General features: G+C 37.7%; 122 protein-coding genes and 1 tRNA gene (2 of these 123 running past the window's edge). 82 read left to right on the top strand and 41 right to left on the bottom strand.

Annotated elements, in window-relative coordinates; all coding sequences use genetic code 11:
- Positions 1 to 129 carry the final stretch of an ATP/GTP-binding protein gene (locus tag CCAL_RS01205; protein WP_170015192.1) on the top strand. It extends 393 nt beyond the left edge of the window, so 129 of the gene's 522 nt are visible here — the last part of the coding sequence; the start codon falls outside the window, past its left edge; it ends in the stop codon at positions 127 to 129.
- A 5-nt stretch (positions 130 to 134) separates the two neighbouring features.
- Here CCAL_RS01205 and CCAL_RS01210 read toward each other — a convergent pair whose 3' ends face one another.
- A complete protein-coding gene (locus tag CCAL_RS01210; protein WP_169999965.1) occupies positions 135 to 866 on the bottom strand; it encodes an EI24 domain-containing protein in 732 nt (243 codons plus the stop codon).
- Complete coding sequence (dut, locus tag CCAL_RS01215) at positions 866 to 1,564, bottom strand: dUTPase (protein WP_169937565.1); 699 nt, start codon at positions 1,562 to 1,564, stop codon at positions 866 to 868. Before dut ends, CCAL_RS01210 begins: the two co-directional genes overlap by 1 nt.
- 122 nt (positions 1,565 to 1,686) lie before the next feature.
- Here dut and CCAL_RS01220 point away from each other — a divergent pair, with 122 nt between their 5' ends.
- Positions 1,687 to 1,875, top strand: coding sequence for a hypothetical protein (locus CCAL_RS01220; protein ID WP_169937563.1), 189 nt, complete (start codon positions 1,687 to 1,689; stop codon positions 1,873 to 1,875).
- On the opposite strand, the gene CCAL_RS01225 is transcribed toward CCAL_RS01220, so the two are convergent.
- Positions 1,872 to 4,214, bottom strand: coding sequence for a putative bifunctional diguanylate cyclase/phosphodiesterase (locus CCAL_RS01225; RefSeq protein ID WP_216656480.1), 2,343 nt, complete (start codon positions 4,212 to 4,214; stop codon positions 1,872 to 1,874). The two genes, CCAL_RS01220 and CCAL_RS01225, sit on opposite strands and share 4 nt — an antisense overlap.
- A gap of 87 nt (positions 4,215 to 4,301) precedes the next feature.
- On the opposite strand from CCAL_RS01225, the gene CCAL_RS01230 reads away from it, so the two are divergent.
- Positions 4,302 to 4,844, top strand: a complete 543-nt coding sequence (locus CCAL_RS01230) for a hypothetical protein (protein ID WP_169937559.1) — start codon at positions 4,302 to 4,304, stop codon at positions 4,842 to 4,844.
- Here the strand turns inward: CCAL_RS01230 and CCAL_RS01235 are convergent.
- The gene (locus tag CCAL_RS01235) at positions 4,820 to 7,183 is read right to left on the bottom strand and encodes a putative bifunctional diguanylate cyclase/phosphodiesterase (protein WP_172285023.1); all 2,364 of its coding nucleotides are present in this window, start codon (positions 7,181 to 7,183) and stop codon (positions 4,820 to 4,822) included. The two genes, CCAL_RS01230 and CCAL_RS01235, sit on opposite strands and share 25 nt — an antisense overlap.
- A 2-nt stretch (positions 7,184 to 7,185) precedes the next feature.
- A complete protein-coding gene (ciaB, locus tag CCAL_RS01240) occupies positions 7,186 to 9,024 on the bottom strand; it encodes an invasion protein CiaB (RefSeq protein WP_170015186.1) in 1,839 nt (612 codons plus the stop codon).
- 190 nt (positions 9,025 to 9,214) lie between these two features.
- Here ciaB and CCAL_RS01245 point away from each other — a divergent pair, with 190 nt between their 5' ends.
- The 3 genes from CCAL_RS01245 to CCAL_RS01255 are packed head-to-tail and all read left to right on the top strand — an operon-like array spanning position 9,215 to position 10,886.
- Positions 9,215 to 9,826, top strand: a complete 612-nt coding sequence (locus CCAL_RS01245) for a transporter (RefSeq protein WP_169999969.1) — start codon at positions 9,215 to 9,217, stop codon at positions 9,824 to 9,826.
- Positions 9,810 to 10,223, top strand: coding sequence for an acyl-CoA thioesterase (locus tag CCAL_RS01250; RefSeq protein WP_169937551.1), 414 nt, complete (start codon positions 9,810 to 9,812; stop codon positions 10,221 to 10,223). Before CCAL_RS01245 ends, CCAL_RS01250 begins: the two co-directional genes overlap by 17 nt.
- A 21-nt stretch (positions 10,224 to 10,244) precedes the next feature.
- Positions 10,245 to 10,886 carry a Crp/Fnr family transcriptional regulator gene (locus CCAL_RS01255; RefSeq protein ID WP_170015182.1) on the top strand — a complete coding sequence of 214 codons (642 nt, stop codon included), beginning with the start codon at positions 10,245 to 10,247 and terminating at the stop codon, positions 10,884 to 10,886.
- 43 nt (positions 10,887 to 10,929) lie between these two features.
- On the opposite strand, the gene CCAL_RS01260 is transcribed toward CCAL_RS01255, so the two are convergent.
- The 15 genes from CCAL_RS01260 to CCAL_RS01330 form a co-directional block, all read right to left on the bottom strand.
- Positions 10,930 to 11,793 (bottom strand): formate/nitrite transporter family protein, encoded by an 864-nt coding sequence (locus CCAL_RS01260; protein ID WP_170015180.1) that lies wholly within the window; start codon positions 11,791 to 11,793, stop codon positions 10,930 to 10,932.
- Between the two features lie 125 nt (positions 11,794 to 11,918).
- Entirely contained in the window at positions 11,919 to 12,377 is a 459-nt protein-coding gene (locus tag CCAL_RS01265; RefSeq protein ID WP_169937545.1) for a hydrogenase 3 maturation endopeptidase HyCI, read from the bottom strand.
- A gap of 67 nt (positions 12,378 to 12,444) precedes the next feature.
- On the bottom strand, positions 12,445 to 12,789 hold the full coding sequence (locus CCAL_RS01270) for a formate hydrogenlyase maturation HycH family protein (protein ID WP_169937544.1): 345 nt from the start codon (positions 12,787 to 12,789) through the stop codon (positions 12,445 to 12,447).
- A complete protein-coding gene (locus tag CCAL_RS01275; RefSeq protein WP_170015178.1) occupies positions 12,786 to 13,610 on the bottom strand; it encodes an NADH-quinone oxidoreductase subunit B family protein in 825 nt (274 codons plus the stop codon). The genes CCAL_RS01270 and CCAL_RS01275 overlap by 4 nt, the downstream gene beginning before the upstream one ends.
- A 10-nt stretch (positions 13,611 to 13,620) precedes the next feature.
- Positions 13,621 to 14,160, bottom strand: coding sequence for a formate hydrogenlyase complex iron-sulfur subunit (locus CCAL_RS01280; RefSeq protein ID WP_170015176.1), 540 nt, complete (start codon positions 14,158 to 14,160; stop codon positions 13,621 to 13,623).
- The gene (locus CCAL_RS01285) at positions 14,157 to 15,893 is read right to left on the bottom strand and encodes a hydrogenase large subunit (protein WP_170015174.1); all 1,737 of its coding nucleotides are present in this window, start codon (positions 15,891 to 15,893) and stop codon (positions 14,157 to 14,159) included. The genes CCAL_RS01280 and CCAL_RS01285 overlap by 4 nt, the downstream gene beginning before the upstream one ends.
- 2 nt (positions 15,894 to 15,895) lie before the next feature.
- Positions 15,896 to 17,371 (bottom strand): hydrogenase 4 subunit F, encoded by a 1,476-nt coding sequence (locus CCAL_RS01290; protein ID WP_172285024.1) that lies wholly within the window; start codon positions 17,369 to 17,371, stop codon positions 15,896 to 15,898.
- Positions 17,372 to 17,373: 2 nt separating this feature from the next.
- Positions 17,374 to 18,018: a hydrogenase 4 membrane subunit gene (gene hyfE, locus CCAL_RS01295; protein ID WP_172285025.1), complete on the bottom strand. Its 645-nt coding sequence runs from the start codon at positions 18,016 to 18,018 to the stop codon at positions 17,374 to 17,376.
- Position 18,019: 1 nt separating this feature from the next.
- Positions 18,020 to 18,940 carry a respiratory chain complex I subunit 1 family protein gene (locus CCAL_RS01300; RefSeq protein WP_172285026.1) on the bottom strand — a complete coding sequence of 307 codons (921 nt, stop codon included), beginning with the start codon at positions 18,938 to 18,940 and terminating at the stop codon, positions 18,020 to 18,022.
- Between the two features lie 9 nt (positions 18,941 to 18,949).
- Complete coding sequence (locus CCAL_RS01305; protein WP_172285027.1) at positions 18,950 to 20,917, bottom strand: proton-conducting transporter transmembrane domain-containing protein; 1,968 nt, start codon at positions 20,915 to 20,917, stop codon at positions 18,950 to 18,952.
- 1 nt (position 20,918) lies between these two features.
- Positions 20,919 to 21,482: a 4Fe-4S dicluster domain-containing protein gene (locus CCAL_RS01310; protein ID WP_170015166.1), complete on the bottom strand. Its 564-nt coding sequence runs from the start codon at positions 21,480 to 21,482 to the stop codon at positions 20,919 to 20,921.
- Complete coding sequence (locus CCAL_RS01315; protein ID WP_170015164.1) at positions 21,469 to 21,639, bottom strand: hypothetical protein; 171 nt, start codon at positions 21,637 to 21,639, stop codon at positions 21,469 to 21,471. The genes CCAL_RS01310 and CCAL_RS01315 overlap by 14 nt, the downstream gene beginning before the upstream one ends.
- Positions 21,640 to 21,990: 351 nt before the next feature.
- On the bottom strand, positions 21,991 to 22,404 hold the full coding sequence (locus CCAL_RS01320) for a tetratricopeptide repeat protein (protein WP_170015162.1): 414 nt from the start codon (positions 22,402 to 22,404) through the stop codon (positions 21,991 to 21,993).
- A gap of 151 nt (positions 22,405 to 22,555) precedes the next feature.
- A complete protein-coding gene (locus CCAL_RS01325) occupies positions 22,556 to 23,059 on the bottom strand; it encodes a chemotaxis protein (RefSeq protein ID WP_170015160.1) in 504 nt (167 codons plus the stop codon).
- An 87-nt stretch (positions 23,060 to 23,146) separates the two neighbouring features.
- The gene (locus tag CCAL_RS01330; RefSeq protein ID WP_169937522.1) at positions 23,147 to 23,911 is read right to left on the bottom strand and encodes a DUF4198 domain-containing protein; all 765 of its coding nucleotides are present in this window, start codon (positions 23,909 to 23,911) and stop codon (positions 23,147 to 23,149) included.
- 206 nt (positions 23,912 to 24,117) lie between these two features.
- Between CCAL_RS01330 and purB the strand changes: the two genes are divergently transcribed.
- The 8 genes from purB to CCAL_RS01370 all read left to right on the top strand — a co-directional run bounded on the left by purB (position 24,118) and on the right by CCAL_RS01370 (position 34,598).
- Complete coding sequence (purB, locus tag CCAL_RS01335; RefSeq protein ID WP_170015158.1) at positions 24,118 to 25,464, top strand: adenylosuccinate lyase; 1,347 nt, start codon at positions 24,118 to 24,120, stop codon at positions 25,462 to 25,464.
- A gap of 175 nt (positions 25,465 to 25,639) precedes the next feature.
- Complete coding sequence (locus CCAL_RS01340) at positions 25,640 to 27,040, top strand: anion permease (RefSeq protein ID WP_172285028.1); 1,401 nt, start codon at positions 25,640 to 25,642, stop codon at positions 27,038 to 27,040.
- A 119-nt stretch (positions 27,041 to 27,159) separates the two neighbouring features.
- Entirely contained in the window at positions 27,160 to 27,555 is a 396-nt protein-coding gene (locus CCAL_RS09310; RefSeq protein ID WP_236860490.1) for a helix-turn-helix domain-containing protein, read from the top strand.
- 173 nt (positions 27,556 to 27,728) lie between these two features.
- Positions 27,729 to 28,109, top strand: coding sequence for a hypothetical protein (locus tag CCAL_RS09315; protein WP_449240111.1), 381 nt, complete (start codon positions 27,729 to 27,731; stop codon positions 28,107 to 28,109).
- A gap of 44 nt (positions 28,110 to 28,153) precedes the next feature.
- Complete coding sequence (locus CCAL_RS01350) at positions 28,154 to 28,462, top strand: hypothetical protein (protein ID WP_172285029.1); 309 nt, start codon at positions 28,154 to 28,156, stop codon at positions 28,460 to 28,462.
- Positions 28,463 to 28,541: 79 nt separating this feature from the next.
- Entirely contained in the window at positions 28,542 to 30,410 is a 1,869-nt protein-coding gene (gene mnmG / locus CCAL_RS01355; protein ID WP_169937515.1) for a tRNA uridine-5-carboxymethylaminomethyl(34) synthesis enzyme MnmG, read from the top strand.
- A gap of 307 nt (positions 30,411 to 30,717) precedes the next feature.
- A complete protein-coding gene (gene fdhF, locus CCAL_RS09515) occupies positions 30,718 to 32,958 on the top strand; it encodes a formate dehydrogenase subunit alpha (RefSeq protein WP_228026719.1) in 2,241 nt (746 codons plus the stop codon).
- A 212-nt stretch (positions 32,959 to 33,170) separates the two neighbouring features.
- Positions 33,171 to 34,598, top strand: a complete 1,428-nt coding sequence (locus CCAL_RS01370) for a filamentous hemagglutinin N-terminal domain-containing protein (RefSeq protein ID WP_170015151.1) — start codon at positions 33,171 to 33,173, stop codon at positions 34,596 to 34,598.
- Positions 34,599 to 34,602: 4 nt separating this feature from the next.
- On the opposite strand, the gene CCAL_RS09430 is transcribed toward CCAL_RS01370, so the two are convergent.
- A complete protein-coding gene (locus CCAL_RS09430) occupies positions 34,603 to 34,725 on the bottom strand; it encodes a hypothetical protein (RefSeq protein ID WP_257792137.1) in 123 nt (40 codons plus the stop codon).
- 584 nt (positions 34,726 to 35,309) lie between these two features.
- Between CCAL_RS09430 and CCAL_RS01375 the strand changes: the two genes are divergently transcribed.
- Genes CCAL_RS01375 through CCAL_RS01395 form a run of 5 tightly spaced genes read left to right on the top strand, consistent with a single transcriptional unit; the run spans position 35,310 to position 36,974 of the window.
- Positions 35,310 to 35,672, top strand: a complete 363-nt coding sequence (locus CCAL_RS01375) for a hypothetical protein (RefSeq protein ID WP_172285030.1) — start codon at positions 35,310 to 35,312, stop codon at positions 35,670 to 35,672.
- Positions 35,672 to 36,079, top strand: coding sequence for a hypothetical protein (locus CCAL_RS01380; RefSeq protein WP_170015145.1), 408 nt, complete (start codon positions 35,672 to 35,674; stop codon positions 36,077 to 36,079). The genes CCAL_RS01375 and CCAL_RS01380 overlap by 1 nt, the downstream gene beginning before the upstream one ends.
- Before the next feature lie 39 nt (positions 36,080 to 36,118).
- Complete coding sequence (locus tag CCAL_RS01385) at positions 36,119 to 36,292, top strand: hypothetical protein (protein WP_169937494.1); 174 nt, start codon at positions 36,119 to 36,121, stop codon at positions 36,290 to 36,292.
- On the top strand, positions 36,277 to 36,675 hold the full coding sequence (locus tag CCAL_RS01390; RefSeq protein WP_170015143.1) for a hypothetical protein: 399 nt from the start codon (positions 36,277 to 36,279) through the stop codon (positions 36,673 to 36,675). The genes CCAL_RS01385 and CCAL_RS01390 overlap by 16 nt, the downstream gene beginning before the upstream one ends.
- 5 nt (positions 36,676 to 36,680) lie before the next feature.
- Positions 36,681 to 36,974, top strand: a complete 294-nt coding sequence (locus CCAL_RS01395) for a hypothetical protein (RefSeq protein WP_170015141.1) — start codon at positions 36,681 to 36,683, stop codon at positions 36,972 to 36,974.
- Between the two features lie 117 nt (positions 36,975 to 37,091).
- Here CCAL_RS01395 and CCAL_RS01400 read toward each other — a convergent pair.
- From CCAL_RS01400 to mraY, 3 genes are all read right to left on the bottom strand, one after another.
- A tRNA-Phe gene (locus CCAL_RS01400) sits at positions 37,092 to 37,167 on the bottom strand.
- Positions 37,168 to 37,246: 79 nt separating this feature from the next.
- Positions 37,247 to 38,449 carry a UDP-N-acetylmuramoyl-L-alanine--D-glutamate ligase gene (gene murD, locus CCAL_RS01405; RefSeq protein WP_170015139.1) on the bottom strand — a complete coding sequence of 401 codons (1,203 nt, stop codon included), beginning with the start codon at positions 38,447 to 38,449 and terminating at the stop codon, positions 37,247 to 37,249.
- A 22-nt stretch (positions 38,450 to 38,471) separates the two neighbouring features.
- On the bottom strand, positions 38,472 to 39,536 hold the full coding sequence (mraY, locus tag CCAL_RS01410; protein ID WP_170015137.1) for a phospho-N-acetylmuramoyl-pentapeptide-transferase: 1,065 nt from the start codon (positions 39,534 to 39,536) through the stop codon (positions 38,472 to 38,474).
- A gap of 76 nt (positions 39,537 to 39,612) precedes the next feature.
- On the opposite strand from mraY, the gene gpmI reads away from it, so the two are divergent.
- The 19 genes from gpmI (at position 39,613) to ypfJ (ending at position 56,361) form a co-directional block, all read left to right on the top strand.
- A complete protein-coding gene (gene gpmI, locus CCAL_RS01415; RefSeq protein ID WP_170015135.1) occupies positions 39,613 to 41,082 on the top strand; it encodes a 2,3-bisphosphoglycerate-independent phosphoglycerate mutase in 1,470 nt (489 codons plus the stop codon).
- Positions 41,083 to 41,182: 100 nt separating this feature from the next.
- Positions 41,183 to 41,926, top strand: coding sequence for a 3-oxoacyl-ACP reductase FabG (fabG, locus tag CCAL_RS01420; protein WP_169937070.1), 744 nt, complete (start codon positions 41,183 to 41,185; stop codon positions 41,924 to 41,926).
- Between the two features lie 57 nt (positions 41,927 to 41,983).
- Positions 41,984 to 42,217, top strand: coding sequence for an acyl carrier protein (acpP, locus tag CCAL_RS01425; RefSeq protein WP_169937071.1), 234 nt, complete (start codon positions 41,984 to 41,986; stop codon positions 42,215 to 42,217).
- A gap of 38 nt (positions 42,218 to 42,255) precedes the next feature.
- Positions 42,256 to 43,467: a beta-ketoacyl-ACP synthase II gene (locus CCAL_RS01430; protein WP_169937073.1), complete on the top strand. Its 1,212-nt coding sequence runs from the start codon at positions 42,256 to 42,258 to the stop codon at positions 43,465 to 43,467.
- Between the two features lie 2 nt (positions 43,468 to 43,469).
- Positions 43,470 to 44,405: an acetyl-CoA carboxylase carboxyl transferase subunit alpha gene (gene accA, locus CCAL_RS01435; RefSeq protein WP_169971847.1), complete on the top strand. Its 936-nt coding sequence runs from the start codon at positions 43,470 to 43,472 to the stop codon at positions 44,403 to 44,405.
- 115 nt (positions 44,406 to 44,520) lie between these two features.
- The gene (locus CCAL_RS01440) at positions 44,521 to 45,129 is read left to right on the top strand and encodes a riboflavin synthase (protein ID WP_169937077.1); all 609 of its coding nucleotides are present in this window, start codon (positions 44,521 to 44,523) and stop codon (positions 45,127 to 45,129) included.
- Between the two features lie 34 nt (positions 45,130 to 45,163).
- Positions 45,164 to 45,862 (top strand): peptidoglycan editing factor PgeF, encoded by a 699-nt coding sequence (gene pgeF, locus CCAL_RS01445; protein WP_170015133.1) that lies wholly within the window; start codon positions 45,164 to 45,166, stop codon positions 45,860 to 45,862.
- 1 nt (position 45,863) lies between these two features.
- A complete protein-coding gene (locus CCAL_RS01450; protein WP_170015131.1) occupies positions 45,864 to 46,079 on the top strand; it encodes an acetyltransferase in 216 nt (71 codons plus the stop codon).
- A 721-nt stretch (positions 46,080 to 46,800) separates the two neighbouring features.
- A complete protein-coding gene (gene rpsB / locus CCAL_RS01455; protein ID WP_170015129.1) occupies positions 46,801 to 47,586 on the top strand; it encodes a 30S ribosomal protein S2 in 786 nt (261 codons plus the stop codon).
- On the top strand, positions 47,586 to 48,650 hold the full coding sequence (tsf, locus tag CCAL_RS01460) for a translation elongation factor Ts (protein WP_170015127.1): 1,065 nt from the start codon (positions 47,586 to 47,588) through the stop codon (positions 48,648 to 48,650). The genes rpsB and tsf overlap by 1 nt, the downstream gene beginning before the upstream one ends.
- A gap of 1 nt (position 48,651) precedes the next feature.
- Positions 48,652 to 49,299 (top strand): ABC transporter ATP-binding protein, encoded by a 648-nt coding sequence (locus CCAL_RS01465; RefSeq protein ID WP_170015125.1) that lies wholly within the window; start codon positions 48,652 to 48,654, stop codon positions 49,297 to 49,299.
- Positions 49,300 to 49,415: 116 nt separating this feature from the next.
- Complete coding sequence (gene fliR / locus CCAL_RS01470; protein WP_170015123.1) at positions 49,416 to 50,177, top strand: flagellar biosynthetic protein FliR; 762 nt, start codon at positions 49,416 to 49,418, stop codon at positions 50,175 to 50,177.
- 62 nt (positions 50,178 to 50,239) lie between these two features.
- Positions 50,240 to 51,523: a coiled-coil domain-containing protein gene (locus tag CCAL_RS01475; protein ID WP_170015121.1), complete on the top strand. Its 1,284-nt coding sequence runs from the start codon at positions 50,240 to 50,242 to the stop codon at positions 51,521 to 51,523.
- Positions 51,523 to 52,134, top strand: coding sequence for a guanylate kinase (gmk, locus tag CCAL_RS01480; protein ID WP_170015119.1), 612 nt, complete (start codon positions 51,523 to 51,525; stop codon positions 52,132 to 52,134). The genes CCAL_RS01475 and gmk overlap by 1 nt, the downstream gene beginning before the upstream one ends.
- 47 nt (positions 52,135 to 52,181) lie before the next feature.
- The gene (locus CCAL_RS01485; RefSeq protein ID WP_169937094.1) at positions 52,182 to 52,403 is read left to right on the top strand and encodes a Sec-independent protein translocase subunit TatA/TatB; all 222 of its coding nucleotides are present in this window, start codon (positions 52,182 to 52,184) and stop codon (positions 52,401 to 52,403) included.
- 10 nt (positions 52,404 to 52,413) lie between these two features.
- On the top strand, positions 52,414 to 54,000 hold the full coding sequence (gene argS / locus CCAL_RS01490; RefSeq protein WP_170015117.1) for an arginine--tRNA ligase: 1,587 nt from the start codon (positions 52,414 to 52,416) through the stop codon (positions 53,998 to 54,000).
- A 6-nt stretch (positions 54,001 to 54,006) separates the two neighbouring features.
- A complete protein-coding gene (locus tag CCAL_RS01495; RefSeq protein WP_169971839.1) occupies positions 54,007 to 55,014 on the top strand; it encodes a YeiH family protein in 1,008 nt (335 codons plus the stop codon).
- Between the two features lie 8 nt (positions 55,015 to 55,022).
- On the top strand, positions 55,023 to 55,433 hold the full coding sequence (locus tag CCAL_RS01500; protein WP_169937099.1) for an SseB family protein: 411 nt from the start codon (positions 55,023 to 55,025) through the stop codon (positions 55,431 to 55,433).
- Positions 55,434 to 55,497: 64 nt separating this feature from the next.
- Complete coding sequence (gene ypfJ / locus CCAL_RS01505; RefSeq protein ID WP_170015115.1) at positions 55,498 to 56,361, top strand: KPN_02809 family neutral zinc metallopeptidase; 864 nt, start codon at positions 55,498 to 55,500, stop codon at positions 56,359 to 56,361.
- 53 nt (positions 56,362 to 56,414) lie between these two features.
- Here the strand turns inward: ypfJ and nadD are convergent, their stop codons facing one another.
- Entirely contained in the window at positions 56,415 to 57,290 is an 876-nt protein-coding gene (gene nadD / locus CCAL_RS01510) for a nicotinate (nicotinamide) nucleotide adenylyltransferase (RefSeq protein WP_170015113.1), read from the bottom strand.
- Positions 57,291 to 57,493: 203 nt separating this feature from the next.
- Here nadD and gap point away from each other — a divergent pair, with 203 nt between their 5' ends.
- From gap to polA, 6 genes are all read left to right on the top strand, one after another.
- Entirely contained in the window at positions 57,494 to 58,495 is a 1,002-nt protein-coding gene (gap, locus tag CCAL_RS01515) for a type I glyceraldehyde-3-phosphate dehydrogenase (protein WP_170015111.1), read from the top strand.
- Position 58,496: 1 nt separating this feature from the next.
- Positions 58,497 to 59,705: a phosphoglycerate kinase gene (locus tag CCAL_RS01520; RefSeq protein ID WP_169937107.1), complete on the top strand. Its 1,209-nt coding sequence runs from the start codon at positions 58,497 to 58,499 to the stop codon at positions 59,703 to 59,705.
- On the top strand, positions 59,702 to 60,376 hold the full coding sequence (locus tag CCAL_RS01525) for a triose-phosphate isomerase (protein WP_170015109.1): 675 nt from the start codon (positions 59,702 to 59,704) through the stop codon (positions 60,374 to 60,376). Before CCAL_RS01520 ends, CCAL_RS01525 begins: the two co-directional genes overlap by 4 nt.
- A gap of 240 nt (positions 60,377 to 60,616) precedes the next feature.
- Positions 60,617 to 61,435 (top strand): enoyl-ACP reductase FabI, encoded by an 819-nt coding sequence (gene fabI / locus CCAL_RS01530; RefSeq protein ID WP_169937111.1) that lies wholly within the window; start codon positions 60,617 to 60,619, stop codon positions 61,433 to 61,435.
- A gap of 221 nt (positions 61,436 to 61,656) precedes the next feature.
- Positions 61,657 to 62,679, top strand: a complete 1,023-nt coding sequence (locus tag CCAL_RS01535) for an NADH:flavin oxidoreductase/NADH oxidase (RefSeq protein ID WP_170015107.1) — start codon at positions 61,657 to 61,659, stop codon at positions 62,677 to 62,679.
- 34 nt (positions 62,680 to 62,713) lie between these two features.
- Complete coding sequence (polA, locus tag CCAL_RS01540; protein ID WP_170015105.1) at positions 62,714 to 65,365, top strand: DNA polymerase I; 2,652 nt, start codon at positions 62,714 to 62,716, stop codon at positions 65,363 to 65,365.
- A 33-nt stretch (positions 65,366 to 65,398) separates the two neighbouring features.
- Here the strand turns inward: polA and ttdB are convergent, their stop codons facing one another.
- Genes ttdB through larA form a run of 6 tightly spaced genes read right to left on the bottom strand, consistent with a single transcriptional unit; the run spans position 65,399 to position 70,839 of the window.
- Positions 65,399 to 66,013, bottom strand: coding sequence for a L(+)-tartrate dehydratase subunit beta (gene ttdB / locus CCAL_RS01545; RefSeq protein WP_169971833.1), 615 nt, complete (start codon positions 66,011 to 66,013; stop codon positions 65,399 to 65,401).
- A complete protein-coding gene (gene ttdA / locus CCAL_RS01550) occupies positions 66,006 to 66,908 on the bottom strand; it encodes a L(+)-tartrate dehydratase subunit alpha (protein ID WP_170015103.1) in 903 nt (300 codons plus the stop codon). Before ttdA ends, ttdB begins: the two co-directional genes overlap by 8 nt.
- Before the next feature lie 17 nt (positions 66,909 to 66,925).
- Positions 66,926 to 67,672, bottom strand: coding sequence for a nickel pincer cofactor biosynthesis protein LarB (gene larB, locus CCAL_RS01555; RefSeq protein ID WP_169971831.1), 747 nt, complete (start codon positions 67,670 to 67,672; stop codon positions 66,926 to 66,928).
- A complete protein-coding gene (larE, locus tag CCAL_RS01560) occupies positions 67,669 to 68,445 on the bottom strand; it encodes an ATP-dependent sacrificial sulfur transferase LarE (protein WP_170015101.1) in 777 nt (258 codons plus the stop codon). The genes larB and larE overlap by 4 nt, the downstream gene beginning before the upstream one ends.
- Positions 68,420 to 69,586 carry a nickel pincer cofactor biosynthesis protein LarC gene (gene larC, locus CCAL_RS01565; protein ID WP_169937125.1) on the bottom strand — a complete coding sequence of 389 codons (1,167 nt, stop codon included), beginning with the start codon at positions 69,584 to 69,586 and terminating at the stop codon, positions 68,420 to 68,422. The genes larE and larC overlap by 26 nt, the downstream gene beginning before the upstream one ends.
- A complete protein-coding gene (larA, locus tag CCAL_RS01570; protein WP_170015099.1) occupies positions 69,586 to 70,839 on the bottom strand; it encodes a nickel-dependent lactate racemase in 1,254 nt (417 codons plus the stop codon). The genes larC and larA overlap by 1 nt, the downstream gene beginning before the upstream one ends.
- 262 nt (positions 70,840 to 71,101) lie before the next feature.
- Here larA and CCAL_RS01575 point away from each other — a divergent pair, with 262 nt between their 5' ends.
- Complete coding sequence (locus CCAL_RS01575; RefSeq protein WP_169971827.1) at positions 71,102 to 72,772, top strand: anaerobic C4-dicarboxylate transporter; 1,671 nt, start codon at positions 71,102 to 71,104, stop codon at positions 72,770 to 72,772.
- A 36-nt stretch (positions 72,773 to 72,808) separates the two neighbouring features.
- On the opposite strand, the gene flhB is transcribed toward CCAL_RS01575, so the two are convergent.
- Positions 72,809 to 73,882 (bottom strand): flagellar biosynthesis protein FlhB, encoded by a 1,074-nt coding sequence (flhB, locus tag CCAL_RS01580; protein WP_170015097.1) that lies wholly within the window; start codon positions 73,880 to 73,882, stop codon positions 72,809 to 72,811.
- Between the two features lie 196 nt (positions 73,883 to 74,078).
- On the opposite strand from flhB, the gene CCAL_RS01585 reads away from it, so the two are divergent.
- From CCAL_RS01585 to CCAL_RS01710, 26 genes are all read left to right on the top strand, one after another.
- Positions 74,079 to 75,113, top strand: coding sequence for a cytochrome-c peroxidase (locus tag CCAL_RS01585; RefSeq protein ID WP_169937133.1), 1,035 nt, complete (start codon positions 74,079 to 74,081; stop codon positions 75,111 to 75,113).
- 149 nt (positions 75,114 to 75,262) lie between these two features.
- Positions 75,263 to 75,577 (top strand): 50S ribosomal protein L21, encoded by a 315-nt coding sequence (gene rplU / locus CCAL_RS01590; protein ID WP_169937135.1) that lies wholly within the window; start codon positions 75,263 to 75,265, stop codon positions 75,575 to 75,577.
- 11 nt (positions 75,578 to 75,588) lie between these two features.
- The gene (gene rpmA / locus CCAL_RS01595; RefSeq protein WP_169937136.1) at positions 75,589 to 75,846 is read left to right on the top strand and encodes a 50S ribosomal protein L27; all 258 of its coding nucleotides are present in this window, start codon (positions 75,589 to 75,591) and stop codon (positions 75,844 to 75,846) included.
- A 139-nt stretch (positions 75,847 to 75,985) separates the two neighbouring features.
- On the top strand, positions 75,986 to 77,785 hold the full coding sequence (locus tag CCAL_RS01600) for a Na/Pi cotransporter family protein (protein WP_172285031.1): 1,800 nt from the start codon (positions 75,986 to 75,988) through the stop codon (positions 77,783 to 77,785).
- Positions 77,786 to 77,831: 46 nt separating this feature from the next.
- Entirely contained in the window at positions 77,832 to 78,878 is a 1,047-nt protein-coding gene (obgE, locus tag CCAL_RS01605) for a GTPase ObgE (RefSeq protein WP_170015075.1), read from the top strand.
- Positions 78,879 to 78,895: 17 nt separating this feature from the next.
- Positions 78,896 to 79,801 (top strand): methionyl-tRNA formyltransferase, encoded by a 906-nt coding sequence (fmt, locus tag CCAL_RS01610; RefSeq protein ID WP_170015073.1) that lies wholly within the window; start codon positions 78,896 to 78,898, stop codon positions 79,799 to 79,801.
- Positions 79,782 to 80,417 carry a biotin--[acetyl-CoA-carboxylase] ligase gene (locus CCAL_RS01615; protein WP_169937144.1) on the top strand — a complete coding sequence of 212 codons (636 nt, stop codon included), beginning with the start codon at positions 79,782 to 79,784 and terminating at the stop codon, positions 80,415 to 80,417. The genes fmt and CCAL_RS01615 overlap by 20 nt, the downstream gene beginning before the upstream one ends.
- Positions 80,414 to 81,196 (top strand): ParA family protein, encoded by a 783-nt coding sequence (locus CCAL_RS01620; RefSeq protein WP_169937146.1) that lies wholly within the window; start codon positions 80,414 to 80,416, stop codon positions 81,194 to 81,196. The genes CCAL_RS01615 and CCAL_RS01620 overlap by 4 nt, the downstream gene beginning before the upstream one ends.
- Before the next feature lie 8 nt (positions 81,197 to 81,204).
- On the top strand, positions 81,205 to 82,071 hold the full coding sequence (locus CCAL_RS01625) for a ParB/RepB/Spo0J family partition protein (protein WP_394346903.1): 867 nt from the start codon (positions 81,205 to 81,207) through the stop codon (positions 82,069 to 82,071).
- Positions 82,072 to 82,168: 97 nt separating this feature from the next.
- Positions 82,169 to 82,591: a FoF1 ATP synthase subunit B' gene (locus CCAL_RS01630; protein ID WP_170015071.1), complete on the top strand. Its 423-nt coding sequence runs from the start codon at positions 82,169 to 82,171 to the stop codon at positions 82,589 to 82,591.
- 9 nt (positions 82,592 to 82,600) lie between these two features.
- A complete protein-coding gene (locus CCAL_RS01635; RefSeq protein ID WP_169937150.1) occupies positions 82,601 to 83,113 on the top strand; it encodes a F0F1 ATP synthase subunit B in 513 nt (170 codons plus the stop codon).
- Positions 83,113 to 83,643, top strand: coding sequence for a F0F1 ATP synthase subunit delta (locus CCAL_RS01640; protein ID WP_170015070.1), 531 nt, complete (start codon positions 83,113 to 83,115; stop codon positions 83,641 to 83,643). The genes CCAL_RS01635 and CCAL_RS01640 overlap by 1 nt, the downstream gene beginning before the upstream one ends.
- A gap of 13 nt (positions 83,644 to 83,656) precedes the next feature.
- Positions 83,657 to 85,174, top strand: coding sequence for a F0F1 ATP synthase subunit alpha (atpA, locus tag CCAL_RS01645; protein ID WP_169937154.1), 1,518 nt, complete (start codon positions 83,657 to 83,659; stop codon positions 85,172 to 85,174).
- A 9-nt stretch (positions 85,175 to 85,183) separates the two neighbouring features.
- Positions 85,184 to 86,071: an ATP synthase F1 subunit gamma gene (atpG, locus tag CCAL_RS01650; protein WP_169937156.1), complete on the top strand. Its 888-nt coding sequence runs from the start codon at positions 85,184 to 85,186 to the stop codon at positions 86,069 to 86,071.
- A gap of 18 nt (positions 86,072 to 86,089) precedes the next feature.
- Positions 86,090 to 87,487: a F0F1 ATP synthase subunit beta gene (atpD, locus tag CCAL_RS01655; protein WP_169937158.1), complete on the top strand. Its 1,398-nt coding sequence runs from the start codon at positions 86,090 to 86,092 to the stop codon at positions 87,485 to 87,487.
- An 18-nt stretch (positions 87,488 to 87,505) separates the two neighbouring features.
- Positions 87,506 to 87,895, top strand: a complete 390-nt coding sequence (atpC, locus tag CCAL_RS01660; RefSeq protein WP_169937160.1) for an ATP synthase F1 subunit epsilon — start codon at positions 87,506 to 87,508, stop codon at positions 87,893 to 87,895.
- The gene (locus CCAL_RS01665) at positions 87,896 to 88,480 is read left to right on the top strand and encodes a MotA/TolQ/ExbB proton channel family protein (protein WP_169937162.1); all 585 of its coding nucleotides are present in this window, start codon (positions 87,896 to 87,898) and stop codon (positions 88,478 to 88,480) included.
- A 5-nt stretch (positions 88,481 to 88,485) separates the two neighbouring features.
- Positions 88,486 to 88,884, top strand: a complete 399-nt coding sequence (locus CCAL_RS01670; RefSeq protein WP_170015068.1) for a biopolymer transporter ExbD — start codon at positions 88,486 to 88,488, stop codon at positions 88,882 to 88,884.
- A gap of 1 nt (position 88,885) precedes the next feature.
- Positions 88,886 to 89,755 carry a TonB C-terminal domain-containing protein gene (locus CCAL_RS01675; RefSeq protein WP_170015066.1) on the top strand — a complete coding sequence of 290 codons (870 nt, stop codon included), beginning with the start codon at positions 88,886 to 88,888 and terminating at the stop codon, positions 89,753 to 89,755.
- 51 nt (positions 89,756 to 89,806) lie between these two features.
- On the top strand, positions 89,807 to 91,072 hold the full coding sequence (gene tolB, locus CCAL_RS01680) for a Tol-Pal system protein TolB (RefSeq protein WP_170015064.1): 1,266 nt from the start codon (positions 89,807 to 89,809) through the stop codon (positions 91,070 to 91,072).
- Positions 91,073 to 91,131: 59 nt separating this feature from the next.
- Positions 91,132 to 91,635, top strand: a complete 504-nt coding sequence (locus CCAL_RS01685; RefSeq protein WP_169971818.1) for an OmpA family protein — start codon at positions 91,132 to 91,134, stop codon at positions 91,633 to 91,635.
- Positions 91,636 to 91,641: 6 nt separating this feature from the next.
- On the top strand, positions 91,642 to 92,490 hold the full coding sequence (locus CCAL_RS01690) for a tetratricopeptide repeat protein (RefSeq protein WP_170015062.1): 849 nt from the start codon (positions 91,642 to 91,644) through the stop codon (positions 92,488 to 92,490).
- 52 nt (positions 92,491 to 92,542) lie between these two features.
- A complete protein-coding gene (locus tag CCAL_RS01695; RefSeq protein WP_170015060.1) occupies positions 92,543 to 93,190 on the top strand; it encodes an FKBP-type peptidyl-prolyl cis-trans isomerase in 648 nt (215 codons plus the stop codon).
- An 8-nt stretch (positions 93,191 to 93,198) separates the two neighbouring features.
- On the top strand, positions 93,199 to 94,119 hold the full coding sequence (fabD, locus tag CCAL_RS01700) for an ACP S-malonyltransferase (RefSeq protein ID WP_170015058.1): 921 nt from the start codon (positions 93,199 to 93,201) through the stop codon (positions 94,117 to 94,119).
- Positions 94,116 to 94,799, top strand: a complete 684-nt coding sequence (locus CCAL_RS01705; protein ID WP_169971816.1) for a 5'-methylthioadenosine/adenosylhomocysteine nucleosidase — start codon at positions 94,116 to 94,118, stop codon at positions 94,797 to 94,799. Before fabD ends, CCAL_RS01705 begins: the two co-directional genes overlap by 4 nt.
- Entirely contained in the window at positions 94,796 to 95,542 is a 747-nt protein-coding gene (locus CCAL_RS01710; protein ID WP_170015056.1) for a tRNA 2-thiocytidine biosynthesis TtcA family protein, read from the top strand. Before CCAL_RS01705 ends, CCAL_RS01710 begins: the two co-directional genes overlap by 4 nt.
- An 8-nt stretch (positions 95,543 to 95,550) precedes the next feature.
- On the opposite strand, the gene recO is transcribed toward CCAL_RS01710, so the two are convergent.
- From recO to bamA, 7 genes are all read right to left on the bottom strand, one after another.
- Positions 95,551 to 96,165, bottom strand: a complete 615-nt coding sequence (gene recO / locus CCAL_RS01715) for a recombination protein RecO (protein WP_170015054.1) — start codon at positions 96,163 to 96,165, stop codon at positions 95,551 to 95,553.
- On the bottom strand, positions 96,166 to 97,089 hold the full coding sequence (locus tag CCAL_RS01720) for a tRNA dihydrouridine synthase (RefSeq protein ID WP_170015052.1): 924 nt from the start codon (positions 97,087 to 97,089) through the stop codon (positions 96,166 to 96,168).
- Complete coding sequence (locus CCAL_RS01725; RefSeq protein ID WP_169971815.1) at positions 97,086 to 98,087, bottom strand: LapA family protein; 1,002 nt, start codon at positions 98,085 to 98,087, stop codon at positions 97,086 to 97,088. The genes CCAL_RS01720 and CCAL_RS01725 overlap by 4 nt, the downstream gene beginning before the upstream one ends.
- A 10-nt stretch (positions 98,088 to 98,097) precedes the next feature.
- The gene (gene dksA, locus CCAL_RS01730) at positions 98,098 to 98,454 is read right to left on the bottom strand and encodes an RNA polymerase-binding protein DksA (RefSeq protein WP_169937188.1); all 357 of its coding nucleotides are present in this window, start codon (positions 98,452 to 98,454) and stop codon (positions 98,098 to 98,100) included.
- Positions 98,455 to 98,463: 9 nt separating this feature from the next.
- Positions 98,464 to 98,919 (bottom strand): 23S rRNA (pseudouridine(1915)-N(3))-methyltransferase RlmH, encoded by a 456-nt coding sequence (locus CCAL_RS01735; RefSeq protein ID WP_169937190.1) that lies wholly within the window; start codon positions 98,917 to 98,919, stop codon positions 98,464 to 98,466.
- Between the two features lie 3 nt (positions 98,920 to 98,922).
- The gene (gene accD, locus CCAL_RS01740; protein WP_170015050.1) at positions 98,923 to 99,867 is read right to left on the bottom strand and encodes an acetyl-CoA carboxylase, carboxyltransferase subunit beta; all 945 of its coding nucleotides are present in this window, start codon (positions 99,865 to 99,867) and stop codon (positions 98,923 to 98,925) included.
- A gap of 148 nt (positions 99,868 to 100,015) precedes the next feature.
- Positions 100,016 to 102,253 (bottom strand): outer membrane protein assembly factor BamA, encoded by a 2,238-nt coding sequence (bamA, locus tag CCAL_RS01745; protein WP_170015048.1) that lies wholly within the window; start codon positions 102,251 to 102,253, stop codon positions 100,016 to 100,018.
- Between the two features lie 94 nt (positions 102,254 to 102,347).
- Here bamA and CCAL_RS01750 point away from each other — a divergent pair, with 94 nt between their 5' ends.
- The 11 genes from CCAL_RS01750 (at position 102,348) to ribD (ending at position 113,463) form a co-directional block, all read left to right on the top strand.
- Entirely contained in the window at positions 102,348 to 103,178 is an 831-nt protein-coding gene (locus CCAL_RS01750) for a prephenate dehydrogenase (protein WP_169937195.1), read from the top strand.
- Between the two features lie 59 nt (positions 103,179 to 103,237).
- On the top strand, positions 103,238 to 104,608 hold the full coding sequence (locus CCAL_RS01755; protein ID WP_170015046.1) for a M23 family metallopeptidase: 1,371 nt from the start codon (positions 103,238 to 103,240) through the stop codon (positions 104,606 to 104,608).
- A 60-nt stretch (positions 104,609 to 104,668) separates the two neighbouring features.
- The gene (lpxC, locus tag CCAL_RS01760) at positions 104,669 to 105,553 is read left to right on the top strand and encodes a UDP-3-O-acyl-N-acetylglucosamine deacetylase (RefSeq protein WP_170015044.1); all 885 of its coding nucleotides are present in this window, start codon (positions 104,669 to 104,671) and stop codon (positions 105,551 to 105,553) included.
- A 41-nt stretch (positions 105,554 to 105,594) separates the two neighbouring features.
- On the top strand, positions 105,595 to 105,996 hold the full coding sequence (locus CCAL_RS01765) for a glycoprotease (protein ID WP_170015042.1): 402 nt from the start codon (positions 105,595 to 105,597) through the stop codon (positions 105,994 to 105,996).
- Between the two features lie 8 nt (positions 105,997 to 106,004).
- Entirely contained in the window at positions 106,005 to 106,889 is an 885-nt protein-coding gene (thrB, locus tag CCAL_RS01770; protein WP_170015040.1) for a homoserine kinase, read from the top strand.
- Between the two features lie 22 nt (positions 106,890 to 106,911).
- Complete coding sequence (locus CCAL_RS01775) at positions 106,912 to 107,166, top strand: YlxR family protein (RefSeq protein ID WP_169971810.1); 255 nt, start codon at positions 106,912 to 106,914, stop codon at positions 107,164 to 107,166.
- Positions 107,153 to 109,819, top strand: coding sequence for a translation initiation factor IF-2 (gene infB / locus CCAL_RS01780; RefSeq protein ID WP_172285032.1), 2,667 nt, complete (start codon positions 107,153 to 107,155; stop codon positions 109,817 to 109,819). Before CCAL_RS01775 ends, infB begins: the two co-directional genes overlap by 14 nt.
- Positions 109,816 to 110,181, top strand: coding sequence for a 30S ribosome-binding factor RbfA (gene rbfA, locus CCAL_RS01785; protein WP_169937208.1), 366 nt, complete (start codon positions 109,816 to 109,818; stop codon positions 110,179 to 110,181). The genes infB and rbfA overlap by 4 nt, the downstream gene beginning before the upstream one ends.
- On the top strand, positions 110,174 to 110,590 hold the full coding sequence (gene rimP / locus CCAL_RS01790) for a ribosome maturation factor RimP (protein WP_169937210.1): 417 nt from the start codon (positions 110,174 to 110,176) through the stop codon (positions 110,588 to 110,590). The genes rbfA and rimP overlap by 8 nt, the downstream gene beginning before the upstream one ends.
- Positions 110,591 to 112,240: a formate--tetrahydrofolate ligase gene (locus CCAL_RS01795; RefSeq protein ID WP_170015036.1), complete on the top strand. Its 1,650-nt coding sequence runs from the start codon at positions 110,591 to 110,593 to the stop codon at positions 112,238 to 112,240.
- A 125-nt stretch (positions 112,241 to 112,365) separates the two neighbouring features.
- On the top strand, positions 112,366 to 113,463 hold the full coding sequence (ribD, locus tag CCAL_RS01800; RefSeq protein WP_170015034.1) for a bifunctional diaminohydroxyphosphoribosylaminopyrimidine deaminase/5-amino-6-(5-phosphoribosylamino)uracil reductase RibD: 1,098 nt from the start codon (positions 112,366 to 112,368) through the stop codon (positions 113,461 to 113,463).
- Here the strand turns inward: ribD and sppA are convergent, their stop codons facing one another.
- On the bottom strand, positions 113,464 to 114,327 hold the full coding sequence (gene sppA / locus CCAL_RS01805; RefSeq protein ID WP_170015032.1) for a signal peptide peptidase SppA: 864 nt from the start codon (positions 114,325 to 114,327) through the stop codon (positions 113,464 to 113,466).
- Positions 114,315 to 115,343 carry the 3' portion of an aminofutalosine deaminase family hydrolase gene (gene mqnF / locus CCAL_RS01810; protein WP_169937218.1) on the bottom strand. Its footprint extends 189 nt past the window's final position, so 1,029 of the gene's 1,218 nt are visible here — the last part of the coding sequence; its start codon lies beyond the right edge, outside the window; it ends in the stop codon at positions 114,315 to 114,317. Before mqnF ends, sppA begins: the two co-directional genes overlap by 13 nt.

Below are 115,343 nucleotides of genomic sequence, written 5' to 3' on the forward strand. Positions count from 1 at the left end.
GATAACGTTCTTAAATTATTTGACAAACTTTTAGAAACCAACAAAGCAAACAACGATCTTTTAGATGCGTCAAAAAGGCTATTTGATAGGTTAATAGACCAGACAAATAAGCTGTATTTTTACGCTTAAATAAACTAAAATTTACTAACGGCTTGTTTTTGAAACAGCAAATGCGAAAGAAAAATTATAAAAAATAGCTGCAAAAATAGTCCTAAAAGAGGCACAAGTGAAAGTAGGTAAAAAAGACCGCAAGCAAGCTTAAACCAAATTCCTCCACCGTCAAGCCAGGCGATGTGAAATTTTGTTTCATTAAGAGTGTTTGAGCCGACATCTATGAGCAAAAGCTTATGGTAAAGATATAAAAACGGTATATTTATAATAAAAAAATGCAAAAATGGCACAAATATAAAAGGCAAACAAACTATCAAAAGGGCTAGAAATTTAACTATAACTTTTGCGGTAAGCCTTAAAGTAAAAACCGTTGAAACTGGCTTAAACTCGAGATTATAATGTCTTTTGTTTATCTCGTTTGTAACAACAGTCGTTAAAAATCCGGCTATAACAAGTGCAACGATAACACTAAGAACAAGCATGACGTAGGTCCCTAGAGCATAAAAAGCGGCACTTAGTATAAAAGTCGTGATCTCATTTGTTAAAATTTGCATTACAAGCGGGTATTTGGATAGATTAAAATAACCAAAATCCCCGCTTTGGCTCATCTGCATAAAATTCTCGCCCAAACTAGAGCCGGCTATAAATAGTCCTACTCCAAGTAGACAAACACTACAAACAAGCGGTAAGATAGAAAGTGTTATAAATTTTTTTGTTAAAAAATCTTTATAGCTAAGCCTAAAATTTTCTAACATTATTTTTTAACTTTGTCGTATTCGCTCTGTAAAGCGGCATAAATTTCATCTATGCTTATAAGCCCGTTAGATAAAATTTCGCTCATAACGACATTATCTTCCTTGCTATTCCAAATTTTACTATACGTTCCCTCTTTGTAGCCGTTGTTTTGGCGGAAGCGATTTAGAATGTTTTTAGCGATATAGCACTCATAAAGAGAGTATAAATTTACTCCGCATTTTAAGGCTACCGAGAAGTAAATTTCAAGCATATTGTGGATGTCATATTTAAATCCACTACTTTCGTGTATCAACCTCTCGATCTCGTTTATGATCTCGTAAATATTTTCTTCTTCTACTTTTAGTGGCTCTTTGCAAAAGCGTGCAAATCCGCTTGCGCTGCAGATATTTTGAGCAAGAGTATTTATGTCGCCGATACGATTTGTATGGTAAATTTGCAACATCAAGCTCATAACAAAGTGCCATATATCAACGACTTCTATACGTAAATTTTGCTCGTTTGTTGGGGCGTTTATACTTTTCCAATGTTTCCAAGCAAAGCTATCTATAAGCTCGGCACATTCCATGTATATACAACGTTTCCAGCTGATTAGCTTGTTTTTATTGGTATATCCGTCTTCCCAGCCTATGCCGTTTGTTTCGTCGTTTAGGCTTTGTTGGAGTTTAAGCATTTCTAAAATTATATCTATCTCTTTCATTGTTCACCTTTTTAATTTTTAGGATTATACAAAAAAAAGCCTTATAACGTCTAAACTTGACGTAAGTCATCTAAAATTTAAAATTTAACAGGTAGAATACACAAAATTTCAAAGGAGAAAAGATGAGAGAAAACAACATTGTTGTTTGCAACGTTTGCGGTTTAAAGAGTGTTGATGACACAAATGCGGTTTTTATCCGTGCACATAAAAATGGTGAAGAGGTTGATATCTGCACTAGCTGTGTTCCAAGTGTGATACATGGTTCTGGTATGGTTGTTAAATCAAACGAAGAAATTAAAGCTGAAATTTAAGTCGGAGTGATCGTTTGAGGATTGTTTCTTAAAAACTCCTCAAATTCCTCCGCGTTCATCGGACGATATATATAATACCCCTGCATCTCGTAGCACTCTAGTTTTAAAAGCTCATCATAAATTTCTTTACTTTCCACACCTTTTGCCGTTACTTTTATGTTCATGTTTTTGGCAAGTTGCATGACTGTTTTTACGATTTGCCTATCGGCTTTGCTGGTTGCAAGGTCTAAGATAAAATCTTTTGCTATTTTTATGCCCTTTATATCGTATCTTTTTATATAAGTCAGAGATGAGTAACCTGTTCCAAAGTCATCTATAAGCACGTCTATACCGGTGTCTTTTAGTATAGTAAAAATTTGATCCACAGTTTTTGTGGAGTTTGTCCAAACGGTTTCGGTTAGTTCAAGTTGTATTGAATTTGGGTCTACGTTGTATTTTTCAAGAACATTCTTAGCTCTAAATGCAAAATCCATCTTGTCTATCTTTGATGGAGCGATGTTTATGCTGATTTTTGGTAGGGTGATGTTTGCTTTTTGCCATCTTGAAATTTGTCTTATCGTTTTTTCAAAAGTTAGATCACAAAGTTTGCTTAAAATTTCTGTGTTTTTAAAGATATCTAAAAAAGCCGACGCTTCTAAAAATCCATGCTCCTTGCTATCCCACCTTAAAAGAGCTTCGGCGTCTATGATCTTTTTGTTTTTTACATCAAATATCGGTTGGTAAAATACCTTAAATTCTTTTTCAAATTCATTAGTTTGTATCAAGGCTTCCATTTGGAGGTTGATATGAACTGTTTTATCGATCTTTTCATCGTATTCTAGTGGGTTAAGACTTGGTTTTTGTTTAGCAAAACACATTGCTCTGTAGGCATTTTTGATGGCTGTTGAGACATCGATCTTCCTGCTAGTGTAGTCTGTGATATAAAAGCCTATCGTGCAGTTTAGTCTAAAATGGTATTTGTCTATAAATATATGCTCTTGCACGCCGTCTTTTATGGTATTTGCTAGCTTTAGGCATTCGCTTTTGCTGTTTTTACCCATTTTGGCAAAGATTATAAACTCATCAGCTCCGATACGAGAGATAAATTCGTTACTATCGCAAATATCAACAAGTCTTCTACCAAAGGCTTTTAGCACCCTGTCACCTATCCCGTGGCCATATGATGTGTTTATGGATCTAAAGTTGTTTATATTTATACAATAAACAACTAATTCATCTTGCTTGCCTATGGACTCGATAGCGGTTTTTAAATTTTTTATTAAAAAATTTCTACTTCCAAGACCCGTGAGATAGTCTCTTTCAGATATGTCTTGAAGTTTTAAATTTGCAAGAATGAATTCATTTGTGCGATCGTGCATGATCTTTTCAAGCTCGGCATGTAGTTTAAGTTCGCGCTGTAAAATTTCATTTGTAGCTATGCTGTTTTTTATGTAGTAGCTAACTATCGAGTGTGATACGACTACAAAAAGTATAAATACACTTACTAGAGAAGTAAAGTCGCCATATACCATAAGTGGGATAATCGTAATGATCGGCAATATCTTTGAAATGACAGTGGAGCTGTTTTTCCTTGGGACGATGATCTCATTTGATGTTTTTAATTTGAACGAACCTATCATAAACACCAAGGCACAAATGAGATATAAAACATTTGTGCTCTTATATATGCAGCACGGAATGGCGTATATGTATAAATTTATTACGGCAAATAGTAGCGCAGATACTAGTAGATAAAAGCCGCTTACTCTTATCTTGATAAGTCCTGCGTTTATTAGGATGCTAAGCGTGATGATCGCGATAAGGGAGTTTATGATGATGTTTGCAAAAGATGTAAAGTGATCAGCGCTTGTAAATATCAAATTTATGTCGAAATTTCTAATCGCATTAAAGAGTATGGTTGCGATAAATAAAAATATACTTATCGAGTCTAGTGCAAATATAGCCGCCTTTGCCCTCATCTCTTTAAATTTAGTGTATAAAAACATGGATATGGCAAATAGCACAAACAAAGATGGAAATATATACGCGATATTTAAGAAATTATATCTATCATAAGAGGCTAGCAGTATAAAACTATAAAAGAGCCACAAAATATCGGCAGCTACTAAAAATATAGCCGCGAGACAGACGCAAAGCCAGTGATATCTTATCGTTTGAGGAGCTGTTATGTATCTATAGGATGTATGGACTATGATAAAAAAGGCTAAAGTGTAGAATAAAATTTGAAAGTAAACATAGCCTAAAATCGACATCAAGCAAGTAAGCGCAAATAAAACCCCTACGCTGATAATGGCGATTTTTTGAGCCCCATCCAAGGTGGCAAACAAACGCTTGAACAAAGCACTTTTCTCCTGCAAAATAATAGGGATTATACTAATTTAATCCTTGTTTTTAGATATAATCAACAAAAAATTTAGGAGCTTTTAATGATAAAAGATGTTGTTTTGACAAGCAAGGACGTGCTTGATTATCATGCCTTTGTGCTTTTTGGCTCAAGGCGCGCACGTAACCAGCATTTTTTTAACACTCTTGGTGTTTTTGCCGAGGCTATGATAGCAGGCTTTATTGTGGATAAGCTTGCAAATACGCAGTATTACACGATCGCGGGTATTATTTTTGGTGTGATTTGGCTTTTTGCTTATCCTGTGTTTTTAAAACGAAAAAGACTAAATGCGCTTAGAAAGATAAAGGGCGAAGATAGTCAAAAAAGTATGAAATTTGCAGTAAATGATGAATATTTTGCATTTTATGAGAGTGAAATTTCAGATAAAGAGAAATTTGAATTTGATAGAGTTAGTGAAATTTATGAGCTTAAAAATATCTTTGTGATATTTTTGCACGACAAAATTCACATCATAATACCAAAAGACGACGAGAGCGCCGAGCTTATCAAAAAGATAGCCAAAAATACAAAAAAACCTATCGCAAGATATGAAAAACTCGATTATGAAAGTGTATTTTTAGCGTAAATCTTTTTAAGAAGCTTTTCAAAAGAGCTTGCTTTCATCGGTCTTGATAGCAGATATCCTTGACCTTCGTCACAGCCAAGCTCTTTTAGAATTTCAAGTTGTTCTTTGTTTTCTATACCCTCTGCTATACTCTTTAGTCCCATGCTTTTAGCTAACTCTATAATTGTCTTTACTATCTCTTTGTCCTGGCTGTTTGTGGCTATATTTTGGATCAGTTCTTTTGCTATTTTTAGCTTATGAAATTTAAATTTTTTAACATAACCGATCGATGAGAATCCTGCGCCAAAGTTGTCTATAGACAGTGTTATACCGTGGTTTTTTAACACAAAAAGGCTATTTTGCACGAGGTTTTCGTTATCTATAAGGCTCATCTCTGTTATCTCCATACCAAGAGAACTGCCCTCAAGCTTGTTGGTGGTTAAGAGCATCATGATATTTTGTATGAAATTTGTATTATCTATCTGTTTTGGAGAGACGTTTATGTGTAGTTTTAGCTCTTTAAGATCGTATTTGTGACTCCATGTTGCCATTTGTTTGATAGCTTTATTACATACCCATTGACCTATGTCTACTATGAGAGAACTTTGCTCTGCTATGGGGATAAACTGCGAGGATGGTATAAAGCCCTTTACTGGTGACTTCCAGTATAAAAGTGCTTCCATTCCGGTTAGCTTCTCGCTTTTTAGGTTGTATTGAGGTTGGAAATTTAGGTCTAGCTCTTTATCAAAATCCATAGTAGACATTAGCATATTGATGTAGTTTTGCTCTTGCATCTGAGTCATAAGCTCGTCGCTAAATACCACAAAGTCTTTACCTGAGTCCTTTTTGGCTTCTGCAAGTGCGATGTTAGCGTAAGATAGTAGGTCGCTAGGCTTTATCTCGCTGGTTTCGCTTTGAGCTATGCCGATATTTGCCTTAAGGTGGATCGTATGATCGTTTATCGTGATAGGATCTTGTATAGTGGCTAAAAGTTTATTTATCGTTTCGCGTCTTGCGTTTGCACTGCCAGATCTTGAAACTATAACAAAATCACTTCCACTAAACCTTGATATGAGAGAATTTTTAGAAAATATCTTTTTAAATTTCTCCACCAAAGCTATTAAAACTTCATCGGCTATATAGCGCCCGTAAACATTGTTTATGACTTTAAAGCGTTTTAAGTCAAGACTATAAATATCAGTTGTTTGGTCAATCGGCTTTGTCTTTATAAATTCGCCAAATTTTTCTAAAAAGTATTCGCGGTTTAGCGCGCCGGTTAGCGGGTCGATGTGGTTAAGCTTTTTTAGCTGTTCGCTTTTGCTGTTTAGCTCCTTTATCCTGTCTTTTATGATACCCTCTAAATTTCGTCTTAAGATATACTCTTTTTTTATTAGGGCTTGGTTATGTTTCACGTTTGAGATGTTATGTGTTAAAACGCCGTAAAAAAGCAGTAAAACCATAACAACGGATATCCATGTGAGGTCTATTCGTCCACTCACTAAGATAGCAACAATGATGAGCGAGACGAGTAGCCCGAGTTTGCTTATTAAGATAACATTTGGGGCTTCCTTGTTTTTACCGAATTTTCTTTTTACGTCGCCGTCTTTTGCATAAAATGAGGCGATAAGCACTATAAAAAATATAATTTCTAGCACGAGTTCGTAGTATGTATTGGCTAAAATTTTACCTTTGACGACAGATATGGAGTAATACATATCATAAATTCCAAACATGATGATGGCAATAAGTGCCATATAAAAGGACTTGTGTCGTTTGATGTGTCTGGCATCTATCGCAAGATAAACGATAAAAGCAACTGTAAAAGTAATGACGTTAAGTACTAGATAAAGAAAGTGAAACGTCTCTTTGACAGAGAAGAAAATTTCGATATTACTTTCAAAAACGACAAGCCAAAAAAAGCTCATATACATGATGATCAAAACGCTAATATCGACAAAAGACTGCATCTTTGCGTATTGTTTCATGCTGTATTCAAACATTAACAAAGCTGCGGTAAATACAGATAATATCGGCACAAGATACATTACTTGCACGATATAGGTGGTTTCTGTCTCACTGTTTTTAAAACCGATAAAGTCATGATATAGCCAAAAAACATCGCTTATACCCCAAAAGCAAATGGCGATACAAAGCCACTTCCAAAATGTATCAAAGTTGTGCTTTACCCATATTTGATATGTTATCATCGCGCCCATGCTTAAATTTGATATAGACGAAACTATGTTACACAGTATCGTGTTTTTTGTATGTATAGCAAAACTATATAACACAAAAAGTGCGACACAGTAAAGTATAAAAGCCAATTTAGCACTTGTTATCGGTGAAAACCTATCTGTCATTTTTATCCTAAATTTTTAACTTTTTCTTGCCATTTTTCCCATTCGCCACTTGTATCAAGCTCGTTTCCTATGGCTTCATAACGTGCATAAAAATGCTCTACAAATTTGCGAACTTCACTATCTTTTGGCAAATAAGTAGCGTCGTGTTTAACACAAAATTTAGCTAAAAACTCACCGGCTTCATGTTTATTTGCATAACAAGTCGCAAGCTCTTCGTAGTTTTTAAGACATAAAATTTTAAATCTCTCATAGCCTTGTTCGCTAAAATCAACACTAAGCTTTGTATCTTTAAATTCTAAAACTTTGGCTTTAAACAAAAGATTTAAATGCACTAGCCCTTCGCAGTAATAAGCTCTAACTTCGCCAACGTTTTTCCATGCGATAAGTCCTACTGCGCGTGCGATAAGCTCGTGAAAAACGGACATTTTATATCTCTCATCTTCGTGATAGAAGAAATTTACAAGTCCGCCCGTAGTCGCCTTATACTCTTCGATAAATTTAAAAACACCACCTTTGTTCATGATATTTTCCGTATCAGTATCGATAAATAAAATATGACCAAATTCATGTCCGATGGTTGAAATTTCATATACTTTTTTCCAAATTTCAGGCTTTAAAAATAAAATTTCACGCCCGAAATCCAAAAATTCCTTACTAAAAATTTCACTGCTTAGCTTCATAAACGGCTTTGCTTTTGCGCTTTCGTATACGTGATTAACAAAGGCAAAAATTTTCTTACCGCATTTGGCGCTTACACTTTCGTCATTTGGCACGACTTGTGCACTAAAAAGTCCGTTTAGCTCAGCACCGTAGTAGATCATCGGCACACTAACATAAAGCTGTGTGCGATTAACGTTTGCCTTTACTTGTTCGTGCATGCGTTCGTTTTTAGCACCTATACTTTTGCTTACTTTTGAGTATGTTTGTAGAATTTTTTGTTTAAATTCCTCTTCGTTTACGGCTGTGCTATCAACCAAGCGTATATCCCACTCAAGTGCAACCGCGCGTGTGTAAGCATCTTCGTAGTATTCTAGAGGATGACCCGGTTGAAGAGGTGATTTAACATCCATCCAGGCGATCTCTGCTTCTTGCCAGGCCTTTATCGTTTTATCGTTTTGTTGTTCGCAAAAGGCATCTCTTAGCTTTGAAAAATACCTTATATAAGCTTCATGTTCGTCGCTGTCATCGCTTAAATTTTTTAAGTTTTGTATCAAAATTTCAAACTCATTTTTAACGTTTTTAACCTCGTTTTCAAACACAACCGCATACGGCGCAAAGCTGAAATTTTCGCCATTTTGCACCACTGCGCCGTATGTTCTGTCTGCCTTTTGACCATTTTCATCAAGTTGAAAAAGTCTATTTTTGTCGATAAATTCAGCCGCTTGAGATAAGGAGTTAAAGCGCTTGTCAAATTCCTTGTTTGTTGTGTTTAAAATTTTATCTTCCCAGGTTATCTGCCATGCGTTTAGGGCTAGACCTATGTCGTGCATGCCTTTTGTTAAAGCGATATAAAATTTATCTAAAATTTTTTCGCTTAGAGCCTGAGAGATAAGCTCTTTGTGTCTTTTTTCATAAATTTTACGCACAAAGTTAAACATTGCGATTTTTATTTTAGCTATCTCATCTTCACTTTTTCCTAGCTTTTTTAACTCATTTTCAAGCGGATCTACTTTTAGATCAATTATCCTTCTTGCAACTGCCATACGCTCGGAACCACTACCTTTAAGCGCACAAATTTCAAGCGCTTCATCTATGAGTTTGTTGTTTAAATTTTTATAAATTTCATTTAGTTCAAGTTTTTTTTGAGCTACTATCTCGTTTAGTCTCTTAAAATTATTCATTTATTCTCCGTTTTTATACCTAGGTTATCATGAGTTTTGTATAAGCAAGATCACGCCGTGAGCCTTAAACACCTCATTTTGCCGATAAATTTGTATTTTATCATAAAGGGGTTAAATTTTATAGTTTTAAAGATTAAATATTGTAAAATTAACGTTTTTTAGGAGGATATGTTTGGGTTCGGTCTTTAGATTGATTAAGATTTTTGCAATATTTTGCATCTTTTGCTTGACGCCTGTTTTGTGCTTATATGTTGATTTTTTCGTATTTAAGCTAGAAAGTATAGGCGAAATTTCTCTTAGCGAGATAACTCAAGAGATGATTTTGCTTATAATATGTGTCATTTATGCGATGTGCATTAAAAATAAAGCGAAATTTCATAGATTAAGTGTTTTAATTTTTGGGTTTTTCACTACCATGCTTATAAGGGAGTTAGACGCATTTTTTGACGAGATAAGGCATGGAAGCTGGATTTATCCCACACTTTTGGTCGCTATTTCTAGTATAGCTTATGCGTTTAAAGATCCAAAGCATTTAAACGATGAGCTTGAGCGTTATTTAAAGACTAGATCTTTTATCGTAGCGCTTTGTGGTTTAACGGTAGTGCTTGTGTTCTCGCGTGTTTTTGGCACAATGTCGTTTTGGATGCATGTCCTAAACGATAAAAATATGGCATCTCTCGTAAAAAATACGGTGCAAGAAGGACTTGAACTTTTTGGCTATATTTTATGCTTGATGTCTGCTGTTTTATATGGAAGGTATGTATTAAAATTTAATAAGGAGCAATATGCAAGATTTAAGTAAATTCGGAGAGCCCCGTATCAAGCTTGTGGCTTTACCAAAAGATACAAACTCGGCAGGAAATATATTTGGCGGTTGGATAATGAGCCAGATAGACTTAGCCGGGGCAACCGCGGCCAGAGAGATATCGCCTGAACGTGTCGTAACGATATCGATGCAAGAGGTGATATTTAAACAGCCTGTTTTTATAGGTGATGTGGTTAGTTGTTATGCTAGGATCATAGAGGTTGGTAATACTTCTATAAAAACAGAGATAGAAGTAACCGCACTTAGGTTAAACGAAAACGGTTTTCGCGAGTGTGTGCGCGTAACAAGCGCTATAGCAACCTATGTAAGCGTAACTAAAGACGGACATAAAAAGCCGATAGATCCCGAGCTTAAAAAGCTTCATGGATTTTAAAAGCACAGTATCGGAAGACAGATGAAGCAAACTCGCCTTGGACTTTTAGACAGCAAGAGTTTGTCTTTTTTGTCTTCGGGCGAGCTTTTGAATTTCGAGCATAAAATCCTATCAAAAGGAAGTATGCTTTATTCTGACGATCTAAAGATAGTGATACTAAGAGAAGGCTTGGCAAAAATTTCATTCTTGGAAGAGGGTGAGGAGTTTATACTCTACCAGGTTCAAAAAAATAATATTACTGTCTTAGATCCAAGTTGTACTATGGAAATTTTAGAAGATAACAGCGAAGTTTATCTAATAAGTGTTGATAAATTTGAGCCATTGCTTGATAATTCTGAATTTGCAAAAGCCTACTACCAAAATATCTTAAACATAATGCTCTTGCAGCGAAAAGTGATAAAGTCTATACTCTTTGAAAATGCAAAGGGAAGAATAGCGCATTTTTTAATAGAGCTTGCAAAAGAGCAAGACTTAAAACAAAACGGGTATTATTATCTGTTTTTGCCATTTTCTTTAAAGGTTTTATCATCGTTTGTGGGACTAAAAAGACAAAGTGCATCAACAGCGTTTAACGAGCTTGTAAAAGATGATATCATCCGCAAGATAACACCTCATGAGTTTTTGATCATAGACTTTGAAAAGCTTCAAAGTTACGTGATATAGCCAAGACCCGCTTTTACACGAGCCTTGTCTTAAAGGAGGGTTATTATTTATCTTTTTTCATTTCAAATTGATTAGCCATAAAGCCTACAAGCCCGACGAAAAATAGCCCACCCACTATATTTCCAAGCGTAACGGGAATTAAATTTTTAATCAAGAAATTTTCTACATTTAACTCCTTAAGACCCTCTATACTAACTCCGTGTAGGAAGTGAGAAAGCTCATTTAAGCCCCCGCCAAACTGCGCTAGATAGTGGCTTTTTGCTATCAAGGCTTCCGTGATGATAAACATATTTGCCACGCAGTGTTCCATAGAACAAGCCACAAATGCACCGATCATCCACATAATCGCAAAAAATTTGCCCGATAAGTCGTTTTCACTTGTTGCAGTCCAGATAGACATGCAAACAAAGACGTTGCAAAAGATACCTCTGATAAAGAGCTCGTGAAATGGTGCGGTTATTTTGCCGATACCTGACGGTATGAAGTGTTGGAGTATGTAACCGTCGTATTTTAACGGCAGTCCGGAGTAGTAATACATATAAGCTATAAGAGCGCCGCCTGCAAAGTTAAAGAGCCAAACTATCGTCCAGTAATATATCGTATGTCCAACATTTAGCTTGCCCTCGTATGCACTTACACCCGATAAAACGGAGCTTGTAAAAAGGTGACCTCCGTAAAACACTACCATCATAAGACCGCAGCTAAACGTTATGCCACCGATAAAATTTGATAAGCCTATCGACTGGTTTTCAGCCATTCCGACGGTTGAGTGTGCCCAAAATATATCACCCATAGCAATAGCCGCTCCAGCCATTATCGACATGAAGATAATGGTATAAAGAGGCATATGCGCCTTATGTTCCATTGAGCCTGACACGGCTTTTGCGGTATCTGCAGGACTTAACATCTATTCTCCTTTTTATTTTATGTTCTTTGATATCACGATAAAGTTGTGAACAAGAACCTTTTGTTTTTAACTACAAATTTATAAAACAAAAGTATAAAGACCAAGATTGCTACTTGCAATCAAATTTAACCCAAATCCGCCTCATTTAAATTCACATCAATTTCTAAAATTCGCTCAAAAGCCCTTTGTGCCGAGGCTTTAGCGCTATCACTTAACCCCTCCTTAAAATCAATTACATTTTCAAGAAGCACATTTATGCCTAAAAATATCGTTTTTTCACAGATGTTTCTAAGATAGCTTAGTAACACCGGAGTTGGGAGATTGTGCGTTGAGTAGATGTAGTCTCTCTCATCGCTTAAATCAAAAAATTCAACCCCGCTATCCTTAAAACCACTCATCGCATCGACTACGATGATGATATCCGGAGCAAATTCTCTGATATCTTTAAAGCAATCCTCGGGCACATCCTCTCCGTAAAATACTCTCCAGCTTGGAGAATTTGCCTCTATGATGCGTCCGACTTCGTTGCCCACGTCATCATCTCCGCGTAGTGGATTTCCTATGCATAAAAGTGCTTTTTTCATTAAATTTCCTTTTGCTTACTTCTTAATGCGCTAATTAAAACTTGCTTGCAAAGCATAAATTTAAAAGCTAGAAGTCCTTTCTTATGACCAAATAGCCTTCACGTAAATTTGATAAAATTTCTTTTAAGCTACATTCGCAAAGCTGAGGTATTAACTTTGCGGCGTGTTCTCTAAAAATTTCAACTTCAAAATACTTACTTAAATTTCCTATCTTAAATTTAACGTATTCGCCGGAATTTTTTATAATTTCATCAAATTCCTCTTGGCTAAGCTCACCGACTTTCTCGCTAAAGTCTATCGTCCCAACACCGTGTCCAACGCAAGTTGAAAAGAGCTTAATGTCCTTAAGCTCTTTTGGCATCTTTTCGTTTTCGTCCATGTGTCTTTTTGTGAGTTTGTAAATTTGTATCATCTTTTATCCCAAACTTCTTTGTTAAAGTCTATTGTATGGCTTGGATCGGCGCTTGCGTATTTTATATATACGCTATTGTGAAGTCTTGCCATGCACTCTGCATATCTTGGGTCTTCTTCACGGTGGATAGCCTCTATCATAACTTTAGTCGTGACATCTGGGTTTTTTACATCGCTTGAACCTTTGATAGCTTGCATGTATTTAGCAAAGAGTTCGCGACCAAATACATAACTCATAAGCCGTTTTGCTTCAGCTTGCAAATCTCGTTCAAAAAGTATGTCGCCCATTATGGACTTTTCTACTTGCGGTGCTTTTGTCGTGTCGTTTTCATAGCTTTTTTTCTGTAATTTTTGATCAATTATCCCAAGTGCCATGCCAAGCCCATATATCACACCTGCCGGGTGAGGAGGACAGCCCGGGATATATACATCAACCGGTAAAACTTTATCTATACCGCCCCAAACACTATATGCATCGTGAAAAATTCCTCCGCTACTTCCGCATGCGCCAAGAGCTACTACTATCTTAGGATCAGGAGCAGCTTCATAAGCGCGAAGAAGAGGATAATACATCTGTCTTGTTACTGGGCCAGTGCAAATGAGAATGTCGGCGTGGCGAGGATTTGCGACTAGTTTAAAACCAAATCTCTCTGGATCCCACATAGGTGTGATCGCTGCAAAAATTTCTATCTCGCAACCGTTGCAACTTCCGCAGTCTATACGATAAACACTAAAGCTTCTTTGGATATTTTTTAAGTGCTCTAGCTTTGCGGTTAGGTCATTTGCGTTTTTTATATCTTCAGGAACTTGATATAAACTCATCTTATCCCCCTTACTTCACTATCATATCAACGCCAGTGGTTAAATTTTTAACCGCCGTCGCTTTTTTGCATTCGGGACAAATTTGTAAATACTCTTTTGCCTCCTCAAATCTACCGGGCAATAAATTTGCCGTTTCTAGCTTTTGTGCTGCAAAGCCTATAAGTCTTTTTGGTGTAAAAGGCTTGCCGCAACATTTGCAAGTTTGCATCTCAAGTTCGCCTCTTTGTATAAGTGCGCTTTTATCAAATTTAACGGCTAGTTCAAAACTATCGCTAAGTCTAACCGCACCCGTAGGGCAAACCTCGTCGCAACGACCGCAAAATATACATCTAGCGCAGTCAAACTGCCAAATTAGCCTATCTTGTGTATCGTTCATCTTTACCTCGATCGCATTACTCGGACAAGCTATGCCACAAGCCGCACAGCCTATGCAAAGCTCATATGTATAGTGTGGCTGACCGCGGAAATTTGCATGAACTTTATATGGTTCAAATGGATAAGCGTAAGTCGCTTTTCCGTATTTTTCAGTGATGTCAAAAAGCTTCATCATCTTAAATCCTTTTTGCTAACCCCGCCTATTTGGCAGAATTTTTTAAGGTCTTTTTCCGTTAGAATTTTACTTTTTTTACTCCTAACATCAACTAGCGTCACACGTTCGGTGCATGAGTAGCAAGGGTCAAGCGAGCAAACGATAAGTGCCGCATCGGCGATGTTGTTGCCTCTAAATTGGTATCTTAGGCTTGGCCAGTTGTTATAAGTGGCGGCACGACATCTCCAGCGGTATACTTTTTGTGCGCTTCCTTGCATGATCCAGTGGACATTTTCACCGCGCGGTGCTTCGTCATGACCTAGGGCAAAATTTTCCGGTCGTATCATGGTTTTAGGATCTATCATGATAGGAGTTTGAGGCATTAGCTCAAAGCATTGACGAATGATACTAATAGACTCTTTTAGCTCTTTATATCGCACCATCTCACGACTAAATACATCGCAACCATGCTCTACGGCTACTTTAAATTCTAACTGTTTGAAGAAGTCGTAAGGATGATCGTATCTGTTATCGCGTTTAAAGCCGCTTGCTCTCATGTTTGGACCAACGGGACTAAAATCCCTTGCTATTTGACGATCTAAAATCCCAACGCCTTTCCAACGTTCTATCTGACGTTTATCTTCCATGACGGCATCCCAAATTTCATCTATTTGAACTTCGAGATTGTTGATTATTTCGATAGATTTTTTGATCTCGTTGTTTGTCATATCGCGCCTTAAACCGCCCATGATAACGTTGCCGTAAGTCTTTCTACCTCCTGTTACAAGTTGGGCTAGCTCCATGGAGTATTCGCGCACTCTAAATATATGCATGAAAGCGTTATAGTTGCCGGTAACCTCGCATGCTAAGCCGATATTTAAAAGATGGCTGTGAAGACGCTCGATCTCAAGGCAAACTACGCGTATAGCTTGTGCACGAAGAGGAATTTCAAGGTTGATCGCCTTTTCTGCAGCCTCTATACAAGCTATCGCGTGAGCGTAACCGCAAATTCCACAGACTCTCTCTGCTAAGTATCCCATTTGGTCGTAGTTCATGCGGTTTTCTGCTAGTTTTTCCATACCTCTGTGTTGATAAAACAGGCGGTAGTCGGCGTCGATTATCTCATCTCCGTCGCAAAATAACCTAAAGTGTCCGGGCTCGTCACTTGCTACATGAAGTGGTCCAAGCGGAACATCAACTACGCTATCTCCGCTAGGAAACAAAAATGCAGCATCAGGCTCGTCTTGATGAGCAACCGGATCTGGTCTGTAACGATAATCCATCGCATCTTTGCGAAGAGGATGAAGTCCGTCCGGCCAGTCGTCGGCTAAAACCAAACGTCTTTTATCAGGAAGCCCCTCTGCTCTAAGGCCAAACATGTCAAAGGCTTCTCTTTCATACCAAACACATGCAGGAACATGTGGAGTAACGGACGGAAAAGTCGGATCACTTGCAGGGATAAGCGTCTTAACAGTGATAAAACACTTATCTTGGGCTGCAAAATCATCATCTTCGCTCATCTTGCCGCCTTCCATTGAAATAGCGTAATAAAGTGCGAAGTTGCCGTTTATCTCGCGCTCGTCGTTTGGTATCATTGTGCTTAAAAAACCGCCTATGTCATAATAAAGCGTTTTTACGGCAAGAGGCAGGTCATTTCTATCTACCAAGACCGTTACTTGGTCATCTGCTTGATGTGTAACCTCTAGCACTTTTACTTTCGTTCTTAAAATTTCTATAAATTTATCGCCACGCATCCTCAACCCCTCATTAAAATTTTGACACCGTTTTCAACCAAGGTGTAAAAGCTATCTACATGCCATACGCCAAAAACGATGATGAGCACACAAAGTGCAATAAGCGGTAAATTTTCCATTAAGCTCATCTCTTTTGCATGAACAACCACATCTTTTGGCTCGCCAAAACTCGCCATGTTAAAGTGTGAAAAGTCAGCTATAAAAATGATAGCAAGAGCGATAGCAAAAAGTCCTACCGCTATGAATTGACCGCTTGCGATAGCGCCCTTAAAGACTAGAAATTCGCCAACAAATATCGCAAACGCAGGCACGCCTACTAGCGAACAAACCGACGCACCAAAAAGTATCGTCGTGATCGGAGCTATCTTTATCATACCGCCCATTTTGCTCATGTCTTTATGACCATAAATTCTTGCGATATTGCCTGTTGAACAAAATGCTAGCGCCTTAGTGAAGCTGTGAGCTAAGCAGTGAAATATCGCTGCAAATAGACCAAATTCTCCGCCTATACCAAGGGCAAATGCTATAACGCCCATGTGAACTACTGAGTGATAAGCAAACATTCTTTTTACGTCATGCTGTCTAATTAGAAAAATTCCCGCCACAAAAAGCGTGATAGTGCCAGAAACTAGCATAACACTTTGAACAAACTCAAAGCCGACCGCCTCAGCCGTAACTGCGTAGTATCTAAATAGCGCAAGCATGGCGCATTTTAAAAGAACACCTGAAAGTAGAGCCGAGATAGGCGCAGGGCCTTGTGCGTGAACATCGGGCAACCAAGTGTGAGTTGGAGCAAGTCCGGCTTTTGTTCCAAAGCCTATTAGCGCAAAGATAAAAATAAGCTTTGCAGCATCGCCATTTAGGTCTTTGGCGTGATCCATTATGCTTGTCCAAAGCATAGCGTGCTCACCGTTGCCGATATTTGAAAAGGTTGCTGAATAAAGTAATACCGTAGCATAAAGCGCAAAGGCAAGACCGATAGAGCAAAGCACTATGTATTTGTATCCGCTTTCGGTTGATTTTTGGTCTTTGTGTATAGCAACCAAAAACACAGAAGCTAACGTTGTAGCCTCTATAGCCGCCCACATAAACGCAACGTTGTTGCAAATAACGCTTAGACTCATTGTAAATACAAATACATGGCTAAGCGCATAGTATTTTTTAAGATCGCATAAATTTATATGACCCTCTTCAAATTCCCATTTCATATAGGTTGTAGAGTATAAATTTACTAAAAATCCAGTAACTGCTATAAGCACCAAAAACACGCAACTTAAACTGTCAAGAAACAAAAAGCTATCATAGCTATATAGTGTTTCTCCACCAAGCACCTTGCATACATTAGCAAGCAAGACTGCTGAGGTTATGGCTGAAATTATCACATGAAGTGTGCTTAAGATCCCGAAATTCTTAGGACTTAAAAATATTATCAATGCACCAAGGAGCGGTAGGATTAGTATTAAAGTTAAACTGTCCATCTTTAACCCCTTAAATTTGAAGCTTTAGAAGTATCAAGGCTGTTGTAGGCTTTGTAAAACCTAACCGCTAAAATACTCATTATAATAACCGCGAAGATCGCGTCCGTTAAGATACCAAGCTCAACTAACTCGTGTGAATTATAAGCCATAAGCGCAAGGCTTAAATGGATACCGTTTTCAAACAAGCAGTAGGCTAAAATTTGTTTAATAAATGAATTTCTAAGCATAAAGCCAAAAATTCCCATCATAAACACTGTTCCAGCCGCTATAAGCAAAATTTCTTCTTTTATAAGAGAGAATTCTAAAAAGATATTATGTATGCTCATGGCAATGGCAAGGCTAAAGCCCATCGCTATAATCGGACTTACGAAAAATCCCCCTACAGGCTCGTCTTCACTTATTACATTTAGCTTTCTTATAAGCCAAAACAAAATAGCCGGAACAAAAATAACCTTTGTAAAAAAGGCTACGACTGCCCAAGTGCTAAGTTGTTGTGCGCTAAATTCTGACGCAAGTAGGAAAAATATAGTAACCAAAAGCAGAGTTTGCACGGCATAAATCGCCACCGAAGCTTTTAAATTTCTAAGTCCAAATACCGCTAAAGAGGTTACGATCATGCAAATCGCTAAAAAGTCTATCGTTGCCATCTTAAGCTCCTACTACATAAAGTGTTAATGCTATAAAAGAAATAGCAAGTGCCGCTAGAGCGTTTTTACGCATGCTTGAGGTCATTCTAAAACGAGGACCGAAGTTGTCTATAAAGACGGCTGCTACGTAAAACACTCCTGCTTTTAAAACAAAGATGATCAGCGCCAGTATAGGGTTGTTAAAATTCCATGGTTCAAATATCGTTAGAAACAAACCTATCATTGCGAATTGTTTTAATATAAGCGCGGCTTGAACAAGTCCTAAGTCGCTACCGGCGTATTCGCCAAGTAAGCCCTCTTGAAGCTCTTGTTCGGCTTCCGCTAGGTCAAACGGCTTTCTGCCCGTTTCAACATACATACACCATAAAAATGCTATCGAAGCAACGGCAAAGCTTGGAATTTGATATCCGATAGCTCCTGTTTTTACAAGTTCTTGTATGGTTACTAAATTTGAAGTGCCTGCAGCTAGCATGACAACTATAAGACACATTATCATAACAGGCTCGACATAAACGCCAAGCATCTGCTCTCTGCCGCCACCTGTTGCCGCAAACGGGTTACCGCTATCCATAGAGGCTGCACCAAATACAAAACGAAGTAGTGCTCCAAGATATATGATGACAAAAATATCTGAATACGCACCATATCCCATGTTTTGATTATAAGTTATAGGTATGGCGGCAAGTATTGCAGCCGAAGTTGCAAATAAAAAGAACGGAGCCCATCTAAATACCCAGTGAGAGCATTCAGGCACTGTTCTGCCGCGTTTGAAAAGTTTTATAATATCGCGATATGTTTGAAATATATCGCTACCTTGTTTTGACTGGAGTTTGGCTCTTAGTTTTCTTGCCATGCCGTCAAATAAAGGAGCGACCAAAACGATAACCACGACTTGAAGTATCATTAAAAGTATAGTTTGCATCTTAGCCCCCTAAACCAAAAAATAACCGATGGCAAGGATAGCGCATAGATAAATTAGTATATAAAGCGCATAAACATTTGTGTATCCACTTTGAACTATACCGATCTTATCGGCTATCTTTTTGCACCACTCGATGATAGGGTTATATATCAGTCCCCACCAGATATCTTGCGGGTGATTGTGATACTCTACCGGTGAAAAATATCCGTGTGAAACGACTTTTTTATGTCCTTTAAATAACCAATCCATAATCTTTCTAAGATCGCCCGTAAAAGGACCGCCTGTCATTTGCATACGTGAGCTATACTTAAAGCCACAAGCCCAAGGGTCTGTCTCTCTAGGGGTTGTTCTGTTTGCTTTCATTACGGCAAGTATTACAAAAGGAAGTATCATGGTTGAGCCAAGCACTATAGCTATAAGCGGAGTTGAAACATAACTTCCCATAGGAGAAACTATAGCTGTTGAGCCCAAACTCGCGTCGTATCCGCTAACGGTTATTGAATTTACAGCTTGCATTATATAATCAACTATAACATTAGCTCCTATGCCAAAACCAACACAACCTATCATCAAGATAACCATGCCAAGCACCATTCCTATCGGACTCTCTTTTGCATTATCCCAAATTTTCTTATCTCTTGGGGTTCCTGCAAATATTACCGCGTAAAGTTTTAGGTGCATACCGACTAATACTCCGGTAAGTGCTAGTGCGACTACGGCTAGAGTAAATGAATACCTTACGATAACTCCATCACCCATTGCGCCTTGAAGCATGCCTTGATAAGTAAGCCACTCTGAAACAAAGCCGTTTACAGGAGGAAGAGCGGCAATACCCATAATACCTATGAACATACCAATGCTAGTCCAAGGCATCTTTTTGGCAAGTCCGCCAAGCACATCCATATCTCTTGTATGTGTAGCATGAAGCACCGATCCCGCGCAAAGAAACAGCAAACCTTTAAATATAGCGTGGTTTACTACGTGATAACAACCGGCTAAAAATCCTATCGCTGCCAAAGTCGGGTTAGAAGCCGCTATACCGTAAATTCCTGTGCCAAGTCCTAGCAAGATGATACCTATGTTTTCTACTGAGTGGTAAGCAAGAAGGGCTTTATAGTCGTGTTGGCAAAGAGCATATAAAACGCCAAATAACGAACTTGCGGCACCAAGGAGCAAGATGGTAAGACCAAAATATGTGCTAAGCGGTAAAAATAGAGTAAATTTAACAAGCGTAAATAAAGCCACTTTTATCATAACTCCGCTCATTAGAGCAGATACATTTGACGGAGCCGCCGGGTGAGCAAGAGGGAGCCATACGTGAAACGGCCACATACCGGCTTTTGAGCCAAATCCAACCAAAAAAAGTGCGAACGTAACAACAGAGGCGGTAAATGGCATACTAAAGTTTACCCACTCGCTAAATTCCGCACTTTTGGCGTAATAAGCGATGATAAGCAAACCGCATGTGATACAAAACGCACCAACTTGCGCTATACCAAGGTATATCATAACCGCTCTTAGCGTGCCTTTGCCGTCATTTACTAGGATCAAAAATGATGATATAAGCGTCATAAGCTCCCATAAAACGATAAAGCAAAAGACGTTATTTGCGCTGATAACCAAAAGCATAGATAAGATAAATGTGCTAAACAAGCTAGCAAAGACTCCGACATTTGCTTTTTTGATGTATTCTTCCGCGTAGCTCATACCGTAAATACTGCTTGCAAAACCGATGAAAACAACAACAAAGCTAAAGAAATTTCCAAGCGGAGTTAGCGCAAAATTTGGAGCGTATAAGAAATTTCCGCCTAAGACGAAGCTATCGCTAACGCCCATATTGTTTACAAAATGATACATTGCATAAAAACAACTTAGTGCACTTAGTCCAAAGCCGACCTTGACGGCTAGTTTAGACGCATAATAAAGACACATGCTAGCAATCGCACTAACAACAAATAACATATAAACAGTTATCATCTCACGCCTCCTGTAAAATTTTTTGCATGAAAGCGTCGGTGATCTGAGAAGTCGCTCTTTTGCCTAGTTTGTGATTGTCGTCTTTTGGGCTTATCATCAAAAGCGCGCTTGTCGGACAGACTTCAACGCAAGCCGGTCCTTCCTCTCTTCCGTAGCACATGTCACATTTTATGGCGATATTTTTCGCACCTGCTTGAGACTCTACCTCAAGATAATACTTAGGCTCAACTGCGTAATTTACCGAAGGCATTAGCTCGGCATTTGAAGTGATAGCACCGTAAGGACACGCGATAGTGCATAGCTTACAGCCTATACATATCTCTTCGTGAAGCTCGATACAGTCATCGTTAAACCTAAGTGCTCCCGTAGGGCAGACATTTGCACAAGGTCCATCGTCGCATTGGCGGCATTGTGTCGGCATGACACCTGCTGCTTGACGAAGAACTGCTAGTCTTGCTTTAGAGAGTTTGCCTCGCTCATAAGCGCTTTTAAAACAGGCTGCCATGCATGTGGCGCAACCTATGCAGCGCTTATAATCGGCGATTACAAATTTATGCTGTTTCATAAATCCTCCTAGCACCGACATCGCTCGTTCCATCGAGTTTTTGTCTGTTTGATTTTAGATTTTTGTTAAAAATCACACCAAAAATAGATGAAATTTCATGCTCTATACTGAAAAATTTTTTTAATTTAAATTTATCAGGATAAAACCTAGTTTTCATCTTATTTAACCCCTTTCTATTAAATTTTCATGTCATTTTATATGAATTTATAGAAAATTACTGTCAGCTATCTGACATATTTTGTATTTTTTATACTAATATTGTTAATTTATATTATTTTAAGATAGTAAAAAATTAATACTTCTTTTGGCTTTTTATCGAAGAAAATATTGATAAATTTAAATTTAAGATATATTGGTCGTGTGTATTTTTTGTATATATAAGCATAAATTTCAAGTAAATTCTTAAAATAAAAATTTACTTTTTATTAATAAAAATATTTTTAAGTTTAGATATAAAATTTTTTAAATTTAAAAGGATTAAAAAGAGCCGACATAGGTCGGCTAAGAGTTATTCGTTAGGAACTAAAGCAAGGACATCGCAAGCTCTTTTGCTTCCTAGCTTGCAGGCTTTTTCAAGTGCGGCAGCCGAGAGGTCAAAGCTATGTTCGGTGCCGTTTCCTTGCAGATATTTTACCGATAGCTCGTAGCATGCTTCGCTACTTCCTTGTTCGCACTGTTTTTTAAACATCTTGTATGATCTAACTACGTCTTTTGAGATACCAAGTCCGCGTCCTAGTATGTCGGCTAAGAAAAAGCAAGATACTCTATCGCCAACGTAGCATTTTGCTTCAAGTGTGTCGGTAACGACTTTGCAGGCGTTTTCGTTGCTTTTTGTGATACAGCTTGTTAGACTTTGTTCGAAATTTTGGTTTGCGAATGCACTAAGTGATAAGAAAACGAGAGTTAGGAGGATTTTTCTCATATATGTCCTTTTTGTTTTATTTTTTGCGATGATAGCACTTTTTTGTTAATAAAACGAAAAGTAACCGTGGTTAATCATAGCGTAAATTTTGATTTAATATTTAAATTTATCCTAGCTAATCGCAAGCAACAATCAGCCTTAATACGTTCTTTTAGCTAAAAGAACAAGCCTTTTCTTCTGAAATTTTACCACCAAATTTAAGCTCCATAATCAAAACAAGAGTGTAGAAAATTTTCTCATCGTTTATCTTTGCTATCTCTCTTAGAGTTTGAGACTTGCTTTTGATATTTACTCCGCCGTTTTTTATGGCGTTAAACAGTTTATCCTCATCAAGCTCCATTTTTTTAGCAAGTTCTACGATCGTGTAGTTTTCAAGTGCTTTTATTAGCCTGTCCATGTTGCAAAAAGATGGGTTTTTGCTAGCGTTTGCAAGGTCGTAAAATTCGTTTAGAATTTTTATGAGCTTTTTTCTGTTGATGATAATATGAGGCAAGATAATAAAACCCAGTGTAAAGCCCAAAAATTTATGAGCCGTAGTCAAAGTATCGCTATACTCGCCAAGGCTAAATTTTACTCCGGAATATAGCAAAAAACAAACGGTAAAAAATATCATGAAAACAAGTGTAAATTTGTAAATTATCTTAAATTTTATCATTGTATTTCTCGCATATAAATTTAAGATATTTTACCAAAATGTGATAAATAAGCCCGCCATTGTAAAAATTTGACGGGCTAGAAGTTGTTATTTGTCTTTTACCTCAAGCGTAAGAGTTGCAAGAAGTATCTCTTCATCGCATTTGTTTTGATCTTTATAGTCTCTCTCGTGAGTTGCTTCAAGTAGCCATTTTCCGGGTCTTAAAGCTACGATCTCGATGATACCTTTTAGATCTGTTGTGCCGGAAAATGCGTGCTTATCTTGTAAAAATCCATCAAAAGTTCCGGTAACTTTGCCGGTTTTTAGCGGCTTGCCCTCTAAAAATACCTGCACTTTAAAAGGCTTATCTACTTTAATATCTCTTGGATCATCAAGCGGGACTATCTCGATAGTTTGACCGATAGGCTTGTGGATAAATTCGTCTTTTTTATCGCCAACGATCACGATTTGTTTAGCATTCATCACGGCAAGCTCGCAAAATGCGCTATTTTTGACGTTGTCTTTAGTGCCGTCCATGTGCCACTTGCCTTCACTGTCTTTTGTCCAAAACGTAGGTTTATAATCCCCCGCTAAAACATAGCTTCCGTTTGCTAGTTTTGAGCCTTGAAATTCGTAATTTGCTCCGTTTTGTTTTAGCTCGCTTTTTTCACCGCCGCTTTTAACTATATAAAGAGGATTAAAGAGTTTTACTCTATTTTCGGGGATGGCTTCAGGTTTTGGAAAGTCGTGTCCATAGCCGATATGAGCATTAAATTTATCCTCATTTGTTCCGCTTACCCAAAAGTCATGCGCCAAAACAGAGCAAAAGAGCCCACCTGATAATAAAATAGATACAGCCTTACTTAACTGCATAAGTTCCTCCTATTTTGAGAATTAAAATCATAATAATATCATATATTGTTTGAATAAAGCTTAAATTTTTGTATTTTTATAACTAATCCATCTTTGTAAATTTTATTTAATATTACTTTCTTATCGGTCAGTTTTTGTCCGCACACTCGGTTATACTTTCACTAAAGATTTGCAAATCACAACAAAATCAACCTAAGGAGTATAAGATGGCTTCAAGTAGTATAGACAGTAGAGTTTTTGGGGTGCTTTTTGCAAGCGAAGAGATGAAAAAAATTTTTAGCGATGAAAATCGTGTGCAAAAATGGCTTGATACAGAGGCTGCACTTGCTCGTGCACAAGCAAAGCTTGGTATCATTACCGAGCATCAAGCAAAGCAGATAACAAAATTTGCAAAAGCCCAGTTGCTCGACATCGACGCGATAGGTGAGAATTATAAAAGTTCTATCACGATCGTGCCACTTTTGAAAGAATTTAAAAAGGTCTTTGACGATGATAGCGGTGAATTTGTGCATTGGGGTGCGACTAGTCAAGACATAATGGATAACGGTATGGTGCTTCAAATTCGCGAAGCTCATACGCTTTTAGCAAAACTTTTAACAAAAACTTATAATGAGTGTTTAAAGATCGCTCAAAAATACAAAAATACCGTTATGGCTGGCCGCACTCACGTTATACACGCACTTCCTATAACATTTGGCTTTAAAGTCGCCATGTGGGCACAAGAGATAAAAAGAAGCTTAGAGCGTCTTGAAGAGATAAAGTCGCGCCTTTTTGTCGGTCAGCTAAGCGGTGCGGTAGGAACTATGGCTTCTCAAGAGGGAAAAGGTTTTGCGATGCAAGAACTAATGTTTGCTGATCTTGGATTAAATGTTCCTGTGATCTCATGGCATCCAAGTCGTGATCATATAGCTGAATTTGTTAGCCTTGAGGCGATCATCGCAGGCACTATCGGACGTATCGCTAGAGAAATTTTAAGCCTGCAGCGCACTGAAATTTGCGAGGTTGAAGAGCCGTTTTTTATGGGTAAAGTAGGAAGCTCTACGATGCCGCATAAGCGCAATCCTCAAGTTTGTGAAAGTGTTATCGCTCTAACTCGCATAGTGCGTGCTCAAGCTCCTTTGGCTGTAGAGGTTATGGGGTGTGAAAATGAGCGTGATTGGGGTTGCGAGGCTGTTGAGTGGGATATCGTGCCGCACGCTTCTGTTTGCCTAGCTGCTGCACTTGAAAAACAAAACGATATTTTAGAAAATCTCATCGTCTATCCTGAAAATATGAAACGAAATTTGGACGCTTTAAAAGGTGCGATGTTAAGTGAAGCCGTCATGCTTCATCTTGGGGAAAAGCTAGGGCGCCTAAGTGCTCACGAGATCGTATATGAAGTTTGTATGAAAGCTTTTACTGACGGAAAACCTGTGATAGATGATCTTTTAGAGCGTGATGAGGTGGCAAAATACTTTACAAGAGCCGATCTTGAAAAGATAATGAATCCGGAGCTTTATGTGGGTGAGAGTGCGGCTTTTGTAGATCGTGTGCTAGCTGATAGTAAAAAGTAATAATCGCTCCCTTTTAGAGGCTCTTTGCGAAGTTGTAAAATTTTGGCTTGATGAATAAATATTTTATTTACACTAAAATTTTACTACACACTAGCAAAGGGCATCTAAAAATAGTTTGCGGTTTATTTTCACGGTATCTAACTATAAAATACCTTGAAATTTAAAAGGATATAAGATGAACAAATTAACAAAATCTCTCATTGTTATTGCAGTGGGTGTTATAATATGGTTTTGCCCTCATCCTGTCGAAGTAGCGCCAAATGCATGGCATCTTTTTGCTATCGTTGTTGCTACTATCTTAGGACTTATTTTGCAGCCTTTGCCTATCGGAGCTATAGCATTTATCGGAGTTACGATAGCTATCTTAACAAAAACTCTAAGTGTAAAAGACGCGCTTGCTGGTTTTGGAAATGCAACCATTTGGCTTATATTTTGTGCCTTTATTTTGGCAAGAGGATTTATAAAGACAGGACTTGGCAGACGCATAGCTTATAAGATCATCTCCCTTGTTGGTGATAGCACTCTTAAAATCGGCTACGGCATAGTATTAAGCGACCTTGTCATATCTCCTGCGATGCCAAGCAGTGGAGCAAGAGCGGGTGGTATATTATTTCCTATTGTAAAAGGTTTAAGCAGTGCTTTAGGTTCAGAGCCTGACGGAAGTAGAAAGCGTGCGGGAGCATTTTTTATGCAGACGCTTTGGCAAGGCAATACTATAACAAATGCGATGTTTTTAACTTCAATGGCGGCAAACCCGTTAATAGCAAAATTTGCGGCAGATACATTTCATGTGGAGATTTCTTGGACGCTTTGGGCTTTAGCGTCTTTGCTCCCAGGTCTTGTCTCTATAGCTTTGATACCTTACTTGCTTTATAAAATTTATCCGCCGGAGGTTAAACAATACCCAGAAGGTAAAGCCATAGCAAAGGCAGAGCTTGAAAAAATGGGTGATATGAGCTATGGTGAAAAGGTTGTAGTAGGAGTGTTTGTAGGTGCGTTAGTACTTTGGGCTACCGGTAGCTTAACAGGACTAAACGCTACTACGGTTGCACTACTTGCTGTTTGTGTGCTTGTCGTTTTTGAGGTGCTTAGTTGGGATGATGTGTTGGCTGAAAAGGGCGGTTGGGATACGCTTGTATGGATGGGCTCTCTTATCACGCTAGCGGGTGAGCTTAGCAAGCTTGGTTTTGTAAAATGGTTTGCAGCTTACGCAGCGGGCGCTGTAGGCGGTATATCTTGGGTTTTTGCACTTGGAATTTTGCTACTTATTTATGTGTATACGCATTACTTTTTTGCAAGCCTTACAGCACATATCACTGCGATGTATGCGACATTTGGTGCGGTTGCGATAGCTGCAAATGCACCTGCTATGCTAGTGGCGCTTTTGCTGGCATTTGCTTCAAATTTGATGATGCCTATCACGCATTACGGCGGTGCACCTGCTCCTATCATCTTTGGTGCGGGATATGTCACGCAAAATGAGTGGTGGAGACTCGGCTTTATCACTACGGCTGCAAATTTATTTATCTGGGCATGCGTTGGCTCTCTTTGGTGGAAAGTGCTTGGACTTTGGTAATTTTGCAAATGTTTTAAATTTAAAATTTGACACTATGGTGAAACTACTTATCTTGTGTCAAATTTTATAAATTTTTAATAACTAAATTTGCTAGAATTTGTAAGTTTGAAGGGTGAAAAATGCAAAACAAAAAGAGCTTTGAACTTTTAAATTTATTAAAAGAACTGGTTAAAACCAGCGAGATAAATGTTAAAAATTACGCCTTAAAAACAGCTCTTAGCGAAAGAACGATAAGGCGATATTTAAGTGATATAAGGGAGTATTTTGGCAAAGACTCAATCATGATAACTTCCCGCGGAAACTACATCGCCGTAGATAAAGACCTGCTTAGCACGGTCTTGCTTCCAAGCCAAAAAGAGAGCGATGAGTTTGAAAAATTAATCGACCTTCTTCATATAATAAACCCCGGCTTTACAAAGGTTTTGCCAAGTGCGTATAAGCGTATCGATGATAAGCTTGGTAAAGAGCTTGCCGACGCATTTTTGATAAAAGGAAGTCCACATGAAAACCAATAAACATAGAGATATTAAGCCAATTAAAAAAGGCTATAAAATTTAGAAAGTATTGTGATATTTACAGTGAGGGCAGGTGGTTAAAAGAGGTTAAGGCGTTAAAGATAATTTACTGCAAAGGCAACTGGCAGCTAGCTGTTATAAACCCCCAAGACCCTCAAAATAACGGTTTTAGCGTGATAAGACTTTGCTTTATAGATAAAGTCAATATCCACTCTCATACCTTTAATATAAGCACCTATACCGAAAACTTCATCAAAAATTTAGAGAGCTTTTGGGATGGGTATAAATGTGAACCGTATCTTTGTGAGGTGGCGGTAAGTGATGAAATTTTAAAATTTTTTAAGGTCAAGAAATTTTTTAAAACTCAAAATATCGCAGAGAGTTTGCAAAACGGCTGGACTAAGATCACTTTTGAAATAACAAGCGATGATATGATCTTAATGCTTGCTTGTAGGTGGTTTCCTGACTTTATCATTATCTCGCCAATTGGTGCAAGAGATAAATTTAGCGAGTTGGCAAAAAGATATCTCTTAAATTTAAATGTCAAATTTTAAATGACTTGGAATATCTTTTGCTTTTTATCCAAAAAAGGATAAAAATGAAAATTCCAACCAATGATGATATAAAAAACATCATGCTTCAAAACCTTTCAAAAAATGCAAATGCTTTAAATTTAAGCGATATGAAAAGTAACGAATACGGCTCTTTTTTGGAAAATTTGGCACAGAACGAAAAGGGAAATTCAACCGTTTATAAAGAGCTTGAAAAAGAAGTCGCCCAAGACGCTAAAATGTTTAAGCAATTTGACTTTATGCGACTTATGAATAGGCTGCAATTTGGCAATTTAAACGATAAAGAGAGGGCTGAAATTTTTGCCAAGATGACAAAGATCGCAAGTGAAATTTAAGAGCTTTTTTGCACAACTTTCACATTAATTTTATGCTTTTTAGGATAAAATCTCTCAAAATTTTAAAAGGTTAAATTTAATGAATAGTTATGATATTATCGTTGTGGGCGGCGGACATGCGGGCATCGAGGCATGTTTGGCGGCTGCCAAAACGGGCCATAAGACACTTTTGATAACAATCCTTGCAGAGCAAATCGGGGCCGCAAGCTGTAACCCTGCTATCGGAGGTCTTGCCAAAGGACACTTAGTAAAAGAGATCGATGCACTCGGCGGTCAGATGGGTTTAACTACCGATGCGGTGGGGATTCAATTTCGTATGCTAAATGAGAGCAAAGGTCCGGCGGTGCGCGGCTCAAGAGCTCAGATAGATATGGACAGATATCGTGTTTATATGCGAAACGTGCTTTTAAATACGCCAAATCTTGACATCACACAAGAGATGGCTACAGAAATTTTAACCAAAGATAATGAAATTTGTGGTGTTAAAACCAACCTTGGCAACACTTATAACTGCAAGAAATTAATCATCACCACTGGCACGTTTTTAAATGGACTAATTCATGTGGGGTTTAACAAGATAGAAGCCGGGCGTGTGGGCGAATTAAGCTCTAAAAATTTAAGTACAAGCCTTAAAAGCTTAGGACTAGCGATGGGACGTTTAAAGACCGGGACTTGTCCTAGGATAGATGCAAAAAGTATTGATTTTAGCGTTCTTGAAAAGCAAGACGGAGACGGTGCCCCGATAGCTTTTAGCTTTAGAACTAAAAATTTTAATCCCAATCAACTTCCTTGTTATATCGCTTATACTAATGAAACCACTCATGAGATTATCCGCTCAAATTTTGATAAAGCGCCACTGTTTACTGGGCAGATAGAAGGTGTTGGACCTCGTTATTGCCCTAGTATCGAAGATAAGATCAACCGCTTTGCCGATCGCGATCGTCATCATTTGTTTGTCGAGCCACAAACCGCAGACGCCACGGAGTATTATATAAACGGCTTTTCTACAAGTTTACCTTATGATGTGCAAGTGGCGATGCTTCACTCTGTCAAAGGTTTTGAAAATGCTAGGATAGTGCGCCATGGGTATGCGATCGAGTATGATTATGTCGAGCCTACCGAGTTAAGGCATAGTTTGGAGACTAAAAAGATAAAAGGACTTTATCTTGCAGGACAGATAAACGGCACGACAGGCTATGAAGAGGCCGGAGCGCAAGGGCTGATGGCTGGTATAAATGCCTCTTTAAGTCTTAAAGGCAAAGAACCGCTTGTCTTGCGCCGTGACGAGGCATATATAGGCGTGATGATAGACGACCTTGTAACAAAGGGAACTAAAGAGCCTTATCGTATGTTTACCTCAAGAGCAGAGTATAGGCTTTTGTTACGCGAAGATAACGCTATACTAAGGCTTGGCGCATATGGTCATGAGCTCGGGTTGCTTGATGATGAAACATTTAACCGCATCGAAAATATCAAACAAAATTTAAAAGACGGCGTGGAACTACTAAACACCAAAGAGATAACTCCTTCAAAAGAGAATTTGGCATTTTTGGCATCTATGAGCGAAGAGATAATCAGCGAAAAAGCAACTTTGCAAAAGATAGTAGCTAGAAAGAGCTTTACTCGTGAGAAGTTGACACTGCTTGATGAGTTCTTTAAAGAGCTTGACGAGATAAGCTTGGAACAAATTTTAGTTCAAAGTAAATATCAACACTATATCGGCGAACAACAAAACCAAATCGAACGCATGAAAGAGATGCTTGGCGTTAAAATCCCTGAAAATTTTAGCTTTAAAGGCATTAGCGGACTTAGTAACGAAGTAGTAGAAAAGCTTGAGAAATTTGCGCCCGCTACGCTTTTTGCGGCAAGTGAAATTTCAGGCATAACTCCCGCTGCTGTTGATATTTTGCATATCTACATAAAGATGTTTAACAAAAAAGACAAGTAGGATTTCCCGCTTGTCTTGCCTCTTAAATTTATTTTTTATTTAAATTTTATATTAATTATATTTTATAAACTTATAGCATAAAATTTATAAAAAATTGTATCTTATGCTATTAAAAAATTTATTTTTATAAAATTTTTTCAGAAAATTTAATCTTTTAAAACATCACTTCTTCTATAAATTTAGCCTATTTTACGGTATTTTAAAATATGCTATTTTTACATATCTATTAAAATAAGCTTAAATATTAAAATTAATTTAATATTTTTAGTCGTATAATAGCCGTGCATAAAATTTAAAAGGAGAGTCAATGGAAACGATCGTAAAGACGACCTGTCCGTATTGCGGTACCGGTTGCGGTATCGACCTTGTCGTTAAAAACGGCAGGATAGTTGGTGCAAAACCTACTCAAGATCACCATGTCAATGACGGCGAGCTTTGTTTAAAAGGTATGTTTGGTTGGGAATTTGTAAATTCTCCAAAACGTATAACACGCCCTTTGATGCGTAAACGAAACGGTGTTTTTGACAAGCATGGGGATTTAGAAGAGGTAAGCTTTGATGAGGCTTATGATTTTATCGCGGATAAATTTAAAACAACCGTGGCAAAATACGGAAGCGACTCTATTATGGGATTTAGCTCGGCTAGATCAAACAATGAAGACAACTATGTATTTCAAAAATTTTTTCGTGCACAAGGCAGCAACAACGTAGATCACTGCGCTCGTCTTTGACACGCTCCTACCGTGGCAGGTCTTGCCAATACACTAGGTAACGGAACGATGACAAACGACCTTGTGGAGTTTGCTACATATACTGATGTATTTTTGTTAATCGGCACAAACACTAGCGAGTGTCACCCTATAATCGCCATGCAGATACAACGAGGACTTGAGCGTGGTGCAAAGATGATCGTTATCGATCCAAAGCGCACCGATATGGCTAAAAAAGCAGACATTTATCTGCAAATTCCTATAGGCTCAAACATAAAAACGCTAAACACAATGATGAATGTCATCTTGAGTGAAAATTTACAAGATGACGAATTTATCGCAAATTATACTCACGGTTTTGAGTATTTAAAAGAGGCGGTTAAAGACTTTACGCCTGAAAAATTTGAACAAGAAACAGGGATTAAAGCAAGTCTTATCATAGAGGCCGCTAGAATGTATGCCAAAGCAGGGACGGCTGCGATTTGCTATACTATGGGCATTACGCAGTTTACCGATGGAACTTCTAATGTCTTTAGTCTTTCAAATTTGGCTTTAATGACCGGAAATTTAGGCAAAAAAGGTGCGGGTGTAAATCCTCTTCGCGGACAAAATAACGTCCAAGGCGCATGTGATATGGGTGCACTTCCTAACGTCATACCTGCAGGCGCTGTAAATAGTCCTTACGCACAAGAGCAAGCACGCAAGGTGTGGCACTTTGAGCTTAATCCAACTCCGGGCGTAAAATTAACCCAAGCACCTGATAAGATGGATAGCGGTGAGATAAAACTGCTTTATGTATTTGGTGAAAATCCCGTGATGAGTGACCCTTGGACGCAACACTTCATCCACTCTATACATCATCTTGACTGCTTTATTGTTCAAGATCTTTTCTTAACAGAAACCGCTCAAAAAGCCGATATCGTGCTACCTGCGGCATGTTGGGGAGAAAAAGACGGAACATTTTTAAACACCTCCCGTAGAGTGCAACGAACGCGTAAGGCAAGCGAGCCTGTAGGCGGGGTAGAGCCTGACTGGAAAGTAGTTTGCAATATCGCTAATCGCATGGGACTTGAGGGTTTTAACTTTGGTAATGCCGAGCAAGTTTGGAACGAATTACGCGAGTTGATGCCAAAATTCTTTGGCGGCATAAGCTACTATAGGCTTGAAAAATTAGGCGGTATATCATGGCCTTGTCCTGATGAAGATCATCCAGGAACTCCTGTGCTTTATACTGATAAAAAGTCCATGCTTCCAGACGGTAAATTCCGTTTTGTGCCCGTGATTTACCTTGATGACAAAACACAACGAGCCGATGCCGAGGCTAAATTTAGGGATAGACTTAATATCCCAAATGAATATCCTGTGGGATCTGGTGTGCTTAGTGAAGTGCCTACGGAGATTTATCCTTGTTTGTTTACAACCGGTCGTAAGGTATATCACTATCATACAGGCTCAATGACTAGAGAGTGTCCCGCTCTTGAGTATGGTGCAGGAGTTGAAGGTGCGCTTATAGAGGTAAGTCCTGATATAGCAAATGAGAGAGATTTGCAGGAGGGATGTTACGCTTTGGTTGAAAATAAGCGTGGTAAGATCGCAGCAAAACTTCATGTAAATAGCGACCTCAAAGAGAGCACGATATTTACTACTTTTCACTACAGTGAGGCTGACGGCAACGAACTAACAAATGCCGGCGACCCGGATCCACTTTCCGGTATCACACCGCTTAAAATGACGATAGCAAATATCAAAAAATTAAGCGAGGACGAGTTTATAAAATTTAGAGAGCAAAACGAGATGGATATGCACTCTGAAACGCCGTATTTGTCTGCTAGACACTAAAATTTAAGGCGACTTTAGAGGGGTCTCCTTGAAATACTTTTGCTTAATTAGTTGTGATCTTAGAATGGATTGTGCCATATTATTGTTACTGTTACGGCATAACGCTGTCTGAGGAGAGGAGTTGTTTTAAAGAAATGGCAACACTCCTCAGCTTGGTTATCACTCTCTAATATTTTTACAAATAAAAGCATATTTCCTAAAATAAGCATTAGGTGAATTTAATACAAATTTTCTCAATCATATCTTGTATTTTTATTATCATATCGTTATTTATTTCGCAAATCTTAGCTCAAATCATCCCCGATAAATCTGCCTCGCAATCTAATCAGCCGGCAATTTCAAAATCAAGCAATAATGCCTTTATAGTAAATATTGTAACTCCTAATAATAAAGGCATATCATTTGATGAGTATACTAGATTTAATACTCCTAATAGCGGCACGGTTTTAAATAACTCCGTAAATGGAGCTAACACTAGTATAGCAGGCTTTGTAAATGCAAATCCGTTTTTAAACGGCGGTTATGCAAATTTGATAGTAAATCAAGTAAACTCAAGCAATCCTTCTTTGCTAAAAGGAAATTTAGAGATAGCAGGAAAGAGGGCTGACTTGCTTATAGCAAATCCTAGCGGTATAAGTATAAATGGACTAAACATAATAAACGCAAGCTCCTCTTCATTTGCTACGGCCAAGTTGCACATGAACGCAGGCGATCTAAAATCACTAAATTTAACCCCGATCTTAAACGCTTCTAATCCAATGCAAGGCAAGATTGTAATAAAAGATCAAGGCTTAAATGATACGTCAAGCAATTACACTAATATCATAGCAAACACTATAAGTATAGCAAGCTCTATACACTCAAATGAGTTAAATTTGATATCCACAAATGATATGGTAATAAGCGATAAAGATAGGTTGTTTAATAAAATACGGCCAACTTCATCTTCGTCGTCTAGTATGCCAAGTATATCTATAGATAGCTCATCTCTTGGAGGAATGTATGCCAATAAGATAAATATCATAGCTACTAAAGATGGCGTAGGTGTAAATAATGCCGGTATAATCAGCGCAAGTAAGATAAGCATTAATGCAAACGGAGATATTATAAATTTAAACACCATTAAAGCCAAGGATGAGTTGCAACTAAACTCTGCTAAAACCATATCTAATCAAGATAGTGCTTTGATTTCAAGCTCCAATGATATGAGCTTATTTGCAGGCTTTATTAGCAACCTAACAAACTCAAATATCATCGCCGCTAATCATTTAAACATAAAAGCAAACAACCTAAACAACTTCTCGCAAAGCGTCATTAAAACAAGATTTGAGCAATACACCGATGTGTTAAATTTAACTTGCGGGAGTTGTGGAGATAGGACTTTTGACTTAAGTGTTGATATGCAAACCATAAAAGATGAGATAATAAACGAATGGGAGCTTGCTAATAAATCATATAACAGCGAGATGTTAAGTAAGGAGCTGTTTGAGAGAGTTGTTTTAAGTGACGCAACCTTATATGCTTTAAATTTACACACAAAAAACCTAATATTAGAGAGCCTAAGAGATAGATATACATCTAATGAAAAAGGCATGGGTATAGGAGCGGGTATAGGATTTAGCGGGGATCAAACAACCTAGCAAGCTATGATAATACAAAACTATCAAATGCTAATGCAAATTTATCTTTAAATAGATCAAGCACCATAACCAAACAAACGGTACTATCAAGTATAACGGCTAATGAAGTAAATATAAATACAACCAATAACACTCACCTAAAAGGCTCACTAATAGCAGCAGGTGAATATAAAACCATAATAGACGAGAACGGCAATAAACAAACTATCTTTATAGATAATCAAAACCTAAATTTAACTACTAACGCTCTAGCCTATGAGAATTTATCAAACACAAGCTATAAAAAAGAAACAGCTTTAAGCTTAGCAGCCAACTATGCACTAGCAAATTCAAATAGTAGCAATAACAAAGAAAATAACACAAATAATCAAACAAACCAAGAAATAAACAACAAAGATACTAATGCAAACTCTAAGATATCATCACTATCATACAGTAACAGTAGAAACCTAAGCTATGAGGCAACCAAGACACTAGCTACCATAGGAGAGGGTAGCTTAGTCATAAAAGACAAAGATAGCTCAGATGATACAACTAGACTAAACAGAGATACAGCCAGTATAAACAAAGAGCTATATAGCTCATCACTAGCATCTAGTGTGGATGCTGGTGTGGATATGAGGCTGTTTAGTGGACAAGGTAGAAATGAGATAGAAAAAGAGTATAGAGAAATGAATAAAAATATGGCCACCATAGCAAAAACCCTACCTAATGAGAATAGCTATAATAAAGCAGAAGCCATCTTTGGTTATACTTGGAATTTTAATAGGCTGCGCCAGTCTTGGTATTTTACCTACAAATGAAAATAAAGGTGGTATACTGGCGCAAATACCTATATTAACTGGCATTGAGGATAATTCTAGAAAATTACTTCAAATAGTTAATGATAAATCTGAAAAATTTATATCAAACAAAGATGATTTTATTAAATTTAAAGATAGCGAATACTATAAATCATTGAGCAAAAATGATAAAGCAAAATTTGAAAAAAATTTAAATACTCTTTATATTTCTAAAAACCAGTGGAAATTTCAAAAAATACAGCTACATTTCAAAATTTTACAAACGGCATGATGAATAATGCCGGAGAAGCTATAAAAAATGGACTACAACAAACTGGATCTTGGAACATCCGTGAGGATGCGATTGAACTTACCGTTAATTACAATCCATCTTATGGATTTTTAGGTGATTTATTTGAAGCTACTGTTGATAAATTTGGCGGAACAACTGGTATGGCAAAGCAGACTGGTAATTTTTATAGTGATGTGATTGGTGCAAGGGGTGATGCTGGAAGCAACTTTGCTAATCACTCACAAGCAAATGCATTAACTAATAGCGGAATAAAATGGAAGATAGATAATGGAGGGTTTGATGTTAATAATGGAGAACATACAATTGTATCTTTTGGGTCTCCTGTAGGCAGAAGTGAAATGGAAAAAACTATCAATCTTGCAAATAGCAATACAGGCAATAATTAATTTATATACTCTGGTACATATACAAAAAAAGGAGACTTTGTGGGAGAAGGACTTGGTGGAAATAGTGGGAATAATGGCAAGGCAACTCTTGGCGATAGGCTAAATTTTATCAATATTGGCAGGTTATTTACAGATGGTTCGCCACATAGTGAGTATATTTGTCAGCAATATATTAATGATAAGGGGGATGGGGTTCGATGCGGATACAAATAATTTTATTTTTAAGTCTATTTTTCAGTGGTTGTAGCATAATTGGTGTAGATACTGACAACGATGATATATTTGTTACTGTTGATAATACCATAATCTATAGTGACAATAGTATAATATCCGTGTCTCCTCCAGGTTATAATGGTGTATCTTTTGAGCGCCTGATAACCAATATAAAGTATAAGGATGTTATAGTTTTACGCAGAAAGATACAAGACAAGATAGTAGAAAAAATGCGACTATCTGTAGAAAAAATTAATAGACTTAGTAGTGAGCTATATTTAGATAAAACCAATATTGAAAAATTTAGGATAGATACACAAAACACAAAAGGTAAATTAAATTTAGCTATGCAACATTTGAAGAAGCTTTTGTTAGTTATATAGATGGTATGCAGTGTAGAACTTTTAAAAGTCGCGAATTTATACATAGTGCCTCTACAAAAACTAGAACGATTAAAACTAAGCAATATGAGACATACTGTAGCTTTTACAAAGAAAATGGCGAACCAAAATCTCTTTTGGTGTCATATGAGTATAGCTATATCGTAGGCAACGATGTTTTTGATGATTTTAGGCGTGATATGAATGCTATCTTTTCATCTATAAAAATAAAAATGGATAGAGAAAAGATGAAAAAAGAGGGACTTTTGTTTGAAAAGCCACATGAGGTGCAGTTTTGGTGAGAACTTTACGATCTAAATTTACTTATAGCACAAGTGTATCATCTGGCGTAGACCACGATAGATAGAAGATTGTTTTGAGGTGCAATATTTACCAAAAGATTATAATGTATAAAGAAATGGTGGTTAGAGGCAGAATCGAACTGCCGACACGCAGATTTTCAGTCTGCTGCTCTACCGACTGAGCTATCCAACCACCGGTAGTAAAAAAGAAATCTAATTATAGCTTTTTAAATTTAAAATATGTTTAAACCATGCCAAATTTATATAATTTTTTAATCATTTGTAAAATTTGCTATAAATTCTTTAAATTTATCTCCTCGCTCGGCATAGCTTTTAAACTGATCAATACTCGCGCATGCGGGGCTTAAGAGCCCGACTTCGCCAATTTGCATATTTTTTGAAATTTCATTAACTGCATTTTGTAAAAATTCACATTTATGAACCGTGATATTAAATTTGTTTGCTAAGGAGACCATTTTGTTTGTATTTGAGCCTATGGCGTAAATTTCGGCATTTGCGTTACTTAACACTTCAAAAACAGGATTCATATCCACGCCTTTATCATCACCGCCAAGTATTATGTGGATCTTGTGATTTTCATATCGCTTTAAAGCTTGTATCGTAGCGTCAATATTTGTAGCTTTCGTATCGTTTACCCAAAGTCTACCGCTTTTATCATAAAGTTCTTCAAGCTTGTTGTTTTCTATAGTAAATTTGTTTAGCAGTTCTACGTCGCAGCGATCTAGTAGAATTTTTTCTACACAAAGAGCTAAAAGGGCGTCTGTTAAAAACGGTGTTTTAAATTTTATATCATCTATATTGATGTTGCAAAATTTAGCTAAGTCAAATTCGTTTTCATAGCTTATAACATGCGCTTTTGTCGGTGTTTTGGCATAAATTTTAGGAGATATGATAACGCCGTTTTCACTCATCATGCCAAAAGGTTTTAGTTTGGATTTTTCATACTCATTAAAATTTCCATGCCAGCTTAAATGATCGGGAGTGACGGGCAAAAGCACGTAAATATCCGGCTTTGCTACGTTTGTGTAGTGTATGGTAAATGAGCTTGTTTCAAGTATCCAAATTTTTGCGTCAAGGCTTAAGTCGGCCAACGGAGTTCCAACGTTTCCACCCATTTGCGAGCCAAATTTCTCAAGCAAGTGTTGCATCATTTTTGTTGTAGTTGTCTTGCCGTTTGTGCCGCTTATCCAGATGTTAAAAGGCATTTTAGAAGCGAAAAAATCATATTCGCTTATTAAATTTCTGGCTTTTTTTATAAGCTCGTTGTTTGGTGCAATACCTGGAGAAGTTATCTCAAGTTCGCTAAAAGATGGATCAAAAGCACTTGCTGGTAGCAGCTTGTTGCCAAATTCATCCTCCATACAGCAGTTAAATTTATCGTCATAAATGTCCCAGTCACCGCTTTTTGCGATAGCTTTTATCGTTCCGCCGTAGCCAAATAAGCTCTTTTTCACTCTTATTCCTTAGTCGATAAATTTATCTTAGCTTGATTGCGATTAGCGCGATGATATTTGCTAAAAGCGCGATGATCCAAAACCTAACGATGATCTTGTTTTCTACCCAGCCTTTTATCTCAAAATGGTGATGGATCGGCGCCATGAGAAAAATTCGCTTTTTAAAAATTTTAAAACTTCCAACTTGCAAAATAACGCTTAGCGTTTCTATAAAAAATACAAAACATATAATGATGAGTAAAAATTCATTCTTGCTCATTACGCCCATCAGCCCTATAAATGCGCCTATACTTAGGCTTCCGCTATCTCCCATAAACACTTGTGCAGGGTAGCAGTTATACCATAAAAACGCAAGTAAAGAGCCGATCAAAGCGGTAGCGATGATGATAACTTCTCCTAAATTTGCGATCTTTGGTAAAAATAAATACGAACTAAAAAGCGCATGTCCGCTAAGGTATGCGAAGATGGCTAGGGTAAGAAGTGAAAATATACTAGGAACGGTTGCTAGCCCATCAAGACCGTCGGTTAAATTTACCGCATTTGAAGTGGCTACGATGACTAATGACCAGAAAAATATGGCAAAAAAGCTCAAATTTAACATAGGAAATTTATAAAACGGCACAAAAAGTTCAGCGCCGATATCGCTTGCAAAGTATAGTATCGAAGCGACTACTAGCGCAAGTGTGCTAAGGCAGAGCATTTTTACGCGAGGCTTCATGCCTGCATGGTTTTGAGCGCCTAAAATTTTACCCAAGTCATCATCAAAGCCTATCGCGCAAAAACCGATCAAAGTTATCAAGCTTACTATTACATAGATATTTTCTAATCTAGCACAAAGCAGGCTTGCTACAACTGCCGTAAATATAAAAACAAGTCCGCCCATTGTCGGTGTTTTGCCTTTTTTTTGATGGTTTTGCGGAGCAAGCTCATAGATCGGCTGGTTTGCATTTTTTGCTCTAGCCCAACGGATAAATTTAGGCATAAGCCAAATGGTTAGCGTAAATGAGATAAAAAACGACATCCCTGCGCGAACGGTAAGGTATTGGAAGAAATTTAAATTTATAAGCTCGTAGATATAATAGAACAAATTTTATGCCTTTAATTATAAAAAATGGTAATTTTAGTATAATGTCGTTAAAAAAATTATAAAATTTGGAGGCAGTGTGGCTCAAAAAACAGTACTTGTGATAACCGACGGCATAGGCTACAATCCAAGCGATAAATTTAATGCCTTTAGCAGTGCAAAAAAGCCGACTTTTGATTGGTTGTTTAAAAATAGCGCAAATACTTTAATAAAAACATCCGGGCATGCTGTTGGACTTCCGCAAGGGCAAATGGGAAACAGCGAAGTCGGACACATGACTATAGGAAGTGGAAGAATTTTATATCAAAATTTAGTCAAAATAGACCTTGCGATCAAAAACGGTGACTTTGCAAGAAATGAAAAGCTACAAAAATTATTTAAAAAATGCAAAAATATCCATGTAATCGGACTTTACAGCGACGGTGGAGTTCACTCTCATCTTGCTCATTTTGACTATTTTTGTGCTCTTGCTAAAGATAGCGGTTGTGAAGTTTTCGCGCATATCATTACCGACGGACGTGATGTTTTACCTATGAGCGGGAGTGAGTTTGTTAAAAATATCGAAGATAAATTTACCGTAGCGACTGTTTGTGGAAGATTTTACGCGATGGACAGAGATAAAAGATGGGATCGCGTTAAGCGAGCGTATGATGTGTATATGGGGGCTGGCGAGAAAATTTGCGAGGCAAAACCTAGCCGATATATCGCAAAATGTTATGAAGAAAATATCACGGACGAGTTTATCGAACCTGTTAAATTTAATGGCTTTAAGGGTATCGATAAAGATGATGGAGTAATATTTATAAATTTTAGAAATGATAGGGTTCGCGAGCTTGTAAGTGCTTTTGGCGAGGAGAATTTTGACGGCTTTGAGCGTGAAATTTTAGTTAAAAATTTAGTTACAATGACCCAGTATGATGCAAATTTTAACTTCCCGATCTTAATCCCTAAAGAAAATTTAAAAAATACATTAAGCGAAGTTATCGCCGATGCAGGACTAAGACAGCTTCATACAGCAGAAACTGAAAAATACGCACACGTAACGTTTTTCTTTAATGGAGGAGTTGAGGAACTTGTAAAAAACGAAACCAGGATTTTAGTTCCTAGTCCAAAGGTAAAAACATACGATGAAAAGCCTCAAATGAGCGCTAATGAGGTTTGTGAAGCCGTGTTAAAAGGGATGGATGACGAGCAGGATTTTATCGTTGTAAATTTTGCAAACGGCGATATGGTCGGACATACAGGCGATATCAATGCGGCGATAAAAGCTGTTGAGGCAGTTGATGAGTGTTTGGGTAGGATAATCTCAAAAGCTAAAGAAAAAGACTATGCTTATATCCAAATCAGCGATCACGGCAACTGCGAAGCTATGAGAGATGAAAACGGCGACATGTTGACAAATCACACGACATTTGATGTATTTTGCTTTGTGCTGGCGCATGGGGTTGATGAGCTAAAAGAGGGCATGGGATTAAGCAATATCGCTCCTAGTGTGCTAAAACTAATGGGGTTAAAAATACCGCAAGAGATGGATGAGGCTATATTTTAGCTGTAGCTTTGGTGTTTGTTTTGTCTAAGTTATTTTAAATTTATGAAAAGCTGATAAACTCGGAATTTGATATAAGAATAAATCATAAAAAAGGATAAAAATGAAATTTTCAGGTAAAAATGTATTAATAACCGGCGCAAGCCGCGGTATAGGTGCTCAAATAGCTAAAGTGCTAGCCGGCATGGGTCTAAAAGTTTGGATAAATTATCGTTCAAAACCGGAAATAGCAGACGCGCTTAAAGATGAGATAATAGCTAGCGGAGGCGATGCTGCAGTTATTAAATTTGACGTTACTGACGAAGATGAATTTATAAAAGGTATAAATTTGATAGTTGATAGTGACGGCGAGCTAAGCTATCTTGTAAATAATGCAGGCATTACAAACGACAAACTTGCATTAAGAATGAAAACAGAGGATTTTACAAGCGTAATAGACGCAAATTTAACCTCATCTTTTATAGGCTCAAGAGAGGCCTTAAAAGTGATGAGCAAAAAACGCTTCGGTGCAGTAGTAAATATCGCTTCAATAGTTGGTGAAATGGGTAATGCAGGGCAGGTAAACTACTCTGCTAGTAAGGGCGGAATGATAGCCATGACAAAGAGTTTCGCAAAAGAGGGTGCGAGCCGTAATGTTCGCTTTAATGCCATAACTCCTGGATTTATCGAGACTGAAATGACAGCTGTTTTAAGCGATGAAGTAAAAGAAAATTACATACAAAATATACCTTTGAAGAAATTAGGAAGTGCCGAAGATGTTGCAAACGGCGTGGCGTTTTTACTAAGTGACTACGCAAGTTACACAACCGGAGAAGTCTTAAAAATAAACGGCGGACTTTACATGTAGGCTAATTTAAGCTTAAATATATTAAAATATCGGACATTTTTTATAAGGAGAATTAAAATGGCAGTTTTTGATCAAGTAAAAGAAGTAGTTGTAGAGCAACTTAGCGTAGATCCTGAGGCAGTAAAATTAGAGTCTAAAATTATCGAAGATCTAGGCGCAGATTCACTTGATGTTGTTGAGTTAGTTATGGCTCTTGAAGAGAAATTTGAAGTAGAAATTCCTGATACTGAGGCTGAGAAGCTTATTAGTATTTCTGACGTTGTAAATTACATAGAAAAACTTGGAAAGTAATTAACCTCGCCAAAAAAGTTTTTGTATAAGGAGATGTATTGAAACGAGTCGTAGTAACAGGTATTGGCATGATCAACTCGCTTGGTCTTGATAAAGAAAGTTCTTTTAAAGCTATTTGCGAAGGCAAAACTGGCGTAAAACGCATTACGTCGTTTGATGTGAGTGATTTTCCGGTTCAGATCGCTGCTGAAATAACCGACTTTGATCCTCTTACTGTTCTTGACGGCAAAGAGGTAAAAAAAGCCGACCGTTTCATACAGCTTGGTATAAAAGCTTCAAATGAAGCCATGGCAGACGCAAATTTGGGCGATTTTGATGCGTCAAAATTTGGTGTTAGCTCAGCTGCCGGCATAGGCGGTTTGCCGAATATAGAAAAAAACTCAGTTACTCTTGCCGAAAAAGGCGTTAAGAGAATTTCACCATTTTTCATCCCATCAGCTCTTGTAAATATGCTTGGTGGCATGGTTTCTATTAACCACGGCTTACAGGGACCTAACCTGTCAAGCGTAACAGCTTGTGCTGCAGGAACACACGCTATATCTCAAGCCGCAAAGTGCATACTTGTAGGACAAACAAAGGGTATGCTTGTGGTCGGTGCTGAAGCGACTATTTGCGGTGTTGGAGTTGGTGGATTTGCAGCGATGAAAGCTCTATCTACAAGAAATGACGATCCAGCTAAAGCTTCACGTCCGTTTGACGCAGATCGCGACGGTTTTATTATGGGTGAGGGTGCCGGTGCACTTGTGCTTGAAGAGTATGAAAGTGCTAAGGCAAGAGGAGCTAGAATTTATGCTGAACTTGTAGGATTCGGCGAGAGCGGCGATGCTCATCATATCACATCACCTTCTCTTGAGGGTCCATTAAGTGCAATGAAACAAGCTCTTAGCATGGCTGGAGATGATATTAGGGTTGATTATATTAATGCACACGGAACATCAACTCCGGTAAATGATAAAAACGAAACAGCTGCGCTAAAACAAGCTTTTGGGGCAAATGTTCCGCCCGTTAGCTCAACAAAGGGTCAGATAGGACACTGTTTAGGTGCTGCAGGAGCCATTGAGGCTGTAATTTCAATAATGGCAATGCGTGATGGCATAATGCCTCCGACTATTAACTACACAACACCTGATGCGGATTGTGATCTTGATTATGTTCCAAATGTTGCCAGAAAAGCCGACATTAATGTTGCGATGAGCAACTCGTTTGGTTTTGGCGGGACAAACGGTGTTGTAATATTTAAAAAGTTGTAATTATGTCAAACTATTTGGATTTTGAAAAAAGCATTAAGCAAATTGACGATGATATAGCAAGCGCTAGAATAAAGGGCGATGAGCACGCAGTCGAAATTCTAAATAAAAATTTGGAAAAAGAAATTTCAAAAGTTTATAAAAATTTAAACGAATATCAACGTTTGCAACTAGCTAGACATCCTGACCGCCCTTATTCTATTGATTATATTAGATTTATGCTTGTTGATGCTTATGAAATTCATGGTGATAGAGCTTATCGCGATGATCCTGCAATAGTTTGTTATATTGGATATATAGGTGGCAAAAAAGTAGTAGTTATCGGCGAACAAAAAGGACGCGGAACTAAAAATAAGCTTAGACGCAATTTTGGTATGCCACATCCAGAGGGATACCGCAAGGCTCTAAGGGTAGCCAAAATGGCTGAAAAATTTAACCTTCCTATACTATTTCTCATAGACACACCGGGTGCATATCCTGGTGTAGGGGCTGAGGAGCGCGGTCAAAGTGAGGCTATCGCAAGAAATCTTTATGAGTTTGCAAATTTAAAAACCCCAACTATAGCAGTCGTTATAGGCGAGGGCGGAAGCGGCGGTGCTTTAGCTATCGGAGTAGCGGATAAACTTGCCATGATGAAAAACTCCGTCTTTTCTGTTATATCGCCGGAGGGTTGTGCTGCGATACTTTGGAATGATCCAAGTAAGCAAGAGCATGCCACAAAAGCGATGAGAATTACAGCCGACGATCTTAAAAATTTAAAACTCATAGATGACGTGATAGACGAGCCGATAAATGGTGCTCACAGAGATAAAGACACCGTTGCAAAAGCTCTTGCTGATTATTTTATTACACAAATTAGCGAGCTTGAAAAACTAAGCGTTGATGAGTTAATACAAAGACGAATGGATAAAATTTTATCCGTTGGAGCATATGAAGAGTAAATTTATACATCTGTATAAATTTCTCTTATATCTCATAAAATAACATCCTTTTTCTTTCTTATATATATCTTATACATAAATTGCTATAATTATCCAATTTCTTAAAAGAGGATAAATGTTTAACGGATTGATTCGGGAGATAGCCGAAGTTATTAGCTATCAAGATAATAAACTTACATTAAAGGCAAAACATGTCCCAAATTTGGGCGATAGTATAGCCGTTAATGGTGCTTGTCTTAGCGTTGTGGATATTTTTAGCGGCGGTTTTAGCGTAGAGCTTAGCGCTGAAACACGATCGCATATAGCTGTTGAAAATTTAAAAGGAGAGGTTCATATAGAGCCAGCCATGAGACTAAGTGACAGAGTGGATGGGCACTTGGTTCAAGGACATATCGACGCGATAGGCACGATAGATAAAATCACCAAACACGAAAATGGCGTTGATTTTTATATAAATTTACCAAATAGTATGATGCCTCTTATGGCAAACAAGGGTAGTATTTGTGTAGAAGGAGTAAGCCTGACGATAAACGAAACGCTAAAAAACGGCGTTCGTCTTACAGTGATCCCTATTACTTTTCAAGATAGTTTATTTGGTAAATTTAAAGTTGGCAGACGCGTAAATATCGAAAGCGATTTGCTGGCAAGATATATCGCTCATCAGTTAAATTTCAAATCCAAACCAAGCTGGGATGAGATAGATCACATTGCTAGCTTGTATTAGTTAAGACCGAGTAAGTAAATTTGAAAGGACGTCAATGAAATTTGAAATAGATGACGACCGTTTTTTGCTCGGTTTTACTTCCAAAAAATTCGGACTTAGCAAGGGTGCGTATACCGGGTTAAATTTAGCCTTACATGTTGGAGATGATAAAGAATGCGTGCTTAAAAATCGTGGAATTTTGGCCAATTTTCTTGGTGTCAAGCTGGGTGATTTGATCTTTATGGAGCAAATTCACTCAGACAAAGTTGAAATTTTAACCTCAAAAGATCAAAAGCTAACCCCCTGTGATGCAGTTATAACAACTCTAAAAAATACCGCACTTTGCGTAATGACGGCCGATTGTTCTCCTATTTTGATCATAGACCCTGTTTGTGAAGTGATTTGCGTTATACATGCAGGGCGCGCCGGGGTGATGAAAAAAATTTGCACCAAAGCTATAAATTTAATGAAAAATAATTTTGGTTGCGAAGCTATAAATTTGGAAGTTTTTGTCGGAGCAAATATAAAAGGCAGCTGCTACGAGGTAAAAGGCATTGATCTTGGTGAGTTTGGTCGTTATAAATTTAATGATAAATTTGATATGAACATGGCGCTGCATGACGAGATATCAAGCCTTGGCATAACTAAGATTAAATTTGAGCCAAGCTGCACACACTGTGACGAGAGGTATTTTTCATATCGCAGAGAGGGCGTAACGGGACGTTTTGCCGGATTTGTTATGATGAGGGGATAAAATGGGATATGAAAGTTTTGTTATAAAAGATCCAAGAGTTGCTAAGATAATCGAAAATGCAAAGAAATTTGATATAGAGGCACTTGAAAACGAAGCTATGCTCAAGACTTTGCTTGCTTCTCAAAAATTTACTCTTAGTCAAAACGAGCGCGATAGCATAGAAGAAATTTTCGTAAAATTAATGAAAATAGAAGAGGAAATTCAGTTAAGTAATTAGCAGAGATCACAAATAAAATACGGACACTTCGCATTAAATTCTATGTGCACCAAATTAGGTGATGAAACTTTATAGATAACTAAACTTTATAATTATTTTTTAAGACAAAGTTATAAAATAATAAGCGACAATGTAAAATACTGGATTTATGAGATCGTTGATAAAAAATTTATTGCATATTTTAAAGAGAATAAGCTTTTTATGTTAAATGAAATCAAAAATAACAGTGTCTATTATAAAAACTTTTTCAAATAAAGGCATAGTCTATTACGCAAAACCGTATTTTCAACAAAAAGATCCTGAACGCAATCATGTTTTAGCAATATTTTTGTATTTGATTATTGCTTACCAAAACTTTTATTAATATTTTAAAACATTGATAATCCAAACACTCTTTAGTGAACATGTTTCTAACGAAGAGATAATCAAAGATATGCTCGTAATTAGAAATAAGCTATTGGATTTTAAAATAAAATCATCAAATGCCATTAAAGTAAAAACAGAATATATGAATTTTATAAAGCCTTAAACAAGTCATTTGCAATGCCAAACAAGCAACTTGGCAATAAAATTTAGCTTAAATTTATAAATTTTTAAGTATAATCCAACCTTTAATTCACACACATCAATCCTAAAATTTGGTTGCGACATCTTTAAAATGTCGTTAAAGGGTGTGGAGGAAAAACCTAAATTTCGGGCAAAGCCCACAAGGAGAACCACAATGGTAACTATGAGAGATTTGTTAGAGTGCGGCGTTCACTTCGGACACCAAACACGCAGATGGAACCCAAAGATGAAAAAATTCATTTTTGGCGAGAGAAAAGGTATCTATATTATAGATCTACAAAAAACTATCCGCTACTTCCGCTATACTTACAACATCGTTCGTGACGCGGCAGCTGAAGGTAAAACTATCCTTTTTGTAGGTACTAAAAAACAAGCTGTAGAAGCTATAAAAGAGTATGCTGAAAAATGCGGTATGCCTTATGTAAATCATCGCTGGTTAGGTGGTATGATGACAAACTTCGGAACTATCCGCCAATCAATCCGCAAACTAGAAGTAATCGAAGCTATGGAAGAAGACGGCTCTATTAACCTTCTAACTAAAAAAGAAGCTCTAATGCTACGCCGCAAAAAAGAGAAACTAATCGCAACTCTAGGCGGTATTAGAAATATGAAAAATTTACCGGATATGATATTTGTTGTTGATACTGTTAAAGAGAAAATCGCGGTTCAAGAAGCAAACCGCTTAAAAATGCCTGTTATCGCTCCGATCGATACAAACTGCGATCCTGATGTTGTTGATTATCCAATCCCTGGCAACGACGATGCGATCCGCTCTGTTCAACTTTTCTGCCAAGAGATGGCTGAAGCTATAAATGAAGGCAAAGCACTGCTTGAGCAAGATGCTGACGAAAATGTAAAAGAAGAAGTTAGCCAAGACGAAAAAGACGCAGTTGTAGCTGAGGCTGTTAGTGAAGAAGATTTTGCGGAGGATGAAGAGTAATGGAAATCACTGCACAAATGGTTAAAGAGCTCCGTGAAAGCACTGGAGCTGGCATGATGGATTGCAAAAAAGCTCTTGGCGAAGCAAACGGCGATATGGAAAAAGCCGTTGATATTTTACGTGAAAAGGGCTTAGGTCAGGCTGCTAAAAAAGCCGACAGACTAGCAAGCGAGGGTCTTGTTAGTGTTGAAGTATGTGCTGAGTGTAAAGCTGCAACTATTAGCGAGATCAACTCTGAGACCGACTTTGTTGCTAGAAATCCACAATTTCAGGCTTTAACAAAAGACACTACTGCTCATATCCAAGCTAAATCTATACAAGACGTAGAGACTTTAAATTCAAGCGTAATCAACGGCGTAAAATTTGAAGAATATTTCAAAGGTCAGATCGCAACTATCGGTGAAAACCTAGTTGTTAGACGCTTTGAAACTATCACTGCTGATGCAAACGGCGTTGTAAACGGCTACGTTCACTCAAACGGACGTGTTGGTGTTTTAATCGGAGCAGCTTGCGAGAACGCTACTGTTGCAGCAAAAGCACAAGAATTTATAAGAAATTTATGTATGCACGCAGCTGCTATGAAGCCAAGCGTGATAAGCTACAAAGATCTCAATAAGGAATTTGTAGAAAAAGAATTTATAGCGCTTCGCGCAGAGCTTGAAAAAGAAAATGATGAGCTTAAACGTTTAGGCAAACCGCTTCACCATATCCCTGAGTATGCAAGCCGTTGCCAAATCGGTGAAGCAGAGCTTGAAAAAGCCAAAAAAGATATAGAAAACGAATTAAAAGCTGAAGGTAAGCCTGAAAAAATTTGGGACAAAATCATACCTGGCAAGATAGATAGATTCTATGCCGATAATACTGTTCTTGATCAACGTTTAACACTTCTTGGACAATTTTACGTAATGGATGATAAAAAAACCGTAGAGCAAGTTATAGCGGAAAAAAGTGCTGAACTCGGCGGTAAGATTGAGATCGTAAAATACGTTCGCTTTGAACTTGGCGAAGGTTTGGAGAAGAAAGTTGATGATTTTGCTGCAGAAGTTGCAGCTCAAATCGGCTAAAATGCAAATTTTAAGAGCGTCTAATCTAGGCTTTGCGTATGATTATACGCTCTTTGATAATATAAATTTAGAATTAAACTCTGGCGAAAGCACCACTATACTTGGAGTTAGCGGTTGTGGTAAATCAACCCTTCTTCACATTCTGTCCACACTTTTAAAGCCAAATTTTGGCGAAGTTGTATACGGCAGCAAGTCGCTTTACTCACTATCGCAAAATGAACTTATAAAAATTCGTAGATTTGACTTTGGTATCATTTTTCAAGCTCACTATCTTTTTAAGGGGTTTAGTGCTTTAGAAAATATCGAGCTAGCAAGCATTTTGTCAAACGAGCCTATCGACAAAAGCTATCTTGATGCACTTAAAATTTCACATGTTCTAAACCATAAAGTTGGCGAACTAAGCGGCGGACAACAACAACGTGTTAGTATTGCAAGGGTGCTAAGTAAAAAACCACGTATAATTTATGCAGACGAGCCAACAGGGAATTTAGATAAAGATACCGCAAATGATGTGATGAATGTTCTTTTTGAATACATAAAGTCAAATGATGCGAGCCTCGTACTGGTAACTCATGATAACGAGCTAGCCGCAAAATGCGACCACTCATATCATCTTGAGAACAAACAACTTTTAAAAATTTCTCTTTAAATTTAAAGCACAAACTGGTCATATTAAGTTAAATTTCAATCCGCTAAAGTTTAAAATTTATCCAAACAAAACGCAAAAAACGCTAAAATCACATAAAAATTTTAAAAAAGAGCAAAATGGAGTTAGTTCAATTTTTAGGCGCGGATCGCGTTATAACATTTATGTTGCTTTTCGCACGCCTTAGCGGACTTATCGTATTTTTTCCGTTTTACTCGCATAATCAAATTCCTCTAACTGCAAAAACCGTCTTTGCCATGCTTTTAACGATAGTACTCTTTCCTATGTCTCATGTTCATGATCATGCCATAAATTTTTTAGTTTTAGATATTTTAAGCGAACTCATGCTTGGGCTTTGTGCTGGAGCTTTGTTAAATATCGTTTTTGGCATGCTTCACATGGCTGGCGAGCAAATATCTATGGTTATGGGCTTTTCGATGGCGACTGTGCTTGACCCACAAACCGGTATAAATTCGGCAGTTATTGCTAATATACTAAATTTCATGGCACTTATGACGTTTTTGTTTTTTGACGGGCATCATTTGATTTTGCAGTTTTACGCCTCTTCTTTAGCGCAAATTCCGCTTGGCGACTTTTATCCAAGAGCCCAGATCGCGCACTATATGATTAAAATTTTTTCTGAATTGTTTATGTTTGGATTTATCTTGGCATTTCCTATTATCGCGCTTTCTTTACTGTCTGATGTGATATTTGGTATGCTCATGAAGACAATGCCACAGTTTAACCTTTTAGTCGTTGGCTATCCGATAAAAGTTACTATCGGTTTTGTTGTTTTGATTGCGATTTTGGCAGGTGTTATGAAGATGATTAGCGATATTGCTTTAAGAGTTATTAACGATCTGCCTACCCTGTTTTTTTAAAATTAAGAAAAGAGCAATGAAAAATATCATAAAATATTAGATTTAGGTTTAAAGGAGAGATGATGAGGGTTGCGCTTATAAATAAAAATCCGGCTGTTTCACGTTTGATAACACTAAGTTTAAATAAAATCGGAGTCGGTTATGACGAGATTGATGATATTTTAGAGCTTCAAGAGTCATTTGACTGTATCGTGATCGACAGTGATATTGAAATTTTAGATGTTGATTTAAGCCAGCACTCAAATAGCGTTATCGCGCTTGTTCCTCGCGGCAGTCAAAAACCGGAATTTGCCGATGCTTATCTTGAAAAACCGTTTTTACCTACTGAATTTATAAGCTTGTTTGAAGAGACTACGTCAAATGCCAAGCCGGTTACTCATGTAGAAGATAGTGCTAAATTTCATGATTTTGAAGATGATCTTAGTATGCCTGATGAGCTTGGAGGCTTTGATGATTTTGAGCTGCCTAGTATAGACGAGGAGCATAAAGATAAGCCTGATGATGATTTGGAAAATTTTGAAGATCTCGATTTGAATGATTTAAATTTAGATAGCATAAACGAAGATGAAGATCTGCCAAGCGAAGAAGACAACAACTTGCTAGAAGAACTTAGCAAGGATAATCTTGATAGTCTTGACGAGCTTGATGAATTTAGTGAATCAGAAGATATAAAAGACGTTAAAGAAAAGCAAGAAGAGCTTGATGATACTTTTTTAAATGAAGAGCTAAGTCAAATGCAAGAGGCAAAAGAGAATTTATTGGACGAAGATTTGAGCGAAGAAAAAGAAGAAGACGTAGAAGATGTAAATGAGATAGATGAGCTAAGTTCTTTGGTTGACGAGATAGATCATATGAGTGAAAGCGACAGTGAAGATGTCGGCAAAGATGAGGATAATGAGCCAAAAGATGACATTATTGATGATTTGCTTGATAGTTTGGACACGCAAGAACTAGACGAAGAATTTACAGATTCTAAAAAAGATGTAGAGTCAAAACAAGAGCCTGAAATTGATGAAAATTTAATACAAGAAGACGAGCTGCAAGAGGATGAGCTTTTAGCTGATGAGATTGGGGAAGAAGTGAGTGAAGTCACACAAGAAAACATAGAAGAGATACATGATATTAATGAGATAGACCAGGCATTAATGATGAAAGCATTTGGGCTTGACGGAGCTAAAAGTGAGCAAGATAGCCTTAGTGAACCTAAAGAGCAAACACAAGATATAAAAGCTGAACTTAGTCAAAAGATAACCGAACAGATAAAAAAATCGTTAAATGACAGTGCTTTAAAAGAAGCCTTAAAAGATATGAATATAAAGATAAATATAAGCTTTGAGGAGAAGTAGTGAAGGGTCAAATTTTACTCATCAGCGGTCCTAGCGGCTGTGGTAAAAGCACTCTTTTAAGCAGGCTCTTTAAGGAGGAAAAAGGGCTTTATTTTTCTATCTCAAGCACAACAAGAGCCATAAGAGACGGCGAAATAGACGGTGTTCATTATCATTTTATAAGCAAAGAAGAATTTGAAGACGGTATAAAAAAAGATGAATTTTTAGAATGGGCGCAGGTTCATAAAAACTACTACGGCACAAGTTTAAAGCCGGTAAAAGAGCAGCTTGAGCGTGGGAACATCGTTGTTTTTGATATAGACGTGCAAGGATTTGCCATAGCAAGAGAGAAATTTAAGTCCGAGATAACATCTGTTTTTGTTACTACCACAAATAAAAAAGAGCTAAAAAAACGTCTTGAAAAGCGCAATACCGACAGTCCCGAAACTATAGAAAACCGTTTAATGAACGCAGTCGGCGAGATGGAACACATTTTGGAGTATGATTATTTTTTAATAAATGATAATATAGAAAAAAGTTATCGCGGGTTAAAGTCTATCGTTCGGGCTATGCGTTTAAAAAGTACAAATATCAATCTTCGTGAAACGATCGATAATTGGATTGATTGTTAAAATTTAAAATTTATGCTAAAATCACGCTTTTAATTTAAGGAGAAAAGATGGGTATCAGTGTTCAACAGTTGTTAATAATACTTGCTATTATCGTTTTATTGTTCGGTGCTAAAAAAATTCCTGAGCTTGCAAAAGGTCTTGGTAAGGGTATCAAAAGCTTTAAGGCTGAAATGGAAGATGATAAGCCTGTAGAAAAAGTTGAGAAAAAAGAAGAAGATGTCGTTGACGCAAAGGTTAGCGAGAGTAAAACAGAGAGCAAAAACGCATAGGCTTTAGAAGTTGAAAGAGATAGTAAAATCTGAAATTTTAAAGATTATCGGACGCGATTTTGTTCTTGAAAAACCAAAAGATAAAAATTTAGCCCACTATGCTACACCGTTGGCCTTTTCTTTGGCAAAAGAGCTTAAGCGTTCGCCTATGGCTATAGCACAAGAATTTGCCGATAAATTTAAAGACAATGATCTTTTTGAGGTTAGTGCGGTTAATGGGTATTTAAATTTTAAATTAAAGGGCGAATTTTTGGACTCTTGCGCAAGCAAGGCTTTGCAAGATGGAGAAAATTTTGCCTCCTCAAAACCTAAAGATAAAAGCTTATTGATCGAATACATCAGCGCAAATCCCACTGGTCCGCTTCACATAGGTCATGTTAGAGGAGCGGTTTATGGCGATACTTTGGCTCGTATCGGAAGATATATAGGCTACGATATACAAACCGAGTACTACATAAATGACGCGGGCAATCAAATAGACCTACTTGGTACCTCTATTTCACTTTGGGCTCGTGAAAATCTACTTGGTCAGAGTGTAGAATACCCTGAAAAATACTACCGTGGCGATTATATAGAAGATATCGCAAAAGCTGCACTTGAAAAATTCGGCAAAGAAATTTTTACAGACGAGAGTAAAAATTTAGATCTAGCGGAATTTGGCAAAGATATAGTGCTAGATATCATCAAAAAAGATCTATCGGATGCAAATATTTTTATTAAAAATTGGGCTAGCGAAAGGTCGTATTACGATAAGCTAGAGGCAACTATCGCAAAATTAGAACGCTCAAATCAAATGTATAAAAAGGACGGAGCAACTTATATTGCTTCTACAAAACTTGGCGATGATAATGATCGTGTCGTTGTTAGAGATGACGGCAGGCCTACGTATCTAGCAGGTGATATAGTTTATCATAATGATAAATTTGAACGTGGATATGATGAGTTTTTAAATATTTGGGGAGCTGATCATCACGGGTATATAGCTCGCCTAAAAGCTGCTATAAATTTCTTAGGTTATGATGAAAATCGCCTTGAAATTTTACTTATGCAAATGGTTAGTTTGCTAAAAGACGGCAAGCCGTATAAGATGAGCAAACGTGCTGGTAACGCCATACTTATGAGCGACATTACCGCTGAGATTGGAGCTGATGCTTTAAGGTTTATTTTTATAAGTAAAGCAAACACGAGTAGTCTTGAATTTGACGTAGATGAGCTTAAAAAAGAAGATAGTTCAAACCCTATTTTTTACATAAACTACGCTCACGCAAGGATAAATCAAGTATTTGGTAAGGCACAAAAAAGTGTTACCGATGTTATAGATGCATCGCTTGATCTGCTTGATGATAGCGGTAAAAATTTGCTTTTTGAAGCGCTTACTTTAAATGAAATTTTAGAAGATGCTTACTCGCAAAGAGCTTTGCAAAAGTTGCCTGATTATCTAAAATCGCTTTGTGCGAATTTCCACAAATTTTATAATGAAAACCGCGTTATAGGAAGTCAAAACGAAGATGTTTTGCTTAAGCTTTTTGCGGTTGTTGCGCTTAGCATAAGAACAGCTCTAACTCTTATGGGTATAACTGCAAAAGAGCGCATGTAGCGAGAAATGAAACAGACACTAAAGCATATTTTTGAGTTTAAATTTGCTTGGCTGTGTCTGTTTTTTCTGGCTATTTTAGCTATTTTTATATCACATTTTCCACCTTTTAGCACATTTCATCTTAGTCCACTTATGGTCGCTGTGTTATTTGGTTGTATGGTGGTAAATTTTTCCCCTAAAAGTTCTAATACACTTAAAAAAACAGGAATTTTGAGTATAGCCACAAAGCAAATTTTGCGCTTTGGTATCATACTTTTTGGCTTTCGTATAAGTTTTGATAGTATTAGTGAGCTTGGAATTTATGGTATTTTATTTGTTGCTTTGGTTGTATTTTCGACATTTGCACTTGCGATCTTTATAGGCAAGTGGCTTGGTCTTAGCAAGAGTTTGAGTGCGCTTATCGGCTCTGGTAGCGCTATATGCGGTGCGGCTGCCGTTATGGCGAGTGCAAGCACGATAAAGGCAAGCGAGCAAGATACGGCAAGTGCTATATGCACTGTTGTGCTGTTTGGAACGATAGGCATGTTTGTTTATCCGTTTATTTTTAAAGTTGGATTGCTTGGTTTTGATGCAGATATGATGGGAAGATTTACCGGTGCTTCACTTCATGAGGTTGCTCATGTTATCGCTGCTGGAGCAAATATTTCAGAGAGTGCAAAAGCTAGTGCTGTTATCGTAAAAATGCTTAGAGTGCTTACTTTGGTGCCATTTTTGATCGTTTTGTCTATATTTTTTCGTTCAAACAAAAGCGGTAAAATGAGTGTGTTTCCGTATTTTGCGCTATACTTTTTTGCAGCGGTTTGTATAAATTCTCTCTTTGCTGTCCCTGAAATTTTACTTACCGCTATAAATCATCTTGCTACTTTTTTACTTTGTGCAGCCATGTGTGCACTTGGTTTTGGGCTAAATAAAAATACATTTGCAAACATGGGCTTTAAGCCATTCTTGCTTGCAGCTTTGCTGTTTGCCTGGCTGTTTGTATTTTGCTTTTCGTATATTAAATTTATTTTTTAGGAGATACTTTGAGTTTGATTAAAGCTATTGAAAATTTTAAAAATGAACCAACAAAGGATAATGAAATTTGTCTAATAAACGAGCTAAAAAAGGCTGAATTTCTAGCCCCGGTTATACTTGCTGCACCGCTTGCAAAGCCTGACGGAAGTGCGGTTTATGAAGAAGAGGGGTCAAACATCAAATTTGCCCTACTTAGTGATGACGAAAACGACAAGAGCTATTTTCCTGCATTTACAAGCAGACAAGAGCTGATGAAATGGAGAAATGATAGCGAGCAAGAAGTTATAAATTTGCGATTAAAGGATTACGGGGCTATTTTGCTTGATGATAAAAATAATTATGAGGGTATCGTAATAGACGCATTTTCGCATTCGCTTATACTTGATTTAAATTTCTTTAGAGCTATTTTTAAAGACTAAATTTGTCAGGTTTATCTAAAAAAGCGTCGTTTTTTGATACAATCGCCAAAAATAAAGGATAAATATGAAATGGCAAGATAGCAGACAAAGCTCAAATGTCGAAGATAGACGTTCAAATTCACAAGTAAGTAGCGCTGGTTCGTTTGGTGCGCTTGTATCTATTATCAGATTTTTGATGGGTTCAAAGATCGGACGCATAGTGCTAGTTATCGGTGTTGTGGCCTATTTTATGGGTTACGACCCTCTTGCTCTTATCGACCAAGGAGCCGCCACAACTCAAAGTAAAGCCATAGATGATCCAAAGGAGAAAGAAAATTTTGCCTTTGTTTCTGCTGTTTTGGCAGAAACAGAAGATGTATGGGCGAATATTTTCAAAGAGTATAAAGCTTCATATGTGGAGCCAAATTTAGTGCTTTTTAAAGGGCAAGTTTCTAGTGGATGTGGCTTTGCTAGCTCACAAGTAGGGCCTTTTTACTGTCCGGCGGATCAAAAAGTATATCTTGACCTAAGCTTTTTTGATGAACTTGAAAAGACGCATAAGGCGGGAGGTGATTTTGCTAGAGCTTATGTTATAGCTCACGAAATCGGACATCATGTGCAAAATTTAGTAGGAACGCTAAATAAAATTCAGTCACAAAAATCAGGCGTTTCACAAGTAGAGCAAAATGCACTTCAGGTTAAAGTCGAACTTCAAGCTGACTGTTATGCGGGAATTTGGGCGCACTATATGAATAAATATCAAATTCTAGATGACGGCGACATTGAAGAGGCATTAAATGCAGCTAGTGCAATTGGTGATGACACTTTGCAAAAAAAGCACCAAGGACATGTCGTGCCCGACTCTTTCACGCACGGTAGCTCAAAACAGCGCATGGAATGGTTTAAAAAGGGTTTTGAGGGTGGTAAACTAGCTTCTTGTAGTTTTTAAAAATCATCGCGTTTATAAATTTAAATACTATAAACGCGACAAAAGTTAAATTCTTAGTTGTGTTGCTCTTTTAGCTTGCTTAAAAATTCTTCGATATTGTATCTTGCACGGTATTGTTGGCTCATAAGGTGTAAAAGTATGTCGCCAAGATCGCAGACAACCCACTCGCCAGAGCTTTCTATACCTAAAAACTGCTCGCCAAGTGGCTTAAGCTTCTCTTTTAGATCATCTGTTAGCGATAATGCGTGGCGCTCGCCCATTGTTGTCGCGATAACGACTTGTTTTACGAAATAATCCTTATCACTCATATCAAACACTTGTATCTCTTCGGCTTTTTTCTCGTCTAAAATTTTCACGATATTTTCTATGCGTTGTTGCATGCTAAGTTCCATATTTTTTCCTTGATAAAATTTTATGATTTCTTCTTTTAAGACTTCGGGCAAATTTTCTAAACATTCCGAATGTCTAATTTGCGATGAGCTAATGTCTACATGCGTGCCCATTTTTTGCAAATTCTCCGGTATATTTATGTGATCGCGCTCTGCTATTACAAATTTCACAAGTGTTTTTAGCCTTGTAAAATCATGCCATTTATCAAGCGTTGCAAGATGATCCGCTCCGATTATCAGATATAAATTTGAAATTTCGTATTTTTCATAAAGATGATCTATCGTTTCAATGGTAGGTACCGGACGAGCCTTATTGACTTCAAAATCTGAAATTTCAACCTTATCAAGATCTCCCCAAAGTCTTGTTATCCACTTTAAACGAAGTTCGGGAGGCGCGGAGTAGTCGCTCTTAAACGGACTTATAAAGGTCGGCATAATGACTAGCTTGTCTATATTTAGCTCATTTAAAGCCATTTTTACGACACTATCATGCCCTAAATGCGGAGGATCGAAGCTCCCGCCAAAAAATGCTATATTCAACTCTTGCCTTAAAATCAAATTCGTAGATTGTAGCATATTAAGCTAAAAACAAGCTATAAAATATCACAAATCCCAGTTTCTAATCTAAATTTAAAAACTAAAATCGTGATTATATTTAAAATTTAATTATTTTTCTTGATTTAGCTTTTTTTGTAGCTTTTTTTTGTAAAATTACAGTTACTACTTCAATTAAAGGAGCTGAAATGTCGGTTAAGATAGCTATAAACGGTTTTGGAAGGATAGGCAGATGTGCTGCACGTATCATTTTAGAACGCGATGATTGCGAACTTGTCGCAATAAACGACACCGCAAAAAGAGAAATGACTAGATATTTGTTGAAATTTGATACTGTGCATGGGGAATTTAAGCACGATGTTAAGGTTGTTAGTGATGATTGCATAGAGGTTGACGGAAAGAAGATAAAAGTTTATTCTACAAGAGATGCAAATGAGCTTGACTTTGCCGGATGTGGCGCAGACGTCGTTCTTGAATGTACCGGAGCAAATTTGACTTCAGAAAAATGCGAACCGTTTATTAAAAACGGTATTAAAAAAGTCGTTATGAGCGCACCGGCAAAAGACGACACACCAACTTACGTTATCGGCGTAAACACCGATGATTATAAAAATGAAGCGATCATATCAAATGCAAGTTGCACTACAAACTGCCTAGCGCCTGTAGTAAAGATTCTTGATAGTGCGTTTGGTATACAAAAGGGTTTGATGACTACGATCCATGCTTACACTCACGGACAAAGCATACTTGATGTTAAGGGTAAGGATTTCCGCCGCTCTCGTGCTGCTGCTGCAAATATGATACCAACTACAACCGGCGCGGCAAAAGCTATAGGCAAAGTCATGCCTCACCTGCTTGGCAAGATGCACGGACAAAGTATACGCGTGCCTATGCCAAATGTTTCTCTTGTTGATTTAACGGTTGTTTTAGGTAAACAAACGACAGTTGAAGAGGTAAATGAGGCATTTAAAAAAGCAAGTCTTAATGAATTTAAAAATTTAATCAAAATCGACGATGAATACCGCGTTTCAAGCGATTTTATGAGTGATCCTGCAAGTTCTATATTTGTCCCTGATACAACACAAGTTATCTGTGGCGACATGGTAAAAGTTTTGGCTTGGTATGATAATGAATGGGGCTACTCTGCACGCCTTGTAGACATGGGTGTGTTTGTGGGCAAAAGGGGCTAAAATGCACGGAATCATCTCGGTAAAAGATATAAATTTAGCAAATAAAAGCGTCTTTATAAGGTGTGATTTTAACGTTCCTATGGATGAATTTGGCAATATAACCGATGATAGGAGAATTTTTACTGCACTTCCTACCATAAAATACTGCCTTGATCAAGGTTGTAAAATAGTCCTTGCATCGCATTTAGGACGCCCTAAAAATGGCTACGAAGAAGCATTTTCGCTAAAGCCGGTAGCAAAGAGACTTTCGTTCTTACTGCACCAAGAGGTAAAAATGGCAACCGACGTTATTGGGCCTGATGCAAAAGAGAAGGCTAAAAATTTAAAACAAGGCGAGATTTTGCTTCTTGAAAATTTACGCTTTGAAAAGGGTGAAACTAAAAACGATGAAAATTTAGCTCGCGAGCTAAGTGGATTTGGCGAAGTGTATGTAAACGACGCTTTTGGCGTATGCCATAGAGCTCATGCTTCTGTTGAAGCCGTGGTTAAATTTTATGATGAAAATACAAAAGCTGCTGGATTTTTACTACAAAAAGAGATCGAATTTGCCGAAAAACTTATCAAAAAACCGGCTCGTCCTTTTGTTGCAGTTGTGGGCGGAAGTAAGGTTAGCGGCAAACTTCAAGCGCTTAAAAACCTACTGCCTCGCGTTGATAAACTCATCATCGGTGGCGGAATGGCGTTTACATTTTTAAAGGCCATGGGTGAAAATATCGGTAACTCGCTTTTGGAAGAAGAGCTTGTTGAAGAGGCATTAATGGTGCTTAAAAAAGGCAAAGAACTGGGTGTTAAAATTTATCTTCCTGTTGATGTTGTCGCGGCTCAAAGTTTTTCAAACGATAGTGCCGTTAAATTTGTAACTGCACAAGAGATTCCTGCAGGATGGATGGGGCTTGATATCGGTCCTGCTAGTATTAGACTTTTCCAAGAGGCGATAATAGATGCTCAAACTATCTGGTGGAACGGGCCGATGGGTGTTTTCGAGATGGATAAATTCTCTAAAGGCAGCATAAAAATGAGCCACAGCATCGCTGAAACACATGCAACTACGGTTGTTGGCGGAGGCGATACGGCCGATGTTGTCGCTCGTGCAGGAGATGCCGATGAGATGACTTTTATCTCAACTGGAGGCGGAGCAAGCTTAGAGCTTATAGAGGGCAAAGAGCTTCCAGGTGTCAAGCCTCTTAGACGAAGCGGTGTAGAGCAATGATATTTGCAGCAAATTTAAAGTGTAACCACACAAGGGATAGCTTTAATGAGTATGCTAAAATTTTAAATGAAAATTTAAAAGACGAAAATGTCCTCGTCTTTGCCCCTGCTACTACCTTTTTAAATGAGGAGTTTAAATTTACCCTTGGGGCGCAAAATTTCTATCCATGCGAAAGCGGCTCATATACGGGCGAGATAGGCAAGGCTATGCTTGATGAATTTAATATCAAAACCGTGCTTATCGGACATTCGGAAAGACGTGAAATTTTAGGCGAGAGCGAGGAGTTTTTGAGAGCTAAATTTGATTTTGCTGTCAAAAATGGATGGAGAGTGGTTTATTGTATCGGCGAGAGCTTAGAGTTATTTGAGAGTGGAAAAACACGCGAATGGCTAGACTTACAACTTGCAAATATCGATCTGGGATATAAAAATTTAGTTATCGCCTATGAGCCGATCTGGGCGATAGGAACTGATAAGAGTGCAAGCGCAGAGCAGGTGGGTGAAATTTTAGAATTTATAGCTTCAAAGACTAGTGCACCGCTACTTTACGGCGGAAGCGTAAATGCTAAAAATATCGCTGAAATTTGCAAGGTTAAACACTGTGGCGGAGTGCTAGTAGGAACAGCAAGTTGGGATGCTAGCAACTTCTTAAATTTAATAGCGTCGTGCTGAATTCTTTTGTGTGATTTTTGCGAAGCTAGAAAATTTCATCCCTCAACAAGCTATATGCCTAGTCTTAGGATGGAGTTTTGTCGCAATCACAAAAAATCACCACAAAATATTTTCAGTGATAATAAAAAACAAATAAACAAAACTGCAAAGTATCGTGAGATTAAACAAAGCTGTTTGTAAATTTACAAATCAACAAAACATAAACTCACGGTATAAGCAGAATGACTAAGAGGATATAAAATGATAATGCAAGGTAAAAAGGGTCTAATCGTCGGTGTAGCTAATGCCAAATCAATTGCTTACGGTATCGCCGAGGCATGCCATAAACAAGGCGCAACCATGGCGTTTACATATTTAAATGATGCGCTTAAAAAACGTGTAGAACCCATAGCTGGGGAGTTTGGTAGTAAATTTGTTTATGAGCTAGATGTGAATAATCCAGCGCACTTAGAAGGTATAGCAGATAAGATAAAGGCGGATTTGGGCGAGATAGATTTCGTCGTTCATGCCGTAGCGTATGCACCAAAAGAGGCTTTAGAGGGCGAGTTTATTGACACCACAAAAGAGGCGTTTGATATCGCTATGGGAACGTCTGTGTATTCGCTACTAAGCCTTACAAAAGCCGTGATACCCGTGCTTAAAGAGGGCGGATCGATCCTTACGCTAACATATCTTGGCGGACCAAGATTTGTCCCGCATTATAATGTAATGGGTGTAGCCAAAGCTGCGCTTGAGAGCTCAGTGCGCTACCTTGCACATGATCTTGGTGCAAAAAATATCCGTGTAAATGCTATTTCGGCAGGTCCAATTAAAACACTTGCTGCAAGCGGTATAGGCGACTTTAGGATGATTTTACGCTACAATGAAGTAAACGCTCCTCTAAAGCGCAACGTAACAACCGAAGATGTCGGCAAGAGTGCGATGTATTTACTAAGTGATTTGGCTAGCGGTGTAACGGGTGAAATTCACTATGTAGACTGTGGATATAGCACGATGGGGATGGGTGATGTTACAAAAGATAACGAAGGAAATACCATCTTAACGTGGGACGCGAAGTAGATAACAAGTCTATAAAATTTTTTGTATTTCATTCACTCAAAGCGGACGTGACTTCCGTCATCGCTCCGCAATGCACGAAAAACCTTTCTTGCTGCCGCTTGAAGGGTTTTTTGGTATGTGGCTTTTCGTTCATAAAATACAAAACTTAATGCTATTGTTAAACAACCCTATTTTAGGGTAATATAAAATCTCTACACAAAACTACAAAATAAAGGATAACCATGTCAAAACTTTTCACACCTTTTAAAATCGGAAATTCTGTGATCAAAAATCGTATCGTAATGCCGCCGATGTGTATGTATAAGGTAAAGGACGATAATGGCTTTCCAAGATGCTTTCATAGGCTTCATTATGCTGCTCGCTCACTTGGTGGAGCAGGGTTAATCATCGTAGAAGCTACAGCGATTGAGCCAAGAGGCAGGATCACTCATAATGATCTTGGAATTTGGAATGACGAGCAAAAAGAAGCACACGCAAGACTGGTTAAGGAGTGCGTTAAATACGGAGCAAAAATGGCCATCCAGTTAGCGCATGCAGGACGAAAAAGTGAGTGTGACGACACGCCCTTGGCGCCAAGTGCACTCAAATTTAGCGATGAGTATCAAATTCCAAAAGTAATGAGTTTGGATGATATCGCGCAAGTGAAGTCAAATTTCATCAATGCGGCAATTCGTGCACAAAGTGCAGGCTATGAGATCATCGAAATTCACGCGGCGCACGGATATTTGATAAATCAATTTTTAAGCAAGAGTGTAAATAAGAGAGAGGACAACTATGGTGGAAGCTTTGAAAATCGCACAAGACTTTTAAAAGAAATTTTAACCGAAATGAAGGCAGCAGTAAGTATCCCTATCGGTGTGCGACTAAGCGCGGATAGTTGGAAAAGCGATGACTATGATATAGATGAGAGCGTGCGTCTTGCAAAAGAGCTTGAGAACTTAGGGGCGGCATTTATCCATGTATCATCCGGCGGAGTGCATTCAAATGTCGATAGAGCGCCGAAATTTGTGCCGCTTTATCAAGCCGGATATGCAAAGGCTATCAAAGAAGTTGTAAAAATTCCTGTTATAGTGGTCGGACTTATAACTACAGCAAGCGAGGGCGAAGCTTTGTTGCTTGGAGATGTCTGTGACGGTGTGGCGTATGGCAGAGAGCTACTTAGAAATCCAAATTTTGCTCAAACGGCTATGAGAGATCTTGGTGAAAAAGAGCTTATAGAAAAGCCGTATAGAAGAGCTTTTTAAGTATAATAACTAAAATTTTTAACTAGGCAATAAAATGAACAACGAACAAAAAACACTTACTATTATCGATACATTTGGATTTTTCTTTAGGCTTTATTATGCCATGCCGAATTTAAAAAATAGCGACGGAAAGCCAAGCGGAATGGTTAGCGGTTTTGCAAATTTCATTATGAATTTGGCTGAATTTAAAAGTGATTATATAATTTTTGCGCTTGATAGCAAGGGTAAAACTTTACGCCATGAAATGAGTGAGGCATATAAAGCTAATCGCTCAGAGCCACCATTGGCTCTTAAAGAGCAACTCCCGGTTTGCATCGATCTGATCGAAAAAATGGGGCTTTGTTCTATCTCGCGCGATAAATACGAAGCTGATGATATCATCGCAAGTGCGGTAAAAAGTTGCAAGGAACAGGGCATTTTTGTGCGGATCGTTACCCACGATAAAGACCTTTATCAGCTTATCGAAGATGGTAAGGTAAGCATTTATAGCCCGCAAAGTAAGATCGAGCATGATAGTGCGAGTTGTGTTGAAAAATACGGTGTAAAACCTGAGCAAATTCGTGACTTTTTAGCACTTGTCGGTGATAGCTCGGATAACATCCCGGGCGTAAAAGGCATAGGTGCAAAGGGGGCTAAAAAGCTACTTGACGAATTTGGAAATTTAGACGGTGTGTATGAGAATTTAAGCCTAGTTTCAAACGAGCGTATAAGAAACATGCTGTTTGAAGGTAGAGATAGTGCCTTTTTTAGCAAAAAACTTGCTACTCTTTTTGATGATGTTGAAATTTCACTAGAAGATATAAAAAAGGCGAAATTTCCCGAGAAAAATCCCCTACTAAACGTCGCGGACGAGCTAAGGGAGTATAATTTAAATCGCATACTAAAATCTATACAAAACGAGAGTGAAAATACAACAAAAGAGCTTGGTTTTGAAGCGGTTTTGCTAACAAATGAGAGCGAGATAGAAGAGCTACTTTCAAACATAACCCCGGATACGCTTGTTAGCTTTGATACGGAAACGACTAGTGTCGACGCTAGTAACGCGAGTATTGTCGGCTTTAGCTTTTGTTTTAACGATACAAAGGCGTATTATGTTCCTGTGGCTCACAGCTATCTTGGCGTGCCAAAGCAAGTTAGCCATGAGCTTGCCAAGTGGGCGATAGGGCAAATTTATAAAGGTTGTGTCATAGGTCAAAATTTAAAATACGACTTTAAGATCGTGTGGAATAATTTTGGCATAAAACCTCCTAAAAATTTTAAAGATACAATGATACTGGCCTGGCTTAGTGAGCCAAGTCTTGCAGTAGGCATGGATGCGCTTGCCAAGAGGCTTTATGAGTATGAAACGATAAAATTTGAAAGTGTGGTAAAAAAGGGCGAGACATTTGCAAATGTTGTCCTAGAAAATGCCGTAAAATACGCAGCTGAAGATGCTTGGATAACTCTTAAATTTTATCATACGTTTTTAAATTTGCTTGATCCTGAACTTATAAAACTAGCTAATGACTTAGAATTTGAGTTTATTTTAACGCTATTTAATATGGAAAACGAAGGTATTGGGCTTGATGTGATGAAGATGAGGTCACTGATAGAAAGTAACGATAAAAATTTAAAGCGACTTACAAGTGAAATTTACGAGCTTAGCGGCGAAACGTTTAATATAAATTCCGTAAAACAGCTTGGTGAAGTGCTTTTTGAACACCTAAAACTTCCTGTAAAGAAAAAGACAAAAACAGGCTATAGCACCGATGAAGCAGTCCTTAGCGAGATCATCGACACTCATGCCGTGGTGGCTAAAATTTTAGACTATAGAGAGCTTTATAAGCTTCAAAGTACGTATTGTGAGCCGCTTTTAAATTTGGCTTTAAAAGATGAAGATAGAAGAATTTATACCAGCTTTTTACAAACCGGAACAAGCACAGGGCGACTCTCTAGTAAAAACCCGAATTTGCAAAATATCCCTGCACGCGGACGTATGGCAAAAGAGGTTAGGTCTGCTTTCATAGCTAAAAGAGGTTTTAGCTTGGTTGGACTTGACTACTCGCAAATCGAGCTTAGACTTCTTGCGCATTTTAGTAAGGATGAGGCCTTGCTTAGGGCATTTGCAAACGATGAGGATATCCATGCAAGAACGGCGATTAGTATCTTTGGAGAGAGCAATGATCATAACCGCGCAGTGGCTAAAAGTATAAATTTCGGACTGATTTACGGTATGGGCTCAAGCAAGCTAGCTGCGCAAGTAGGCATATCAAGAGCCGAGGCTAAAGAGTATATCGAACGCTATTTTAGGGTATTTCCTAGTATAAAGGGCTTTTTGGAAGGTATCAAAACAGATGCTAAAAACAACGGTTTTGTAAAGACTTTGTTTAATAGAAAGCGGTATTTTGACTTTACAAACGCTACTCCTATGCAGATCGCAATGTATGAAAGAGAAGCTGTAAATACGAAATTTCAAGGCTCTGCGGCAGACATTATAAAGCTTGCCATGGTTGAAATTTCTCGTATAACAGACGATAGAGCCAAGATGTTGCTTCAAATTCATGATGAGCTTATCTTTGAAGTAGCCGATGAGTATGTTGATGAGTTTGGCGCAAAAGCTCAAAAGATAATGCAAGAAATTTATACTCTTAACGTGCCTTTGAAAACTTCGTTAAATAGCGCTAAAAACTGGGGTGAGTTAAAGTAAAAGCAAATAAGGCGGGAGTGCCCCCGCCTTTGGTTATTTTATAAATCCAACTTCTTTGATAATCTTTTCTACTGCGGCGTCTTTTTTCTCGTTAAATTTGATCTTGTTTTGCTCAAAAAGGTTGTTGCCGTGGGCGTCTATGGAGACGATTAATGGTCCAAATTCTTTCACGCGGCAGTTCCATAATGTCTCAGGCATGCCAAGATCTTTCCAGTTTGCACTCTCTATCTCTTCAACCTGAGTGGCTGCGATAACGGCACATCCTGCCGGAAACACGCAGTGTATCGCGCCAAATTTAGCGCAACCATCCATAGTGCCATCTCCCATGCCGCCTTTGCCTACTATCACTCTAACCCCGGTTTTTTCGATAAATTCTTTTTCAAATTTTTCCATTCTCATACTGGTTGTAGGCCCAACCGAGACTATCTCATACTGCTCGTCTCCTTCAAGCTTTCTTATGATAGGACCCGCGTGAAATATCGCTCCGCCGTTTATATCAAGTGGCAGGTCGCGTCCTTCTTCGACCACTCTTCTATGAGCTACGTCACGGCATGTCACGATGTTGCCGCTAAGATATATTATGTCGCCGATTTTTATATCCTCTAAGTCTTTTGCACTAACCGGTGTGGTTAAAATTTTCTTACTCATATCTAAAATCCTTATGCGATGTTACTTTGTAGTTTAGGTTTTTATCCCAGATGATGTGCCCTTTTCTGTGCGACCAACAGCCGACATTTACGGCTACACCGATGACAGAAGGGTGTCTAGCGTTATTTTCTATATGCACGCCCATGACAGAGTTTTGACCACTCATGCCCTGAGGTCCAAGTCCGATAGAGTTTATACCATCTTCTAGCAAGCGCTCCATTTTGGCGGCTCTTTCGTTTGGATTATGAGTGCCAAGAGGTCTCATAAGCGCCTTTTTAGATAAAAGCGAAGCGACATCTATCGAAGTTCCGATACCGACTCCAACAAGTAGCGGAGGACAGGCGTTTAAGCCATAGCTTGTCATTATATCCATAACAAACTGCGTAACACCCTCGTATCCCATGCCTGGCATTAGCACAGTCGCTTTTCCTGGCAAGCTACATCCGCCACCAGCCATGTAGGTGTAAATTTCACACTCATCGCTATCAGGAACTATTTCCCAAAATACCGAAGGAGTGCCTTTACCGATGTTTTTGCCTGTATTATACTCATCAAATGTTTCAACACTGTTGTGTCTTAGCGGAGCTTCTTTGGTTGCTTTAAACGTAGCCTCTCTTAAAAGCTCTTCAAGTTCGCCGATAAGCGGGAAATTTGCTCCACATTTTATAAAATACTGCATAACGCCGGTATCTTGACAGGATGGGCGGTCTAGCTTTTTTGCTAACTCTTGGTTTTTAAACATCGTTTCATATATCGTCTTTGCCAAAGGTGCACTCTCTTGCTTGCTTAGCTCCTCTAGCTTTGCCGTTACGTCATCTGGCAAGACTTTGCCGCTATATCCGACAAATTTCGCCATGATATCAGTCATTTTTGCGACAGCTTGTTCTTTTTGCATACCTTCTCCTTTAAATTTTATAGATGATTTATTATACTTGCGTTGTAAGCAGCGCCGTATCCGTTGTCGATATTTACGACACTGATCCCGTTTGCACAGCTATTTAACATACCAAGAAGTGCCGCCACTCCACCAAAACTAGCCCCATACCCAACACTTGTAGGAACGGCGATAACCGGAGCTTTTACAAGACCTGCGACCACGCTAGGAAGCGCACCTTCCATGCCGGCAACGGCGATGATAACCTTTGCTTTTTGGATAGTTTCTAAATTTAAAAACAGCCTATGTATCCCAGCCACACCGATATCTGAAATTTTTACCACGCTGTTGCCAAGGATCTTTGCCGTCTCGTAAGCCTCTTCGACCACCGCAGCATCGGAAGTGCCAGCAGAAACGATGGCTATATAGCTTTGTGTCGTAGCTAAAGGTTTTGGCGTGATGCTTATTGTGTTGCCACGCTCGTTAAAATTTACATTTTCAAACTCGCTTGATAAAAGCTCGTAAATTTCACGATTTGTGCGAGTGATTAGGATATTTTGATCGTATTTTAGTATGCTTAAGACTATGGCTCTTATCTCACTTTGGCTTTTACCGGCACCATAAATCACCTCAGCAACACCGTTTCTAAGCTCTCTTTGCCTATCTATCTTAGCACATCCTATGTCCTCAAAAGGGTAGTTTTTAAGAAATTTAAATGCGCTTTCCTCGTTTATCTCGCCTGATTTTACAGCTTTTATGAAATTTGAAATTTCACTTTTTGTCATAAAAGAACATCCTTTCTAAAACCTTTTAGATCAAGCGTGATCTCAAACTCACCAAGTGAGTTTAGTTTAGAGATTATGGACTTAAATTTATCATCGGTTATGAAATTTTTCATGTGAGCAAACGGCATTTCAAGCTTAAAGCTCTTACCGTCAAATCTCGCTCTAATGTTTGCATATCCATTTTGTATGAGGATATCTTCGGCTTTTTCTACCAGCCTTAGCTCATCAGTGCTAAACTCATAATCCTGCGGTAAACGCGTTAGCAAACAGGCGTAACTTGGCTTATCGTGCGTATAAAGTCCCATCTCAAAAGACAACTCTCTTATCTCTTTTTTTGTGAAATTTTTAAGCAAAGACATTACGCCAAACTCTTTTAATGCCCTTAGCCCAGGTCTAAACTCACCCAGATCATCTAAATTTGTCCCATCTGAAACGTGTTTTATGCCAAGCTCATTTGCGGTTTTTATTATGTTTTTAAATACCTCGGTCTTGCACATATAGCAGCGCATTAGCGGGTTTGACTTGATATTTTCGGGGATGTTTGCCGTGATGATTTTGTGTGAGATGTTAAGATCTCTTGTAAATTCCTTCGCCTCTTTGATCTCGCGAGCTGGGATATAAGGCGAGTGCATGGTGATGGCTACTAAATTTTCGCCAAGCACGTCGTGAGCGACTTTTAGCAAAAAAGAGCTATCAACTCCACCGCTAAAAGCAACTGCTAGTTTGCCTAAATTTTGTATCTCGCTTTTAAGTTGTTCTAGTTTTGTATGCACGCATTACCTCATCTTTTATTTCCTGTATGCTTATGTTAAATTTTATAGCCGCGGCTTCGCATTCATCAAATTCTGGCTTTATCTTTTCCATGCCTTCAAATGTTGAAATTTTAACGCTGATTTCGCCGTATTTTGTCGAAATTTTTTCTATTTTGCGAGATAGTTCTGTCTTTGATACAAGATACTCTCTAACTCCTATGCTTGAAGTGTGCTTAAAGATAAGCTCTTTTAAATTTAAAACGTCTTTGTTTTTGCAAAGAACGCTTAGCTTTACTCCTGCGCGTGATTTTTTCATTATTATAGGTGTTAAAAAGACATCTAACGCGCCGTTTTTAAGTAAAATTTTAGTAGCAAACGCCATTTCTTCCGCGCTCATATCATCAAGATTTGCTTCTATCATTGTATTTGCCACGTGGTTTTCTTCATACTCTTCTTTACAAAGCATGACTTTTAGTATATTTGCGTGTGGCATATCTTTACCGCCTGCGCCGTATCCAGTTTTTATGATATTTATGTCAGCTTTTTGTCTAAAAATAGCTAATGACTTTAAAATTCCAGCTCCAGTTGGAGTCGTAAGCTCAAATTCTGCCTTTCCTATACTAACTGGAACGTGTGTTAAAATTTCACTTACAGCAGGTGCTGGGACGCTAAGTTCGCCGTGAGCGCACTTTACGCTTCCGCCACCAAGCTCTACGCGAGAGCTGTAAATTTTATCCACATTAAGCGCATCAAAACAGATCGCAGCACCGACGATATCGACTATGCTATCAGTTGCTCCGATCTCGTGAAAGTGTACCGTATCCATGCTTACGCCATGCACTTTTGCTTCAGCTATCGCGATGGTTTTAAAAATTTTTATCGAAATTTCTTTTACATTTTGGTTTAAATTTGAGCTTTCTATCAGCTCTTTTATGCTTTTAAAGCTTCGTTCGTGAGTATGTTTTTTAAGCAAAACGTTAAATTTACTTGCGCTTATGCCACGTTTTTTAACACTTTTAAATTCTAGTTCGTATTCGTCATTAAGTCCTAGTTTATCAAGCTCGCTTTTTAGGTGATCAAAACTAACGCCAAGATCAAGCAAGGCGGCGATATTCATATCACCGCTTATGCCACAACTCGCGTCGTAATACAAAAACGCCATTATTTTACTTTTGGCACCGTTATAGAGCCGGCAGGTAGAACAAGCACGCTTGCATCTTTACCTTTTTGCGCAAATGCTTCATTTAGCGCAGTTTGTAGGTCATGATACGGTTTTAGATGTACCGCTTTCATCTCATCGTCACTTAGATCGCTAACTGCCCAAGTTTGCGCCCAAAGTGAAATTTCAGCCATTTTTGCAGCTTTGTGATAGCCTAGGTGAAAGCCATCTGCGATCTTGTCGATAACTTTTTGAGGCGTATCGGCTGAAGCCATTAGGTTAAAAAATGGTTTTGGACCGATACCTGTGCGGCATTTTGCTACCATTATCAAAATTCCATCTTTTGCAAGGGCTAGTTTGCCATTATCAAGAGCTTTTTGAGCTTGATACAAATCAACATCCATCGGATAAGGAGCTACAGAGATCACGATATCGGCTTTTTTAGGGATATTTACGCAAAATACCTCATCGGCTTTTTTAATGCAGTCATAAAAAGAGTCGTTTAAGTCGCCAGTGCTAACATAATAAACTCCATGCTCGCTATCAAGAACGGTCATGATGGAAAATACATCTATACCGCTTAGAACTTTCATCGCATCTATCATATCTTCATGCACAGGGTTGCCGTCTAGCTTTAGAGCTTGTGCGTCAGAACTTAGCGCTAGCTTATGATTTTGTTCTATCGTTTCGTATTTTGCCACGCCAGGCAAGAACGCCTTTCTACCGCCTGTATAGCCGGCAAAATAATGCGGCTCTACAGAACCGATAGCAATGACTTTTTTAGCTTCGGCTACTATTTTATTTAGATACATTTGAGTTTTATTTTTGCTTTCGCCAAGATATGTCATCTCATCATTTTTAGAGTCATGGCTATGGACTTCGTTTTTCTTAGCTATCTCTTCATAAATTTCTTTTGAAAATATCATATGATACTCATCCTCGGTAGGATCGCGGTGGCAACCATTTGCGATGATGAAAATTTTCTCTTTATCGCGAAGCTTTGGATAAATTTGTTTTAGAATTTTTGATGTTGGGGTTGGGCGAGTGCCGTCGTTTACTATGATAACTATGCGTTCGTTTGTATCTATAAACTCATCAAAAGTAGCCTTGTTTAGCGGAGCGTTTAGTGCGTCTGCTATGAGTTTTGTCTCATCTTGCTTTGCCACTTCATTTGGCTCAAAAATGCCTATTAAATTTTTATCGTCTACATTTATATTAAAACGATCTTCTTTGCCATAATTTACAGAAATTTGCATCTTTTTTCCTTTTATATAAGTTTAACATCAATTATAACATAAAATTTACTTAAAAATATATTTTAAAATTTTTATTACACTTTATATATTAAAGATGCGATAAGGTCGTATTTTTAATATAAAGAAATTTCTTTGTAATAATAAACTTATAATAAATTGATTGTAAATTTATATTCAAAATTTTAAAAATTTTAATTATCTTTTAATTTTAATATAACTATAATTCGGTCTAAGATTTCTTAAAGAAAGGAAAACATAGTAGATGGAATTTTTAACATCTTTGAGTGAAAGCACGCAGTTTATGCTTCAGCTTGTTGTCGTGCTTGGTTGTTTGTTTTATGGTGCTAAAAAGGGCGGTATGGCTCTTGGTATTTTAGGAGGCATAGGTCTTATTATCCTAGTATTTGGCTTTAAAATGGCTCCAGGTAAACCTGCGGTCGATGTTATTTTAACGATCCTTGCAGTTGTTGTTGCTAGTGCGACATTACAAGCTACAGGTGGTCTTGACGTTATGCTTCAAATAGCGGAGAAAGTCCTAAGAAAACATCCTAAATTTGTCTGTATTCTAGCTCCTGTTATTGGTTGGACACTAACTATACTATGCGGAACAGGACACACTGTTTATACACTTTTACCGATTATTTATGACGTTTCTATCAAAAGCGGTGTTCGTCCGGAACGTCCTATGGCTGCAACAACTATCTCGTCTCAAATGGGCATCGTAGCAAGCCCGGTATCTGTTGCCGGTGTTTCTATGGTTGCGGTTTTACTTGGAACGGGTACGGTTCATATTGAGGGTTTTTCAAGCTATGTTGACCTTTTAAAAGTAACTATCCCGTCAACTTTTATGGGTGTTGTTATGATAGGAATTTGGTCTATTTTTAGAGGTAAAGACCTTGATAAAGACCCTGAATTCCAAGCAAAAATAGCTGATCCTGAGCAAAGAAAATATATCTACGGCTCTGATGATGTTAAATCTTTAATCGGTGTTAAACTTCCTGCAAAACAATGGAACTCAATGTGGATCTTCCTTGCAGCTATCGCTGTAGTTGCGGTTTTAGGTTATTACAAAGAGCTTCGCCCAAGCTGGACTATCTCTAAAGATAGCGCTGTAGTTCAGATCATGGCTGATAAAAAAGAGCTAAAAGCTATAGCTGTAAAAGACGGAAGTATATCAGCTCAAGCAGCAGAATTTAGCGTAGCAAAAGGCAAAGTAGGCGCATCTCAAAAAGCTCAATCAGTTGAGATCACAAACAAAAAAGGTGAAAAAGAGAGTGTTGTTCGCTCTGAAAACGGTACTGTAACTTATACCAATGCAAAAGGTGAAACAACAGAGTATCAAAATGCCTATATTAACGTATCGAGCAAAGAAAAAGGCTCAAAAGTACTAGGTATGGTTGATACTATCCAAATTTTCATGCTACTTGCTGCTTCTATTATGATGATTTATGCAGGTATCAAATCTTCTAAAATCGCTCAAAATGAAATTTTCCACAGTGGTATGGTTGCTCTTGTTGCGATTTACGGTATCTCATGGATGGCAGATACAATGTTCCACTCACATATCGAGATGTTAAAAAGCTCACTTGGTGCGGTCATGGTGGCTTATCCATGGACTTATATCGTAGTTGGTATGCTTATCTCAAAATTCCTTAACTCACAAGCTGCAGCAGCTGCTACATTCGTTCCGCTTGCTGTTCAAATCGGTGTTGATCCAGGTGTTATCATAGCTTTTGCTTCTGCATGCTACGGTTACTTTATCCTACCTACATATCCAAGCGACCTTGCTGCTATTCAGTTTGACCGCTCAGGAACGACTCACATCGGTAAATATGTTATAAACCACAGCTTTATTATCCCTGGTTTTATCGGCGTATTAACTTCATGTGCGATAGGTTATATCTTAGCTACCGCTTACGGCTTTATGCAATAACTCTTAAGCCCTCCCTCTTTGGAGGGCTTTTAAATTTCAAATTCTTCCAGCAAATTTTTTCTTATCACTCATATATACAAAGCTTAAAACTTCGGCTACTGCACGAAATAATGTTTCAGGTATCATGTCGTTTATTTCGCAGAGTTTATAAAGCTCACGTGCAAGAGGCGGATTTTCTATGATCTGCACGCTATTTTCAAGGGCTATTTTGCGAATTTGCATAGCTATCACATCTACACCCTTTGCCAGTATAACCGGCGCAGCATCTCTTGATTTGTCGTATCTTATGGCTACGGCGTAGTGAGTAGGGTTTGTGATAACTACGTCTGCCTGAGGGACGTTTTGCATCATTCTTTTACGAGCCGTTTGCATTTGAAGCCGTCTGATGCGTCCTTTAACTTGCGGATCACCCTCCATTTGTTTATACTCGTCTTTGACCTCTTGTTTGCTCATCCTTAGATCTTTAAAGTACTGAAAGCGAACGATTAAAAGATCGATTAGTCCTATTATAAATAATATAAGAAGCATGACTCCAACAAGGATGATCATCTTTTCTTTAAGCCATGCAAGCTGATCAAACATTGACAAAAAAAGTGTATGCGGAAGTTCCTTGATGAATTGTAAAAAAAAGTAAAAACCAACTCCAAAGACAGCACTTACCTTTGCTACTATCTTTATGCCGTCGATTAATTTTTTTAAAGAAAATAAATTTTTTAGACCTTTTATAGGATTTATCTTATTAAGGTCCGGCGTTATTGGTTTTGTGGTAAATATAAGACCAAACTGCATCACATAGGCGATTATCCCTACAATGCCCACACACACGCAGATAGGTAGTATCATTAAAAGCGCTCGACCAAGAGTATTGATAGCTATCATGTGTATGGCACTTACCGTTAGTTCTTTGCCTATGAAACTTTGATAATACATATATAAAGAAACAAGTTGATCTTTCATAAAGCCAAGCATGACTATAAGCATTGTTATCGCAACAAGCAGAGTTGCGAAACCGCTTATGTCTTGACTTTTGGGGACGTTGCCGTCTTTTTTGGCGTCTTCTATCTTTTTGGAGGTTGCTTCTTCGGTTTTCTCTTCGTCTTCGCCTGCCATATCTTCTCGCTAAAATTTTTGGCTTATTATATCTTAAATTTATATCTTTAATAAATTTAAAAAGAAGAGCAATTTTATCTTATATACTTAAAAATATTTAAAAATAATTACTTATAAATAATAAAATTTATTGTAGTTTTAGTTTTGTTATATTATTATTAAAACCTAATTTAAATCTTTAAAAAAAGGAGTAGTTGTGAAGACTAAAATTTTATTCCTAAGTTCAGTTGCTTTAGCAAGCTCCCTTTTTGCAGGAAATCTTGCAAAAGACGCATTAGATGCAGGCATAGTACCTCTTCCTAGTGATGGAAAAGCACTTACTAAGATGATAAATGACGCAGCGCCTGATGCTAAAGAGTATCCTACTACTATGGCTGCTTATGAGCTTGGCATGAGATTATATTTTGATCCTCGCCTTTCTAAATCAGGCATCATAAGTTGTAATACCTGTCATAACCTAGGTCTTGGCGGTGTTGATGGCGTGCCTGCTTCAACAGGACATAAATGGACTCCAAACCCACATCACGTAAACGCTCCAACTGTTTACAATTCGGTATTTAACTCTGTTCAGTTTTGGGATGGACGTGCCGCACACCTAGCCGCACAAGCTGCAGGTCCTATGACCGCACTTCCTGAGATGGCATCTACCCCTGAGCTTGTTGTGGATAGACTAAAGTCAATCCCTGCTTATGTTGATGAGTTTAAAAAAGCGTTTAATAGCGAGATAAATTTTGATCTTGTAACGACTGCGATTGGAATTTTTGAAAGAACACTTGTCACTCCGTCAAGATTTGACAAATTTCTTGAAGGTGATGAAAATGCACTAAATGATGCTGAGAAAAAAGGTCTTCAAATTTTCCTTGATAAAGGTTGTGCTACTTGCCATAATGGTGTAAATTTAGGTGGAACACTTCAGCCGTTTGAGGTTGCTGCCAAGTATGAATTCGCAGATGTCGGCGACTTTAAAGGCGATGCTAACGGTATGGTCAAAGCACCTACTTTGCGTAATATCGAGCTAACGGCACCGTATTTCCACAATGGCGCGATCTGGTCTTTAAAAGATGCAGTTAAAGCTATGGGAAGTATACAGCTTGGCATAGATATAAATGATAATGAGGCTAGCAGTATCGTAACGTTCTTAAATTCATTAACAGGCAAAATGCCTAAAATCGAATATCCGATGCTTCCCGCTTCTACGGATAAAACTTCAAAACCTGAACTTGACTACTAAAATTTAAGGGGCGCGTTAAGCGCTCCTTTTGCTTTCAACTAAAATTTATTAATTTTATAGTAAAATCCACGACTTATAACCAACAAAGCTCCATAAATCTTTTAAAATTTAAAAGTGCTTTTTGGTAACTTACCACATGAAAGGATAGCATGTCAAAGTACGCTATTATCAAGAACGGCGGGAAACAATACAGAGTTAGCGAAGGTCAATTCCTAAATTTAGATCGTTTTGAAGCCGAAGCAAAATCAACCGTTGAAATTACAGAAGTTTTGGCTGTAAATGACGGCGTAGTTAAGGTAGGTGCACCGTTTGTTGAGGGTGCAAAAGTTGTCTTAGAAGTCGTAGCACTAGGTAAAGATAAAAAAGTTGTTATCTATAAAAAACGTAGACGTAAAGACTCAAAGCTTAAACGCGGTTTTAGAAGACAATATACACGCGTTAAAGTAGTAAGCATAGCAGGCTAAGGAGAAAAGATATGGCACACAAAAAAGGTCAGGGCTCAACCCAAAATAACCGTGATAGTATCGGACGTCGTTTAGGCGTTAAAAAATTCGGTAGCGAATTTGTTCGCGCAGGTAACATTATAATCCGCCAAAGAGGCACAGCAACTCATCCAGGCAATAACGTGGGCATGGGCAAAGATCACACTATCTTTGCTCTTGTTGATGGGTATGTGAAATTTGAGCGTAAAGATAAAAACCGCAAAAAAGTTTCTGTTTATCCAGCAGCTTAATCCTAAACCAGAGGGCTTTTGCCCTCTTTTTCCCTTAAGCTTAAAATATATCTCATAAAATTTCAAATCACTAAAATTTATCCTTTATTTTTGCACTAAACCTGCTATAATTGCGCAAAATTGATCAAGGAAATTTAAATTGCCGTTATTTGAAAATTTTAAACAACAAAAAAATCTTATCTTTCTTTCGCTGTTTTTATCAGCTATCTGTGCTTTAATGCTTATTAGCGAAAGCTTCATGGTTATAGCCTTTGGAATTTGTATATTTTTATATGGAATTTCCGTATTAGAGCTTAGTTTTTCGGGCTTATCAGGTATTGAAACATTTTTAAAAAATACAACAAGTAGCAAATTTAAAAGTTTCCTTTTTGGTCTTATATCTACTTTTATAATGCAATCAAGCGGTCTGGTTAGTGTGATCGCCATATCTTTTTTAAGTGCCAGTCTTATAACGCTTGGTGCCGGATTAGCTATCATTTATGGGACAAATCTAGGCACTGTTTCTACTACTTGGCTGGTTGCAGGTGTTGGGTTAAAAACCCAGATCATTTACTACGCTATGCCGCTTATCATTATCGGCGTTATAATGTTTTTTAATAAGTCAAAAGGTATTAAAAGCGGAGGATATTTTCTTTTTAGTATAGGGCTTTTATTTTTAGGGATACACTATATGAAGTCTGGATTTGACGGTATCAAAGATACTATAGATCTTGCTGCATACGCTATGGACGGTATTAAAGGGCTTTTGGTTTATACGCTCATAGGTATTATCGTAACGGTTTTGATGCAAAGTTCAACGGCAACGCTAACATTAACTATAACGGCTTTAAGCGTAGGGCAGATGAGCTATGAAAACGCTATTGCAATAGCGATAGGCTCAAACGTAGGAAGCACCGTCGTAGCTGTGATTGGTTCGATAAACGCAAATTCCGAGGGTAAAAAGCTGATGTTAGGGCATGTGATATTTAATATAGCCTCTGCAACGATAATGCTTTGTTTTATAAATTCCATCATTCCCATTACTGACTTTGTGGCTGATTTTTTGGGCATAGACGGCAGTGATTATTCGCTAAAACTCGCTATTTTTCATACTTTGTTTAACCTTATTGGAATTGTTATATTTTATCCTTTGACGACAAGGCTGACCATACTTTTAGACCGCCTAATAAAACCGGCTCAAATTCGATCAAAAGTGATAACGGCTAAATTTTTAGATGAAAAATCCATCCAATTCGTCGATAGTGCGTTAATCGTTTTAATAAAAGAGATGGCACATTTATATGAAAACACGACATCTATCATCGCAAAATCAATTAGCATAAGCAAAAATGATATTGATTCGCCACTTTCATCGCAAGAGGTTATAGAGGCTAAAAATACACCAATGGCTATAGACTTTGACGAGCTTTATAATAATAGATTTAAAGAAGTTTATAGTCAGATAATCAGCTATCTAATAAGCGCTAGCGCAAACGCTACGGAAAAAGATATCGCTAAATTTATGGATATTCGTCGTGGGGCGCTTTTGTTGGCAGAAACATTAAAAGATGTAAAAAATATCCAGCCAAATGTATTTAAATTTATGAGTTCATCTAACAAATACATAAAAGCCGAATACGACAAACTTCGTGTAAAAATTTTACATATTTTACGCATTATAAAGCGTATCCAAGACTTTGAAATAGATAGTAAATCAGGACTAAAAGAGCTAAGACGACTTTATGATGAGTATGAAAGTGTGCAGTTTGCACCTGATATTTTGCTAAACGAGCGTAAAATTTCAAACAAAATGGCGACATCGCTCATGAACGACACCGATATCGTAAAAGAAATGACTAGAAATTTGTTAAAAATTATCGAAATAATATCTACTAGAAGCGAAGATGAGGGAGAATTTGAGATAATTAGACGCAACCTCATGAGTAGCAAACAGCTTTAAATTTCAGCAATTTTAGCTATAATCGCCTAAAAATTAAAGGTAAAATATGTTTATAGATAGCGTAAAATTAACATTGGCTTCAGGACATGGCGGAGCCGGAGCTGTAAGTTTTAGACGTGAAAAACACGTTATTTTAGGTGGTCCTGATGGCGGAGATGGCGGAGATGGCGGAGATGTTTATTTTGTCATCGACAACAACTCTCATACACTAGCGGCATATAAAGGCAAAAACAAACTAAGCGCTAAAAACGGCGAGCCAGGCATGGGTCGTAGGATGACTGGCAAAAAAGGCGAGAGCTTGGAGCTTATCGTTCCACCGGGAACTGCCGTGTATGATGATGAAACTGGAGAGTTACTACTTGATCTAGTAAACGAGGGCGAGCGAGTGTTGTTTTTAAAAGGGGGTAAAGGCGGTCTTGGTAACGTACATTTTAAAAGCTCGACCAACCAAGCTCCTGAATACGCACAAAAAGGTACTCCAGAAGAAATTTGCAATGTTCGTTTAGAGTTAAAGCTAATTGCCGATGTCGGACTTGTCGGCTTTCCAAATGTTGGTAAAAGCACGCTTATATCGACTGTTTCAAACGCTAAACCACAGATAGCAAACTATGAATTTACAACCCTTACGCCAAAACTTGGACTCGTAGAAGTTGATGAATATAACGGCTTTGTTATGGCTGATATCCCAGGTATAATCGAAGGTGCAAGCGATGGACGAGGGCTTGGAATTCAGTTTTTAAAACACATCGAGCGAACTAAAATTCTGCTTTATATGATAGATCTAGCAAACTACCGTGAGCTTGATGAGCAGTTTTTTACTCTTCGTGCCGAGGTTGAGAAATTTTCTCCCGAGCTTGCCAAAAGAGACTATGCTATCGCACTAACCAGAATGGATGCGGCAGAAAATTTAGAGGAAAAAGTAGGTGAATTTATAAGCAAGCTTGGTCTTAAGGCTGGAGATAAATTTAAGCAAGATATTTATGAATTTGATGCCTTAAAACCATACTTCATATTACCTATCAGCTCTGCGACAAACGAGAACATAAGCGAGCTTAAATTTAGCTTGCTTGAATTGCTTAAAAAAGATAAGTAACCGTCGCAGGAGATAGTATGAATATAGTTTTTATGGGAACTCCCGAGTATGCTACGGATATATTAAGTGAAATTTTAAAAGCGGACATCAAGGTTGTAGGCGTATTTACTCAACCCGACAAGCCGGTTGGCAGGAAGCAGGTTTTGACTCCGCCGCACATCAAAACTTTTTTAAATGAGAACTATAAAGATATCCCTGTGTTTCAACCTATAAATTTAAAAGAGCAAGAAACACATGAGCAAATTCGTTCTTTAGAACCTGACTTTATTGTGGTTGCAGCTTATGGACAGATCTTACCTAAGGCCATTTTAGATATCGCTCCTTGTATAAATTTACATGCCTCTATACTTCCTAAATATCGCGGTGCAAGTCCCATACAAAGCGCACTTTTAGTGGGAGAAACGACAACGGGTATAACGGCGATGCTGATGGATGAGGGGCTTGATACGGGTGCGATACTTGCATTTGCATATACAAACTGTGAAGATAAAACAAGCGGAGAGCTTTTTGATGAACTTGGAAAGATCGCAGGAGAGCTTATAGTCGATGTTTTGCAAAATTTTCCAACCATCACACCACAGCCGCAAGATGACACGCAAGCTACGATTTGCAAGAAGATAAAAAAACAAAGTGGACTTTTTAGCTTTGACGAAGATGCTAGTCAAATTTATAATAAATTTCGTGCCTACACACCTTGGCCCGGGATATTTTTAGAAAGCGGACTTAAAATTTTAAGCCTAAAACCATTACAGATGAGCGGAAAAAGCGGTGAAATTTTAGAAATTTCAAAAGATGGTTTTGTTGTTGCTTGTAAAAGCGGTGCTTTGCAAATTTTAAGCCTGCAAGAGCCAAGCAAAAAGGCTGTTAATGCGACGGCGTATCTAAACGGCAAAAGGCTTGGCATTGGTGATAGAATTTCTTGAGGAGTGTGCCTCAACGCATAATGAAATTTCCCAAGGCGTAAGAGTCGGTGTCATAAAGCCGCCATTTGCTATGTGCGCTAAAACCCAAACAGCAGGTGTTGGAAGTAGGGGAAATAAATGGATAGGACTTGAGGGCAATCTTTTTTTATCATTTTGCTTGCATAAAAACGCACTTCCTGATGACTTAAATGACGCGTCGATATCTATTTATTTTTCCATGATAATGAAAAATTTTTTAGAAAATTTAGGTTCTAAAATTTGGGTTAAATGGCCAAATGATTTTTACGTAAATGACCTTAAAATCGGCGGAACGATCAGCACTAAAATAGGCGAAATTTATATCGGAAGCATAGGTTTAAATTTAGCCCGCGCTCCCCAAAATACGGGTGTTTTAGACATCAAAACTACTCCGAATGACGTTGTCTGGGGCTTTTGCGATAAGCTTGAAGAAAAAATCCCGTGGAAGCAAATTTTTAGCAAATTTAAGATAGAATTTGAGCGTTCAAAGAGTTTCATAACGCATATAAACGGCGAAATAGCGGATTTATCGGCAGCTTCGCTTTGTGAAGATGGTTCTATTTTGTTAGATAATAAAAAGGTGTATTCTTTAAGATGAGTGAAGTTATAACAATAGCAAATCAAAAGGGCGGAGTAGGTAAGACGACTACGGCAGTAAATTTAGCAGCCTCATTAGCAGTCGCAGAGAAAAAAGTCTTACTTATTGATATTGATCCGCAAGCAAACGCTACTACGGGAATGGGATTTAGTAGAAGTGACTATGAATTTAATATCTACCATGTTTTAACTGATCGCAAAAAACTTTCGCAAATAGTACTAAAAACAGAAATCCCAACACTTTTTCTAGCGCCGTCAAATATCGGCTTGGTTGGCATAGAGCAGGAATTTAACGACCAAAGTAAAGATTACAAACTGATCTTGAAAAACAAAATAGCCGAGGTTTTAGACGATTATGACTTTATCATCATCGATAGCCCTCCTGCTCTTGGCAGTATTACGATAAATGCTTTAAGTGCTAGCGATAGCGTTATTATACCGATACAGTGTGAATTTTATGCACTTGAGGGGCTTGCGCTTATACTAAATACAGTAAAAATCATCAAAAAAACTATAAATCCAAAGCTTAGCATAAAGGGATTTTTGCCGACCATGTTTAGTTCTCAAAACAATCTCTCAAAAGAGACGGTGGCAAATTTAAAGCAGCATTTTAAGCACAAGCTTTTTGTTAGCAAAGACAGCGAAGATGATTTGGTTATTATCCCGCGTAATGTAAAGCTTGCCGAAAGCCCGAGTTTTGGCAAGCCGGTTATTCTTTACGATATAAAGTCACCAGGCTCGATCGCATATCAAAATTTGGCTCATTCGATACTTAATTAAGGACAATAATGGCAAAGAAAAAGTTAGAAATCAATCTAGGAAATATGCTCTCTGACGCAAATTCTGCATACAAAGATGATGATGTTCTTGACTATTTTGGACTTAGCTCCGATGTGGTTGAAGAGATTGATGTAGCTAAAATATCGCCAAATCCATATCAACCACGTAAAAATTTTGATGAAGAAGCCTTAAAAGAATTGGCTCAAAGTATTAAACGACACGGTCTTATTCAACCTATTATTGTTATTAGAAAAGACGGCGGATATATGCTTATCGCGGGCGAGCGTAGATTTAGAGCCACAAAGCTACTTAATGAAAGCAAGATAAAGGCGATAGTTGCCAACCTAGAATCAAAAAATTTAAGAGAAATCGCACTTATTGAAAATATTCAACGTGAAAATTTAAATCCTATAGAGCTTGCTAATTCGTATAAAGAACTTATAAGCGAGTATAAAATCACCCAAGAGGGGCTATCAAATATAATCCACAAAAGTCGCACGCAAATAACAAACACAATGCGTCTTTTGCTTTTAAGCGAAACAACAAAACGACTTTTGCAAGAAGATAAAATCACGCAAGGTCATGCAAAAGTCATAGTTGGACTTAAGCCTGATGAGGAAAAAATGGTAGTTGATACTATCATTGGACAAAAACTTAGTGTGCGCGAAACCGAAAATTTAGTCAAAAAAATAAAATCCGGAAACGAGATCAAAAAAGAGATTTTAGAAGTATCTAAAGAGTATGAAAGTGAACTTTCAAATCTTCAAAAAATATTTAAAAATTTCAATATAAATGCAAAGATAAAGTCAAAAAATTTAATATTAAAATTTGACGACATATCGCAGATACAAGACTTTATAAATAGACTAAAATAATTTTTATGGAGTTTAATCTTATTTTTTACTAAATTATTGTAAAATTAGGCTCGATTTTATTTATTAAATAAAACTTAAAAACAAAGAAGGAGAGTGGATGTTAGAGATAGATTTGCCTCTAGTCGTCTTAACGGCCATGGTTTTCTTGGCTCTTATTGCTATTTTAAATCCTCTGCTTTACAAACCTATGTTGAAATTTATAGATGAACGAAACGCCTCTATAAAAAGCGACGAGGAAAGCACGAGTAAAAATGCAAATGACCTTAGCGTTCATGAAAAAGAGATAGAAAATATCATCTTAAACGCTAGAGCCGAGGCTAACAAGATTAGACAAGATGCCTTGAATGCCGCAAAAGACAGCGCTTTTAAAGAAGCTGAGGCAAAAAGGGCTGAATTTGAAGCTGACTACAACAGTTTTTTAAATTCTTTAAGCGCTCAAAAAGAGCAGTTAAAGGCTGATTTGGTTGCAAATTTACCGGAACTTAAGTCAGCGTTAAATAGCAAATTGGCTAGAATTTAAAGGAGTGTTATGAAGATAAAATTTTTACTTCTAATGGTTTTACCTATACTTGCTTTTGCTAGTGATCACAGTGGTGCAAACTACGACATAATCGAAAGAGCATTAAACTTTTTGTTGTTTTTTAGTATTTTGATCTACTTTGTCGCTAAACCACTTAAACAACTATACTTAGATAGGATAGCAAACATAGCTAATAAGCTTGAAAGTATCCAGGAAAAACTTCGCGCTTCAAAAGCCAAAAAAGATGATGCTTTAAAACGTGTTGAAGAGGCTAAAATCAATGCTGCTTCACTTGTTGAAACAGCTAAAAAAGAGGCTCAAAATTTAGTTCAAAAAGTTAAAAAAGAGAGTGAGCTAGAGATTGTAAACATGGAAAGAAGCTTCAAAGATCAAAAAGATTTTGAAGAGCGCAAGATGACAAAAACAGTCGTTAATGAGATCTTGAATGAAATTTTTGCTAGCGATAGCTTAAAAATCGATCAAAAAGAACTCATCAATATCATACTAAAAAAGGTTAGCTAATGAATGAAGCGGTAACAAAAAAATACGTAAAAGCTATTTTAGGCAACCTAAATGCTAACGACCTGGAGAAATTTGTAGCAAATTTAGCTGAAATTTCAGCTGCTTTTGGTGTTGAAAAATTTAGAAATATTATAAATTTACCAACATTAAAAAGCATGCAAAAGGTTGAATTTATACTGTCACTTGTAAATAACCCTAGTCAAAATTTTGTAAATTTTATAAAATTACTAGGCAGCAACAAAAGACTTGAAATAATACCCGCAGTACTTGCAGAGATAAAAGCGCAACAAGCAAAGCTAAATAACATTTACAACGGTAATGTTGTTGGAAATTTTAATATAAACGATGACCAACTTAAGTCATTGGAAGAAAATTTCTCAAAACGCTTTGATGCAAAAGTGAAGCTTGAGGGCGAAAATAGCGATTATAACGGTATTAAGATAGAGCTTGATAGTTTGGGGGTAGAGGTAAATTTCTCTATTGATAGATTAAAAGCTCAACTAAGCGAACATATATTAAAAGCAATTTAAAAGGAGTAAAAGCGTGAGTGCAAAAATTAAAGCTGACGAAATTAGCGCGATAATTAAAGAGCGAATTGAAAATTTCGATCTAAGCGTTGACGTTGAAGAAACGGGCAAGGTTATATCGGTTGCTGACGGCGTTGCTAATGTTTATGGTCTTAAAAACATTATGGCAGGCGAGATGGTTGAATTTGAGAGCGGCGAAAAAGGCATGGCTCTTAACCTTGAAGAGAGCAGTGTAGGTATAGTTATCCTTGGCAAAACAAGCGGTATACAAGAGGGAAGCTCTGTAAAAAGACTAAAAAAACTTTTACGTGTTCCTGTTGGTGACGCACTTATCGGTCGTGTTGTAAACTCACTTGGTGAGCCAATAGACGCAAAAGGTCCTATCGAAGCTACTGAAACTCGCTTCGTAGAAGAAAAAGCAAAAGGTATCATGGCTAGAAAATCAGTTCATGAGCCACTTCAAACAGGTATTAAAGCCATCGACGCACTTGTGCCTATCGGTCGCGGACAACGCGAGCTAATCATTGGTGACCGCCAAACTGGTAAAACAACAGTTGCGATAGATACCATCATTAACCAAAAAGGTCAAGATGTTGTATGTATCTATGTTGCTATTGGTCAAAAGCAATCAACCGTCGCCCAAGTTGTTAAAAAACTTGAAGAATACGGCGCAATGGACTATACTATCGTTGTAAATGCTGGTGCATCTGATGCTGCAGCGCTTCAATATCTTGCTCCATATGCTGGTGTTACAATGGGTGAATACTTCCGTGATAATTCACGCCATGCGCTAATTATTTATGATGATTTATCAAAACACGCTGTTGCATATCGCGAGATGTCACTTATCTTACGTCGTCCTCCGGGTCGTGAGGCGTATCCTGGTGACGTTTTCTACCTACACTCAAGACTGCTTGAAAGAGCAAGTAAGCTAAACGACGCACTTGGCGCTGGTTCATTAACGGCTCTTCCTATTATCGAAACACAAGCCGGTGACGTTTCTGCGTATATTCCAACTAACGTTATTTCGATTACCGACGGACAAATTTTCCTTGAGTCTGACCTATTTAACTCAGGTATCCGCCCTGCGATCAACGTTGGTCTTTCTGTTTCTCGTGTTGGTGGTGCGGCTCAAATTAAAGCTACAAAACAAGTTTCTGGTAACCTAAGACTTGACCTTGCTCAGTATCGCGAGCTTCAAGCGTTTGCGCAATTTGCAAGTGACCTTGACGAAAGTTCAAGAAAACAACTAGAGCGTGGACAGAAAATGGTTGAAGTTCTAAAACAACCTCCTTATAGCCCACTAGCTGTTGAAAACCAAGTTGTAATCGTATTTGCAGGTTCAAAAGGCTACTTAGATGATATAGCCACTACAAGTGTTACTAAATTTGAAGCAGAGCTTTATCCTTATATAGAGGCTAAATATCCTGAAATTTTTGAACAAATTAGAACTAAAAAAGTTCTTGACAAAGAAGTTGAAGAGCTTTTACATAAAGCGTTGAAAGACTTTAAAGCGACTTTCTCTGCTAACTAAGGCTAGAATATGTCAAATTTAAAAGATATCAAACGAAAGATCAAGAGTGTTCAAAATACACAAAAGACTACTCGTGCGATGAAACTTGTTTCTACCGCCAAGCTTCGTAAGGCGGAAGAAGCGGCACGATATTCAAGAGTGTATGCACTTAAGATAAATGAAGTTTTATCGGAGATAGCATATAAGATAAATCAATACGCTTCAGTTGCGGCTGAAAGTAAATTTTTCAATACAAAAGAGAAGATTGAAAAGGTTGATATTATTTTTGTTACTGCCGATAAAGGGCTTTGTGGAGGATTTAACGTCCAAAGCATCAAAACCGTTAGAAATATGATAGAGGAATTTAAATCCAAAAAGATCAAAGTTCGTCTTCGTGCTATCGGTAAAAAGGGTATTGAATTTTTTAACTTTCAAGGCGTTGATTTGCTAGAAAGTTATGTTGGAGTAAGTTCTTCTCCGACATACGAGAAAGCTCAAGGCATCATAAAAGAAGCTATAGATGACTTCTTAAGCGGTGCAACCGATAAGGTTATCTTGGTTCATAACGGATATAAAAATATGATCTCACAAGAGATTAGAGTAAATGAGATTGTCCCTATTGAGCCGGCAAAGATTATCGGTGTTGAAACAAATTCGTTAATGGAATTTGAGCCTGAGGATAATTATTCTCAAATTTTAAACGAGCTTTTACAAAAGTATTTTGAATATAGTATGTATTATGCACTTATTGACTCGCTTGCAGCTGAGCATAGTGCAAGGATGCAGGCTATGGACAATGCTACAAATAATGCAAAAGAGCGCGTAGGACAATTAAATCTTGCCTACAATAAAGCAAGACAACAGTCTATCACTACTGAACTTATTGAGATTATCAGTGGTGTTGAGTCAATGAAGTAAGAAAGTAAAGGAGTATAAATGAAAGGTATTATTAGCCAAGTTATGGGACCTGTCGTTGACGTTGATTTTGGCGACTATCTCCCGAAAATTAACGAAGCTATCGAAGTTTATTTTGAAGTTGAGGGCAAGAAAAATAAGTTAGTTCTTGAAGTTGCCGCTCATCTTGGAGATAACCGCGTAAGAACGATTGCTATGGATATGAGTGAAGGCCTTACTCGTGGACTAGAGGCTACGGCTCTTGGTGCACCTATAACCGTGCCTGTAGGCGAGAAAGTATTAGGTAGAATTTTTAACGTTGTCGGCGATCTTATAGACGAAGGCGAAGGTGTTGAATTTGATAAACATTGGTCTATTCACCGCGATCCACCTCCATTTGAAGAGCAAAGCACAAAAAGTGAAATTTTTGAAACAGGCATTAAGGTTGTTGACCTTCTTGCCCCTTATGCAAAAGGTGGTAAAGTTGGTCTGTTTGGTGGTGCTGGTGTTGGTAAAACAGTTATCATCATGGAGCTTATCCACAACGTTGCATTTAAACATAGCGGTTACTCTGTATTTGCAGGTGTTGGAGAGAGAACTCGTGAAGGAAACGACCTTTATCATGAAATGAAAGAGTCAAACGTTTTGGATAAAGTTGCCCTATGCTATGGCCAGATGAATGAACCACCAGGGGCAAGAAACCGTATCGCACTTACTGGTCTTACAATGGCTGAATACTTCCGTGATGAGATGGGACTTGATGTTTTGATGTTTATCGATAATATTTTCCGTTTCTCTCAATCAGGTTCAGAGATGTCAGCACTTCTTGGACGTATCCCATCAGCTGTTGGTTATCAACCAACACTTGCTAGTGAGATGGGCAAATTCCAAGAGAGAATTACATCAACCAAAAAAGGCTCTATTACTTCTGTTCAGGCAGTTTACGTTCCTGCAGACGACCTTACTGACCCGGCTCCTGCAACGGTTTTTGCTCACCTTGATGCAACAACAGTTCTTAACCGTGCTATTGCTGAAAAAGGTATCTATCCTGCGGTTGACCCACTAGACTCAACTTCGCGTATGCTTGACCCTCAAATTTTGGGTGAGGATCACTATAAAGTTGCTCGTGGCGTTCAAGCTGTTCTTCAAAAATACAAAGACCTACAAGACATCATTGCGATTCTTGGTATGGATGAGCTTAGTGAAGAAGACAAAGTTACAGTTGATAGAGCTAGAAAGATCGAAAGATTCCTATCTCAACCATTCTTCGTTGCAGAGGTATTTACTGGAAGCCCTGGTAAGTATGTAAGCCTTGAGGAGAGCATTGCCGGATTTAAAGGCATACTTGAAGGTAAATACGATCATCTTCCTGAAGCGGCATTCTATATGGTTGGAAGCATTGATGAGGCTATCGCTAAGGCAGAAAAACTTAAGGCTTAATTTTAAAAAGGAAGCGTAATGGATAAATTACATTTAGAAATAGTAACTCCTCAGGGTCAGGTTTTTGCAAATGACGTGAGTAGTGTAGTGCTTCCGGGTAGCGAGGGTGAATTTGGCGTTTTGCCAAATCACGCCTCTTTAATATCGCTCTTAAAAGCAGGTATTATTGACATAGAAGATAAAAATAAAAATCATGATATTGTTGCTATTAACTGGGGGTATGCCAAGATAGACGAAGGTAAGGTCGTTGTTTTGGCAGATGGAGCTGTATATGTATCAGGTAAAAGCGAGAGTGAACTAGCAAATGCCCTAAATAAAGCTAAGGAGCTTATAGAGAGCATGAGTAGTGAAACAAATGCCTTTGCAGCGACAATCGCAAAAATGGAAAATATGGTGAAAGCGAAATAAGTGAGCGGAATAGATCTGTTTTTAAACTATGTCCAAAGAAGTAGCTTTATTACTATTATTGTTTTAAGCTGGTTATCTATATATTTTATAATCAGCTTTACAATACTTTTTTCAAGAATGGCAGGTATTGCGGCGTGGCAAAAACGAGAGCAAAATGCTCTTGAATCTTTGCTAATGGGTGCAAAAAATATCCCAAATGAATCAAGCTTGCGTAAATGTGCGGGAAGCAAAATTTCTCGCGAGAAGCTCAATGTTTGTATCAGTGTAGCAGAAAAAAATGCCACCAGCGGACTTACATGGCTTAGTATTATAGCTTCAACATCGCCGTTTATAGGTCTTTTTGGAACAGTTATATCGATACTTGAGACGTTTTCACAACTTGGCAACGGTGCAAATTCGTCACTTGGCGTAATAGCTCCGGCCATATCAGAGGCTCTTGTTGCAACCGGAGCTGGTATTTTTGTTGCGATCCCAGCATATACATTTAATCTACTAATTAAACGAAAAGCATACGAGCTAACAAGCACTATTGAACGTGAAGCCGATGTTTTGATCGCTTTAAAAAGAGAAGAAAACGAGATTTAGCATATATGGCTTTAAAATTTGACGAGGGGCAACCCGAGCTTAATATTACTCCGCTTGTTGATATTATGCTCGTTTTGCTCGCTATTTTAATGGTAACAGCACCAACTATAGTTTACCAAGAGGATATTGCACTTCCTGATGGTTCTAAGACCAAAACTTCTGCAGCAAAGCAAAAAGACTTGGTTGTATATATTAATGTCGAAAGAAAAGTTAGGATAGAACAGGCTTTAATAAATTTAGCCGAACTACCTGATAATGTTATTTTAATGGCTGCAAAATATGACAAATCATCACCCGTATATATAAAAGCTGATAAAAATTTAAAATACGATGATGTTATGTTTGTTTTAAAAACATTAAAAAATGCCGGTTTTAACAAAGTTGCTTTAGAGACAAACGGATAATATGTCAGATCGTTCAAAATTTCCTACGATTAGTTCGTTTTTCGTAGCTTTATCTATGTATATATCAATAATTCTTGTTCTCTTCGTAAAACTTACATTTTTTACGGAGCCTGCAAAGAAATATACTGACGATAAAGATGCTTTTATGGATATTGTTATGGTTGAAAGCGAAATTGCTGAAACCATAAAAGCTCCAAAGCAAGAGGAAAAACAAAAAGAGACAAAACCTGTTCCTAAAGAGGAGGTAAAGGAAGAGCCTAAACAAGAAACTACAAACAAAGCAGTTCCGCAAGAACCTTTGCCAACGCCGAGTTTGCCTACTCCAAAAGGAGAGACCAAACCCACAGTCAAACTTCCACCTAGCCAAGATGAGCTTGCAAAAGAAGAACCAAAACCAGAAATTCCGGATATAAAAGACCTCTTTAAAAATATCGACACAGCAAAACTTAAAGAAGATAGCGGTATATCAAAACCGCAAAAAGTTCAAAGTCGTAAAAAAAGTGAAACATCAAATGCTGCTGAGCCTAGTTCACAAGCCAGCGATATAGTAAAAAGTTTACAAATAGACTCGACTCCAAAAGCTCCAAAATCACAAATGAGCGGTGTCTATGATCCGCTTATGGGAGCTATATCAAAACAGATACAAAGAAAATGGCAAAGCTATAAAGCAAATTCAAATAGTGTAGCTAAAATCAAAGCCGTTATTGACGGCAGTGGAAATTTCAGTTACGAAATATTAGAATTGCCGTATGATGCGGCTTTTAATGAAAAGGTTAAAGAGTGTTTAGAGCGTTTAACTCGTGAGAAATTTCCTTTTTCAGCAGGTAAAACGATATCCATTAGTCTTAGTTTAGAAGATAAATTAGAATAAATTTAAAAATTTTAGATACATTACCAAAAACAAAAATCAAATGGAGAGAGTATGAAAAAGATCGTTCTTTTTTTGTGTTGTACGTTGTGGCTTTATGCCGCTGATGCTACCATGTCTATTATAAATCAAGGTATCGCACTTCCCAAAATCGCTCTGCAAGACGCAACTACGGCGGTTAGTGATCCAAGTTTTAAAGAGAAATTTTTTAAGATTATGCTTGGGGATTTAAAGGTTAGTTCTGATTTTGAGGTTATTGAAGAGCACATAGCTTCTACCTACGAAGGCACGGCTGAGACTAATACTATGGGTGGTAAAGGTGTTGAGCTTATTTTTAGATACGCTCTTGAAGGCTCGGCAAATTCACCTTTGACATTAAAAGTTAAGTTGATTAATGCAAAAACTGCAAGTGTTAAATACGAAAGAATTTATACAATGCCAGATGGTGCGAAATATCCATTTTTGGCACACAAAAGTATAGTTGAGCTGACAAATGAGTTAAATTTACCTCCTGTTGGTTGGATGGAGAAATTTATTATCTTTTCAAAATACACATCTGCAAGACAAAGTTCAATAGTTGTGGCAGACTACACACTCACATATCAAAAAACTATAGTAAGTGGCGGGCTTAATATATTTCCAAAATGGGGTGGAGCTGATCAAACTAAATTTTACTACACTTCGTATGTGAATAACAAACCAACTCTTTTTAGATATGATCTTTCAAACGGAACTAAAAGTAAAATCATAGACAGCAACGGTATGTTAATAGCTTCTGACGTTAGCAAAGACGGCAATACGATTTTGCTTACAATGGCGCCAAAAGATCAACCTGACATCTATACATACAATATCGCCAGCAAAAAACTCACCCAAGTTACAAACTATCCTGGAATAGACGTAAATGGAAATTTTGTGGATGCAGACCAAAGAGTGGTTTTTGTTTCCGATAGACTTGGCTATCCAAATGTATTTGCCATAAATTCAAACGGAAGCGGAAGTGTTGAACAGATGGTTTTTCACGGTAAGAACAACAACTCTGTAAGTACATTTGAAAATTACATAGTTTATTCTAGCCGTGAAGACAACAATGATGCCGGAACTTTTAACATCTATCTTATCTCTACTAAAACTGATTTTATAAGACAGTTAACGGCAAGTGGTAAAAATAACTACCCTAGATTTTCAAGCGATGGACAAAGTGTTGTATTTATAAAACAGCTTGGTTCTCAAAGTTCTTTGGGGGTTATTAGGTTAAATGAGAATAGAAGTTTCCAATTTCCATTAAAAATCGGTAAAATTCAGTCAATAGATTGGTAAATTTTTGTAAATTTATGGTATAATTCCACACAAATTTTAAATCATTAAAAGGATTGCAAATGAAAAAAGTAGTTCTAGCAAGTGTTGCTGTTGCAGCTTTATTGTTGAGCGGTTGTAGCTCTAAAAACCCTGAGGTAGATATGAGTGCTGATGCTAATAAAGGTGCTGATACAAATATGATGAGCGATGCTGATAGACTAGCTGCTCTTATCGCAAATATCGAAGGTCAAGTTAAAAATGTATACTTCGACTTTGACAAATTCAACATTAAAGCTGACCAACAAGGTGTTGTAAGCGGTAATGCTGTAGTATTTAATCAAGAAGAAGCAAAAGCTCTTTCTATTAAAGTAGAAGGTAACTGCGACGAGTGGGGTACTGATGAGTACAACTACGCTCTAGGTCTAAAACGTGCTAAAAGCGTAAAAGACGCTCTTGTTAGAAACGGCGTTGATGCAGATAGAGTAGCTGTTGTTAGTTTCGGTGAGAGTAACCCAGTTTGCACAGATAAAACTAAAGCATGCGACGCTCAAAATAGACGTGCAGAATTCAAAGTTCTTCCATAATTAGTAATGAATCAAAAAATATTACTTCTTGCGGCCCTAAATTTTTGGGTCGCAATCTCTCTTTTTGCTGAAGTTTCTGCATTTGATGCCGGTAATATAAACACTGCTTCGCCTTATGGTTTAACAGACGGGGAAAAAGCTGCCTTAAGTAATAGGCGTAGTGTTCAAAATATTGAAGAAAATATGAATAGTGTTTCAGAACAGCTTCAAGGTCTTCAAAGTTTGATTGAAAGCATGAGTTTAAGGATGAATAAACTTGAGCAAAGAGTTGATGACTTAGAAACTAGAGTTAACGGCGATGTAAATAACTCTGGAAATAGCCTCGCTTCACTTAAAGCCTATGTTGAAGAAACAAGAAAAATTCAAGATAGAAATTATAAAAATATAACAGACACATTAAATAAATTAAGTGGTTTGATAGATAAAAAAAATACAAATACTTCAAATAGCCAAAAAGCTTCTGATCAAAATCAAAATAAAACTAAATCAAATTTTTCAGGTAAAAATGATAAAGATGTAATGTCTGACGGTATAAAACTTTTAAATTCAAATAAAACTTCCGAAGCTGCAGAGTATTTTGAATATCTTTTGAAAAAAAACTATAAACCATCTACTTCAAATTTTTATCTAGGCGAAGTTGCATATAAGCAAAAATCATACAGCACTGCAATAAAATACTATCAAAAAAGTATAGAAGCCAACGACAAGGCTGACTATACACCAAAACTTCTATACCATACGGCGATAAGCTTTGATAAAATAGGTGACACTCAAAGCGCAAATCGCTTCTATAAGGCTCTTAAGGTCGGATACCCAGACAGTAAAGAAGCCAAAGCCTCTCCAGATCGTAATTAACATTAAACTTTTTTAGATATAATCTTATTATTATTTTAATAAGGAGATATTTATGAGTAAAGATCAAGTCATAACTATGTTTTATGAGTTAAAGGATGCCGATAGCGGTGAAATTTTAGAGTCAAATATGCAAGGTGGCGCCGAAATTTCATTTATAACGGGTCGTGGCCACATTATAGAAAAATTAGAAGAAGAAGTTAGTAAATTAAAATCCGGAGATAGAACTGAAATTGCTATCAATGCTGCCCAAGCGTGCGGCGAATACAACGCCGAAGCTATCCAAGCTTTGCCAAAAGAACAATTCGCGGGTATTGATTTAAGAGAGGGCATGGAGCTATTTGGTCAAAATGAAGATGGCTCAAGTGTTCGTGTAATTGTTAAAGAGATTAAAGACGATGAAGTTGTAGTAGATTTTAACCATCCTTATGCGGGTCGCAACTTATTATTTAATGTTGAAATTCTAGAAGTTAGAGAAGCAACAGAAGATGAAAAGGCTACAGGCATGGTTGCCGGTGCTCACACTTGTGGTTGTGGCGGTCACGGACATGATCATGGCGATGGCGGCTGCTGCGGCGGACACGGTCATCATGAGCACGGCGATGGTGAGTGTTGTGGCGGTCACGGACATGGACATGATCATGATGACGATGATGACGATCATGGACACGGTGGCGGCTGCTGCGGTAGACACCATCATTAAGATATAGCATGAAAACAGCATTTATATTTCCTGGCCAAGGATCTCAAACTCTTGGCATGGGAAGAGAATTTTATGAAAATTTCAATAGCTCTCGTGAGCTACTAGAACTTGCGTCAGATGAGCTAAAGATCGATTTTAAAAATTTGTTATTTGAAGAGAATGACAAACTAAACATAAGCGAATTTACCCAGCCGGCTATTGTTTTAAATTCGCTTATGACATTTTTGGCTTTCAAGGAACGCATTAGTACCTCTTCAGAATTTTCTTTAGGTCACTCACTTGGAGAATTTAGCGCATTGGCTGTTAGTGGTGCATTCGAGTTTGTAGAGGCTTTAAAGATAGTAAATTTACGAGGAAAATTTATGCAGCAAGACTGTGACGGCAAGGGTGCCGGCATGATGGTTGTATTAAATTTAGCTGATGAAACTATAAATAATATCTGCCTTGAAGCAAGAACACAAGGGCTTTGTGCCTATGCTGCAAATTTTAACTGCAACGGTCAAGTGGTGGTAGCCGGTCTTAGTTCTGATCTGGCACAACTTGAGGCAAAATTTAAGGAAGCCGGTGCAAAAAGAGCTATGCTTTTAAATATGTCGGTTGCAAGTCACTGTCCTTTGCTTGAAAATGCTTCACAAAAACTTGGCGAAGAGCTTGCAAGATATCTAAAAGATGATTTTGCTCCGGTTGTATCAAATGTAACGGCAAAGCCTTATAAAAGTCGTAACGAGGCTTTAAATTTACTTAAAGAGCAACTAATCAAGCCAGTTCTTTATAAACAAAGCATAGAAAATAATCCCGTTGATATATTTGTTGAATTTGGTGCAAAGGTTCTAAGCGGCATAAATAAAAAAATCACCGATACACCTACGATCAGCATTACCGATATGGCAAGTCTTGACGAGGCTGTTAAAATTTTGGAGGATAAATGATAGCAATACTTGGTGCGATGAACGAAGAGATAACGCCTATTTTAAATAGACTACAAGGCTACGAAGTTATTGAGTATGCAGGTAATAAATTTTATACATCAAACTACAACGGTAAAGATATAGTTGTTGCTTATTCAAAGATAGGCAAGGTCAATGCCGCTCTTACAGCAAGTATTTTGATACAAAAATTTAAAGCAGAAAAACTACTCTTTACCGGTGTAGCGGGCGCTCTTGCCGATGGGCTTAAGATAGGAGATTTACTTTTTGCAACAAGTCTTGTTCAACATGATTTGGATATTACGGATTTTGGTCATCCTTATGGCTATGTGCCAGGTATTGAAATTTTTACAAAAACCGATGAGGGTTTAAATGAGATAGCAAAGAGTGTCGCTAAAAAACACGCCATAGATCTTAAAAGCGGTATTATCGCAACTGGCGATCAGTTTGTTTGTCGCCAAGAGAAAAAAGACTGGATAAAAAATACATTTAATGCTTCTGCGGTTGAGATGGAGGGTGCTAGTGTAGCGCAAGTTTGCACACAATTAGATGTGCCATTTTTTATGATGCGCGCCATAAGTGATGAGGCGAGCGGTGATGCAACATGTGATTTTGACGAGTTTTTGCATACTTCGGCTGAAGTTAGTGCGGATTTTGTTCTTGACATGGTTTCGCAACTATGATAGATCTTAGCAAAAAGCTACTTCGCGTAGTCGGTCAGACGAACGCTAAATATAAAATGTTTGAGGAAAATGACAAAATTTTACTTGCGCTAAGCGGCGGTAAAGACAGTATGACCTTGGCACACTTGCTTAAGCATTTTTGCTCGGTAAGCCCGTTAAATTGGGATTTTCAAGCTGTTACCGTTAGCTATGGTATAGGTGAGAATTTTGTTCCTATAAAAGAGCATTTTAAAGAGCATGAAATTCCTTACGAGGTCATTGACACTAATATCTTTGAATTTGGTAAGGAAAAGATCCGCGAAAATACGACTTTTTGTAGCTTTTGCAGTCGTATGCGTCGCGGATATCTTTACAGTTATGCGTTAAAAAACGGCTTTAACAAAATAGCCATCGCACATCATTTAGATGATGCTGCCGAGAGTTTTTTTATGAATTTGACATATAACGGAGCTCTAAGAACGCTAGCTCCAAAATATACGGCAGAAAACGGACTAAGTGTTATAAGACCGTTAATCTTAGTTCGTGAAAGACAGCTTAGGGATTGTGCGGTTAAAAACGAAATTCCTATAATGAACGAAGAGGAGAGCTGTCCTGCTAGAACATATGGCGGCAAGTCTCCACGTGCACGAGCTGAAACTAAAGATATGCTATCAAATTTAGAGCGTGAAAATCCAAAATTTTTCATTTCATTAAAATCAGCCTTTGAAAATATCCACTCAGATACATTTTTTAAGGCATATTAAATTTGATGTCAAAATCCTTCTAGGATGATTTGATAAATTTTATTTACATCATTGTCGCTTAGTTCTATCGTGCTGTTGGTGTTAAAAAGAATTTCTATCGCTTGCTTATCAAATTCATCTCTTTTAAAACAATGTGGATGCGAGAGTAGAAAACCTCTTGTTAGGCACACTTTATCCTTGATAACTTCATCGCAAACAAAGCACTCAAATTCGGAATGTAAACGTCCCTCGGCTTCTAAAATTCTAATATAACTTTCGATAATTAAACGTTTTGGATTGGCAAGCCCAAAGCGTTTGGCGCAAATTTCAAGCTCGTTAAAATAAATTTGATCTACACTGCCTATGTCTTTTAAATGCAGATAAAAAAGCCTCATTAATTGTTGCCATATAATAAGTTTGTCACGATTTGTGAGCCATCTAAAACCAAGATGCAAGACGCTTCTTAGTTGCGGTAAGAAATTTTGATTTTCTACAAGTTCAAAGTCGATTTTATATCCGGTCATAATATTAGCATGACGAGCGCCGTAAAACCGATAGGATTTTATAACGTTTTCTTCCGTTAGAATATACACCAAAAGGTCTTCGTCTTTAACCTTTTGCGTATGTATGATGTAGCCTTGCATCTAAGCAAAAAAACTCTCTATCAATGCTCGCATGACGCCAGTATCTTCGATACGGTTTATCTCGTTGCGAAAATTTGTAGCCTCGCTCATGCCTTTGCTGTATTGGTGTAGATGTTTGCGAAATATATTACTTCCACGTTCGCCGTAATGCTCTATCATTGCGTCAAAATGAGCCAAGATGATCTCTCTTTTTAAATTTATATCTACACTTTTGCCACTTTTTATCTCATTAAATATCCATGGCTTGCCGATACTTGCTCTTCCTATCATGAGGGCGTCGCAGTTTGTGGTATTTAAAATTTCATCAGCATTTTGTGCGTTTATATCTCCATTTGCTATAACGGGAATTTTAATGGATGATTTTACTTGTGCAATAGCGTCGTAATCAACTTGCGCGCTATAGCCACCGGCTCTTGTTCGTCCATGGATCGCAATGTAGTCAGCTCCAGCATCTTCACATGCTTTTGCGATGCTAACATGGTTTTTTTCGTTAAAACCAAGCCTTATTTTTACGCTTGTTAGTTTTTTATTGGAGGTTTCTTTTATTGTTTTTATTATTTGTTTTAAAAGTTCAAGATCGTTTAAAAGCGCCGATCCTGCACATTGGCGTACAACCTTTGGCACAGGACATCCGCAGTTTAGGTCTATGCCGTCTATATCGTCAAATTTATTGATTATTTGAACGGCTTTTTTGATGTTTGCTACATCGCTACCTGCTATTTGCACGATATATGGATTTTCATTTGGAGATTTCTTAAGCATTTCTAATGTTTTATCAGAGCTTTCATAGACCAATGCATTTGCGCTTATCATCTCGCTTACTGTCACATCACAGCCAAATTTCTTAACAACGCTGCGCAAAGGCAGGTCGGAAAAGCCTGCCAATGGAGCTAAAAATAGAGGTTTTTTAGAAAAGTCGATCATTTATAAAACAAAGAGGTGGATACTATCTTGCCGTTATCTCGTAAAAATAATAGAGTTTTTATCTCTTTAAACTCGTCGTTATCGCTACCTTCTATTGCATCTCTTACTTTGTCTATCATTTGAAGCTCATATAGGGCATATATGTAAGCTTCCTCTGCATCTGCATGATCAGTTTTTAACTGTTCAAATACCGCAATAAATGCATCCGGTTTTAGTTTGTCTTTTAGTAAAATAGCTGATTTTACGTATTGTTCTTTTGTTATTTTGACATTATTAAGTAGCTCAACTATCTCGTCTTTTTCTAAGGCTATCTCATCATTAACAAACCTACTTACGATAAGCATTATCTCGTCAGCGCTAAGGCTAAAATTTGCTCTTTTTATCTCTTGATAGCTTGTTGTTTTTATCATTTTCTCGCGCACCGCTTTAAGTAAAGACTCGTCTGCATTTGAAGAATTTTTTAAAATTTCAGCGTAGTAGTTGCTTAGTTTTTCTACTTTATTTACTTCGTTCTTTAAATTTAGAGGATTTTCTTTTGGAAGTTTAAATTTTTTGATATCAACAACGTCGCCGTTTTGAACACTTTTTACATTTTGTATTACGCTATTGATTTCAGCATCTTCGATACTAGTGTCTTTGTTTTGATTCCAAGGAGACAGTATGCGAAGTATTTGAGCTGGAATTTTATAAATATCTGTTTTAAATTCTTTGTTTGACTCAAGACCAAGTAAAATTTCTTTTGTCATCTCTTTATATAATGCACCGTCTTTTTTGATGTTTCTTTTATATCTATACATACTAAAACTGTGATAAAGTATATGAAGCACTGCAAGCAGCGAAAAAAGCGCAACTGGAAGCATAAACCATATAGCAAGAGGAAGGGTTAAAGAGTAATCTAAAAGGTTAAATGTATGTTCAGAGTTATCTAGCGTGTATATAAATGCGCCGACCAAACAAACGTAAATGACAGAGTAGATAAAAAATCGTCTAGTTTTCATCCGATATCCTTTATTTTTTGGCTGTTTTTTCCACTATTTCACGACATGTTATGCAGTATCTTGCATGTGGTTTTACTTTAAGCCTAGCCATGCCTATCTCCTCTTCACACATTTCGCAAATTCCGTAGGTATTGTTAAAAATTTTACTCAAAGAGAGTGCTATCTCGTCAAGTTCGGCTCTTTGTTGAGCTGAGATTGATTGTTCGATTAATTGATCGGTATTGATGGAAGCTATGTCAAATTCGTCACTTACGCCACTATCTCTTAAGCCGTTTACCTCACTTGCAGCATCGTCAATGTTCTTTTTTATTTGAATTTTTCTATCTTCAAGAAGTTTCTTAAAAAATTCTAAATCTTTTTGTGTCATCTATGTCCTTTATTTATGATAGGGATGGTTTGCATTTATACAAAGTCCTCTAAAAATTTGCTCAAATAGCATGAGCTTGGCTATCTTGTGCGCCAATGTCATCGGGCTTAGACTAATGATCTTGTCTGCTTTATTTTTTAAATTTTCACTAAGGCCGTAAGCGCCACCGATGAAGAAGTTGATTTGATTGTTGTTTTCAAAAATTTTTGCAAAATCTTTGCTGTTTAAACTGCTTCCGCGCTCATCAAGCATGATGCAGTAGCCTTTTAAATTTGGCTCATAAACTTCGTCATAAGCCTTTAAAGCATCATTTGCTCCTATGCTTTGAGCCTTTGCGATTTTATCATTAAAAAGTATTTTGTCTTTAATATTTGCAAATTTAGCCGACATTTTTATATACTCTTTGATCTCTTTTTCAAAGTTATCGGCTTTTGTTTTTTGTATACTAAAAACAGAAATTTCCAACATTTAGCCTTTGTTTTTTAACTTTAATTCAAACGGCTTATCGTTAGAATTTAAAAATTCTTGATTTTCCAACTCATCAAGGGTTGGTTTTTTGTGCTTAAGCGGTGCGTTGTTTGTTAAAAATTTTATTATATCGCTTATAAATTTCTTATGTTCGTTTCTAGGAACGATAGCATCGATAAGTCCGTGTTCTAGTAAAAATTCAGCCCTTTGAAAACCGTCCGGCAGATCAGCTCCGATAGTTTGTTTTATAACACGCTGTCCTGCAAATCCTATAAGTGCACCGGGCTCTGCTATGATAATATCTCCAAGCCATGCAAAACTAGCGCTTACACCACCCATGGTAGGGTCTGTTAGGACAGAAATGTAAGGAATTTTAGCCTCATCAAGAAGCTTAAGAGCTGCAGATGTTTTTGACATTTGCATTAAAGAAAATGTGCTTTCTTGCATTCTTGCTCCGCCTGAAGCGCTTATGATAACTAATGCTTCTTTCTTTGTGATAGCGCGCTTGATAGCACGAACGATCTTTTCTCCCTCTACCGAGGCAAGAGACCCACCCATAAAGCCAAAGTCAAATACCACAAGTTGGATACCAACACCTTCGCATTTCGCTTCTCCGCAAATTACTGAGCTGTTTCGTCCCGTTTTTTCACTACTTTCGCTAATACGCTTTTTGTAAGATTTTTTATCAACAAAATTTAGCGGGTCAACAGGCTTTAAATTTGCATCAAATTCAACAAATGTGCCTTCATCGCATATAAGTTTTATACGTTCTTCCGGTTTTAATCTCATGTGGTGAGCGCACTTTGGGCATACGTTAAAACACGCCTCAACCTCTTTATAATACATTAACGAGTGACAGCGGTCGCACTTTACCCAGTGAGTTGGCGCCTCTTCCGGGCGTGGCTGCGTTTTTCGTATTTTGGAAAAAATATCGGTAAAATTCATTTTCTGACCTACTTAATTACAAAATTGTTCGGATTATATCTAAAATTGCCTTTTTTTTTCTTATAGGTGATTTAAATTTATAAAAATATTGTCTTTATGTTTTTGGTATATAAGGAGGGGCGACGCGGAAATTTCCGCGTCAAAGAGATTAAAATCTTCTTCCGATAGTAAATTCAAATGTGTTTGTTTCGTCGTTATGTTTTTTATCAAGAGCTCTTGCAAAGATAAGTTGTAGTGGTCCAATAGGTGTAACCCACTCTATACCAGCACCGACGGATGAACGTTTTATCTCGTTTAGGTTTTTCTCTCCGATCATACCGTAGTCATAAAACAATACGCCACGCATTTTAACGCGCTCTATTAATGGAATACTTAACTCAACAGAGTTATTAAAGGCTATTTGACCACCTGTTTCATACCATTGTCCATCTTTGGCTAGCACTTTTGGAGAGACGCTTCTACTTTCATATCCACGTAAATTTCTAATGCCGCCAAGGTATAATTTTTCGTTGATAGGCACATATCCATTATCCCATATCTTGCCAAAATTTGACTTATATCTGATGATTAGGTCATAATCGATATATTCTCTAAGACCTAGATAATAGTTGAAATTTGTTCTATTTTTAAAGAATTCCTCATCTCCGCCAAGACCGGCAGCTTCAAGAGAAGTGCCTGCGATAATACCGCGACGAGGCAGATAGTAGTCGTCTGTGCTGTTGTACGAGATAGCTGGTATTATAGAGCTTTTTATGTTTCTGCCCTCTTTATATCCTACCTCTTTTAAGACATCTTTTAGTCCTTGTATATCACTTTGTTCTATGACATATGTTAGAGAGGCATTTAAATTTCTTGTAAGTTTTCTACCGACTGTGGTACTAAAGCCGTATGATTTTTCATCATAACTATCCCAGTCGTAATCGTTTGCATAGATGCTTCCGCCCCAGCTGTATTCTGAGTCAAATACACGCGGGTTTGTAAGGCTGATTTGTCCTGAAAGTTCATCGTCGCTTTTGTCTATACTGATGGTTCCTTGCATGCCAGAGCCAAATATATTTGTATCAGAAAGTGAAGCGTTTAAAAGTAGACCGTCAGAGCTACCATAGCCGATACCACCGCTAATGGTTCCTGTAGACGCCTCTTTGACTTCAACTGTTAGATCTACTGTGTTTTTATCTACTCGCTCTTCTTTGATATCAACATCATCAAAGTAGCTCGTTCTTTTTAGTGCATCTTTTGAGTCTTGAAGATCGGTTCTGCTATATAAATTTCCCTCGGTTAGATATAGTTCTCGTCTAACAACGCGGTCAACAGTGCGGTCGTTGCCTGCAATTTGAACATTTCTTATGTATACTTGTTCGCCGGAATCTACTTCGTATTCGATATCAACCGTTTGGTTGTTTTCGTATTTTTGAGTTTTTGGGTAGACCTTAACAAACGCATAACCTTTATCGGCTACTAAGTCATCAAGCTTTTTCATGTCTTGACGAAGACGAGCCGAATTCATGCGGTCGCCAGGCTCGAGTTTAAAGTCTTTTAAAATTTCATCCGTATCAAGCTCAAGCTCACTTGGTGCATTTATGCCGACTTTTGCCACGTCATAAGGTTTACCTTCGTGGATATAGTAAGTAAGATCGGCTGTGTAGTTATCAAAAGATGAGTTTAGATAAGGCGAAGATACGGTTGCGTCAAGATAACCTTTTTGAAAGTATCTATCTTGAATTCTTGCAGGATCATTAGGAAGCTCTTGAAGCTTGACTTTGCCGTCATTCCTGCCCCACATCCAACCCATAAATTCACGACTTTTGTTTGCTACAAGCGGCTCCATGTCACTGTAGTCGAATTTTTGTACGCCTATTAAATTTACTTTATTGATTATCATGTTTTCGCCGCGGTTTACGTTCATTGTTATAAACAGTGAGCTTTCATTGCCTGCAACAGCCTCTTTTTGCACATCTACAACCGTGTCAAAATAGCCTTTTGATTCGTAATATTGGCGAATTCTCTCTTTTGTTTTTTCTATGATCAAGTCGTCATACATATTGCCGGGCTTTATGCTTATTAAAGACTCGATAGCTGTTTTGTCGTTTGTTACTACACCTTTTATGTCAAGTCTTGCAATGCTTGGCTTTTCTTTTATGTTTACGGTTATGTTGCCTTTATTATCCGTGTCTATCCAGATGTCTTGCATGTAGCCTTGTTTATAAAGGTTTATTATCGCCCTGTCTGTCGCATCGCCGGTAAGCTCGTCTCCTACTTTAAGACCCATTATATCCTTTGCGACTTCTGGTGAAAGGTGGATAAGTCCTTTGAAATTTATAGACTGAATTTTTTCCGCATTTAGGCCGCTTAGAGCCAAAAGTACTAAAAATAAGCTTTTTTTCATTAAATTTAACCTAAATATTGAGTATAAAGACGTATAATATCATATTTATTTTTAAAATATATAAAAATTGACAAAATTTAAAAGGGCGTTAAATATGAAAGTTGGGATAGTTGGACTAGGATTAATCGGCGGTTCATTGGGGCTTGCATTAAAGGATGAAAAGCTTATATCTTGTGTTAGCGGATATGACATAAAACAAGAGCATCAAAGCAAGGCGCTAGAGTTAGGACTTGTGCATGAAATTTTAACTCTTGATGAAATGAAAAGAAAATGCGACATCATCTTTCTTGCTATACCGGTTGAAGCGATAATCCAAACTATGCAAAATTTAAACGATATCAGCGATGATACTACGATTATTGATTTTGGTTCTACAAAACAAAAGATCATCCAAGCCGTTCCAAAAGAAATTCGTAAAAATTTTATACCGGCTCACCCGATGGCGGGAACTGAATATTCTGGGCCGGAAGCCGCGTTTAAAAGTCTTTATAAGGATGCAGTTGTTGTGGTTTGCGACTTTGAAGAAAGTAGTGAAAAGCATGTTAAGCGCTCGGTTGAGTTGTTTTCTCATCTTGGTATGAAGATCGTCTTCATGAGCGCAAAAGAGCACGATCATCATGTCGGTATAATCTCGCATCTGCCTCACGCTATCGCATTTTCTTTGGCAAGTGGCGTTTTAAAAGAAGAGGACACAAGGCATATTATGGCGCTTGGAGGCCCTACATTTCGTGGTATGATCCGTGTTGCAAAAAGTTCTCCTATAATGTGGAGTGATATTTTTAAGCAAAATAAAGACAATATTTTAGAGGCGATTAAAATATTTAAAAACGAACTTAGCGAATGCGAAAAACTAGTTCAAAACGAGCAGTGGAACGAACTTTACGACTGGATGAGTCAGGCTAGAAAGATACGCGAAATTTTATGATTAACTTAAAATTTATTCGCTTTTTTGTAAAATTCACGAAAAATTTAAGGGTGATTTGAATGAGAAGACAGGGTTTTAACGGGTTTTTTGTAGTTTTGATTTTATTGATCATGGTTATAGGCGGAGGTATTTTTTATCTTTTAGGTTCTAATAATTTTGAAAGAAACAAGCCTATTATCGGTATAAAAGATAAGGTTTATTGGAATTTAAGATCACCGATGAATATTAAATTTCAAGATGACAGCGGAGTCAAATTTGTTCGTATAAGCATGAATGACGGACAAAACGACCTAACTGTACTAAATCAAGTAATCGACAATCCAACGCAGCAGCTTGACATAAATTTAACATTTCCTAAGACCGGTTTTTTTAGCGCAAAAGAGACCTATGAGATGACGATAGAAGCTGTTGATACAAGCAGGTGGAATTTCTTTTTAGGTAATAAATCAGAAAAAAAAGTTCAAGTTATACTCGATACTACAAAACCCGAGCTTTACGTGCTTTCTCAGTCGTATTCTATATCAAAAGGCGGTAGTGCGGTTGTTGTATTTAAAGCAACTGATAACGAAATGAAAGAGGTTTTTGTTCAAACTAGCTATGGCAAGCAGTTTAAAGCAATACCTTTTTATCAAGAAAATTATTACATGGCTGTGCTTGCATGGCCGGTTAATGTCGAGAATTTTAGTGCGGATGTGATAGCGAGGGATTTTGCGGGCAACGAAAGCAAGGCTCGCGTTAGATATTTTTATCAAAATGTAAAATACAAAACATCTACAATCGCGTTAAAAGATAATTTCTTGGATGGTAAAATTTCAGATCTTACCGATCAATACGCAAAAGATGCGTTAAATTTATCACGTCTTGAGAAGATGAAATTTATAAACGAAACTTTGCGAAATGAAAATAATAAAAAAATCTCCGAGATAACATCTAATGTTGATGCAAATTTAATTAGCGACTTTGCGGTTAATACTTTTTATCCGTTAAGAAACGGTAAAAAAGTGGCTGACTTTGCGGATCATAGGTATTATACATACAACGGACAACCTGTTAGTGAGTCTTGGCACATGGGAATAGATTTTGCTAGCGTAGCACAAGCTCCTATCGTTTCAAGTAACGCAGGCCGGGTGGTTTTTGCGGGAGATAATGGAATTTATGGTTTAAATATCATAATAGATCACGGTTTTGGTATCTACTCTTTATATGCACACTGTTCAAGCTCTAATGTAAAAGAGGGAGATAATGTTGCTCCAGGAGAGCAGATCGGAACAACCGGGATAAGCGGACTTGCGCTTGGAGATCATTTGCACTTTGGAATTTTAGTGCAAGGCGAAGAAGTAAGGCCGCAACAATGGATGGATAAAAAGTGGATAAAGGATAATGTTACCGATGTTCTTGATGCTGCTAAAAAAATGATAGACAAGAAATAATTTGCAAAAATAACTTTAAAATGCTATTATTTCACGATTAAAATTTATAAAGGAAAATAGTTGAAACAAACTACTATTGCAAGAAGGGTCGAGACCGTAGGTATCGGGCTTCACAAGGGTGAGCCGATACATTTAGCGCTTGAGCCTCTTGATGCAAATATGGGTATAATTTTTCATAGAACCGACCTGGGTATAAGTTTTAAAGCCGAGCCGTCAAATGTAGTAAACACTCAAATGGCAACGGTTGTCGGAAATGAAAAAGGTTTTGTAAGCACGATAGAACATTTGTTAAGCGCGATAAACGGATACGGCATAGATAATATTAGAATTTTGCTTGATGCAAATGAAATTCCAGTCATGGACGGTAGCGCGATAAGTTTTTGCATGCTACTTGACGAAGCTGGCGTAGTTCAACTTAACGAGGGCAAAAAGGTTATCTTGGTGCGTCGTGAAGTAGAGGTTGCTGAGGGGTCTAAATTTGTTAGAACACTGCCTTCTTCAAACCCAAAATTTGACTACACTATTAAATTTAACCACCCGGTTATCGGCGAACAAAGATATGTTTTTGAATTTAGTAAGACAAATTTCATCAAAGAGATAGCAAGGGCAAGAACGTTTGGATTTTTAAAAGATCTTCAAATGCTTCAGGCTCAAAATTTAGCTCTTGGTGCTTCGCTTGATAATGCAGTAGCCATAGACGATAATAGAATTTTAAATCCTGAAGGGCTAAGGTTTGAAAACGAATTTGTAAGGCATAAAATTTTAGATGCCATCGGCGATCTTAGCTTACTTGGTGCACCTTTGCTTGGCGACTACGTCGCATTTGCAGGTAGCCATGACTTAAACCACAAGCTAACATTAGCGATCTTAGCTGATGAGAAAAACTACGAAATGGTAACGCTAAGCGGCGAACTGCTAAAAGATTACCAAAGGGTTTTTGCATAAAAAATATCGATATTCTTGTCGTTTCATTAGTCTCGCCTCTCATGGTGGGACTATATGAAAACGACGTAAAATTTAAAGAAATTTCCACCCAAGATCATGTCAGCGAAGCTCTGATAGAGATTTTAGAAGAGCTAGATAAAGAGTATAATATACAAAAAATAATCTATGCAAATACACCTGGAAGCTTTATGGGTTTAAAGGTGGCTTATGTGATTTTAAAGACCTTTTGCGAGGTTAGAGGCTGTGAGTTTTATGCGGTAAGCGGATTTGATCTAAATGAAAACAACCCAATAAGAGCAAACAAAAAATTAAGCTTTGTAAAGTATGATAATAAAATTGTGCTTGAAGAAAAAGAGCCCGTAAAATTTAAACTTCCTCAAATTTTAGATAAATTAAAACTAAATTCAGATACACTACCTGATTATATTATACAAGCAGTTTAGGAGTCTTTTTGAATATCATAGTTCCTGCAACTAGTGCAAATTTAGGACCCGGTTTTGACGCACTAGGGCTTAGCGTCAGTCTTTATAACGAAGTTAGCATACAATCTGCAAAATTTAGCTCCGTTTCCATTAACGGCGAAGGTAGTGAGAATGTAAATTTAAAAAGAAATAATCTTTTTATCAGCATATTTAATGAAATTTTTACCGAACTTACCGGAGAAAATGAAAATTTTAGAGTAGTTTTTGATAATAAAATCCCATTTTCCAGAGGACTAGGAAGTAGTTCTGCAGTTATTGTCGGGGCCATAGCGAGTGCGTATGTGATGGCTGGATTTAAGGCAGATAGGCAAGTTGTTTTAAACAGAGCTTTAACTTATGAAAATCACCCTGACAATATCACTCCTGCAACTCTTGGCGGGTTTATAAGTGCGGTTGTTGACAGTGGCAGAGTTTATGCCAATAAATTTGAAGTAGACGATAGTCTAAAAGCCGTGGTTGTTATACCAAATGTTGCCATGAATACTAATCAATCAAGAAGCGTTTTACCTAAAAACTACACGATAAAAGAGTGTGTAAATAACCTATCTCATGCTGCGTTTTTAACATCTTGTTTTTGCTCTAAGAGATATGATCTTTTAAAGATAGCGTGTAAAGATATGATGCATGAAGAAAGGCGTATGAGCGCACTTGATGAGTTGTTTGAAGTTAGAAAGCTAGCTTATGAAAACGGTGCGCTAATGAGCTCTTTATCAGGTTCTGGGTCTAGCTTTTTAAATATCGTTTATGCAAACGACGCTCAAAATTTTAGAAATAAATTAGCCGGTAAATTTAATAAATTTAGGGTTGAAATTTTTTCATTTGACAACGACGGTTTTCAAATAATACAAAGCTAAAAAAAAGCAAAAAAAAGATATAATGAATAAGAACAGCCCTATAAGAACGTGTGTTTCATGCAAAAGCAAAATGCCTCAAATAATATTAAAAAGATATAGAGTTATAAGCGGTGTGATACAAACCGGAAAAGGCGACGGTCGCAGTTTTTATTTGTGCGACAAATGTTTACAAAAAGACGAAAAAATTTTAAAAAAAATACTTGACAGATATATAAAAAGCGTTATCGGCTTAGAAGCGTCAAATTTAAAGGAGAAACTCTTAAATGAGCAGTGTTAGAATTTCAGAGATAGCAAATGAACTTGGCTATCCAAATAAAGAAATAGTCGAAAAGGCTCAAGAGCTAGGACTTAATGTAAAAACGCACTCAAATTCAGTTAGTTTTGAGGAAGCCGAGGCTATATATGAATACGTTCAAACAGGTATCGTGCCTGATAAATTTAAGAAAAAGAAGGGCGAAAGTAAGCCTAAAAAAGAGTCTAAGATAGATGTAAGCAAAGACGATAAGCCTTCTAAAAAACCAACCCAAAGCTCTAAAAAAGTTGAAACAGTTGAAGTAAGGCAGCCAAAAGAGACAAAAAAAGAAGACGCTCAAACTAAGGCACAAGAGCCAAAAATAGCTACAAAAGAGAGCGCTCAAGTAGAGGTAAAAGCCACTGAGTCGGTAGAAGCTGAGTCTAAAAAAGAGGAACAAAAGCCAAAAGAAACTCTCGCTGATGTTAGTCAAAAGCGTCGCGGACTTGTAATAGTTAAAAAGCGCAAAGAGGTTGAGTCAACTCCTTTAAAAGCGCAAAGCAAAGCTCAAAGCGCACAGGCTGAGCAGGTAAATTCTTTAAAAAGCATGTTTTCAAGTAGTGATGAAAGTTTATCTCGCAAGAAGAAAAAGGATGTTAAAAAACAACCTGTAAATTCAAAAAAAGATAGCAGTGAAAGAGTTGAACTTCTTGGAGGAAGTGACTTTGGTGATATCGTTCTTGAAGATGATAATGTAGTTGTTTTACCTGATTTTACATTTAAAACCCCAACTCCTCAGCCAACACAAAAAACGAAACAGCCACCCGTTTTTAAAAACTCACAAAACGCACCTTCAAATCCTTTTGAGGGCGGCATACAAAGACGCGCTAGGAAAAAACATAAGAAGCCGGAAAAAAATCAAAACAGCGATATTGTAACCTCTGTTAATATCCCAAAAGAGATCCGTGTATATGAATTTGCCGAGAAATTAAACAAACAACCTAGCGAGATAATCGGTAAGCTATTTATGCTTGGCATGATGACTACCAAAAATGACTTTTTGGATGAGGATGCGATTGAAATTTTAGCTGATGAGTTTAATGTTGAGGTTAACATCATCGATGATCAAAAAGAATTTGACTATGTCGCCGCCTATGAAGAAGAGATAAAAGATGATGAGAATTTGGTATTACGTGCCCCTGTTATAACCATTATGGGACACGTTGATCATGGTAAAACTTCACTATTAGACTATATCCGCAAGTCACGTGTTGCTTCAAGTGAAGCAGGGGGTATCACTCAACACGTTGGTGCATATATGGTAAATAAAAATGGCAAAAATATAACATTTATCGACACCCCTGGACACGAGGCGTTCACTGCGATGCGTCAAAGAGGCGCAGGAGTTACCGATATTGTTATTATCGTTGTAGCTGCCGATGATGGCGTAAAGCCTCAAACAAAAGAGGCTGTGGCTCACGCAAAAGCAGCTGGTGTGCCTATAATCATTGCCATAAACAAAATGGATAAAGAAGCGGCAAATCCAGATCTTGTAAAAACAGGACTTGCCGAGCTTGATATAATGCCTACCGAGTGGGGCGGTCAGCACGAATTTGTGCCGATTTCTGCTAAAACCGGTATGGGTATAGATGATTTGCTTGAGATAGTGCTTTTACAAGCTGAAATTTTAGAGTTAAAAGCAAATCCAAAAGCCAATGCAAAGGCTACTGTAGTTGAGAGCTCGTTACAAAAAGGAAGAGGCTCAGTTGCTACTATAATCGTTGAAAACGGCACGCTTCGTGTAGGGGATACCGTTGTTGCGGGTGTGGCATACGGTAAGATAAGAAGCTTGCTTGATGATCAAGGCAAGACCCTAAAAGAGATAAAACCTGGAGAGTGTGGTGTTATCGTAGGTCTTAGCGAGGTAGCTGAAGCGGGCGAGACGCTTATAGGTGTTAAAACAGACAAAGAAGCACGCGAATATGCCCAGAAAAAGGCTGAATACCTACGTCAAAAAGAACTTAGCAAATCAACAAAAGTCAGCCTTGATGAGCTTAGCGCTAAGATCGCCGAGGGTGAACTAAAAACTCTACCTGTTATCATAAAAGCAGACGTTCAAGGCTCGTTAGAGGCACTCAAGGCTAGCTTGGAGAAATTAGCCAACGATGAGGTAAAAGTAAATGTTATACATTCAGGCGTTGGCGGCATAACTCAAAGTGACGTATCTTTAGCAAGCGCAAGCGCAAACTGCGTTATACTCGGTTTTAACATACGTCCGACAGGCGAGATAAAAGAAAAGGCCAAAGAGAGTGGTGTTGAGATAAAAACATACAATGTTATCTATAATCTAATCGATGACGTTAAGGCTATCTTGGGTGGTTTAATGTCTCCGATTATCCGCGAAGAGCAGCTTGGTCAGGCTCAAGTTCGCCAGGTTATAAATGTCCCTAAAGTAGGTACGATAGCAGGTTGTATGGTAACTGAGGGCACTATAAACCGCGGAGCTAAAATTCGTCTTATTAGAGACGGTGTTGTTGTTTATGAAGGCACGGTTAGCTCGCTTAAACGCTTTAAAGATGATGTTAGAGAGGTTGCCAGAGGTTATGAGTGCGGTGTCGGTATAGAGGGCTATAACGACATACGAGAAAATGACTATATCGAAAGCTTTAAAGAGACACAGGAGCAAGCTACTTTATGAATGCAAACGAGATAAAGCGCCTACGTACTGAAAGCATACTAAAAGAGCTTATACCAGAAGCTCTTGCTACGCTTGATGATGAATTTTTAAAAGGACTTTGTGTAACGGATGTCGAGTGTAAAAAAGGCAGATACGATGCATTTGTATATCTTGATAAAACGGGTTTTGACGAACGTGAACAAAATTACATCCTAGGACATCTAAAGCGTGTTTCAAAACTCTTGCAAAACCATTGTATGGCGGCTGAGGGTTGGTATAGGGCGCCGAATTTTCATTTTAAATTTGATGACAGGTTAGAGTATCAAAACCACATGGATAAACTTTTTGACAAAATTTCAAAGGATTTAAATAAAGATGAATGAGTTACAAGAGCTTGTTAAGCAGTGCGGTGTCGAGCTTTACGATACCGAAATAGCAAATGAAAACAGCAAGGTTATCTATAGAGTTTATATCACAAAAGAGGGCGGAGTAAGTCTTGATGAGTGCGAGAGTGTGAGCAGGCTGCTTTCCCCGATATTTGACGTTACGCCTCCTGTTTCTGGAGAATATACTCTTGAAGTAAGCAGTCCTGGACTTGAGCGCAAACTAAGCTTACCAAAGCACTTTAAAGCAAGTATCGGCGAGCTTGTAAAAGTCCAAGCTGCTGAGCTAAAAATTTTAGGAAGACTTGTAAAAGCCGATGAAGAAAACATCTGCATTGAAAATGACGAAGGAATTTTTGAGATCAAAATTTTAGATATTAAAAAAGCAAAAACATATTTGGAGTGGTAAATGTTAAGTGATATCGAGATCACACATCAGGCTAAATTAGAGCATATTTCAAAGATTGGTGAAAAGCTGGGGCTAAAAGAGGACGATATCGAACTTTATGGCAAATACAAAGCCAAAATCACTCCACACTTAAAAGAGTCTAACTCAAAACTTATCCTGGTAACAGCTACCAACCCAACACCTTTTGGCGAGGGTAAGACTACCACTTCTATAGGATTAGCCGATGCGTTAAATTTGCTTGGCAAAAAAGTCTGCTTAGCTCTTAGAGAGCCTAGTCTTGGACCTGTTTTTGGTATAAAAGGCGGTGCGGCAGGAGGCGGTTACTCTCAACTTGCGCCGATGGAAGATCTAAATTTGCATTTTACGGGTGATTTTCACGCTATAACATCTGCAAACAACCTTATTTCGGCTATGATCGATAATAGCCTGCATCAAGAAAATCCTCTTAAAATAGATAAAATCTTATGGAAGCGTTGCATGGACATGAATGACCGCGCGCTTAGATTTATAACGGTTGGACAAGGCGGAAAAGCCGATGGTGTTGAACGCGAAGATGGGTTTAATATAACAGCGGCAAGTGAGATAATGGCGATACTTTGTCTTGCTACAAGCCTTGCTGATTTAAAAGAGAAAATTTCAAACATAATGGTTGCTTACGACATTGACGGCAAGCCGATTTATGTGCGCGACCTAGGTTGTGCGGACGCAGTTTGTATACTTTTAAAAGATGCGATCAAGCCAAATTTATTTCAAACGATCGAACATACGCCAACCTTGGTTCACGGTGGACCGTTTGCTAATATAGCTCACGGTTGCAACTCCATAATCGCAACTAAAACTGCGTTAAATTTAGCTGAATATGTTGTGACTGAAGCCGGTTTTGGCTCAGAGTTGGGAGCTGAAAAATTTATAGATATAAAATGTGCAAAAGCCGGATTAAAGCCTGACGCGGTCGTTTTGGTGACAACGATCAGATCGCTTAAATACAATGGAAATGCAGATAAGAGCGAGATAAGTGTGCCAAATATGAGAGCTCTTAAAGAGGGTATCGCAAATCTTGGTGGTCATATAGAAAATTTAAAAGACAAATTTGGTTTAAATTTGGTTGTGGCGTTAAATAAATTTGGATTTGATGTTGACGATGAGATAAATTTTGTTCGCGAATACTGCGCTAAAATGGGCGTTAAAATGGCAGTTTGCGAAAATTTTGCCAAAGGTGGTGAGGGTGGAGTAGAGCTTGCAAATTTTGTTTTAAAAGAGCTTAAAAAGCCAAGTCATGTAAATTTTATATATAAAGCAAGTGACGACATAAAAACCAAAATAACAAAAGTAGCTACACAAATTTACGGCGCAGATGATGTTATTTTTGAAGACATGGCACTTAGTAAGCTTGATAAGATAAGCTCTTTAGGGCTTGATAATTTGCCTGTTTGTATAGCAAAAACGCAGTATAGCTTTAGTGACGATGCTAAGCTTTTGGGACGAGCAAAGGGCTTTAAATTTAGCGTAAAAGATCTTGAAATTCGCACCGGAGCCGGTTTTATCGTGGCAGTGTGCGGCAAGATAATGTTGATGCCGGGGCTTTCAAAAAAACCAAGCGCTATGGATATGCGCATAGATGAAAACGGCGTTATAAGCGGACTTGCGTGATATTAGCTTAATAATAATCCTTTCTTTTTGGTTATAGCGAGTATAGACGTTTGGCATTTATACTCGCTTTTAAATTTAAAAACATCGTTTTGAAATTCAGAGTTATTAAAATTTAAAGGGCGTAGATGAGTGATGAATTTTATATGAATTTAGCCTTAAATGAGGCTTGGAAGTATCAGATCCTAACCTATCCAAACCCTGCAGTCGGTTGTGTCGTGCTTGATAAAAGCGGTAAAATTTTGAGCATAGGTGCTCACAAAAAGGCTGGTTTTTTACACGCAGAGCCAAGTGCGATCTTGCTTGCACTTTGTGAGATAAGTGATGATTTTTTACATAAATTTATACTAAACTACGATCAAAAATTTAACACAAATTTTTTGGATATTTCAGACAAACATGAGCTTCTTGAAAAGCTTAAAGAAGTGTATTTAAACGCGGTTTTTACTTATGATTTTATAATGCAAAATCACGGTGATTTATTAGACGGTGCAAAGGCTTATGTTACGCTTGAGCCCTGCTCACATTATGGCAAAACCCCTCCTTGTGCGAATTTGTTTGTGCAGTTAAAATTTGCCGAGGTTGTGATATCTTGCGAAGATAAAAACAAAATCGCAAGTGGTGGAATTTCTATCTTGCAAAATGCCGGGATAAAAGTGAAAGTAGGCGTTCTAAAACAAGACGGAGGCATGCTTTTAAAGCCGTTTTTAAGTTGGCAAGAGGGGAATTTTAGCTTTCTTAAGGTTGCTTTATCGGTAAATGGCGCGGCAACTGGCGGAGTGATCTCAAACGAGACCAGTCGCGCTCACATGCACAGCATAAGAAGTATTGTAGATCTGCTAGTTATTGGTGGAAATACCGTAAGAATAGATCGTCCAAAACTTGATGCAAGACTTGTAAAAAATGGCAAAAGTCCAAATGTGCTAATCTTTTCTAGAGAGCAAAAATTTGACGAGAGCTTACCTCTTTTTCATGTCAAAGGACGCGAAGTTGAAATTTCAAATTCTCTCTTAAGAGCCAAAAAATCACCCCTTGTTATGTATGAAGGGGCGCAGGAATTTTTAAATTTAGCCAAAAACGGTGCATTACCAAACGTAAAATGGCTTCTTTTATACCAAAGTTCAAATTTCAAAAACGAGCCGAATTTGCTTTCACAAATTTATTTAAAGTCCGTTTTTAGGTCAAATTTTGCAGATGATAGCTACGGTTGGTATGAGATAGTCTAACTATCTCATTTGTGTATTAAAAAGTAAATTTGCCATCGAATTTACGCCTTGGCTTGTAAATTTTTCCATAAATTTTTCTATTTGAGGTTTTTTCTCCCAAACTGCTTCGCTAACACCGCTTAACTCTTCTAGCTGCGCTTTGGCCTCAAAGTATCCGCCGATCTCATCGATAAGTCCTACTTGTTTTGCTTCGCCGGCTAAAAAGATCTTGGCATTTGCCCACTCATCTTTTTTGCTTGTTTCAAGACCTCTTGCTTGCGCGACATCACTTGTAAATAGCTCGTATGAAGCATCAACTAACTTTTGCAGACTATCACGCTCGCTTTGGCTCCATTTTCTGGTAAATGTCCCCGCTTCTTTAAACTCTCCAGCCTTTACAACCTGTTCGCTTATGCCGATTTTATCGGCTAGAGCTTCGAGGTTTGGCACCTGCATGATAACACCGATAGAGCCGATAAACGAGCCCGGATTTGCCACTATTTTATGGGCGTTTACTCCGGCATAGTAGCTGCCACTTGTCATTGAGCCGGCGGCATATGCTACGACTTTTTTGTTTTTAGCCAGTTTTTTTACTTGCATGGCAAGCTCCACGCTAGGGCTTAGCGCACCACCCGGACTATCTATATAAAGCAAGACACCTTTTATGTTGTCATCGTCGTTAAGGGCTTGTAGTTTTTCTAAGATATCTTCGGTTTGAAGAAGTGTATTTTTTATATCAACTTGCGCTAGATTAGGCTTTTTCATCTCGCCGTCTGGCATAAATATCATGGCTAATATCAGTAAAAATACAAGCGCTTTGAAGTTGGTATTTATAAATTTAAAAATAGCACCTATGGGTGCAAAAATCATCTTTAAAAGTTGCAAATTTTTCCTCCTATATATAGTTGTTTTGCTTCGTTTGTGTGTAAGATTAGTTGTGTTATAAGTGCGTCTTTGTCACAGTTTGGCACATCATATACGGCTATATCGGCCAGTTTGTTTGGTGCTATTATGCCGTTATTTGTTCCAAGGGCTAACCCCCCGCCTCTCGTTGCTGCGGTAAATAGTATTTTCGCAATGGTGTTTAACTCGTGATTTGCATGAGTAAAAAGAGCAGCTCTTAACTCGTGCCATAAATTTAGGCTAATGTTTGAGCTAAGCCCGTCTGTGCCGATATTAAGCCCTGTGCTTGAGCTTAAAATTTTGTTTAAATTTAAAGCTTTTTTACCAAGTAATCTATTTGAAACCGCACAATGCGTAACACTGTGAAGTTTCTGGTCAAATTTAGTAAAATCATCTTCATAAACGCAGTGAGTAAAGAGCGTTTTTATGCCCTTAAACATGGCAAAATAGCTGTCTTTATCATACATCGGTTTTGGCTCTTTAACAAATCTTTTTAGGTGATTTTTAAATTTACCAGTGCCGTTTTTTAGCCAAGTCATCTCAGCCTTGCTTTCTAAAAAGTGGGTGGAGACGACAAGATTATTTTCTTTTGCAAAATTTATTGCAAATTCTGCTAATTTTGGATGTATAGAGTATGGCGAATGAAGCGAAATACCAGGGCTAAAACGATCATTCGCATACTTTTTACTTTCATTAAAACGAGTGATGAAATTTTGACGATTTTGCTCTATAAACTCAGGGTTTGAGCCTAAAATTTCATTAAAAAATACAACTCTTGCCTGGCTTGATGATAAAATTTCAAGATCTTTGCCAAAGCTTGATATCGCCCCAAATGTGGCCGTTCCGCTTTTTAGTGCCGAATTTAGCGCCTCTTGTATGATTTGCTTTGTGCATTTTTGAGCCAAATTTGCTCCGTTTTGTATGATCGATCCAAGCCAAGTGATGAAATCTCCGTAAATTAGCTCGGATTTATTTGAGCTAAATTCCAAATGAACGTG

The sequence above is a fragment of the Campylobacter sp. RM6914 genome (assembly GCF_004803835.1).
Lineage (GTDB): Bacteria > Campylobacterota > Campylobacteria > Campylobacterales > Campylobacteraceae > Campylobacter_A > Campylobacter_A californiensis.

Coding starts and splice junctions, on each gene's coding strand:
- CCAL_RS01255 (WP_170015182.1), top strand. CDS start 10,245: ATGAAGCAAACTCGCCTTGGACTTTTAGACAGCAAGAGTTTGTCTTTT.
- gap (WP_170015111.1), top strand. CDS start 57,494: ATGTCGGTTAAGATAGCTATAAACGGTTTTGGAAGGATAGGCAGATGT.
- bamA (WP_170015048.1), bottom strand. CDS start 102,253: ATGAAAAAAAGCTTATTTTTAGTACTTTTGGCTCTAAGCGGCCTAAAT.
- CCAL_RS01795 (WP_170015036.1), top strand. CDS start 110,591: ATGTTAAGTGATATCGAGATCACACATCAGGCTAAATTAGAGCATATT.
- rimP (WP_169937210.1), top strand. CDS start 110,174: ATGAATGAGTTACAAGAGCTTGTTAAGCAGTGCGGTGTCGAGCTTTAC.
- tsf (WP_170015127.1), top strand. CDS start 47,586: ATGGAAATCACTGCACAAATGGTTAAAGAGCTCCGTGAAAGCACTGGA.
- CCAL_RS01685 (WP_169971818.1), top strand. CDS start 91,132: ATGAAAAAAGTAGTTCTAGCAAGTGTTGCTGTTGCAGCTTTATTGTTG.
- CCAL_RS01350 (WP_172285029.1), top strand. CDS start 28,154: ATGAAAATTCCAACCAATGATGATATAAAAAACATCATGCTTCAAAAC.
- CCAL_RS01325 (WP_170015160.1), bottom strand. CDS start 23,059: ATGATAAAATTTAAGATAATTTACAAATTTACACTTGTTTTCATGATA.
- accD (WP_170015050.1), bottom strand. CDS start 99,867: ATGAATTTTACCGATATTTTTTCCAAAATACGAAAAACGCAGCCACGC.
- CCAL_RS01710 (WP_170015056.1), top strand. CDS start 94,796: ATGATAGATCTTAGCAAAAAGCTACTTCGCGTAGTCGGTCAGACGAAC.
- atpG (WP_169937156.1), top strand. CDS start 85,184: ATGTCAAATTTAAAAGATATCAAACGAAAGATCAAGAGTGTTCAAAAT.
- polA (WP_170015105.1), top strand. CDS start 62,714: ATGAACAACGAACAAAAAACACTTACTATTATCGATACATTTGGATTT.
- CCAL_RS01755 (WP_170015046.1), top strand. CDS start 103,238: ATGAGAAGACAGGGTTTTAACGGGTTTTTTGTAGTTTTGATTTTATTG.
- CCAL_RS01630 (WP_170015071.1), top strand. CDS start 82,169: ATGTTAGAGATAGATTTGCCTCTAGTCGTCTTAACGGCCATGGTTTTC.
- purB (WP_170015158.1), top strand. CDS start 24,118: ATGGCTTCAAGTAGTATAGACAGTAGAGTTTTTGGGGTGCTTTTTGCA.
- rpsB (WP_170015129.1), top strand. CDS start 46,801: ATGGTAACTATGAGAGATTTGTTAGAGTGCGGCGTTCACTTCGGACAC.
- larB (WP_169971831.1), bottom strand. CDS start 67,672: ATGACAAAAAGTGAAATTTCAAATTTCATAAAAGCTGTAAAATCAGGC.
- ttdA (WP_170015103.1), bottom strand. CDS start 66,908: ATGCAAAAAGAACAAGCTGTCGCAAAAATGACTGATATCATGGCGAAA.
- CCAL_RS01525 (WP_170015109.1), top strand. CDS start 59,702: ATGATATTTGCAGCAAATTTAAAGTGTAACCACACAAGGGATAGCTTT.
- CCAL_RS01265 (WP_169937545.1), bottom strand. CDS start 12,377: ATGAAAAAAGCACTTTTATGCATAGGAAATCCACTACGCGGAGATGAT.
- fmt (WP_170015073.1), top strand. CDS start 78,896: ATGAATATAGTTTTTATGGGAACTCCCGAGTATGCTACGGATATATTA.
- ypfJ (WP_170015115.1), top strand. CDS start 55,498: ATGAAATGGCAAGATAGCAGACAAAGCTCAAATGTCGAAGATAGACGT.
- CCAL_RS01390 (WP_170015143.1), top strand. CDS start 36,277: ATGCGGATACAAATAATTTTATTTTTAAGTCTATTTTTCAGTGGTTGT.
- atpD (WP_169937158.1), top strand. CDS start 86,090: ATGAAAGGTATTATTAGCCAAGTTATGGGACCTGTCGTTGACGTTGAT.
- ciaB (WP_170015186.1), bottom strand. CDS start 9,024: ATGAATAATTTTAAGAGACTAAACGAGATAGTAGCTCAAAAAAAACTT.
- CCAL_RS01690 (WP_170015062.1), top strand. CDS start 91,642: ATGAATCAAAAAATATTACTTCTTGCGGCCCTAAATTTTTGGGTCGCA.
- pgeF (WP_170015133.1), top strand. CDS start 45,164: ATGAAATTTGAAATAGATGACGACCGTTTTTTGCTCGGTTTTACTTCC.
- fliR (WP_170015123.1), top strand. CDS start 49,416: ATGGAGTTAGTTCAATTTTTAGGCGCGGATCGCGTTATAACATTTATG.
- CCAL_RS01675 (WP_170015066.1), top strand. CDS start 88,886: ATGTCAGATCGTTCAAAATTTCCTACGATTAGTTCGTTTTTCGTAGCT.
- CCAL_RS01640 (WP_170015070.1), top strand. CDS start 83,113: ATGAATGAAGCGGTAACAAAAAAATACGTAAAAGCTATTTTAGGCAAC.
- CCAL_RS01750 (WP_169937195.1), top strand. CDS start 102,348: ATGAAAGTTGGGATAGTTGGACTAGGATTAATCGGCGGTTCATTGGGG.
- CCAL_RS01250 (WP_169937551.1), top strand. CDS start 9,810: ATGCAAGATTTAAGTAAATTCGGAGAGCCCCGTATCAAGCTTGTGGCT.
- CCAL_RS01670 (WP_170015068.1), top strand. CDS start 88,486: ATGGCTTTAAAATTTGACGAGGGGCAACCCGAGCTTAATATTACTCCG.
- recO (WP_170015054.1), bottom strand. CDS start 96,165: ATGCAAGGCTACATCATACATACGCAAAAGGTTAAAGACGAAGACCTT.
- CCAL_RS01725 (WP_169971815.1), bottom strand. CDS start 98,087: ATGAAAACTAGACGATTTTTTATCTACTCTGTCATTTACGTTTGTTTG.
- fabG (WP_169937070.1), top strand. CDS start 41,183: ATGAAATTTTCAGGTAAAAATGTATTAATAACCGGCGCAAGCCGCGGT.
- rplU (WP_169937135.1), top strand. CDS start 75,263: ATGTCAAAGTACGCTATTATCAAGAACGGCGGGAAACAATACAGAGTT.
- CCAL_RS01520 (WP_169937107.1), top strand. CDS start 58,497: ATGCACGGAATCATCTCGGTAAAAGATATAAATTTAGCAAATAAAAGC.
- CCAL_RS01310 (WP_170015166.1), bottom strand. CDS start 21,482: ATGAAACAGCATAAATTTGTAATCGCCGATTATAAGCGCTGCATAGGT.
- CCAL_RS01495 (WP_169971839.1), top strand. CDS start 54,007: ATGAAACAGACACTAAAGCATATTTTTGAGTTTAAATTTGCTTGGCTG.
- CCAL_RS01275 (WP_170015178.1), bottom strand. CDS start 13,610: ATGAGTTTATATCAAGTTCCTGAAGATATAAAAAACGCAAATGACCTA.
- CCAL_RS01315 (WP_170015164.1), bottom strand. CDS start 21,639: ATGAAAACTAGGTTTTATCCTGATAAATTTAAATTAAAAAAATTTTTC.
- obgE (WP_170015075.1), top strand. CDS start 77,832: ATGTTTATAGATAGCGTAAAATTAACATTGGCTTCAGGACATGGCGGA.
- CCAL_RS01450 (WP_170015131.1), top strand. CDS start 45,864: ATGGGATATGAAAGTTTTGTTATAAAAGATCCAAGAGTTGCTAAGATA.
- CCAL_RS01705 (WP_169971816.1), top strand. CDS start 94,116: ATGATAGCAATACTTGGTGCGATGAACGAAGAGATAACGCCTATTTTA.
- infB (WP_172285032.1), top strand. CDS start 107,153: ATGAGCAGTGTTAGAATTTCAGAGATAGCAAATGAACTTGGCTATCCA.
- CCAL_RS01620 (WP_169937146.1), top strand. CDS start 80,414: ATGAGTGAAGTTATAACAATAGCAAATCAAAAGGGCGGAGTAGGTAAG.
- CCAL_RS01280 (WP_170015176.1), bottom strand. CDS start 14,160: ATGATGAAGCTTTTTGACATCACTGAAAAATACGGAAAAGCGACTTAC.
- larC (WP_169937125.1), bottom strand. CDS start 69,586: ATGGCGTTTTTGTATTACGACGCGAGTTGTGGCATAAGCGGTGATATG.
- rpmA (WP_169937136.1), top strand. CDS start 75,589: ATGGCACACAAAAAAGGTCAGGGCTCAACCCAAAATAACCGTGATAGT.
- CCAL_RS01210 (WP_169999965.1), bottom strand. CDS start 866: ATGTTAGAAAATTTTAGGCTTAGCTATAAAGATTTTTTAACAAAAAAA.
- accA (WP_169971847.1), top strand. CDS start 43,470: ATGTCAAACTATTTGGATTTTGAAAAAAGCATTAAGCAAATTGACGAT.
- mnmG (WP_169937515.1), top strand. CDS start 28,542: ATGAATAGTTATGATATTATCGTTGTGGGCGGCGGACATGCGGGCATC.
- CCAL_RS01380 (WP_170015145.1), top strand. CDS start 35,672: ATGAATAATGCCGGAGAAGCTATAAAAAATGGACTACAACAAACTGGA.
- CCAL_RS01765 (WP_170015042.1), top strand. CDS start 105,595: ATGGTGGGACTATATGAAAACGACGTAAAATTTAAAGAAATTTCCACC.
- CCAL_RS01695 (WP_170015060.1), top strand. CDS start 92,543: ATGAGTAAAGATCAAGTCATAACTATGTTTTATGAGTTAAAGGATGCC.
- CCAL_RS09310 (WP_236860490.1), top strand. CDS start 27,160: ATGCAAAACAAAAAGAGCTTTGAACTTTTAAATTTATTAAAAGAACTG.
- CCAL_RS01305 (WP_172285027.1), bottom strand. CDS start 20,917: ATGATAACTGTTTATATGTTATTTGTTGTTAGTGCGATTGCTAGCATG.
- larA (WP_170015099.1), bottom strand. CDS start 70,839: ATGCAAATTTCTGTAAATTATGGCAAAGAAGATCGTTTTAATATAAAT.
- CCAL_RS01235 (WP_172285023.1), bottom strand. CDS start 7,183: ATGACAGATAGGTTTTCACCGATAACAAGTGCTAAATTGGCTTTTATA.
- CCAL_RS01720 (WP_170015052.1), bottom strand. CDS start 97,089: ATGATCGACTTTTCTAAAAAACCTCTATTTTTAGCTCCATTGGCAGGC.
- CCAL_RS01465 (WP_170015125.1), top strand. CDS start 48,652: ATGCAAATTTTAAGAGCGTCTAATCTAGGCTTTGCGTATGATTATACG.
- CCAL_RS01270 (WP_169937544.1), bottom strand. CDS start 12,789: ATGATACAAATTTACAAACTCACAAAAAGACACATGGACGAAAACGAA.
- fabD (WP_170015058.1), top strand. CDS start 93,199: ATGAAAACAGCATTTATATTTCCTGGCCAAGGATCTCAAACTCTTGGC.
- CCAL_RS01330 (WP_169937522.1), bottom strand. CDS start 23,911: ATGCAGTTAAGTAAGGCTGTATCTATTTTATTATCAGGTGGGCTCTTT.
- CCAL_RS01475 (WP_170015121.1), top strand. CDS start 50,240: ATGAGGGTTGCGCTTATAAATAAAAATCCGGCTGTTTCACGTTTGATA.
- CCAL_RS01285 (WP_170015174.1), bottom strand. CDS start 15,893: ATGCGTGGCGATAAATTTATAGAAATTTTAAGAACGAAAGTAAAAGTG.
- CCAL_RS01395 (WP_170015141.1), top strand. CDS start 36,681: ATGCAGTGTAGAACTTTTAAAAGTCGCGAATTTATACATAGTGCCTCT.
- CCAL_RS01485 (WP_169937094.1), top strand. CDS start 52,182: ATGGGTATCAGTGTTCAACAGTTGTTAATAATACTTGCTATTATCGTT.
- CCAL_RS01340 (WP_172285028.1), top strand. CDS start 25,640: ATGAACAAATTAACAAAATCTCTCATTGTTATTGCAGTGGGTGTTATA.
- CCAL_RS01775 (WP_169971810.1), top strand. CDS start 106,912: ATGAATAAGAACAGCCCTATAAGAACGTGTGTTTCATGCAAAAGCAAA.
- CCAL_RS01625 (WP_394346903.1), top strand. CDS start 81,205: ATGGCAAAGAAAAAGTTAGAAATCAATCTAGGAAATATGCTCTCTGAC.
- CCAL_RS01440 (WP_169937077.1), top strand. CDS start 44,521: ATGTTTAACGGATTGATTCGGGAGATAGCCGAAGTTATTAGCTATCAA.
- rbfA (WP_169937208.1), top strand. CDS start 109,816: ATGAATGCAAACGAGATAAAGCGCCTACGTACTGAAAGCATACTAAAA.
- ribD (WP_170015034.1), top strand. CDS start 112,366: ATGAGTGATGAATTTTATATGAATTTAGCCTTAAATGAGGCTTGGAAG.
- flhB (WP_170015097.1), bottom strand. CDS start 73,882: ATGGCAGGCGAAGACGAAGAGAAAACCGAAGAAGCAACCTCCAAAAAG.
- CCAL_RS01575 (WP_169971827.1), top strand. CDS start 71,102: ATGGAATTTTTAACATCTTTGAGTGAAAGCACGCAGTTTATGCTTCAG.
- CCAL_RS01290 (WP_172285024.1), bottom strand. CDS start 17,371: ATGGACAGTTTAACTTTAATACTAATCCTACCGCTCCTTGGTGCATTG.
- dksA (WP_169937188.1), bottom strand. CDS start 98,454: ATGACACAAAAAGATTTAGAATTTTTTAAGAAACTTCTTGAAGATAGA.
- ttdB (WP_169971833.1), bottom strand. CDS start 66,013: ATGAGTAAGAAAATTTTAACCACACCGGTTAGTGCAAAAGACTTAGAG.
- CCAL_RS01375 (WP_172285030.1), top strand. CDS start 35,310: ATGAGAATAGCTATAATAAAGCAGAAGCCATCTTTGGTTATACTTGGA.
- CCAL_RS01220 (WP_169937563.1), top strand. CDS start 1,687: ATGAGAGAAAACAACATTGTTGTTTGCAACGTTTGCGGTTTAAAGAGT.
- CCAL_RS01635 (WP_169937150.1), top strand. CDS start 82,601: ATGAAGATAAAATTTTTACTTCTAATGGTTTTACCTATACTTGCTTTT.
- CCAL_RS01260 (WP_170015180.1), bottom strand. CDS start 11,793: ATGTTAAGTCCTGCAGATACCGCAAAAGCCGTGTCAGGCTCAATGGAA.
- CCAL_RS01300 (WP_172285026.1), bottom strand. CDS start 18,940: ATGCAAACTATACTTTTAATGATACTTCAAGTCGTGGTTATCGTTTTG.
- CCAL_RS01320 (WP_170015162.1), bottom strand. CDS start 22,404: ATGAGAAAAATCCTCCTAACTCTCGTTTTCTTATCACTTAGTGCATTC.
- hyfE (WP_172285025.1), bottom strand. CDS start 18,018: ATGGCAACGATAGACTTTTTAGCGATTTGCATGATCGTAACCTCTTTA.
- fabI (WP_169937111.1), top strand. CDS start 60,617: ATGATAATGCAAGGTAAAAAGGGTCTAATCGTCGGTGTAGCTAATGCC.
- atpC (WP_169937160.1), top strand. CDS start 87,506: ATGGATAAATTACATTTAGAAATAGTAACTCCTCAGGGTCAGGTTTTT.
- dut (WP_169937565.1), bottom strand. CDS start 1,564: ATGAAAGAGATAGATATAATTTTAGAAATGCTTAAACTCCAACAAAGC.
- tolB (WP_170015064.1), top strand. CDS start 89,807: ATGAAAAAGATCGTTCTTTTTTTGTGTTGTACGTTGTGGCTTTATGCC.
- CCAL_RS01230 (WP_169937559.1), top strand. CDS start 4,302: ATGATAAAAGATGTTGTTTTGACAAGCAAGGACGTGCTTGATTATCAT.
- CCAL_RS01535 (WP_170015107.1), top strand. CDS start 61,657: ATGTCAAAACTTTTCACACCTTTTAAAATCGGAAATTCTGTGATCAAA.
- acpP (WP_169937071.1), top strand. CDS start 41,984: ATGGCAGTTTTTGATCAAGTAAAAGAAGTAGTTGTAGAGCAACTTAGC.